The following is a 115,343-nucleotide window of genomic DNA, read 5'->3' on the forward strand; positions in this document are numbered from 1 at the left end:
CTCATCAAATTAATACGTTTTATGCGGCTGATTTTGATACGTTAGTTGATAGTCCCTTTGAAATTGGAACCCATCGATTATATGAATTTCAAGTTGAAGGAAAATCCCATCAATTAGCAATTTGGGGCGATGGGAATGTTAATCCTGAAAGGTTACTGACGGATTTTCAAAAAATTATTACCGTAGAATCAGAATTATTTGATGGATTACCCTACGAACGTTATTTGTTTTTATTGCATCTTTCTAATCAAGGGTTTGGCGGTTTAGAACATAAAGATTCTTGTTCGTTAATTTATTCTCGGTTTGGGTTTCGCAACACCGATAAATATAATCGGTTTATGCAGTTAGTCGCCCATGAATTTTTCCATTTATGGAATGTTAAACGGATTCGTCCAAAAGCGTTGGAAGTCTTTGATTATGAGCAGGAAAATTATACTTCTTCTTTGTGGTTTTCGGAAGGGACAACCAGTTATTATGATATGGTGATTCCCTACCGGGCGGGAATTTTTGATGTTAAAGGTTTTCTGAATGCGATCGCTAAAGATATTACTCGGTTACAAACAATTCCAGGGCGGTTAGTTCAACCCTTAAGTGAATCGAGTTGGGATACTTGGATTAAACTTTATCGCCGAGAATCCCATAGTGATAATAATCAAATCTCTTATTATTTAAAAGGGGAATTAGTATCATTTTTACTGGATTTATTAATCAGAGAAAAACAGGGAAATCAGCGATCGCTCGATGATGTCATGCGCCAAATGTGGTCAGAATTTGGTCAGCCGGAAATTGGTTTTACTCCTGAACAATTAGAACAGGTAATTGAATCTATTGCTGAAACCTCTTTAAACGATTTCTTCCAAAAGTATTTGTATGGACTGGATGAACTTTCCTACAATCAATATTTAGAACCCTTTGGTTTACAATTAATTGCTGAAACAACGGATGAAACGCCCTATTTAGGCTGCAAACTTGCATTGGAAAAAGGTCGAGAAATCATTAAATTTGTGGAAATCGGGAGTCCGGCTGAAGCCGCAGGATTAGATATTCACGATGAACTTTTAGCCATCAATGGATTTAAAGTCACCTCTGACCAATTCCAGGAACGCTTAAAAGATTACAAACCGGGAGATACAGTAGAATTAACCTTTTTTCATCAAGATTTGTTGCGAACTTGTCAAGCTACGTTGACATCTCCCCGTCCTAATCATTACAAAATCGTTTCTGTTAGCCAACCCACCCCTCAACAAAAACGAAATTTTGAAGGCTGGTTAGGATGTGCTTATCACAACTTATGAGAATTTATGAGATGATGGGGGAAAATATTTCAGAGGTTAAGCGATGGAAGTACCACCCCCTCCTTCAATTACACCCCGTCAAATGAATCTATTGCGGGTTGTAACCTCGATGGCTTGGTCAGATGGAGAATTAGCAACAGAAGAAGTTGACGTGATGTTGAATCAGTTTAGTCGTTTGTTCGCCAAACAGGAACAACAACAGCAACAACTTCAACAGGAATTAAGGGATTATTTAATGCAAAATATCCCCTTAGACGAGTTAATCCCAAAACTAGAAACCCAAGCTGAACGAGAACTGGTACTCGTTTTAGGATATGAAGTAATTAACTCTAGTTCTCGTACCCCCGATGAACCTAAAATCAACCCGGAAGAAGCAGCGGCTTATCAAAAATTATTGCAGTTACTGAATCTCCCCCCAGAAGTGGTTCAACGTCTGGAATCTGAGATGGATAGTCCCTCCCATTCTAAAACAGAATTAATTGAAACTATCACCCGTAAATTAGGAGAGTTTATCCAAAAATAATCTCTCATCAGTCATCAGTTTTTAGTTTTTAGCAAACAACTCTTGATATAAACTGTTAAATCTTCCCCTGATAACTGATAACTGATAACTGATAACTGATAACTGATAACTGATAACTGCTATGAATGACATTGCTAAACAAGCCCATAATGGTCGTGTGGCAGCCATCATTCAAGTAATTAATGAACAAATGAGCGATTTAGGGGTAAGAACTCGTGCTGTTTTTACCCATGATGTTTTGCAATTGCTTTGTGAGGCTCAAAATCCTGAATTATTAGAAAAAACAACCATTGTCACTAAAATTCGTGGAATTTTGGAGTCTATTTCTCCGCGTAATATTCGTCGAGTCCGAATTAATAGTCGCATCCTGAAAGAACAGCAATTACTCTGGTTAGAAACCATTACCCAAGATCCAGAAGAGCAATTACTCTGGTCAGAAGATATTGTTCTCAAAAAACCGATTCTTTTTAAACGGTGGTTTAACCCCATTCCATCTCAAAGTTCTACCCCTAATCAACCCATTGTCAACAATTTATCCTCAACTCCCCAGCCAGAAAAACGTCAATTTTCACTGAGTGTAATTTTAGGTATTGGGGTAAGTTTACTATTAGGATTAATAGGATTTTGGCTATATAGCGAGTTACAATTTCAATTATTCAACGCCTTACAATATCACCGAAAATACAATGTTGAAGTATCTCCTTCCCCTCAGCAACCTTTATCTTCCGCAGAACAGTTTACCCAAGGCGTAAAACTTGCAATTGAAGCCGCCGCCGAAGGACAAGTTGCGGATACCCGTCAAGAATGGTTAGAAATTGCTCAAAAATGGCAGCAAGCTGCTGATTTAATGGCAGAAGTCTCTCCTGATTTTGAACGCTATGCAACGGCCCAAAATCGCGCCTCCCTATATCGTCGAAATCAAGAACAAGCCCAACACAAAGCGGATGAATTAAATAATGAATAGAAGTATTATCCCTATTCCCTATTCCCTATTCCCTATTCCCTATTCCCTGTTCCCTGTTCCCTATATTTTGATAAGTTTGTTCTAACATTTTCGGGGTAATCTGTTGTTTTCCGTGATAGTGGAAACGACGATTTAAACATCCGATGGTTTTGACATACGAAGACATCGTATTAATATCATGAGTAATCATTACAATCGTGATATATTCATTTAATTTTAATAATAACTCATAAATACTACTGCACATTTTCGGGTCAACGCTGGCGGTGGGTTCATCTAGGAGTAAAATTTGCGGTTCACTGGCTAAGGCTCTCGCAATGTAAACCCGTTGTCGTTGTCCTCCCGATAATTCTCCAATGGGGCGATTTCGTAAGTCTAACATTTCCACTTTTTCTAAAGCCTGAATCACAATTTCTTCATCTTTTTTTGTATAGGGTCGGAATAAAGAACCTTTTCCTAAGCGTCCCATTCTCACTACTTCATCCACCCGGACGGGAAAATTGCGATCAAACTCTAAAATTTGAGGGACATACCCTAAATAACGCCGTCCTTGAATTACAGAATGACCCATAATTTTAACCTCTCCTTTTAACGGTTTAAGTAACCCTAAAAGCACTTTAATTAACGTGGTTTTCCCGCCTCCATTAGGGCCGATTAATCCTAAAAAATCTAATTCATGAACCGTTAAGTTAATCTCTTCTAAAATCGGTTCATGGGGATCATAACCCGCCCAAACTTGGTTTAAACGAATCACTTCGTTTTTTCGATAAGGGTTTGGGGATAAATCGTGAGAATTTGACACGGGTATAAAGGTAAATTTAGGAAGTAAAATCATGGCTAAATCCAAAATAAATTAGGGGTTTAAACTTTGAGATAAATTTTCTGAAACTTTTAATAAATTATCAGACCAATTTTCATCTAAATCACTAATCATAACGACTTTACCCCCGATTTCTTTAGCTAATGTTTCCGCAGAACGAGGGCTAAATTCAGGTTGGGTAAAAATAATCTTAATGTTTTCTTTTTTAGCCTCAGAAATTAAATCTGCTAACTCCGCAGCACTCGGTTCTTGTCCTCCCACTTCAATGGCTTCCTGTTCTAAGTTATAATCCTTAGCAAAATAACCCCAAGCGGGATGAAAGACCATAAACTTTCGATTTTTGAGGGGAGTTAAGTTTTGGCTAATTTGTTGATTCAGTTGATCAATTTCTGTGAGAAACTGATTTAAGTTGGCTTGATATTCAGCTTGATGTTTAGGATCAATTTTAACTAATCCATTATAAATATTTTGAGCTTGAATTTTAACTAATTGAGGAGATAACCACACATGAGGATCTAAGGTTTCTTCTACTGAAGACTTATTTTTTTCATCGTGCTGATGTTCCACCATTGTAATCCGCTTAATTCCTTGAGTTGAATCAACGATTAACATTGTTTGATTAGCGGCTTTAATTCGATCCATCCAAGCTGTTTCAAAGGAAACACCAATGGTTATATAAGCTTCGGCATCATTTAATGCTTGTAATTGTTGAGGTTTGGGTTCATAATTATGTAAATCCACCCCTGGCGGAATCATCACATTCACTCGAACATTCTTACCGCCAATTTTTTCTACAAAATATTTTTGGGGCATAATACTAACCGTAATATCCATTACAGAATTAGCGGTTTCCGTTGATGTTTTGGTTGCGGGTGAAGGGTTATTTTCAGCCAAATCTTTAGGTGTAGAAATCCTGTTACACCCACTGATTAAACCGATGCCTAATAATAGAATTACTATTGGGGGATAAACCCACAACCTCATGTTGATGTCCTCAATGTACCTTCTTGCTCAGTTTGCCAACAACCAGCCGTGAATCAATATTCTGGGGATGGGACTTGGCTTAACTATAATGATAATCGTTTTCAAATTGTTTGGGAAGAGGGTTTCCCCTATCCCCAGGAGTAACTTGCACTCAAAAATCTAAAATTCAAAATTCCTGGTCACGGTTTATCCTAAGAACAGCAGTCTTTATTCTCCTGTGATGAATCAACGTTCTAATTCCCTAGTCTCTGTGCGGGACTTTTTCCAGCACTATCCTGAAGCGATTGCGGCGATAGTTTGCGCCATTTTGGTCTTCATGGGTTGGGTCTGCTTACAATTCGGCTGGGTCGGATTTGCATTTTTAGTGTTACCCATTGCCTATGTAATTGGGGGTTATGAAAGTGCCAAAGATGGGTTAACAACCCTGCTTAAAGAAAAACAATTTGATGTCGATTTATTAATGATTGTTGCTGCTTTAGGAGCCGCTATTTTAGGAGTTTGGAAAAAAGATTATTTCTTAATGATTGATGGGGGAATTTTAATCTTAATTTTTGCGATTAGTGGTGCCTTAGAAAGTATTGCAATGCAGCAAACAGAACGCAATATCCATAAATTGATGGAATTAACACCGGATACCGCTACCGTTATTGAGGATCAAAAAGAACAAAAAATCCCCATTAATAAATTAAAAATTGGAGATATTATTTTAGTAAAACCGGGAGAACGAATTCCCACCGATGCTGTTATTATATCTGGAAATAGTACCCTTAATCAAGCACCCATTACCGGAGAATCTATTCCCGTTGATAAAACCGTTGGAGATGAAGTGTTTGCGGGAACTTTAAATGGAAATGGAGCACTACAATTAAAGGTTCATCAACCTCCTGAAAGCAGTTTAATTCAACGGGTGATTCAGTTAGTAGAACAAGCCCAAACCGATGCTCCTCCCTCTCAGCAATGGATGGAAAAATTTGAACGAAGTTATGCTAAAATTATTGTTTTAATGGGTCTAGCATTAGGAATTTTACCTCCTTTATTCCTGGGATGGGATTGGGAAACCACGATTTATCGCGCCTTAATTTTTTTAGTTGTGGCTTCTCCCTGTGCCTTAATGGCTTCTATTATGCCCGCCTTATTATCAGGAATTGCTACGGGGGCAAGACATGGAATTTTATTTAAAAATGGGGCGCAATTAGAAAAAATTGGACGAATAAAAGCCATCGCCTTTGATAAAACCGGAACCTTAACAACTGGAAAATTAACGGTTGTCGATATTATTCCAGTTACAGGGATTTTAGAAAGTGAATTATTGCAATTAGCAGTAGCAGTAGAATCCGTTTCAGAACATCCCATCGGACAAGCCATTGCTAAATTTGCCTTGGCAAAAAATATTCCTCGAATTACCGCCGTTAATGTCGCCACTCAAATCGGGGAAGGGATTATTGGAAAAGTGGATGATGACCAGATTTTTATCGGCAAATTAGAATGGATTGATCAACATAATATTGAAGTTAATCCTGAGTTAATAGAAATTAGTGATCATTTAGAAACCGATGGAAAAACAGTGGTTTGGATTGCTAAAAACCAGCAAACTTTAGGGTTAATTGCGGTAGCTGATACCGTGCGCTTAGAGGCAAAAACCTTAATTAAAAATTTGAAAAAATTTGGTATTGAACAAGTTGTTATGCTGACAGGAGATCATCAAAGAACCGCAGATAGTGTGGCAAAACAATTGAATATTGATTTGGTTTATGCTAACTTATTACCAGAGGATAAATTAACCATTGTTCGACAATTAAAAACCCGTTATCAAGGGGTGGCAATGGTGGGAGATGGCATTAATGATGCTCCAGCATTAGCCTTAGCAGATGTGGGCATTGCGATGGGGGGGGCGGGAAATGATGTAGCCTTAGAAACGGCCGATATTGTGTTAATGACAGATCAATTGGGTAAAATATTAAAAGCGATTAAACTGGGTCGTCGGGCTAACCGTATTATTAAACAAAATATTGCCTTTGCACTTTCATTTATTGTAATTTTATTAATTTCTAACTTTTTCGGTTCTATTAATATGCCAATTGGGGTGATTGGACATGAAGGATCAACGGTATTAGTCACATTAAGTGGTTTACGGTTATTAAAAAGTTAATTCAGAAATCTTAGAAACCCGGTTTTTTGAAGAAACTGGGTTTCTAAGAGGGATTTTGTAAATTAGAAATTTGTTGAGAAAACCAGAATGCGGCGTTAAAATTATTGGTTTTTTCTAATTGTTCTAAGGTTAATTCTAATAAAGCAATGGGTAAACCGTTTAAAGCAATGGACGTGGTAATTTCCTGGTATTTACCATTGTCTTGTAAGCGAAACGCAATCACCCGTTTTCCGCGAATATCAATCACCCAATATTCAGGAATTCCTAATGCTGCATAAAGTTGTTTTTTCTCATCTAAATCCATCGCTAAAGTCGTATCTGAAATTTCCCCAACTAAATCAGGAACTCGCCACTTTTCTAAATTAATTCTGCGTAGTTCTCCTTCTTGCCATTTGGGAGAATTTTCACCAATATATAACACTTTATCCGGTGAAGCAGCCCGTTGGTTGGGTTTTTCGATCACACAACCACTAAAGGAATTTGCTAATACCCCAGGTTCCCGCGAAAACCAAACATAAAATAAAAAACTCAATAAATCGTTCACATTAGAGTGATTAATTCCTTCATTTCCCATATCAATCCACAAATATCCTTGATCAAAAGTAATATTAACGGTTTCTAAATAACGATTATTAACATAACTTAAATAATCTTCCCAAGTGGCAGGTTGCCATTGAGGAGTTTGAGCCAATTCAGGAATAGAAACTAGAGTTGTCATGGTTTCATCCTAATTTTAAGAGAACGTATATTTTATTTTAACATTAAGTTGAGGAGTGGTGCGTACACTAGACTGACGCACCCTACGGATTAGAATTTTAGTTCTTGTAATAGCCAAAATCCGGCGAAGGATTCCGAATTGGGATCAGATTGAACGGCTAGAAAATGTACATTTTTTGCCTTTTCTTTGGTGAGTTCAAAATTTTTAGCTTCCTCTTGGGTTTTAGCATCGGGTAAATTAGCTAAAATCCAGCTTTCACTTTCCCCTGTTTCTAATAATAAACTCGGACGAGAACCGCTATCTAATCGTAAATATGCTAATTCTAATCCTGACATCCAAGCAGCTAAAGGAGTCGCCCTAGAGGAGTAAATAATGAACCCTGGAATCAAGGTTTCTGGTGCTAAACCCACCATCGATAATCCGAAGGCTTCCCCAAAACTAATATCCCATTCTGACATATCAGAAAAAGCACTAGCTTCTAAGGTTACAAATGCCCATTTATCCCCCCGCAAAGCATCAGGAAGGGGTTGAGGTTGAGATGGAACAAACTGAACGGAAGGATTAGCACCTTCTTGATAATTTTCTAAAGTCGGATACAATTTTTCCATCCGTTCCTGTAACCATTGATAAAGGGCATAGGTACGCCGACTCGCATAGGCAGGAATGGCTAATTCTTTACAAGATTTGGAAATCATATTCGCCATGGGACGGCGGAAAAAGCGAATGCGAGAGGGGGAGGTAGGGGCTTGGGCGATCGCCGTTTCAAGTGCTTCTTTTAACCAAATTGAGTTAACTTGGTTACTGGGACAAAACTGGGTGTAGCGAAACATGGTTTCAGCGCGATCTTCAATATTGACCGGGGTTTCACAGATTAAGACTTCCCAAACTTTTTTACCTTCTTCGTCCCGCAGGGGGCGACTATAAAAATCGAGTTCCCAAATAGTTGATTTCATTGATGGTTAGATTCTGCTGCATAAGTTTACCCTGTTGTTAATGCTAGAGTGATTCGGTTGTTGTGATCAATGCTTCCGGGTATCCAAGCTCAAAATTAAGATAGGGTCAACGCGGACACACCCTACCCCTGTTTTAATTCATCATTTGTTTAAAAAATGCGATCGCATCTTTTAACGCCACAATAAACGCATCAATTTCGGCTTTTGTATTGTAGAAATACAAACTCGCTCTGGCGGTAGCATTAACCCCTAAATAACGATGTAAAGGTTGGGTACAATGATGTCCTGAACGAATGGCAACCCCCGCATCATCTAACATGGTTGATAAATCATTGGCATGAATTCCATCCACACTAAAAGACGCTAAGGCGGCTCTTCCTTCTCCCTGAGTATTGGGGAGGGGGCCATAGAGTTTTAACTCAGGAATTTCTCGCAATCTTTCATACAAATAAGCCGTTAATTCATGTTCATAATCAGCGATTTTATCCATGCCAATTGACATTAAATAATCAATAGCAGCCCCTAAAGCGATCGCTTCTCCAATGGCTGGAGTTCCAGCTTCAAATTTATGGGGTAATTCTCCGACGGTAAAATGATCTAAATACACCTCAGCAATCATTTCTCCCCCTCCAAAAAAGGGTGGCATGGCTTCTAATACTTCTAATTTGCCGTATAAAAAGCCTATCCCCGTTGGAGCACACATTTTATGACCGGATGCCACTAACCAATCACAATCAATTTTCTGCACGTCTAAGGGGGTATGGGGCGCACTTTGGCAACCATCAATTAATACTTTTGCACCGTATTCATGGGCAATTTGAGTAATTTCTTCAATGGGATTAATGCAACCTAAAGTATTAGAAATATGCACAACAGACACTAATTTTGTTCGGTCTGAGATTAAGGTTTTAAACTGTTCTAAGTCGAATTCTTGAGTTTCTGTTAATTCCACAAATTTGATCACAGCCCCGGTTTTTTGGGCAACCATTTGCCAAGGAACTAAATTACTATGATGTTCCATGACGCTGAGAATAATTTCATCCCCGGCTTGTAAGGTATTTAAACCCCAAGAATAGGCAACTAAATTAATGGCTTCACTGGCATTGCGGGTATAGACAATTTCTTGATAGGATTTAGCATTAATAAATTGAGCAACTTTAACCCGTGCAGCTTCATAGGCATCCGTTGCTTTTGCACTTAAGACATGAACTCCCCGATGCACATTAGAATTATAATTTTGATAATACTCTTGAATAGCATTTAAGACCGCTAAGGGTTTTTGAGATGTAGCGGCATTATCTAAATAAACTAAGGGTTGACCGTTGATTTCCTGATGCAAAATTGGGAAATCTTGACGAACAATTTCAGCAAGTGTTTTTTCTTGAGTTAGCATTATTTTGAAGATCCTTAAATTTAATTTTAGGCTCCTATAGAAACCAGGTTTCTGAACTAAAAATTTTGATGAGAAACCCGGTTTTTGGAGTTAACTAAACTCAGTGCGACAAGAAACGCAACGGGATAAGACCTGTTTTAACGTTTCGGATGGTAATTTGCCTAGAATTTCTGCCGCGAAAGCATCAATTAACAGATGACGACTCATCAGTTCACTTAACCCCCGACTGCGTAAATAGAAGACTTCATCTTCTTCTAATTGACTGACGGTTGCACCATGGGAACATTTGACATTATCTGCCACAATTTCTAACTGAGGTTTGGTGTCTATTCTTCCTTTTGAAGATAGCAATAAATTCCGACTCAGTTGATTAGCATTGGTGAACTGTGCCGTTTGTGGCACAAAGACTTTACCATTAAAAACGCCATGTGCTTTGTGATCTATAATACATTTATGGACTTGATTAAATGTCCCATGTTGATGATTAAGCATCATGGCACTGTGGGTATCAGCCAACTGTTCACTGCCAATTAATGTTAATCCGTTGAGCGTCGTTTCCGTTGCTTCTCCCCGTTGATAAATCTCTAAATTATGGCGGGATAGTTTAGCACCTAAACTCACAGCATGGCAAGTATAGCGACTATTTCGACCTTGGAAAACAACATTTTTACCAATATGAAATGCTGTGCCTGCTCCCCGTTGTAGCCTTGTATGGTTGACTTCGGCATTTTCTTCGAGGTAAATTTCAGTTACGGCATTGGTAAAATAGGGTTGAACTTTTACCTGATCAGAACATCCGAATACTTCGGCGGTTGCATAATGTTCAATAACAGTAGATGAACTTCCTGTTTCTGCTACAATTAATGCTCTGGGTTGATTGATCACCGGGCGGTTATCCGGTAAGGCGATGAATAATAAATGAATCGGGGTTTCAATTGTTTTATTCTTTTCAACCCAAACAACAGCAACATCCTTAAACCCAGTGGTATTAAGAGTAGCAAAAACGTCTTGGTTTCCTTGTTGTTGGCTGAGATAATGGGGAAGATTTTCTTGTAATTTTTCAGGAAGTTGTGCTAAATTTCCAATAAAAACCCCGTCGGGAATGTCTTGAAGATCGGAAAGATGGGGAGCATAAATCCCATTAATAAAGACAATCCGTTTGTGTTCGGCTTCCGGTACAATTAAAGAGGCGATCGCTTCGGGTTGTAATTGAACAAAAGGAGCGACTTGAAATTGATATTCTAATAACGAAGATAAATCGGTAAACCGCCATTCTTCATCTTGTCTGGTAGGGATTTCTAATTCTTTAACCCAAGTTAAGGCATGATCCCGAATATTTTGCAATTGAAGGGTAACTTCCGATGCCAAGGAGCTTTGAAGAGACGGTTGAGAGACTTCGCTTTGAATTTGTTCTAACAGATGGTTTAAATAGGACACTTCCTGTTTTTCTGTGATTGTACTATTGTTCATTAAACCCCCACCATTGCCGAAGCAACAACATCATCATAGCCTTTTTCTTCCAGTTCTAAGGCGAGTTCTTTTGTCCCCGTTTTAATAATGCGTCCATCGGACACAACATGAACATAATCCGGCACAATATAATCGAGTAACCGTTGATAATGGGTAATCACTAACAAGGCGTTATTTTCGTTGGCTAACTGATTAACACCATTGGCAACAATTCGCAACGCATCAATATCTAAACCCGAATCTGTTTCATCTAAAACGGCTAATTTGGGTTCTAATAACGCCATTTGTAAAATTTCATTGCGTTTTTTCTCTCCCCCAGAGAATCCTTCATTAACGCTGCGTTCTAAAAATTCATCGCGCATTTTAACAATGTCTAATTTTTCCCGCACTAATTCATCAAAATCAAAGGCATCTAATTCTTCTAATCCTTTATATTTTTGATGAGCATTATAAGCAACTCTCAGAAAGTCTAAATTACTCACTCCCGGAATTTCAATGGGATATTGAAACGCCAAGAAAATTCCGGCTAAGGCGCGTTCTTCAGGTTCTAATTCTAATAAATTTTGACCTAAAAAGGTAATTTCCCCTCCAGTGACTTCGTAGCTCGGATGTCCGCTTAAAACTTTAGAAAAGGTACTTTTCCCTGAACCATTTAAACCCATAATAGCGTGGATTTCTCCGGCTTTGATTTCTAAATTAAACCCCTTAAGGATTTGTTTGTCGTCAATATTAGCCGTTAAATTTTTAACGGATAGAATAATTTCACTGTTCTCTTTAATCATGGTTGTCCGTTGTGAGATTTTTTCTAGTTTTCTAGTTCCCTGGTTCTACCAGGGAATGTAGTCGGGAGGCTCCGCCTCCTTTTTTACTAGAGGCAGAGCCTCTATTTCTCATTTCTAGGTAGAACCTAGAAACGAGGGGGGGTCGGGGAATGATTAACCAACGGTTCCTTCTAATTTCAAGCTCAATAATTTATCGGCTTCAACGGCAAATTCCATCGGCAATTTATTGAACACATCTTTGCAGAAACCGCTAATCATCATGGAGACAGCATCTTCAGCAGAAATTCCCCGTTGTGCAAAATAGAAAAGCTGGTCTTCTCCAATTTTAGACGTAGAGGCTTCATGCTCGACTTTAGCGCTATTATTTTCCACTTGAATATAGGGAAACGTATTCGCCTGGGCTCGATCTCCGATTAACATAGAATCACATTGAGAATAATTTCTCGCGCCTTCGGCTTTCGGCCCCATTTTCACTAACCCGCGATAACTATTAGCGGATTTTCCAGCAGAAATTCCTTTAGAAATAATCGTGCTGCGGGTATTTTTCCCAATATGGATCATTTTGGTTCCGGTGTCCGCTTGTTGTTTATTATTCGTCAGCGCAACGGAATAAAATTCACCCACTGAATTATCCCCAGCTAACACACAACTGGGATATTTCCAAGTAATAGCAGACCCCGTTTCTACCTGTGTCCAAGAAATCTTAGAATTCACTCCTTTGCATAATCCCCGTTTGGTGACAAAGTTGTAAATTCCGCCTTTGCCTTCTTCATCTCCAGCGTACCAATTTTGCACCGTAGAATATTTAATTTCCGCATTATCTAACGCGACTAATTCTACAACGGCGGCGTGCAGTTGATTGGTATCAAACATGGGGGCGGTACAGCCTTCTAAATAGGTGACAGAACTTTCTTCTTCTGCAATAATTAAAGTCCGTTCAAACTGTCCAGAATCACCGTTATTAATCCGAAAATAGGTAGACAAATCCATCGGACATTGGACACCTTTGGGAATATAAACAAATGATCCATCACTAAAAACGGCAGAATTCAATGCAGCAAAGAAATTATCGCCAACGGGAACGACACTTCCTAAATATTTTTCCACCAGTTCAGGATGTTCCTTAACGGCTTCGGAAATGGAACAGAAAATTACCCCGTCTTCAGCTAATTTTTCTTTAAAAGTTGTGGCAATGGAAACACTATCAAAAACCGCATCAACGGCTACATTAGAAAGACGCTTCTGTTCGCTTAAAGGAATACCTAATTTCTCAAAGGTTTCTAATAAAGTGGGGTCAACTTCTTCTAAACTTGCTTTTTTGTTTTCAACTTTGGGAGCGGAATAGTAGATAATAGATTGATAGTCAATGGGCGGATAGTTGACGTGGGGCCAAGTGGGTTCTGCCATCTTCAGCCATTGTCGATAGGCTCGTAGACGGAAGTTAAGCATAAATTCCGGTTCATTTTTTTTAGCCGAAATCAGGCGGACAACATCCTCACTGAGTCCACGGGGAATGGTGTCTGACTCAATATCGGTAACAAAACCGTATTTATACGGCTGGTTGACTAGGGTTTTAACGGAAGCACTCATAACCTTAAATTTAGTGTTCGATAGTTCTCAAAGGATGGCAGACGGGTGGTAGGCTGTTGACTTAAGCAACAGATTTGTTACTTAAGTCTATTTTAAGCTACATTAACAACAAGTGCATTGTCAAAGTCCAAATTTATAAATTTTTGTTAAGACGATGGCCACCACTCAGCAGCAGTCCACAAAACACGATATTCTGCAACTCCTTCTCAAACAGGGACAGGCGACGGCCCAGGAGTTAGCGGAAACCCTTGAGATTAGTCCCCAAGCCATTCGTCGTCATCTCAAAGATTTGGAACTGGAGGGGTTAATTGCCTATAACTCGGTTCAGGTGGGGATGGGGCGACCTCAGCACGTTTATGAATTGACGACTCAAGGACGGGAACGTTTTCCGAACCGTTATGATGAGTTTGCGATTTCCTTTTTGGATACTTTAGCGCAAACCGTCGGACATGAACAGGTTAGTCAAATTTTACAGAAACAATGGCAGCGTAAAGCTATTGAATATCGACAAAAAGTTGGGAAGGGTTCGCTCAAAGAACGAGTGGAAAAATTAGTGGAATTGCGGAAAGCCGAAGGATATATGGCGGAGTGGTATTTGGTGGAGTCAGAACAACTGGATACTCCGCGAGAACGTTATATTTTAACGGAACATAATTGTGCCATTTCTAATGTGGCGGAATCATTTCCCAGTGTTTGTGGTCATGAATTAGAAATGTTTGGGGCAATTTTAGAAGATTGTACCGTAGAAAGAACCCATTGGATTGTGAATGGGGAACATCGGTGTGGGTATTTAATTATAGGAGAGAACAGGGAACAGGGAACAGGGAACAGGGAGGAAAAGACAGACATAATATCTGGTTTTCTGCAACAATCTTTGTCCTAACCCTACTTGAGCGACTCCTATATTCAATTATTACATAAAGCTATGGAATTTTTAACTCAGGATGAAGCCATTCAAGTGGATGCGGCGTTATTATCCTCTAAGGATAAGTTCTCAACGCGGTTAGCGATTTATGCGTTACGCTGTTTGAAACAAATTTCTCAAAGCGAAGATATTATTATTGAAGATATTAAACCCGAACAAGTCCAGAATTGGGTTAGAAATGATTCTAGTTTTCAAGAAAATATTGAATTTGATGCCAATTTCGATAGTTTCTTTACTCAGTTATTAATGGCTTCATTAAATCCTTTAAAAAAAGCTTCAGAAGCCGAAAATATTCCAATTCAAAATTTAACGGTTAAACAGTTAATTCATTGGTTTGAACAGGAATCTAAGCAGAATTTAGAGCAAGATTGAAAACTATATGAGACAACCAATAAATAAGAGAAAATTAACACATATGATTAACCTAGATACTATCCAGCAAGACATAATATCATCGTAGCTGGCAACAGTTAAAGATGAGTGATACAATTTAATCAAATTTGCATTTGGTGTTTCAAAATCAGAAGCAATAGGCTAATCCTATGAATACCCTTGACCAAGTATTAGAAACTGCTTTACAACTACCCTACGAACAGCAGGAAATGCTGATCAAAATTCTGCAAAACCGCCACCAAGAAAGTCGCCGCGCAGAAATGGCTGTGGATGCAAAAAAAAGTTTGGCTGATTTCCATGCCGGAAAATTTAGATACCAGTCAGCCCACGATATTGTTCTAACATTGCGCCAGTCTTTGCAGGAGCCAGAAGCATGAGAATGCTGGTTCTAACCCCAAAATTCAAACGGGCATTCCGCAAATTTGTAAAGCGAAACGCTGAACTCCAGCAACGCATTGAAGAAACCCTTGAGCAAATTAGAGAACGAGAAATTTATCACAACTTGGTGTGTAGTTAAATTACGAGGCGACCTGTACACAGTCATCAGTCACCCGTGTGAATATTATTATTTAAACTTTTGATAGACTATGCCCATCAAAACTTTATTCTTAAATTTTTTCAAGTCTTGTAATCTTATAAACTTGATGAGGCGGTTCAGAATGTAATTCGATATAGAGCTTTCCATTATCCCAAGTGCTAATTGGGACAAGCAAAAAATTGAGCTTCACATCAAGTTCAATAACACCTTTGCAACAATCTGAAGTATTTTCTGACAATCTATATACTTTAATTATAAGTTTTAATTGGCATAGATCAGGAACTTTTTTAAAAATTAAATCAAATGTTTTTAACAATTCTTCTCGGTTGCTAGTATAAAAAAAATTTCCTGAATAAGAGGTTGAAATCAGCTTTCCTATTTCCTCCAAATCCTTACTTTCATAAGCTTTTTTAAATCCTTGAAAAAATGCTAAAGTATCACCACTAAGACCGTCAGGATTATTATCTTTGTTAAGAAATACATAGATATCTTTAGCGACTTGAATCAGAATAGAAATAGGAATATCAATCATATCTTCGCTAGTTAGATAGGTGGTATAAAAGTTAGAGTTTGCTTTGTGAGATATTATACCATGTTCTGTATTACAGCGATTTTCATACGGATGAAGTTCAGTAGGGACTAAAAAACCCGGTTTCTCAAAAAGCTTTTGTCTCCCAACTGAGATTGTTGTTAAGAAACCCGGTTTCTCAGCATTGAGTATACCTAAAAAGAGTGTTTTGGGGCTCGCTTTTAATCATGGTCAAGAGAGCGATCGCTTAAGATATAATCAAAACAACCCATCTCAGAAAATAGCTCAATCATGAAAACACAACTTAATCAAGAGGGACAGATTACTATACCTTCTAAAATTCGTGAGCGTTTAGAACTGAAACAGGGAGATGAATTCCTATTAATTGTTACCGGAAATGAAATTAGGTTACAACCCATTAAAAGAAAACGGCTGAGTGAATTCCGAGGAGTTTTACCCGCCACTCAAGCTTATCCGGGTAAGACAACTATACGCCAAGCTGTAGCTCAATCTTTAGCTCAGAAATCTAATCAGTTATAATCATGAGTAATTATTGGGTAGATGCCAATATTTTATTAAGGTTCATTACTAATGATCCTCTCGCTCTCGCTGAACGAGCTGCTAAATTTTTACAGAAAGCTGAACAAGGAGAAATTACACTCAAGGTATCTTCAATTGTTGTGGCTGAAGTGGTTTGGGTATTAATTTCTTTTTATGGTTATTCTCGACAACAAGTTGCAGATGTTTTGATAGGTTTGTTAACATCAGAGGGTATTATTCTTGAATCTAGTGAGCAAGTAATAACAGCCCTTGATAGTATGGCAACAGCAAATGTTGATTTTGTTGATGCTTATCTTGCAGAAGTAGCTCGTAAAGAAAATGAATTTATTGCTTCTTTTGATCGAGATTTCAAACGTTTAGATATACCTTATATATAGCAGTCCTAAATCATTATCAAGAGCATGATATAATGATATACACTACTTGATTATAACAATAAAAATTATGAATGGCTTACAACAGGCAGAAAAAGAGGGGAACAAAGAAATAGCTGAATTAGAAATTTTAATTGAGAGTAATCTTTCGGCAAGAGAACTAAAACGAGCAATAGCTGTCAGGATGGCACTCACCGGTAAAATTTACCGTGAAATCAGCCAAATTTTAGGCGTAAGCGAATTTTTTATTGGGTATTGGAAAAAAGTTTTTAAAGTCAAAGGAATCGCCGGGTTAAAACTAGGATATAAAGGCTCAAAAGGGTATTTAAGTATTCAACAAAAAACAGAAGTAATTGAGTGGTTAAAGAATAAAAAGTATTGGGATTTAGATGAGTTAGTTATTTATGTGGAGCAAGAATTTGGGGTAATATATAAATCCAAACAAAGCTACTATAAACTGTTTGAGCAGGCAAATATTAGTTGGAAGAAGTCTCAGAAAGTGAATCCCAAATTTAGCGAAGAGCAGGTAAAAAAAAAGAGAGAAGAAATTAATGAGATGTTATCGAAACAAAAGACTGGCATAGAATCGGGGGAAGTAATAGTATTTTTTTTAGATGAATGTCATCTACTTCATGGAGATGTTAAGGGCTACGTTTGGGGTCAATCAAATCTAAGAATTGAAGTTCCAATTACCAATGAAAAAGAGCGACAAACTTATTTTGGAGCACTGAATTATCAAAGTAAAAGATTCCACGTTCAAAGTTACCCATCTGGGGATGGAAAATCAACAGTTGAATTTATAAAATACTTACAAAACCAATATAAAAACAAGAAAATTATCTTAATTTGGGATGGAGCCACCTATCATAGATTTGGAGAATTTAGAAAATTTTTATCAGAAATAAATGGGGATAAAGAACCTGATGATTTTTTAATTACTTGTATTTTATTTGCTCCTAATGCTCCGCAACAAAATCCGGTTGAAGATATTTGGTTACAAGCGAAAAACTTTTTGAGGAAGTATTGGTATTTATGCAAGTCGTTTAAGATTATCAAATTTTTGTTTGAGTTCTTTACCAAAGAACATAAATTTGATTTTCCCAAAATTCATCAGTATACTTATACATAGAAAATCATTTAGGATTGCTATAGAGCCAGATTAATTAATTTTTGGTTGGTTCATTGGAATCAATTAATCTATTATACTAGACTACCAATTTCTATCATGACAACGTGATAATTTTAGGAAAAGGGATAGTATAAAACCCCAGTTTCTCAGGGAGGCTGGGGTATTTTAATAAGGTTGATAAGATTACGCTAGAATTACCATTCCCGCCGGGGGTAAGTTCACATGAACGGCGGTTCGATTTTGATACAGTTCAACGGTATCAATACGGAATCCATCACAATCACTTAAGGCAATCCAATATTGATAAACCTTAATAATAGCGGATAAAACTTCATCTTTTGAAAGGCAAAGATCTTTTAAATCAAAAAAGTCACCCCGGCGGAATTCAACATCTGGGTGCATGACATTTTCCCAAGCAGCTGCGTCCCAATGTTCAATTTTTCCGGCGCGAGTATACCAGTCCCAATTTTGAAATTCTTGCGGCCAAACGCCATCTTCAATAGACTGGGGTTTATCAATACAGTCTCCAGTTTGAGAACGCCATCCAGCAACCGGATGAGCCGGAGAATAGCGATAGGAAAGGGTATCTTTGTGTTCACCGTTTTCGTCTTGATAAAACCAGTTATTTCCGGTGTGATTATAAATAATATCGAGTAAAACGTACATTCCCCGTTCATGGGCCGCATCAACTAAATCTCTTAAATCTTGACGAGTTCCAAACCGAGGATCTATTTCTAAAAAGTTTTGAATTCCATAGCCATGATAGGTTTGTAAATCACACCGTTGTTTCCAAATTGGGCCGATCCAAAGGGTAGTTATACCGAGTTCTTTTAAGTAATCTAATTTACTTTCAATTCCTTTTAATGTTCCCCCTGAAAACTTGGTTCCAGCTTTCATCCAAGCTGCTTTATCTAGGGTTTTCCAGTCTTCGGGATGATGGCGATCGAACAGGGGGCGTTTGGATTCTTCCCCATCACTGAAGCGATCTGGTAACAGAAAATACAAGATTTGATCGCGCCAGTCGTCAGGGCTGGGATAAACTTTACCACGAGGTTTTAAATTAACTTCTGATAAGTTTGTTGGGGCTGAAAATTCCACAGGTGTTGTCATGGTGAGTCCCTTGATAGTAATAAATTTTGCTCAACAGGTAGAAATGAAAATAACAACTTAAAGAACATTCCCTCAAGAGGATTTTCACCCCTAAGTTGTGATTTCCTTTCGTTGATTCAAGGGGTTTTATACCCATTCAGAACAAAATACTAAATTGAACTCACAAGACTTGACACCCCCAGAGGCATAGCCTGTTTTTAACTAACGAGAACCCCGATTTTGATCTAACGCTTGATACCCTGATCTATTGGGGTTTTTGAATAATCATTTCTACAACTCGCCGTTTAGCAATGGGGTCAATTCCCAGTAAGCGAATATAATCTTGGGGATGTTCCGTTAAACAAGTTTCAATTCCTCGAAGAATATCTCCTTCTGATTGATTACCATTTAACCCGCAGCTATTCCAAGATCCGGTTTTAAACCGTCGTTTATCGGCGTATTCTAATCCAACCCGATAGCCACTGGATATAATCTGATCAATTTGTTCTAAGACTTCAATCCCTAAATTTGTACTAACGAATTTTCCCCCACTCACTAATGTACTGCCACTGGCATCTCCTTGCATTACGGTTGCCCCTGTACTATTAATACTATGGGGAGGCATAATGGGATTATAGGGGTTATGAGGAATGGGATTTAACGATTGTTGACGATTTTCTTGGGGAATGGGGGAAGCTCCAAATTGACTATTAAACGTGCGAAATTGATTATATTCTTCGACTAATCGCATTTCTTGAATCCGTTTTTGTTCCGCAACCATCAGTTGACCCATTTCAATTAAATGGGGTAGTTTAAAGTTGGGTTTCTGGAATTCAGGAGCTTTTTCCGCACTATTCACAATCCGTTTAGAAATACGTTCAACTCCCTGTTTATGAATAAAATCTCGAATTTGTTCATCATAAATTCGCGATCGCACAGCACTAAAAAAGTCAATGGATTGTTCAGGGAAAGTATCAACTAATTGAGTAATATCTTGTTGGGATAATTCATCGGTTTGGAAAATTCCCCGTAACACGCCAATGCGTTCCTCCCTTGTAGGTTCCCAATAAAATTTTTCCATGCGTCCATCCCGAATTAAGGGCGCGTATAATGTGGAAAAATCATTTCCGGTGACAATAATGGGAATCCGATGTAAGGGGGTTTCATCATAACTTCCCGGTAATTGAACATTAGTGGGATTATCCGCAATATTCATTAATGTAGCGTTCACTAATTGCGTATTCACGGTATATTGAGTACCCGAATCAAACCGTCCAGCACCCGCATCTAAATCATTAATAAATAAAGCACACATTTGTCCCCGAACTTTCACTTGTTCCGAGGCTTCCCGATATCTTAATCGAATTAATCGCGCCGGATCTCCCGCATCAGGACTTTCTAATTCCCCACCGGATATCATCACGGGTTCAAATCCCATTTTCTCAAAAACTAATTCACATTGAAAGGTTTTTCCTTCTCCCTTGCGTCCGTGAATTCCTAATATTAGAGGAACCCGGACACCAGGTAATTGTAAGAAATTTTTGGTGATATGAACAGCCAGTTTATCGAGAAAGCGAGGTGAAATATAATAAGACATATTGAAAATGACACAACAGTTTAAATTCGGTGCCCTAGTTTGATTTTACGATGAAAGGAACCTAAAATTAACCGTTATTAACATCTATCTTTAGAAATAGATTTAAGAAAAAATGTGGAACAGGCATCTTGCCTGTTAACCCTGTTAACCTGTGATCAGGGTTTAGCGGATCAGTTCATTAGACTTTTTTTCGGGGGTTTCTTGCTTATCTAGCCAATCTAATAAGCGTTTTGACACTTTCAATTGATTATTGAGAATTTCATCTGTCGCTACAATTACACCTAAGAGTATGGTTAAAGAAATAATATCCATGAGTAAACCCTCACGCTAATTAACTAGACCGTATAGTCTTTTCCTAAAATTAGGATAGACTGTACCGTCTAGTTTTGTCAAGCCTTGAAATATAGCTTAACTTCAAATATACTACATCAGAGAGGACATTCGGTCATAGTCGGAGTTGGGGGGCGATTTGATGAACCAGAATGCTAGTTAATCCACTTGTAATAAATTGCACCCCAATAGAAGCAACCAGTAAGCCTAAAATCCGAGTCGCAATACTTAACCCCACATTACCTAATATTCGTTGCAACCATTGTCCTGAAAGCAAAATGGCACAGACAATAGATGAAATAAAGACACAAACAGCAGCCAATTCAACAATCTGAAATCCATCTTTGTTAGCCTGAATTTCATTGGCATAGAGAATCACATTGGCAATTACACCTGGCCCCACCAGCAGGGGCATTGCCAAGGGAATCACAATCTTTCTATAAACAGACTTCGCTTCTTCCAAATCACTTTGATTGTCCTGTTCAGCAACATCTTGCACCTTACCTTTCATATTACCTGTTACCAAGTTAATCCCAATTAGTAACAGCAAAATACCCCCAGCAATTCGGAATGAATCTAAGGTAATGCCAAAGAACTGAAGGAGAGACGATCCCGTCAATAAAAACAGCAGAAGCAAGCCTAATACAGTGAGTGAAAGTAAGACTGCGAGCCATTTTTGTACCCCTTTGTTTTCTTTAGCGGTGTAACTGATAAAAACGGGCAAAACCCCCAAAGGATTGAGCAGTGCAAATAAACTAGCTGCAAATGTACTGAGAAGTTGTGTATCCATTAATGGTATTTCTTACTGTTCCCTGTTCCCTGTTCCCTCTTCCCTGTTCCCTGTTCCCTTAGTTTCAGAATCCGCTATTTGAGATGATGGGTTTTCAATTCTTCTTGAATTTGCTCCAGCGTCCGACCTTTGGTTTCTGGAACCAGTAAGTAGGTAAAGACTACCGAGCAAAGGGTAAGTACAGCATAGAGCCAGAAGGCACCCGGACGCCCCAAGGCGTTGACAATAGAGAGGAACGTCATCGCCACGATTAGGTTTGCGCCCCAGTTGGCAACCGTCGCCACACTCATAGCTTTAGAGCGAATATTAAGCGGATAAATCTCAGAAATTAACAGCCAGAACACAGGGCCTAAACCAATGGCAAACGATGCCACATACAGCATTAGAATTATAACAACCGCAACACCCAGAGACGAAGCTAGTTGGGGCAATTGAAAGGAAACTGCCAATAAAGCCAGAGAAATTGCCATCCCAATCAAACTGGTTAACAGCAAGGGTCGCCGTCCGGCTCGATCAACAAACCAAGAGCCAACAATAGTAAACAGCACGTTAATCACCCCGACCCCCGTTGTTGCTAGAATTGAAGCCCCAGCCGATTTTAAACCGGAAAATTCCATAATCGTCGGTGCGTAGTAAATCACGGTATTAATTCCGGTGACTTGCTGGAAGATTGCCAACCCAATGCCAATCATCAACGGTAATCGTAATGCGGGTTTAAGCAAATCAGACCATTGCGATGAACCTTCCGTTGCCAAACTACTGTGAATCTCCTCCAGTTCTGCATCGACATTTTGAGTACCGCGAATCTGATGTAACACCTTGCGCGCCTGTCCGCCCCGATTTCGCATGATCAACCAACGGGGACTATCGGGCATTTTTGCCATCCCCAAAGCCAGTGCTAAAGCGGGAACAATTGCCAACCCTAGCATCAGACGCCAACCCTCTGACACATTAGTAAACAGGTAATCGACCCAATAAGACAGCAAAATTCCCAGGGTTAAGGCTAATTGATTCAGGAAAACCAGTGTTCCCCGAATACTCTTAGGTGCAACTTCCGAAATGTACATTGGAGAAATAAAAGACGCGATCCCAATTCCAACCCCAACAATAACCCGTCCGATCACCAAAATCGTTAGGTTAGGGGTAAAGGCTGTTAACAACGCACCCAAACCAAAAATGATGCCAGCGAGAATAATCATGTGTCGCCGTCCAAAGCGATCGCCCAGCAGTCCACCTAAAGCCGCTCCGGTCACTGAACCCACCAGCACCGAACTGACGACAAATTCCTGCATGGTGGAATCTAAGCGAAATTGCTCTTTAATGAACAAAATTGCTCCTGAAATGACCCCCGTATCGTAGCCAAACAGCAGTCCGCCAATAGCTGCGATCGCCGAAACAATAATGACAAACCGAGAGACCTGATGATGGGTTCCAGATGGAACAGGTTGAGAGGTTGATGATGTTTGCGCCATAATAACAATCCTGATAATCGTGGGATTTCAATGGTTAATCTGCTGAAAATTGAGTGATGAAATCAGGGGAGCTAAAACAAAAGCATTTGCCCAAGCTGGTCATAAAAGGCTTTATCATTCACCTCCTGAATCAGTTTGGCGACCAGTGCCGTCCATCCCGCTTGTTGACTGGCTCCCAATCCGACGCCATTGTCGCCCTGAAAATATTCATGAAACCGAAGTAAATCTCGCCAGTGGGGATCTTGTTGGAATTTGGTGATATCACCGTATATCGGACGACCTTCTGCGCCCTTACGAAACAAGTTAATCAGCCGTTGCGATAGTTCTTCGGCGACTTCCTTCAACGTCATCAGATTGCCTGATCCCGTCGGGCATTCCACGCGAAAATCATCCCCCAGATAGCGGTAATATCGCTGCATGGATTCAATCAGTAAATAATTCATCGGAAACCAGATCGGGCCACGCCAGTTAGAATTTCCTCCAAATTCCCCTGTGGTGGATTCGGCGGGTTCATAGTCGATTACATAGTCATGTCCCTGGTTATTTAAGTGATAGGGATGCTGTCGGTGATATTGTGATACCGATCGAATCCCATAGGAAGACAGAAACTCCGATTCATCCAATAAATGTTTGAGGATTCGTTTCAGTTCTTCCGGTGTAGCAATGGCACACAACCGTCGTTCTGATTTGCCTTTGAGCTTCAGGGAAGCAATATGTTGCATTAAATCGGGACGACGTTGGATCAATTTTTCCATCCCGGCTTGAAAGTCGGGAAATTGTTCGAGAACTTCCGGTTCCAGGGTACAAACCGCCAGTAACGGAGCTAACCCGACTAGGGAATAGATTTTGAGGGAGATTTCTTGCCCATCGGGTAGAGTTAAGGCACTAAAGAAAAAGCCTGCGGTTTCGTCCCAGAGGCTAAGATGATGATCGTCTCCGACCCGATCCATCGCTTGGGCAATATTCAGGAAGTGACGCAAAAAACTCAGGGCTGTTTGCCGATAAACGCCATCGCTACGGCCTAACTCCAGGGCAATTATCATCATGTTGAGGGAAAACATTCCCATCCAGGCAGTCCCATCGGACTGTTGCAGATAACCGCCCGTGGGTAACGCGGCACTGCGGTTAAAGATGGTGATGTTATCTAACCCCAGGAAACCACCCTGAAATAGATTTTTTTGATCTTTGTCTTCCCGATTTAGCCACCAATAGTAATTGGCTTGTAATGTCTGAAAGATCTGTTCGAGAAAGTTGCGATCGCCTTGTCCAGTTTTCTGTTTTTCATATTGATAAATCTTCCAAGCTGCCCAAGCTTGTACAGGGGGATTGACATCACTAAAACACCATTCATAAGCCGGAATTTGCCCCTGTAAATTGATACATTCCTCACTGCATAATAGGAGTAATTGTTGTTTAGCAAACCCAGGATCAATTAAGGCAAAGACAACGCAGTGAAACGACCAATCCCAAGCGGCAAACCAAGGATATTCCCATTTATCCGGCATCGAAATCACGGCTTTGGTATAGAGCGTTTGCCATTCTTTGTTTCGTCCCGTCAAGCGTTCGGTCGGAGGAGGAGGCTGCCCAGGATCACCCTGTAACCAGGTATGTACGTCATAGTCATAAAACTGTTTACTCCACAGCAATGCTGCAAAGGCTTGTCGCTGAATCGTGCGATCATCCTCATTTAACCCCGGAAATAAGTTTGTATAAAACTGATCTGCTTCCTGTTGCCGTTGGTTAAATAGGGCTGCAAATTCAGAGCCGAATGCTGCCTCAACGGGTTGATGGGTGAATCGCAATTGCAGCGTTACGCGCTCTCCCGCCGTGAGGGTGAGATGATAGTGGGCTGCCGATTTAGTGCCAATTTGGTTAGGGTTTATAGCTTCTGACTGACCCTGAATCAGATAGGTGTGAAAAGCATCTTTGACATAAGAGGTCGGATTTTCGCTCCCAAACAAGCGTTTAAAATTTGTCTCATTTTCGGTAAATAAGAGCGAGGGGCTATTGCCAAAAACGTGATCGCAATACAGCCAATAGTCCCCATAGTCGGGATGATAAAGTTTAATGCCCCCATCCGTTGCTGTCAGTTGTTGGGTCGGTTTACGACCTGTCCATGACCAAGTATTGCGAAACCAGAGGGTGGGTAAAACATCAATTTCGGCAGTTTCTGGGCTTCGATTGACAATATGAATTCGGATACAAATATCGTCTGGAGTCGCTTTTGCATATTCTGCCGTAATATCAAAATAGCGATTATCCTTAAAGATGCCTGTATCGATTAATTCATATTCTCCTTGTTGTCGGGTTCGGGCTGCATTAACATTAACTAATTCGGTATAAGGATAAGCTTGTTGTGGATATTTATAAACCCAGCGCATATAAGAATGACTGGGAGTATTATCTACATAATAGTAATACTCTTTGACATCCTCACCATGATTGCCTTGAGCATTCGTTAGCCCAAACAACCGTTCTTTTAAAATAGAATCCTGTCCGTTCCAAAACGCTAAGGCAAAGCAGATTTCGCCCGCAGCGTCGCAAAATCCCCCTAACCCGTCTTCACCCCAACGGTAAACCCTGGAACGAGCATGGTCATGGGGAAAGTAATCCCAGGCATTACCATGAGGTGAATAATCTTCTCGTACCGTTCCCCACTGGCGCTCGCTTAAATAAGGGCCCCATTGACTCCAGACTTGTGATTCACTATTTTCTTGAACTCGCTTTTGTTCAGCGTTCATATCGTTAAATATTCGTTAAAACAGAAACCGGGTTTCTGACGAAAAAATCTCGATTGTATTGATAAAATCTGAACTAGAAACCCGGTTTTTGTAGTCTAAAAACTAGCTAATAATATTTGCCCGAACTATTCCTCGACGCCAAAATCTTGGCGCAGTTTGGCTTCCTGCTCGTGGGTGAGGTTAGATTGAATTAATTCGCCTCGTTCTTCAGGTGTAAAAGCGTCTTCCACCTTATCAATTGTGACTTGACCCGTCAGCAAGAAAAGGGCAGAAGTTCCTTCTGTAACCTTGCTTTTGACATCATTGATAAAGTCGTCATTAATTCCATAGTCTGTAAAATGACCTGAAAGCGCACCAATGGCGGCTCCCATTGCCATTCCCAGAAAGGGCATAAAGAAGATGAGTCCAAACAGCATTCCCCAGAATGCTCCCCCTAATGCTCCTGCTCCTGTTGTGTCCATCGCCTGATAGGTTTTAGGACGTTTGCGACCCTCTGGCCAAGAGACAATTGCCGCATCAAGAACTTGAATTAGTTGCTGTTTTTGCAGGTCTTGTAATTTGTTGAGGGCGTTATCTGCACCATCAGCCGTATTAAATTTCCAGACCGTCAATGCTGCCATAATTTAAGTTTTCCTTTGTTGAACGTTGAGACAAAACTGATATTTTCAATGATTTGGACATATCTTCTAAAAGCACTTGCAACTCTAACAAAGAAAAGTGACAAACTCAGGTCAATTTCACTCCTAAGTCAATTTTTTTCAAGAACTGCCTACCTTATACTTAACGCTACATTATCTAATCCTTATAACTTCAGCCACGACATCTTTTTATTGCACGGGTTTGACACTTTTGTTCTGTAAACTTTTCCGGGGTTGTCCATTAATTGTTTAGCTTCTTCCGCACTCGTGCCCCACGTCTGACCCGTTAGGGCAGCGTGGGATGAATTGCGGTTGGGTTTTATGATTGTAAAATAGATTATAATAATTAACAAAAGGAGGTGATCCAAAGTGCTGAAGGCAACAAAAGTTAGGCTATATCCAACAACAGAACAGGCATTAGCATTGGCTAAGTCATTGGGTTGTGCAAGATCGCAAAAGGAATTTTGCCTTAAACGCCTGTATTCAGCACTATCAAGAAACTGGCAAAAGCCTAAAATTAGCATCTTATAAGGGAATGTTACCTCAACTTAAAAAAGAGTATCCTTGGCTTAAAGAGGATTGCTACTCATCGGTTCTCCAGTGTATCGCAATCAACCTAGACAGAGCTTACAAAAACTTTTTTGAGGGACGAGCTAAATTTCCTAATTTCAAATCTAAACATCACAAGCAATCAATTCAGTATCCTCAAAGTGTTACTGTTAACGGTGAATATCTAAAAGTTCCCAAGATTGGTGAAATCAAAGCAATATTTCACCGAGAGATTACAGGAAAAATTAAAACAGTAACAATTTCCAAGACTTCAAGTAATAAATACTTTGCTTCTATTCTGTGTGAAGTAGAATCAAATGGAGTCAAGGAATCGGGAAATAAAGTTATTGGAATTGATTTAGGGCTAAAGGATTTCGCAATTGTTCATGATGGACAAAAAGTAACCAAATACGCTAATCCAAAACATTTAAAGCGTCATCAGAAAAATCTAGCCCGGAAACAGAAAAAACTCTCCCGAAAAACCAAAGGTAGTAAATCGAGAGAGAAATTCAGAAAAATTATTGCTAAGGTTCACGAGAAAATAACCAACTCCCGCCAAGATTTCTTGCATAAATTATCAAGAGAATTGGTAAACGAAAGCCAAGTGATTGTCGTTGAAAACCTCAACGTCAAGGGAATGGTTAAGAACCGAAAGTTATCTAAGTCGATATCTGATGTGGGTTGGGGAAAATTTGTCAACTTTGTTGATTATAAGCTGAAGCAAAAAAACGGCGAATTTATAGAAATTGATCGCTTTTTCCCTAGCTCTAAAACTTGTTCGAGTTGCGGTCATATACTAAGTGAGTTGCCTCTGGATATCAGAGAATGGGATTGCCCAAATTGCCAAACTCACCATGACCGTGATGAAAACGCTGCACTTAATATCAGGAATGAAGGCATCAGAATATTAACTGAAGGCGGAGGGAACCCCGTTTTTGCTGATGGAGGCTGTGTAAGACCACCTACTTTTCAAGTAAGGGGCATCGGTCTGTGAATTCAGAAGCCAACACCGACCCGATTAGGGCGGTGTTGGTAGTTCACCAAAATTGATTCCATCGGAACCCATCCCCATTCACCCTTGAACGGAACATTTCAGTTATTCCTGCGGCTATGGAATCTAAACCTAATCCTCAAAATATCAACCTACTTCACTCAATTTTCCGATCCACAGCTTTCAAAGCTATCCTGGGAAAACTCAACCCGATTCTGTTTTGGGCGGCTCTAGCCGGATTGATGACCGGATTGATTGGGGGTAGCTTTCGGTTTCTAGTCTCAGTAATCCTAGATAACCGGGTGCGTTGGATTCATTCTTTAGATCAGATGCCTGGAAAAGGGGCGATTATCTCGATTGTTGTATCAAGTGTCATGGTCTATCTGGGATTTGGCTTGATGCGACGCTTTGCTCCAGATACCTCCGGTAGTGGCATTCCCCAAATTGAAGGGATGCTATCAGGGCATTTACCCCTAGTTTGGCAACGGGTACTGCCGATTAAGTTCGCTACGGGTCTTCTCATCCTGGGTAGTGGCATGGTGATGGGACGGGAAGGGCCAACGATTCAGATGGGAGGCAGTATCGGCAAGATGGTCGGTACTTGGTTTCGGGCTTCTCACGAACAAACGAGAGTGTTGGTTGCAGCTAACGCCGGAGCGGGACTAGCAACGGCTTTCAACGCGCCTTTGGCGGGAATTCTGTTTGTGTTTGAAGAAATGAAACCCGTGTTTGAGGATCAAGTTCATGCGTATCGAGCCATAACATTATCGTGTATTACCGCAACGATTGGACAGCAACTCATCTTGGGGACTGGGCCTGTTTTAAAACTGACTCAATTTGAAACGCCACCCCTCGCCTCGTTGTGGATTTTTGCCCTTTTAGGAGTTGCCTTTGGGATAATTGGGTATTATTTTAATGCTTTCTTAGTGAAAAGTTTAGATTTTTTTTCAAGTTTGCGCGGCATTCCCTATCAACTAACGGGGCTATTTGTGGGGGGTTTTATTGGGTTAATGAGTTGGCTTTATGCCCCGACGACTGGCGGTGGGGAAGAGATGATCATCTGGTCGTTTAATAATGTAGAACCTACTGATTTTCTCTTATTATTATTTATGGTTCGATTTGGAATGACTATTCTGTGCTATGGGTCTGGTGCTCCGGGCGGAATTTTTGCGCCCATGCTTTCAATTGCAACTTTATTCTCGTTAGGTGTTGCTAAACAAATTTATCTTTGGTTTCCGAGTATTTTACCCGTACCTCAAGTCTTAACAATTACTGGGATGGGAGCATTGGTTTCTGCCACCGTCCGCGCTCCCCTAACGGCAATTTTATTAACCTTAGAAATGACGGCTAATTATCAGTTAATTTTGCCAATTTTAGTCAGTTGTTTTATGGCTAGTGCTACGGCTGAGGGATTGGGAGGAAGACCGATTTACTCAGTGCTTTTGGAACGAAGATTAAAAAAGTAAAGTAATATGAAATCTTGAAAAGAATGCTATAAAAGGGAACAGGGAACAGGGGGGAAAAGAAAATCGGGAATAGGGGAGCGGAAAAAGTGATGAGTTATCCGATTAGTTATTTGTAGCAAATATTTAAAGATTTCATATAACCAGCACCAACGAAAAAAGCTTTTAGTTTGGTGCGGTTCTTCTGGCTCCCATTGTCTGAATGTACTCCATTAATCATCGTATTTTTTAAATGAAGTTGAATGATCATCCTAATGATAAATTTCACAAAGATCATCATTCAAATTTTCTGGCTTCCTATTAATTAGTAATTCACCCAAATCTTAGTGACAAATTCCGGTAAAGGTTTGACCACTATGCTGAATTTGAATTACACTATAGTTACCCAATAAACTAAAACTAATAGGACTTCCAGCTTGAGATTTTCCACTATAAGTATCGTTCCCTTGATAGGTTGTAGAGGCTAATCCAGCCGGCTGCATTTGTCCATTTATAGATTCATTTATGGTGACTGAAACAGGTTGTTTTTTCTCCATGCTATTGTTATCGATGACAGAGGTATAAAAGTAAATTTTATGACCTTGATTTGTCCTACCTTTGGCAACACAGATAATTCCATCACCTAAACTGGGAGCGGCTGACGCTATTTGAACTGGAAGGCTAGGAAAGAGTAACACTGTTCCTATCGCTACAAAACTCAATTTGTTAAAAAAATTAAACATGATTTTGCTAGTCCATTCGATAGATAGACAAAATTAGGAGAATCATCACCATAATTGACTGGAGTTTATTGCAAAAAAGTGACAAAACCGTGCAAAATCCTATTAATTTATAGCGGTTTTCAGTCCTGTGAGGTATTGATCAAAAGTGCAGATCAATCAGTTTCCCGATTAGAACACCTGCGATCGCTGCTAATCCAGCAATCCCGACGGTTTGTAGAACCGTTGGTAACACTGCACGCATCCCAATTCGAGCGCGACCATATCCCAACAGGATCAACAGCAACAAGGTCATGAGCAACGAAACCCATCGTGCTTCTGCTAGGGGTAAGAATACAAACGCTAACACCGGAGAGGGAAGTTTTCGTCATCATTTCTCAAAATTGTTACGGGCACTGTGGGATTCATAGGCTTGCAAAAGCGCCTTGAGGCGAGCTATTTCCTGGCTCATATCGAGAACCATTTGAGCCCCAATCCAATTAACGCTTAGATCCCGTCGCAGCCGTAAAATTTGGGTCAGGCGAGTAATTTCTCTGGCGGGTAACTGATCCTGTTCCGCTTCAATCACATTCAAAGCCACTAACCGACGTACCAAAGTCACAGAAACCGCCGTCAGGGTGGCTACCTGTTCAACGGTATAGCAACGCTCCTCCCCAGTGGCGGATTCGGAGGAGACTAAATCAATCATGTCTTCGTTCATAGGGTGATATTCTCCAGATTGGCATGGGGGTTAAACATCCGATGGGCGCGAATCGTTTCATAGCTGGTGCGTTCAATCTCACTCAACTCATTTTCCTTGGGAGCCACAATCATCAGTTTGACCAGTTGATCGGTACGCTCCCCTTTAAGTAATTTCCATCCCTTACCCCGCAACCTTAAGACCTGTCCTGATTTTACACCGGGGGGAATTTTCATCGTCACCAGTCCATCGGGTGTCGGAACCTGAAGGTCAGTTCCTAATACCGCTTCATCGGGCGCGAGGTTAATTTCACAGGTAATATTCGTTTGGTCGTCCAGCTTAAAGAAGGGATGGGGAGCGAGATCAATCGTCACATATAGATCGCCGTGTTCTTTGGTAAAGGGATTCATTCGCCCTTTTCCCTTAATGCGAATCCGGCTACCTGGTTTAGCACCAGGGGGAACCCGGACTTTAAACGACGGTTCTCCTTCGAGTTGCAACTGTTTAACCACACCTTGAAAGGCTTCTGCCATCGTCAGAACAATCGCCGCTTCAACGTCAGGTTGGGGCGCATAGCTATGATAGGGGGAACGATACCCCGGATCAAATTCGTCTGTCTCTTCTGGGTAGCCATCGCTGGTGTAATAACGATAAGCGCGACGACCCTGGCGATCGCCCTGACCATAACGATTCAACAGTTGATTAATAAAGTCATTGAAATCCCCATATTGTCCAAAGTCCGTATCTTCATACTGGGTCGCGCCTGTCCCTGGCGGTGGCATTCCCTCCTGGGCATATTTCCAATATTGTCCGTACTGGTCATACTTCTTGCGGTTTTCTTCATTAGATAGAACTTCGTAGGCTTCGTTAATTTCCTTAAACCGTTCTTCTGCCTTTTTATCATTAGGATTGAGATCAGGATGATATTGACGAGCCAGTTTTCGATAGGCTTTCTTAATAGCATCCTGATCAACTGCTTTATCAACACCTAAGATGGCGTAGTAATCTTTAAAATCTTGAGCAGCCATAATCAGTTATCAGTTATCAGTTATCAGTTATCAGTTATCAGTTATCAGTTATCAAAAAAAGTGGGGACGGGAGGCTTTTAGTCACCCGTTATTAGTTTGAAGACAAGCAAAAATTGTCTGCTCCCCCTTCTCCCTCTGCCTCCCCTGCTCTCCCTGCGCCCCCTGTTTCTAACTAGAGCATTCTTCCCCGTTTAAATTGAGCAATACCATTGTTTAAAGCACTTTTTAAGGGGGAAGCTAACGTGGCGATTAGCTGTTCCGACTGATTAAAGGTTGGGTTTTCCTCAATTAATGGATTGAGGGCGGTTTTAAGGACATCATTCTGACTCTGTAGTGTTTCATAGATTGCCTTACATTCATCAAATTCGAGGGTAAAACCATCCATATTATCCCAGGTGAGATCCCCCAATACTTTACCACAGTTCGATTGCAGTCTCCCTAGGCGCAATATCATGGGGAATGCGGCTGCGTAATAGCTTTTCCGTTTCGTTACAAAGGAAGTTGACGTGATCCTGTAGGGCTAAATGTTCGTCATCGGTTAACTCCTGCTGCAATTGACTACGGATGGCATGAATCAATTCATCTTTCGTATTCCCTTCATACCAGACTCGGCGAACGGTATGTTCAATAAAGTGAAATCGCAGTTGTTCAAAGGCATAAGGCATAACAAAATCCTCGTAGTAATTCTAATGTTATTGTCATCTTCAGGTGCATTATTGATTTCTATTGTGCCAGTAATGTTGTGTCTTGTTGATCAGCTAAACTCAAAGAAAAGACCCCTTGAATTGTCACCACTTTGTTACTTTTGCAGGATAGAATATAGGATCTGGTTACAGATTAGTTTAAAAAAGTAAATTTCTTCTAGGAAAATTTACTGTTTAGACCCCGATTTGAACAAAAGACCTATCTAAAATTCATGAGGTTATAAGCTAATGTCTACTTCTAGTCATCCTCAACCCAATGTAGATCCCAATACAGAGCCTTATAGCAATCCCCATCCTGAAGAAGTCGAAGATCCAAATATCGATCCCTATACTAATCCTGATCCCAATTCTAATACAGACCCTAACTTAGAACCCTATACTAATCCTCATCCTGAACCCGTGAAAGACCCCAATATTGATCCCTATACCAATCCTGAATCTGAATAGGAAATTTTTATTAATTCCTATTTAATCAAAGTGAAGCATTGGGAAAATATGCGAATTCTACTGGTTGAAGATGACCATAATTTAGCTCAAGCATTGAGTGCCGTTCTCAGTAAACACAATTATATTTTGGATGTTTCAACTGACGGTGAAATGGGTTGGGAGATGATGAATATCATTTCTTATGATTTAGTATTACTCGATATTATATTGCCGAAGTTGGATGGCATTAGTTTATGTCGTCGCTTACGAGAACACAATCTACAAGTTCCGGTTATGCTGATCACAGCAAAGGATTCCTTGACCGATAAACTAATGGGATTGGATAGCGGAGCCGATGATTACTTAATAAAACCCTTTGATATTCAAGAGTTGCTGGCTCGAATTCGAGTGTTCTCTCGTCGATTAACAGAACAATCAACAATCATTTTTTCCTGTGGAGATATTCGGCTCAATCCCGAAATGCGACAAATTACTTATCAGGGGCAAGTTATACCTTTTAGTCGCAAAGAATATTTATTAATAGAATTATTTATACGTCATCCTTGTCGTGTTTTTAGCCGAATGGATATTGTTGATCATCTTTGGTCATTGGATAAACTGCCTACGGAAGATACTGTAAAATCCCATATCCGTCGCATTCGCAACAAATTAAAAGCTGTGGGAGCAGAAGATTTAATTGAAACTTTGTATGGACATGGTTATCGAATTAATCCAAGTTTTTTACAGGATTCCTCCTCTCGTTCTCCTTTGTCTGCGGAGCCAGGAAAAGAATTAGAGAATGCGATTGCTCAAATTTGGCAAAATATTCGAGAAGGAGTGTTTAATCATCTTAAAACGTTAGAACAAGCTGTCACAAGTTTGCAATCTCAAATATTAGATCAAAATCAGCTACAAACAGCCCAAAAAAGTGCTCATCAGCTTGCAGGTACAGTTGCTACCTTTGGTTTTGAAGCCGCTGCTTATATCGCTAAGGCAATAGAAATCCTATTACAAAATCAGGCTATACACCTAAAAACGACACATTCACTCACTCAATTAGTCAAAACTTTACGGCTAGAGTTAGAACAGCAACCCATTAATTCTATTCATGAAGAAAATTCTTTGATTCAACTTAATTCTTCCCAGGATTTCCCTTTTGATACTCAGCCGATCCGGATCATGGCAGTCGATGATGATGCCATAATTCTTATCTTAGTTAAACAAATTCTGGAAAATGAGGGAATTCAAGTGACTACATTAGAAAAACCAACACAAATTTGGGAAACCTTAGAAAATGTTCAGCCCAATTTGTTAATTTTAGATATTAATATGCCTGAGATGAATGGATTAGAGATCTGCCAACTCATTCGAGAAACAGCACAATGGAGTTGGTTACCCATTCTAATTCTTACCGTTCAAACGGATCGCCAGACGGTACAACAGGTGTTTGCCTGTGGTGCAGATGACTATTTAGCCAAGCCAATTGTACCCGAAGAACTATCGACTCAAGTTTGCAATCGCATTCGACGTAGCCAAAGACTGAAGCAGTAATCAGTCATGTTATTGCTATTACATACATTAAAATTAAAGCCTAATCTTCTTCAGCATCAGATACTATAATTTTTTTACCTTTATCAACCTCTTTTTTTTCTAATAAGACTAATTGAATTGATTCTAGTTCTTCATCTGTTACTTCCCATAACTTTGCTGTAAGCTGATCAATTTTTTTTTGGTTCTTCAGTATCTAGTATGCTAAAATTATAGTTAATAAAATCAAGAAAGACAAAAAATATATCTACCCCTAGCTGAAAAGCTTTTTCCGGTTGACAGTTAAGCCATCTGTGTTGTTAACTAAAATCAGAAAAATGGTAAATTCAGGGTAAATCAGTAACAATGACTTCCTCAAGGGAAATTAAAATGCTCACAGAACTTCTGGAGCTAGAAGGAGTAAAAGTAGTCTCACGTCATCAGCATAAAGGGATTGGAATAATTTTAGAGATAGAGCCAATCCATCAGGAAAGTATTTGTCCTCGTTGTGGGGAAAAAAGTCATAAATTACATCAAAACCATCGATATATAATTAAAGATTTACCTTGGGGAGAATCGCCAGTATTTTTGGAAATAAATAGACGACAGTTCAAATGTAAGAAATGTAAAAGGCCGTTTAGTGAGGAGTTAGATTTCGTGGAAAAAAGAAGGACTTATACAAAAAGATTGGCTAATAGAATCGTACAAGAAGTTTTAGAAAAGGATATAAACAGTGTTGCCAAAAAAGGATTAGTGACAACAGAAGAAATAGAAAGGATGTTAAAAGACGCATCATCAGAATTAGCTGAGTTCAAACCCACCGATTTAAAAAGATTAGGAATAGATGAAATAGCATTGATTAAAGGAAAAGGAAATTATTGTGCAGTTTTAATAGATTTAGACAAGTCGAAGTTAATTGCAATTCTCCAAAAAAGAACACAAGAAGAAATCAAAAAAGTGTTGCTGGGATGGGGAACAGAGGTGCTAGAAAAGGTAGAAGAAGTCAGCATAGATCTGTGGAAAGGATACAGAAGCTTATATTGCTTACTTTGATCACAGAACAACCAGTGGGGTAGTGGAGGGAATTAATAACAAGCTGAAACTGATTAAACGCTCGGCTTATGGATTCAGGAATTTCAAAAACTTTCAATCAAGATGTTTACTGAATTGGCATTTTAACTAAATCTTTAGCATACTAAATACTGAAGAACCATAAATAATTTCAACAATAGTAATTATAGAAAATCCTACCCAATCACCATTAGCCGCAAGATTATCAATTGTTGAGCGCGCTGTTTGTGAAAGACGAGAATCAGCGAAAATATACCAAATAATAGTATGAGTATCAGCGATCGCCTTTAACATTATATATCCTCTCTCTCAAAGCCTAACCCTATCTCCTGACGAACTTGATCAATATCTTCTGCTGAGGGAGCTTGTCCTAAATCAGCACAAATTCCCCATAAAGAACGGCGAGGTTTAATTTCAGTTGGAATTAATTCTTTTTCAACATCGGGTGCGATCGCTTGAATTAAACGCATTTTTTCCAAAGCGGAAAGTTGTTTTGCTTGTTGAATTACTTGTTCTAAAGTCATGCCTAATATTTGATTACCTCAAATAGCTTATTTTAAGGTTATAACTCCCTCTATTATATCGTTTTAAGGGAGTAAGCGCAAGTGCTAAATAATAAAGCTATTTTTGGAGATTTTTTAGAGCGAGTATCCCAGAGATAAACTAAAAGTATAAGCTAAACGAGTTTCTACTTCCACAACAGAAATCACAGAGATTTCTAATCCCTTTTCAGCTTTGCCAGTTATACTATTAAAAAAGTAATCTTTAACCGCTAACCCTGTTCTAATTGCCAGGTGGATCAAATTAGTCAAGGTATCAGTCCTAAACCCCTTAAAATTGATAGGGATACAAAGGAGAACGTCAGGATGGACGATGATGCCAAGACCAAAACCGAATTGATTGAAGAGTTGCAAGCCCTGAGAGCCGAGGTTGCGATGCTGAAGCAAAAGTCCGGGGTCTTGCCGTCATCTGAACAACCCGATCAAGAGTTTCTTCAATCAGAGCAATTGTTTGCAGGCTTTTTTAATGCGGCAACTCAGTCCAACGTGGGATTATTTATTGTTGACAAAAACCTACGATTCCTCCATATTAATCAAGTCTTAGCAGACATCAACGGGTATTCTATTCAGGAGCATTTAGGTCAATTATTAGCCAATTTGTTACCCGAACTTGCCCCGACCCTAACACCTTTACTGCAAACTCTCATTGAAACCAGACAGCCGATCTCAAATTTAGAAATATCGGGTTATGTACCCAGTCAACCCGGAGTTTTACGACATTGCATCAACTCTTTTTTTCCCATTTCCAGCACTACGGGTGATGTCATTGCTGTCGGTGGTATCGTCCTAGAAATCACTGAGTATAAACAAGTCATCGAAGCATTACAACAGAGTGAATTTAATCTGCGTACAGCCCAAAGAATTGCTCATGTCGGAAGTTGGCATTGGGATCAAATTACAAACACCGTCATCTGGTCAGAAGAAATGTATCAGATTCATGGGTGCGATCTTAACCAATCTCCGCCTCAAGGCAAAGAACTTGAACCTTACATCCATCCAGACGACTTTGCTGATTATCAACAGTTAATTGAGCGAGCGCTGGCTGGGCACTCCTTTGAAGTGGATTTACGCATCATTCGCCCTAACGGGGAAATTCGCTATATTGAAGCACGAGGAGAACCTGGAATTTTCAATGCTCAGGGAGAATTATTACACTTGTATGGCACGGTGCTGGATGTCACGGAGCGTAAGCGGGTAGAACAGGCACTCCGTCAAAGTGAATTTGCCCTACGAGAAGCCCAACGGATTGCCCATGTAGGCAGTTGGCAATGGGAACAAGACAATGAAAAGATTATCTGGTCTGAGGAAATCTATCGCATTCACGGACTTGATCCCAATAGTGCTGTACCGGATGCCCAAAAGCGGGATAAATATATCCATCCTGATGATTTAGACATTCATCAAGCTATGTTTAACGCATCAGTCAGAGGGGAGGCTTATGAATTTGATCTGCGAATTATCCGTCCTGATGGAGAGGTACGCTACATCGAAGCCAGAGCAGAACCGGGAATTTTTAATGAGCGAGGAGAACTGATTTGGTTATTTGGTACGGTATTGGATGTGACTGATCGCAAACGAGTCGAAGCCACCTTGCAAGAATCAAATCGGAGATGGCGAAGTCTGTTAGATCAGGTACAACTGATGGTGGTGGGATTAGATACTCAAGGGGTGGTGGAGTATGTTAACCCTTTTTTCTTGCAAGTTACGGGTTACACCGAGCCAGAAGTGATGGGTCAAGAGTGGTTTAAAACGTTTGTGGTTGCTGAAGAATGGCAAGTGTCACGAACCCATTTTGTTGATTTGCTGGAGCAGCACGTTCCTTATTCCCATTATCAGAATAGAATTATCACGAAATCTGGGGAAGAACGAATCATTGTCTGGAATAATACCGTTTTGCAAGATACGACTGGAAATCCAATAGGTTCTCCCGTACAGACTAGCGTAATCGGTATTATTGGGATTGGTAAAGATATTACCGAACAGCATAAATTGGAACGACTCAAAAGTGAGTTTGTTTCTATTGTTAGTCATGAACTGCGGACTCCCCTAACTTCTATGCAAGTTGCTTTGAGTTTGCTCGATCAAAAATGGGTTGATCCGACATCGGAAGAGGGACAAGGGATGATTCATGTAACGGCCGAAGGAGTTGATCGCTTGGTGCGTTTGGTGAATGATATCCTCGATTTAGAACGGCTCGACTCCGGTAAGGTTCACCTTGAAAAACAGTCTTGTTACCCTAACGATCTGATTCAGACTGCCATCAACCAAATGAAGGACTTGGCAAATCAATCCGATATTCAGTTTGAGGTGTCTGTGGTCTCCTATCCAATTCAGGCTGATCCCGATCGTCTTATCCAAGTTCTAACTAATTTACTGAGTAATGCGATTCGTTTCTCTCCTTGCGATTCGATTATTAAAATTCAGGTAGAGAAGTTTTCTTCACTGTCTGTGGAGGATTTATCTCCTGTCACCTGTTTACAGTTTATGATTCAGGATCAAGGGCGTGGCATTCCCAGTCATCAGCTAGAAAGCATTTTTGAACGGTTTCAGCAATTGGATGCTTCTGATTCGCGCTCAAAAGGCGGAACAGGCTTAGGATTAGCAATTTGCCGAAGTATCATTGAACAACATGGAGGACGAATCTGGGCAGAAAGCAACTTACAAATCAGAAAAGGGAGTTGTTTTTATTTCACTTTACCAATTTTAGAGGGTGATCAAGATGGTAAAGAAACGGATTTTATTGATTGATGATGAACCTGGAATTCGTCAAGTCCTCCCTGTTGCATTTCGAGTGATTGCTTCCTGGGAAACAGTTGTTGCAGATTCTTGTCAAGCTGGTATTGCTCTTGCTGAAACTGAACCACTAGATGCGATTTTGCTGGATGTTATGATGCCTGAAATGGATGGGATTACGGCTTTTAATAAAATGCAATCTAATCCTATAAGTAGGTCAATTCCTACTATTTTGCTGACGGCTAAAGCACAAGCAAGTGATCGAAATCGGTTTGCTCAATTAGCGATCGCTGGCATTATTACTAAACCTTTTAAAGCACCAGATGTAGTGAGTCAAATCCGATTAATTTTGAACTGGCATGACTCATAAGATACTCTTTCCCAACACTTAAACTAATCTCTAATAGAGCGCTACGCCTGACGGTTAGGACATTTTTAAACCCTGAAACCCTTTCACTTCTTACTGTTCCCTGTTCCCTGTTCCCTCTTCAAGTAGCGCTATAGACTTGACCTGAGTTGAATTTTTTGGCAAGGTGAAAGACGGTATAGCAGCAAGGAGAAAAGACAATTGCCGACTTTAGGAGTCAATATTGATCATATTGCCACCATTCGCCAAGCCCGTCGCACCGTTGAACCTGATCCCGTTGCGGCGGCTATCATTGCTGAATTAGCAGGTGCTGATGGTATTACGGTGCATTTACGCGAAGATCGACGCCATATTCAAGATCGAGATGTGCGACTGTTGCGACAAACGGTAAGAACCCATCTGAATTTAGAAATGGCGGCGACTGATGAAATGGTGGCCATCGCATTGGACATCAAGCCCGACTATATTACCTTAGTTCCTGAACACCGGGAGGAAATTACCACCGAAGGGGGGTTAGATATTGCGGGACAAATTCCTCGGATGACTGATGTAGTCAACACTCTACAGGGTGCTGGAATTCCGGTGAGTTTGTTTATTGATGCCAACCCCCAACAAATTGAAGCCTCGGCGCAAGTTAAGGCAAAATTTATTGAACTGCATACGGGATGTTATGCGGAGGCGAAAGGGGAAGACCAAACCAGAGAATTAGAGATTTTAGCGACAGGTTGCAAGTTAGCCTTAGAAGCGGGACTGCGGGTGAATGCAGGTCACGGGTTAACTTATTGGAATGTTTACCCCGTTGCGGCGATAGAAGGGATGGAAGAACTCAACATTGGTCATACAATAATAAGTCGGGCAGTTCTCGTCGGTTTAGATCAAGCCGTTCGAGAAATGAAACAAGCGATTAACGGGAAACTCTAACCCCCAAATCGTCCCATTGCAGCATTTACAATGATTCACCATGCAGACTTATTACTACGTTTTAGGCAGTCGCAAATTTTTGATTGAGGAAGAACCCTTAGAAGAAGTGTTACGGGAACGCACCCGCAACTATCAGGAAAATGAAAAGGAACTTGATTTTTGGTTAGTGCAGCAACCTGCCTTTTTGGAAGCACCTTCCATGGCAGACGTTAAAGCTCAATGCCCTCAACCTGCGGTCGCCATTGTTTCTACCAATAAACAAGTGGTGACTTGGTTGAAATTACGTTTAGAGTATGTGCTCACCGGAGAATTTCAAGCCCCAACTGCTGGTATTCCTGATGCTTTAGCCTCGTTAGCAACAGCCTCTTAAAAATCAAGGGTTCAATAGTTGTACCCTGAGTCAGGACAATGAAAGCTGTTGCTTTATTCTTTAAAATCTGCCCCCTTGGAGAACAGCAGTTAAACTAAGTCAGAAAGATGACTCTCTGGCTAGTCTGATAAACCGGATGTGAACGTTTCCCTGCATCCGGCTCCTCAATTTTTGTAGAACAGGCATCTTGCCTGTTAATAAGTACATCAGTGATTTCCTGTGGAATCAAATGATCAGTAAAATAGTTGTGATCTTGAAAAATTAAAATAAGGTTCCCTATTGATATAACACAGGGTTAGCTCACAGCTTTTAGCGGTAACACAGAAATAGTAGTTACTACAAAATATGAGTCAGAAGCAAAGATTAGAATTAACCTGGATTGGTAAAGAAATTCGCCCCAAATTGGAGCCTCGAATTTTGCTTGAAGATCCAGATAAATCCTATCATGCTGACCATCGGATGAGTGAAAATGATAGTTTTGATAACCGCTTGATTTTTGGGGATAATTTGTTAGCTCTTAAGGCGTTAGAGTCAGAGTTTGCAGGAAAAATTAAATGTGTTTTTATTGATCCGCCCTACAATACAGGATCAGCTTTTGAACATTATGATGATGGGGTTGAACATTCAATTTGGTTGTCTTTAATGCGCGATCGCTTAGAAATTATTCGTCGTTTATTATCAGAAGATGGATCTCTGTGGATTACGATTGATGATCATGAAGCCCATTATTTGAAAGTGATGTGTGATGAAATTTTTGAAAGACATAATTTTATCTCAAATATTATATGGGAAAAAGCCGATAGTCCTAGGATGGATGCACATTTTTTTTCTACAAGACATGACCATATTTTAGTTTTTGCCAAAAACAAAAAAAAGTTTGTCATTAATAAAATATCAGTGAATGAAGAAGGTTTAGCTAAACATTATGATAAAGTTGATGATGCAGGAAGACCTTATTATTTAAAACCTCTTAGAGCAATGGGAGGAGATGATTCAAGAGAAGCTAGACCGACCTTATTTTTTCCACTGACTGCACCAGACGCTTCTGATGTCTTCCCTATTAGAAAAGATGGGAGTGAGGGGAGATGGCGATGGAGTCAAGAGAGAACTGAATCTGATCAACATTTAATTGAGTGGATTAAAAGTAGAAAGGGTTGGTCTCCTTATTATCGTATTTATGGAGATGTTCAATCCTTTCGCCCTCCAGAAACGATTTGGAATCATACAGATGTGGGCAGTAATCGAACATCAAAAGCAGAAATAAAAACTATATTTAATGACATTAAGGCGTTTGATACCCCTAAACCAGAAAAATTAATTCACCGTATTATTTTTTTAGCAACTAATCCTAATGATATTGTTCTTGATTCCTTTGCAGGCTCAGGAACTACAGGCGCAGTCGCGCACAAAATGGGAAGACGTTGGATTATGATTGAACTAGGAGAACATTGCCATACCCATATTATTCCCCGACTTAAAAAAGTCATTGATGGTGAAGATCAAGGGGGAATTAGTAAAGCAGTAAACTGGAAAGGAGGCGGTGGATTTCGATACTATCGTCTTGCACCCTCTCTACTGGAAAAAGATAAATGGGGAAAGTAGAACATCCCGATGAACCGACAGAAATAGTTATTCATGTCAATATGTTAAAAGAAGGTTGGGATGTGACGAATCTTTATACATTAAACTAGAATAACTACAATAAAGCCTAAGTAGAACTTACGGGCTTTAAACCTAATTAATTTTTTGGTAGACCTCCTGTTTATGCGTCAAAATGGTGTTCAAGGGTTGTCCACAATACTCGTTTTTAGTCTTCTAACGATCAGCAGTTGGAGTCTAGCAGCCCGAAGCAGTTTAGCTCAGGAAACGTGTGTAGCACCAAAACCGGGAGAATATCTGTTATTGATTGTCAGTAACACTCCAGAGGAACAGAAATTGGTGCAGCGCACGTTACCGAATGATATCAAGAGTGAAGTGTGTCGCTATTTGAGTAATTTAGTGACTAGGGTAGGGGGGTTTGATGATCAACTGGTTGCTGAAGATTGGGCGGCGTACCTGCAAGATAAAGTCAAGTTACCTGCCTATGTTGTTAAACAGGAAGCTACCCCGGTATCTCGTCCCAGTTCTAACTCAACCCCGGTTGTTCGAGAAACCCCTCCCTCCTCCGCCTCTAAGCCAGAATCAACAAGATATAATCCTCAACCTTTGGGGTCAGGTTATGCAGTTTTAGTGGATTATTTTAATCAACCGGAATTAGCCCTACAATTACGAACAGTTATTGGCGGAGATGTGGGTTTAGTTTCCTATGGTCAACGACCTTATTTATTAGTAGAATATACCACAAATTCTGACAAAGCAACAGCAACCTTAAAACAATTAAGTAGTCGTGGCTTTTGGTCAATGTTAGTCGATAGTAATCGGGTAACAGTAATTAGTCCTGCAATTAAACCTTAAGCGCATAGGCTTCTAAATTGCATCTGGAAACTCCAACTCTTGACTGTTCCCTGTTCCCTGTTCCCTGTTCCCTGTTCCCTGTTCCCTGTTTCTACAATGAAGCTTGGATAAAATGCAAAGGCCAATTTAATTCGGCAAGCGAACCAATGACAATGCCTAATCCTAAACCGACAATCACTTGAAATGGGGTATGACCTAATAATTCAATTAATCGTTCTTCACTTAACTGTTTATGTTCTTCAAAAACTTCATCAATGATTTGATTTAAAATTCGTGCTTGTTTTCCCGCCGCTTGACGAACTCCGGCGGCATCATACATGACAATCACTGCGAAAACAACAGCAATGGCAAAATCAGGACTTCCCCATCCCATTGTTTTGCCTACTCCCGTTGCTAAAGCCCCGACAAAAGCGGAGTGGGAACTGGGCATCCCTCCTGTTGTCACTAACACCCGCAAATTAATTTTGCCATGTTGGACTAACTCAACCGCTAATTTAGACAGTTGAGCTAGAATACAGGCTAACAGGGCAACCCATAACACTTGGTTATCGAGGATTTGAGCAAAATCTTGCATAAACTAGAAAAAATAGCTTTAGTGAGTGCGATTAGTGATAAAATCGGCGATCGCTAACAAGGGAATTGCCCGGTCTCCATAGTGAGATAATTCCGCTTTTGCGTCTGCAATTAACTGATGGGCTTGACGTTTGGATTCTTCTATTCCCCATAAACTGGGATAGGTCACTTTTTGGGCGGTTAAATCCTTCCCGGCGGTTTTTCCGAGTTCCTCCTGAGTTGCGGTAATATCGAGAATATCATCGACAATCTGAAACGCCAAACCAATATTACGCGCATACCGAGATAAGCGTTCAATATCGGTTTCACTCGCACCTGCTAAAATTGCGCCACAGACGACACAAGCTTCTAATAACGCCCCGGTTTTATGGGTATGAATAAACGTCAGGGTTTCTTCGGAAACATCCGTTAATCCTTCAGAGTCTAAATCCACGACCTGTCCCCCCACTAAGCCTGCGGCCCCCACCGCCCGACCTAAACGGGCAATTACCTGTAATACTTGATTGGCAGGAACGTTAGGAGTTTGGGTGGCAACAAATTCAAAGGAATAACTCAATAAACCATCCCCGGCTAAAATCGCAATATCCTCTCCATAAACCTTATGGTTCGTCAGTTTTCCCCGACGATAATCATCATTATCCATAGCCGGAAGATCATCATGAATCAAGGACATGGTATGAATCATTTCTAAGGCGCAAGCGGTCGGCATCGCCATCTCTACAGTCCCACCGACTAACTCACAAGTGGCAAGGCACAAAATCGGTCGTAGACGTTTTCCTCCAGCCAGCAAGGAATAACGCATTGCCTCATAGATTTTTTCAGGGTAGGTTAGAGGAAGAGACGCATCTAAAGCCTGTTCTACCAGGGTCTGCCGTTGGGTCAGATACGCCGATAAATCAAACTGAGAGTTCTCCAACGGCGAGTTAATTTCGCTTGCCAATACCATGATGCAGCTTGTGTATAGGGGTGATGTTAACAAAAGTTCACTCCTGGGGACTGAATTTTACCCAAATTGCAGGAGCAAAGTCTTAACTTCACTATTTTACGAGTCTTGGGGTACAGAAGTGATCATGAATTTATCAACAGGGGACAAAGACAGGCAGAAAAGCCAAGACTGTCAACTCTTTGGATGTTTACCAAAATTTTACAATAGCTTTCCTTAAACTTTACAAAACCCCCGTGATATTACGGAGGAACAAGCGCATAGAATGTTAGTTAAACATTAGACCAGGCTATCTGAGGTGTAAGCTACGATGATGAATATTTCTACTGCTAGTCGTTTATTCGCTGTTTCCGTTGGGGGAAGTATTGCATTTACAATTACGGGTGTCAATACTGCACAAGCCGCAACATTTAGCAGTATTAACATTTTTGGGGATAGTTTAAGTGACCCCGGTAATATGTTTAATCTGACGGGTGGGTTAATTCCTGCTCCTCCAGCAGCTTATTATCAAGGACATTTTTCTAATGGTGATATTTGGACAGAGTATTTAGCAGAGGATTTAGAACTTAACCCCACTCCTTATACCAGTGGAATTACCTCAAGCCAAGGGGTTAACTATGCCTTTGGTGGAGCAACTACAGGAAGTACAAACATTATTAATAAGCTGAAACCTGGTCTTCCTCCATTACCCGGTGTACAGCAAGAAATCGGAGCCTTTATTCAACCCTTATTACAACAAGGTCAAACTGCTGACCCCAATGGTTTGTATGTTCTTTGGGCTGGAGGGAATGATTATACCTATGACGGTAATAAGAATACTACAGAAGTTGTTAGTAATTTATCTTGGGCAATCAATAGTTTATATAGTGTCGGTGCCAGAAATTTCTTAATTGGCAATTTACCCGATTTAAGCAAAACTCCTTTAGGAAGTAGTGGTGTATTAGTTCCAGCCGATGAATTACAACAGACAGTTAAAGCTCATAATGCTTTACTCAAAAAAGAAATCAAAGACTTAAATCAATCATTATTTAATTCTAATATTGCCCTGTTTGATGTTAATAACGTGTTCAAAGATGTGATCAAAAAACCTTCTAAGTACGGGTTGACAAATGTTACTAATGGATGTTTGTTAGTCGGTTGTACTAATCCTAATGAATACTTATTCTGGGATGATTTCCACCCGACAACGGCAGGTCACAAATTAATAGCGGATGCTGCTTATGCAACTATTGAAAAAGAATTCAATTCTAAGTCTGTTCCTGAACCCAGTACCGTATTTGCTTTAACCGGATTAGGGTTAGGATTACTGTTGAAAAAGAACAAAAGTCTAAAATAAGACATATAGCCATTTTATCCCTAGACAGAAGAACCGGGTTTCTTGAAGAAATCCGGTTTGTCGGTAAAATTCTAGCTGATTAAAAAAAATTAAAAAATAGCACTGTGTAAATCATTGGGCTTAAGATGGGAATGAATTACTTCCCCATCTTTAAACCAAACAATGCGATGAGTTTGACGGGCAACATCGGGTTCATGAGTTACCATTACAACGGTCATTCCACTGGCATTTAATTCTGTAAAAATATCCATGACTTCTTGAGTCGTTTGAGAATCTAACGCCCCGGTGGGTTCATCTGCTAATAATAACACCGGACGATTAACAATTGCACGAGCGATGGCGACCCGTTGTTGTTGACCCCCTGAGAGTTGATTGGGTTTATTATTTAACCGATTTTCTAACCCAACTCGAATTAACGCTTCTTTAGCGCGTTCTCGACGTTCTGTGGCGGGAATTCCTGCATACATCATCGGTAAAATCACATTGTCTAAGGCACTCAGTTGCGGTAAAAGATGGAATTGTTGGAACACAAATCCTAATTTAATATTTCTAATTTTGGCTAAATTATTTTCTGACATTTTCGCTACATTCACCCCATCCAAATAATAGGAACCTGTGGAGGGACGATCCAAACAACCAATAATATTCATCGCCGTTGATTTTCCCGAACCCGATGCCCCCATAATAGAACAATATTCTCCTTGTTCTACGGTTAAAGTTACCCCTTTTAACGCCTGAACTTGAATATCACCCATGCCATAAACTTTGGTAACATTTTCTAAATGAATAATAACAGGTTTGGGTTGTAAATCTTGATTTTCTGGTTGGGTGGAAATTGATGTTTTCATAATTTAATGTTGACAGCTTAAACACTTCTTAAAGCAACAATAGGGTCAAGTTGAGCCGCTTGTTTGGCGGGAACAACACCAAAAAATAATCCAATTCCCCCAGAGATGCTAACGGCTGTTACAATCGCAACGGTAGAAATTCCGGCTTCTAAAGGAGTGAACGCACCTACTAATAAAATACCACCCACCCCAATCAAGGTTCCAATTAAACCCCCGGCGGCGGATAAAATTACAGATTCAATCATAAACTGAATTAAAATATCAGATTGGGTGGCTCCAATCGCTTTTCTTAAGCCAATTTCTTGGGTTCTTTCCGTCACCGAAACCAACATAATATTCATAATTCCAATCCCACCCACTAACAAAGAAATGGCGGCGGTTGCTGCTAACAAAATGGTTAAAGCTCCGGCAATACTTCCCAAAATATTCATTAAATCTTTTTGGTTACGAACGGTAAAATCATCTTCATCAATCACTTTATGACGTAACCGCAGTAAATTTTCTATTTGGAATTGAGCCGCAGCCATATTATCTTGGCTATCAATGGCAATGGAAATAAACGTTACTTGAGTTCCATAAGGTGATTTATTCCCGATAATTCGATTCGCCATTGTAGTTAAGGGGACAAAGGCATTCATATCTTCATTACTGCCAAAACTGGAGCCTTTTGGCTGCATGACTCCCACCACTTGTAAGCTCATATTTCGCAGTCGAACAGATTTACCAATGGGGTCTTCATTGCCAAATAATTGTTGAGCTAATTCCGATCCTAATGCTACAACTTGTTCATTACGTTTTAAGTCTAAATCCGTAATAAATCGACCTTTAGCAATATCAAAATTCCGCACCGATAAATATTCCGGTGTTGTTCCGACGACCGCAGCCGAGGCATTATTACTGCGATAAGTCATTAATTCACTGCCATTCAAAGAGGGAGCAACTTGTTCAACAGATGGGACTTGTTCTGCGATCGCTCTTGCATCTTCTAAGACTAAATTTTGGGGGGGAAATACCGGACGACGTTGAGATTCTGGACTTCCAGGTAACACAAATAAAACATTTGGCCCCAAAGAATTCACTTGATTATTGACAAATTTCTGAGCTCCTTCTCCAATACCAATCATGGCAATAACAGAGGCATTCCCAATAATAATTCCTAACATGGTTAAACTACTTCGCATTTTATTGGCTAATAGCGTTGTAGTCGCCATTTTGATACTCTCTAGGAAATTCATAATCTGGTTGTCAGGGGTTGGAGGTTGGGTGTTGAGAAATGGTGTGTGCGTTTGTCACTGACGCACCCTACATTCCAGAAGGGTTGAACCTTTTCTCATTATATTATAGCTGATATAGAATCAAGTTTCATCGCAGCCAGAAGACTTGATTTTGATTCAGAATCTTAATCCAGTTTGAACAATTTAGGAGGGACAACCGGGTAAATATTGACCGGGGATCAGGAAAAGAGTTACTGCGGGAAGACGTTACTATTTCTATTAAAAAATCTTTTCAAAAATTCTTAAGTTTTGATAGGGCGTTTTAAAATGAGTGAAGATAATGTTATATTAAAAAAAACACAAACTATAAACAAAGGACAGTCAAACGGGTAAACACCCTCAACACTATCAAAGAAAAGCTTGGTGTTTCCAGCTAAAACAGAGAAGAGCTTCTCTTTCCTCAACTCTCACTCCTAATCTTGCTCGGTATGATAACAATGAATTCTACTATATTAATGATTGATAAAATCAAATCTAACTCAAAAATAATGGAGTTTTAGCCATGAATGACAAACAGCTTCAAGAAGAAGCAAAAAGCTATATTAAGACCCTTTTTAATGCCAACACAGATAGTTTATTAGAATTAGCAAAACTCATCGGAATTGACCTGACAAAAGATTTAGTGGGTATTGATTTAAAGGGTCTTAATTTGGCAAAAACTGACTTAAGAAATGTTAACCTGAGTCAAGCCAACTTAAGTCGCGTTAACCTAACTGAAGCCAACCTCAGTCAAGCCAACTTAAGCCAAGCGAATTTAAGTGGTGTTAACTTAATGGGAGCCAACTTAGAGAATGCAAATTTAAGTGGAGCCAACCTCAGTAACTCTAATCTCATTCACACCAATTTAAAAGCAGCAAACCTCAGAGAAGCAGACTTGAGTGAAGCTTATCTCAGCTACACAAATCTGAGTGGCGCAGACTTAAGTAAAGCTTACCTCAGTGGAGTCTATTTAGGAAATGCCAATTTAATCGAAACTGACCTGAATCAAGTTTATTTAAGTCAAGCCAACTTAAAAGGAGTCAACCTAAGTGGACTTAATCTCAGTGAAGCTTATTTTATGGGAGCAAATCTCAGTGAAGCTGATTTAAGTTATGCGGATTTAAGTGGAGCCAACCTCAGTCGAGCCAACTTAAATAAAACAAATTTGATGGGAGCGAACTTAAGCGGAACTAACTTGATGGGAGCGAATTTAAGTGAAGCCAACTTAACGAAAATAAATTTAGTGGAAAGTAATATTAGCCGAGCAAACTTAACGAGAGCAAATTTGTTTCAAGCGAATTTAAGTTTGGCTAATTTGTGTTTTGCCTCTCTAAATCTCGCTAATTTAAGTCTCACGAACTTGAGTGGAGCTATTGTTAAAAAGACTCAATTTAGATCGAACCTAGGGATTTCACCAGAAGCCAAGAATGATCTCATTAGTAGGGGTGCAATTTTTGATGATTATATTGGCAATAGCTTCAACACTTTAAACCCTCGGTAAGAGTTGTAATTTTCTATCCAAACTATTTATTAAAGCTTAAAGGAAATCCTACAATTACTTATTTCTAAAGATAGAACACGGCTATTGCAGGGGAAAATTAAAATCGGGCTGAAACCTTTAGTCTGAAAGAATTTCTGTTTTTAAATCCCAGAGAAATACGTTAGAACTCAGAGCAAATTTCAACTTTACCCTTGCAACTTTAAAAACGATGTGTTAACGTCATAGTCAAATATGGCGAAGAAGTCAGCCGAGTCTTGCTGTTGACTACCGATAGTCAGCAAGAGCGGGGGAACCAAATTTTTGGGGCTAATCTCTTTTGATAAATAATAAAGAGAAGGGTATCTCTCAACCCCAGCCCGTCAGCTAACTCCGTAGGCATTGGGAGGAGACTGAAACAGTCAGAATTATTCATAATCTGACGAGATTCAGTGTTCCAGGCCAGTATCTTTTTCTTCGCATTCACTGACCTAGACTCTGAGGAAAATTAATGTTCTTACAATTGAATCTTGCGACTCTCGCAGTCGCTGGACAGATGGCGTGGAAAAAAACCAAGCCCATCTTATTTCGGGATACGTTTCTATTACCAACGTTAGGATTTTTAGGGGTAATTTTTCTATGGTGGTTTGCGGCAACATTCCTCACAGACTTAATGCCAACCCCTTTAGAAGCCTTAATCGATAGCCGAGAATATGCTAATCCTTTTTTCAGAAAAGGGCCGGGTAATTTAGGATTAGGTTGGCTATTAATTGCCAGTTTACGCCGAGTGATCTTAGGGTTTTTATTAGGGGCTGTGGTGGCAATTCCATTAGGGTTTTTAATTGGAATGTCACGCCCTGCATTTTTAGCGTTAAATCCTTTAGTTCAAATTTTTAAACCTGTTTCTCCTTTGGCGTGGTTGCCCATTGCGTTAGCCATTTTTAACTTAGCTGAACCCTCCGCCATTTTTGTGATTTTTATTACGTCTTTATGGCCGACTATTATCAATACAGCACTAGGAGTTGCCAGCGTTAATCCTGATTATTTAGATGTAGCCAGAGTGTTAGAAATGCCTCAATGGAAACGAGTGATTAAAATCATTTTACCCGCCAGTTTACCTTATATTTTTACCGGATTAAGGATTAGTTTAGGGATTGCTTGGTTAGTGATTGTAGCGGTGGAAATGTTAACCGGAGGTGTGGGGATTGGATTCTTTGTTTGGGATCAATGGAATCGCTTGAATTTAAGTTCGGTATTCTTAGCCGTATTTGTAATCGGAATAACCGGATTATTACTCGATTACGGTTTAGGTCAAATTCAAGCATTAGTAACTCATCACCGCGTACAAGCATGAGTTTAATTTCATAAAAGTTCAATTCAAAATCCAAAAACAATATGACTACCCGACGTCAATTTTTACACGCAATGGGACTGACGGCGACGGGACTGGCGTTGTATTCCTGCAACGTGGGTAAACCTCCCACCGCCCAATTATCGGAAGCCGCCTTAGCCGTTGAACCCGTTGTTGACCCCAAAACCTTAGAAAAGCCCAATATTACCGTTGGTTACGTTCCTGTTAATGATTGCGCGCCTTTTGCTGTTGCCTATGAAAAGGGATTTTTCCGCAAATACGGACTCAATGTTACCTTATCCCGTGAGGCAAGTTGGGCTAATTCCCGGGATGGTATTATTTTCGGGCGTTTAGATGCGTCTCCCGTCGTTTCGGGTGCTGTTACCAACGCCCGTATTGGAGCCGAAGGTGCACGAAAAGCCCCCTTGTGTGCCGCCATGACCATTCACCGCCACGGAAACGCCATGACGATGAATAAAGCCATGTGGGATTATGGTTTGCGTCCTTGGCATGAATATAACGGCAATTTAGAGGAATTTGGGCGAGATTTTCGAGGCTATTTTGATGCTTTGCCTCCTGAACAACGCATCTGGGCAGTTGTCTTAAGTTCGGCAATTTATGAATATTTTGCCCGCTATTTATCGGCGGCGGCTGGGGTTGATCCGATCCAAGAATTTCGGATTATTATTATTCCCCCACCTCAAATGGTGAACAATATTAGAATTGGCGCCATGCAAGCTTATATGGTGGCAGAACCTTGGAATACTCGCGCCATTACAGGCAATGAAAATGTGGGTTTTACCTTTGCTCAAGGCTCTGAAATTTGGTATGGACACCCCGATCGATTATTAGGTGTGATGGAATCATTTATTAATGAAAATCCCAAAACTTATCGCAGTTTAGTAAAAGCGATGATTGAGGCTTGTCAATATTGTAGTAATCCTGCTAATCGACCGGAAGTTGCTCAACTAATTACTGACCCTTCTTTTACGGGAGCAAAACCGAAAAAAGGAGCCATTGATAAATTTACTAAACCTGGAATTGTGGGGGATTATAATTATGGCGGATTTGATAACCAACAACGAATTATTTCTGATCCCTATACGACAATTTTTTATGATTCTCCTCCGAAGTTATCGTATATTCCAGGGATTCATTCTACGTTTTTATGGCAGTCTCAAAGCCTTTGGTTAATGACTCAAGCGGCTCGTTGGGGACAAATTAAAGAAATACCTAAAGATGCTGAGAAAAAAGCCCACCAAGCTTGGCGAACGGATTTATATCGAGAGATTGCAAACGAAATGGGAATTGAATGTCCGAAGGAGGATTATAAAATCGAACCTGCTGAATTTTTTATTGATAAAAAAGCTTTTGATCCGAGTGATCCAGTCGGTTATCTTAAGAGTTTTGAAATTCGGGCTAATCGTCCTCAATCTTTATTTTTATCTTAGTTTATCTTGAATATCTCGTGAGGTTTATTATGAAACAATTCCCAACTTCAATCTCAACCCCAACTTCTACTTTAAACGCCTCTGGATTTTTAACTATTGAGAATTTAGTAAAATCCTACCCTAATGCCAATGGCGGAGAATTTGTGGTTTTAGACCAAATCAATCTTACTATTGGTGAGGATGAATTTATCTCTGTGATCGGTCATTCCGGTTGTGGAAAATCTACCCTATTAAAAATAGTAGCGGGGTTAGAAAAAGCAACATCAGGTTCTGTCCGCATTGAAGGGAAAGAAATTCGCAAACCCGGTTCAGATCGAATGATGGTATTTCAACATTATTCTTTATTACCTTGGTTAACCGTTCGAGAAAATATTCGTCTAGCCGTTGATGAAGTTCTGAAAAATATGTCTTCTGCGGAAAAAATGAGTTTAGTCAATGAACATATTGCTATGGTGAATTTAACGGCTGCTGCTGATAAATATCCCCATGAAATTTCAGGCGGAATGAAACAACGGGTGGGAATTGCACGAGCTTTAGCCATTCAGCCTAAAATGTTATTAATGGATGAACCGTTTGGAGCATTAGATGCGTTAACACGAGGAAAATTACAAAAACAAGTTTTAGATATTTGGGAACAAAATCGTCAAGCGGTGATGATGATTACCCATGATGTTGATGAAGCTATTTATATGTCTGATCGAATTGTTTTGATGACCAATGGCCCCCATGCTAATATTGGAGAAATATTAGAAGTTCCGTTTTCTCATCCTCGCGATCGCCATCAACTCCGAGAATCATCGGAATATTATGAATTACGAAACTATGCGTTAGATTTCCTAGAGCGTAATTTTTCGTCGGATGAATAAATAATTGCTCTAATTCCAGGATTTTGTAGAGGCGTTCCCTATAATTCCTCTACCGATTTTCTGATTTTCTGTCTTCTGTCTTCTACATCCCATATAATAAAAGAACTGTTTATGTGATGTTGAGTAGATAGCCGTGACTTCCCCAGGAACTTCATCCCAACAGCAACCCCAACCCGAAAACCATCCCGCACTCAATTCTAGTTATTACACGCTCTTAGGGGTTCATCCTAGCGCCACCCCCATAGAAATTCGACGCGCCTATCGGGAATTGAGTAAACTTTACCATCCTGATACAACAACCTTATCAAAAGCGATCGCAACGGCAAAATTTCAAACACTCAATGAAGCTTACGCCACCTTAAGCAACCCACAACGACGTCAATCTTATGATCTAACAATTGGCTATTCTCGATATCATGTCATTCAGGTTCCGACTAATTTTAATCAACCATTATCTAAAACCCATCCTTATCCTAAATCTTCTGCTTATTTAGACCCAACAGACCGTCCCCTTTCCGCCGGAGAGATTTTTGCATTATTTCTCATGGGACTGAGTTTAATCGGGTGTTTATTCTTAGCTATTTTTATCGGTTTAACTCGTTCCGGGAGTGGGGTAGAATCCATCCAACCTCTAGGGTTTTTAATATTTTAAAACATTGATTTATTAAGATTTGTAAAAAATGCTATAATTAACATTTAGGACAAATTCGTTCTCCTATCTCTTGTTTATGACCTTGCCCAGTTCCGATACACCGTTATATAATCATCCCTTACCCGATATAGAAAACTGGTTACGCTCTCATGGGGGGGAACAAAATAGTAAAGAGCTTCATTATTGGCGCATTAAAAACCCAAATTGGACAGCAGATTTGTGGTTAGATGTTGACCAAATTACCGTGCGTTATATTGGAGCCGCCAACAACGGTCAAGATATTCAACGTTCCTTTAAATATTCCCTATCTCGCCGAGATCTCGAAGCAGCTATTTTTGGCGGGCCATAATCAGTTATCAGTTATCAGTTATCAGTTATCAGTTATGGGTGAGTATTTGTTGTCGATTAGGCATAACGTAATTACAGTAATTATTCATAACTGCTGACGAAATAGTAATCCCTGATTCGAGTCTTTTTAAGAAGTGCAAAAATCATTTTTCCCTCTGTCGTCCCCAATCTCTCCAAAACTTCTGCAACCCAACTAACATCTCAACTGATAACTGATAACTGATAACTGATTCAAACTTTCCCAAACCTCCGCTCCCGTTTTTGATAGGAAGATAAGGCTAGATGGAGTTCCTGATGATCAAAATCCGGCCAGAGAGTATCGGTAACATAAATTTCTGCATAGGCAAGTTGCCATAATAAAAAATTACTAATTCGCAATTCTCCACTGGTGCGAATTAATAAATCTGGGTGACACATTCCGGCTGTATATAAATGTTGTTCAAACAGCGTTTCATCAATATCTTCCGGTTGAATGAACCCTTGTTTAACTTGATTTGCAATTTCTCTACAAGCCGTTAAAATTTCTTGTCGTCCGCCATAATTCGTAGCAATGGTAAATAGAATCCCCTTATTGGTTTTCGTTTCCTCCATTGAATATTCTATTTTTTTCTGTAGAGACTGGGGAAGTGCCGTTAAATTTCCCACAAACTGAATTTGCACTTCCTCTTCCATCATTTCCCGTAGTTCACGCATTAAAACCCGCTCAAACAACGCCATTAAAAAATCCACTTCTTCTAACGGACGGCCCCAATTTTCTGTAGAAAAGGCATAAGCTGTTAGTGCTTGCACACCCCAATCTCGACAACAGCGTAAGGCTTCTTTGAGGGCATCCACTCCCCGACGATGACCCATTGTTCGCGGTAAACCCCGACGTTTCGCCCAACGACCATTGCCATCCATAATCACAGCAATGTGTTTGGGCAAACGGCTTTGGTCTAAATCTGCGGGTAATTCATATATAACCCTTGTTTTAGCACTCATTTTTTCTCCCGAGAAGCTTTGGAACGAGGACGGAATAGGCCAGATACTAAAGCCCTTCCTTGGGAACCAATGCGGTTTCCCCAATGGGTAATCGAAATTGAAGCAGCAGTTCTGTCATCATTGGATGTCCAAGACCGAGCTTCTAATAGCTCTTTCAGTTTACTGCTAGTTAAGGGTCGATTGAGGACTCCTTTCTCCGCCAAAGAAATTGAACCCGTTTCTTCTGACACTACAATACACATACATTTTGCCACCCGTTCCGTAATTCCCATCGCGGCTCGATGGCGAGTTCCCAATTGTCGAGACGCCATTCGTTCAGATAGTGGTAGAATTACCCCCGCCGCCGCAATTCGAGACGCCCGAATTAACACCGCCCCATCATGTAACAGGGTTTTAGGTTGAAAAATCGTTTGTAACAGTTCCCTGGAGACTTCTGCATTTAGTTTAACCCCCGGAACCGAAAAATCCCGTTCATCAATGGGGCTGGCTGTTTCAATAATAATTAATGCACCTGTGCGGTTTTGTGAAAGTTCTTTAACAGCTTCTACAATTTGATCAATCACTCCATCGGGTTCGGGAATCACACGGCGACCTTGACCAAACAGTTGCGAAACTTCTCCCCGACCCAATTGTTCTAAAAATTGGCGAAATTCCGACTGTAACATGACTGCCATCGCTACGGCAGACCCTGTAACTAAACTATTGAGGGCAATATACAATAACCTTAAATTAGCCCAGTTACTCAGAGCCGTTGCCAACATCAGAATAATAAACCCTCGCACCATCCATAGAGTACGGCGTTCTCCAATGATGACTAAGACCACATAAGCGACGGCAAAAACTAATCCAATATCAAGACTTTGAATCAACCAGGGAGGAATTCCTTGCTTTGTCATGAATAGGCGCCGTATTCATCGAAAATTATTATCAAATTTTAGAGTTAAATTGTTAGTGGTTAACGGTTGACTCTTGATTGTTAAAGTATCAACTGTCAACCGTCAACTGTTAATCGTTAAGGGTTGAGTGTCAACCGTTCGGGAAGTCGATCTTTTCCGATTAAATCTTGGTAAGATTCTCGTTCAATAATCACGTTAGCATCGCCATCGTTGACTAAAATCGCCGCAGGTTTAGACAGTCGGTTATAGTTCGATGCCATACTATAGTTGTAGGCTCCGGTTGCCATCACCACGAGAATATCCCCAGATTCAACTTTCGGAAGTTGAGCATCCTTAATTAAAATATCCCCAGATTCACAATGTTTTCCTGCCAGGGTGACTGGTTCAGTCATGGGTGCAGACATTTGATTCGCCAATACCACTCGGTATAAGGACTGATAGGTAATCGGACGGGGATTATCGGACATTCCGCCATCTACAGCAATATAGGTGCGAATTCCAGGGACTTGTTTTTGAGAACCAACGGTATAAGCTGTAACGCAACTAGACCCAATAATCGACCGTCCCGGTTCACATAATAATCGCGGTAGGGGATATTGTTTCTGTTGACAAGCGTTTACAATGGAATCGGTAACAATTTTTACCCATTCTTCAATGCTTGGAGGGTCATCTGATTCAGTATAACAAATACCCAAACCCCCACCAATATTAACTTCTGAAAGATTTAAACCATATTGATTCGCTTTTGTCAATGTATCAATAATGACATATCCTAAATCTTCGTGGGGTTGTAATTCAAAAATTTGCGAACCAATATGAGCATGAACCCCAATACAAACTAAACCCGGTTGTTGACTGATAAATTGAAACACTTCATCCAATTGACCGGGATCAAAACCAAATTTACTATCTAAATGTCCGGTACGAATATATTCATGGGTATGACATTCAATTCCAGGGGTAAACCGAATCATAACCCGAATCGGATGATCAACAATCGACTGTTGACTCAGTTGAGCCAGAATCTTTAAATCTGACCAATTATCTGCAACAACCGTACATTCATTTTCAATGGCTAATTGAATTTCCTCTGAGGATTTATTATTACCATGTAAGTAGGTTTTCTGGGGTGGAACTCCTGCTTGTAAAGCGGTATAGAGTTCGCCTCCTGAAACCACATCAATTCCTAACCCTTCAGAAGCAACAATTGCACAAATCGCTAAACAATTCCAGGCTTTGGAGGCATACAAAACTAAAGATTCACCCGGATAATGACGTTTGAAGGCTTCCCGGTATTGTTGACAAGCCGTTCGCAGGGTGGTTTCATCGACGATATAAAGGGGTGTGCCAAATTGTTCAACTAAAGCAGTAACATCACAACCGCCAATTTCTAAGTGATCTTGGGGGTTGACTTTCGCCGTTAGAGGGAGTAGATGTTGATTAGGCGATCGCGTTTCACTGGCATCCGTTGATGCCGATAGGTATTGCAGTCCAGAATTTTGCACAGGAAATACTATATTAACACTTCTATGGATCTGATTTTACCTTAAAGTTGTCCCCCCTCACCAGCCATAGGAGGGAAATAGAAATTTTCGATGAATGTATTAAGATTATAATCACTCAGGATGGAGATTATATTGAGTATAAGTTTAATCATTAGTTAATCTAGGGTCTAATCTGAATTAGAAGATTGTAGGAGCAATGGGAAAACAATATTTAGAATTACAACTTTTAAGCGATGATCAACTTTCTGCGGTTGTCGAACTCGATCAACGCTGTTTAGGCGGACTTTGGACAATAGACGGATATCAACGAGAAATTGATAGCCCTAATAGTGATTTAATCATTTGGAAACGAGTTAATGAAACCGAAAATTCACAACCGATCTCAGAAGACTTAAAATTACCTAAAATAGAATTAAAAAATCCGGGAAGTTCGGGTAATGAAATTATAGGAATTGGGTGTTTATGGGCAATCTTAGAAGAAGCGCATATTACAATTTTAGCCATTGATCCAGACTATCAAGGAAAAGGGTTAGGTGAAGCGTTATTATTTCAATTATTAGTATCAGCTTGGAAACGGAAACTCGAACGCGCTACCCTAGAAGTTAAAGTTTCTAATCAACGGGCAATTAATTTATATCAGAAATTTGGTTTTAAAGAAGCAGGCCGCCGCAAAGGCTATTACCAAGATACCGGAGAAGATGCCTTAATTCTCTGGCGAGGGGATCTTCATCGTCCCCATTTTCCCCAAGTTCTCCATCAGTGGTATCAAGAGATTTGTTTGAGGTTATTGTAAAGAAATACGAAAAGCGGGCTAAATACCCGCTCCACAGTTTTGATCTATATTCATAGATATTGATCGATACTTGAAAATTGTAAATTTATACTGAGATTGTGTCTTTAGTGGCGGCTTTATTTTTGTTTTTATTGGCTTGCTTTTTCAAGACTGAACCAAACCCTAAAGCAGCGGCTGAACCTAAAATGGTCAGAGGTTCGGGAACGTCTTGCTGTCGTGTACCATCCAGTTTCAAGCTTCCTCCATTACCTACGGCTTGCATTCTGACATAAGGACTCATACCGGCGGTATCAAGCGTGAAATCGGATGCAAATGTTAAATTCAGAGTGGCTTTACTGAAGAAATTAGGGCCAGCAGATAAAGCACTTGAGCTTATAGCATCAGGGTTATAGATTCCGCCTTGAATCTGAGGGCTGTTCTCCCCGTTGTTAAGAGCGGCTGCTAGATAATCGAGGGTAATACCATTCGTTTTTTCATCATATAAAATGCTCCAAGGTAATGTGCTGTCGCTACTGCTACCAATGGTCTGAAGAGTACCTGAGCTATTATAAGCTTTTAGTGTCCAAGCTGTGATTGCTGGATCAGATAATCCTTTATTATTGAAGCCAAATCCAGTAATAGCGGGAGCATTATCACCAGTACCATCATTTAACTTGGTAGAAGAAGTATTCCACAAATCAACCGTAACATTTTGGGTTCCTAAGCCTGTAAAGTTCATCGTGGCTGAACCTGTTCCCCCATTATCGGTACCGGAGAAATCAAAAGTTAACGCTTGAGCGGGTAAGCTGGTTGCAACTGCAACACTGGCAGCCATAAAGAAAGAAGGAAGAATAGTATTGAATTTCATAGTTTATGTCTTTGAGTAGATGTAATTTTGTTCTATCTCTTTAAGAATATACTTAACTTGCTAAACTCAATTGCTTCACGCAACAAGTTCATCAACTCTTTAAAATTGGGGGATTATAATTTTTTTTTATATAACAATCCTGAAAAAGTAGCTTTAAATACAGTTTGAGAGGATCGTTTGGCTGATAAATCCAGAATTTTATGTTTTCTTCTGTTCTTCCCTAGGCTAAATTTCCTAAACAGGGGAATATTCCATAATCTAAATTTATAAATTTTTTGGGGAAAATCAATCTGGAGGACTTTACATAAGGGGGGTAAATATAAAGTCACCTCCAGAAATACCAAACTTGAGCTAACGAGCCCAACGGGTAGAACGCCAGATAATAATGAAAAGTGTCCCTGAAATTAAAGCACCCAAGTTCCACTTAATGGAATTTTTCAGCAATGTTAGACGTTGACCAGACTGAACTATACTGGCTTGGTTTGACAATTGATTTTCCGTTTTAGAGATAAAATTAGAAAGTTCATCTTTGACTTTTTGGAGTTGTTCTGAGGTTTGAATATCAGGAGCGCGACCTTGATTATCCAAACGGCGCAATAAAGCTTTCATCTCTTCAGCCGTTTGGGTTGTAGCCAGTTGTTTTTTGACTTCCTGAATTTGGGTAATATTTTGCTGGACTTGAGAGCTAATTTGACTTTGAGCTTGTTTATCCAAGCGAATTGTATTAAAAACGCCTAGAGGAATCAAGAGCAAGAATAATAAACCCACGAGTAAAGTTAGCCAGGACAGGAGTTTAACCAAGGGAAATTCCCAATTTTCGCGTCCAATGTGTTCGCCATAAAAAACTAAAAGGAAGCCAATTAAAGGAACTGCAACTCGTTCAACTAAACCACCAATTGTTTGAAATTCCCAGGCTGGATTCATGATTTGAGGTGGGAATAATAATGCAATGACATCCATTAAGGCTAACACCAGCAAGCCATATCCAATCCAGTGCCAGAGGGAGATAGATTCCAGTAAAGAAAAACTAAACTTTCTCAACTCTTCCAGTAGAGTTGGTGAAGGGTCACTATTCGGTTTCATCATGATTTTTATTGTTGATTTCAGGAAGTAGATATTTTTTGAGGACGTTTTAGGCTCTGTTTAGAACAGAAGAAAATCCTTGACGTTGGGTTTGCCTTTTTGTCGGATTCTCTGGGTTAGGACTGAGTAAAATCTGAACCCAAATCATCATAGCAGTTCCACACAGAAGTATTAAAACTATAATTCTGTATCGCTGGAATAGGTTGCTCACGGTTTCAGTTCTCCAGAGGGTTGAGCATCTTGTCGCATTAAAAACAGATAAAAGCATCCGAAAACCATAACCTCGATTAAACCAAAAATTAGAGAGCCTTCTCCTTCATGCCAATAATAGAAGGCTTTGGTTTGGCCGGAGTTAACCAAGAGTAACATCAAGGCAACTCGCAAGCTATTAATCACAAAACCAATAATTATGGCAATTACAGGGGTGATAATTTTATGAAAGCGTTTCCCGGTGGGATATAATAGTAAACAGATAATTGATAACCCTAACAAATAGTTCATTGCTTCTAAGCCAGAACATCCACTGTAAACCTTAACGGCTCCAGATGGCATCAAGACATATACTCCGTCGCGAGTCACATCAAAACCGGTATACCAAAGCAAAAAATGGGTAAATTTAGCGGTGGTTTCAGAAGGATCAAAAATTGGTGTTAAAATGGCAGCAGGTACTCCTAGAAAAAAGAGAATCATCAGTTCTCGCCAATATTGAACAATGCCTTTTAGACTGGATGCGACTAAACTTAAACCGATAGCACCGAGAAAAGGAGCTATTCGTAAAAAATAATCAGTTTGAGTTGGAACAGTCAGACTTTTTAGATAAAAAATAACAATTAAAACTGTTCCAAGTATAGTGGAAAGTAGGTCACTGTTCAAGTTTAAGCTTGGCCATTTTTCGCGTAAAAGCGTGATCACGGCAAGCCAAAATAGCAAACTCATGCCGAGATGAGCAAGATCTTCTGCTTTCCAAATTAAGGTAAAGTATATACAACTCAGGCTAGTAGCCAGAGTTAACAGCCAAAAAGAATGGGTTTTAACCAGTTGACTCAAATTGATAGGGGAAGACTTCATCTGATTGGTTTGTGGCTATTGAATTGAGATTGAAGGTATTGACCTTAATATCCTATAATATCTGATAGTCAGTGATGAACTGACATTATACACGGTCGGTTATGTTAGGTGGAGATAAAGAAAAGCATCGCAAATTCATTGGGGAAGTAATTAAGCCGAATTTAATTAATTGAAACAGTAATTTAATCATTTGAAAACGGGTAGACTAGAACGAAAACTTAAAAACGAAGCCAAAAGAATCTCCATTCGCTTAAATATCCCTCTTCTGTCACTCTCCGGTTTTTCCTATGATTAGTAATTTCCAAAGCCACGTTATAGTCAACAGTCTGGGATGTGGCGATCGCATTTTGACTAATTTCGCACTCTCAGGAATTGCTACTGAGAAAAAATAACGCGATCACTTGCTCTGTCTAGGCTCTAGGATTCAAAAAATGCAAGGTTTTTCGGAAACTGACAGAAGAGGGATAGAATTAAAAAATATTACTATTTCAGATTGGCTTTAAAGAAGCAGGACGTCGCAAAGGCTAGTACCAAGATACCGGAGAAGATGGCTTAATTCTCAGGTGAGAGGATCTTCATCGTCCCCATTTTCCCCAAGTTATCCATCAGTGGTATCAAGAGATTGGTTTGAGGTTAACAGGTTAACAGGTTGACAGGCAAGATGCCTGTTCTACCATTCACAGAGCATTGTGCTAGAATCCATCAGTAAGTGCGAGACGTTCCTGCCAAAGTCTAGGTTTAAACCCCAAAACGTAAGCAGGGAGATAGGTTCAGACAACTGGTAATTGAGGCTAAATCAATAGTAAATCCAATTAAATCTATCTCAACTTTGAAAATGTGATCGTAAAGGAAGGTCAATCTCGGAGTCAATGGTGCGGCTTTCCGAACAATAAAGTACGGTAGCCCATTCCAAAGAGATACGGCAATTCCCACAGTGTCAGACTGATTATCAAAACACTGAAGTTGGGAATAACGGGAAATCGGATATAAGTCAAATATCTAAGTAGTTCTCTAGCCAATTGCCCAAGAATAACGAAAGTGAACATCCGGCTTGAACTGTCGAAAGGATGAAGTAGCGAAATTGACTTGATTACGCTGCGTTCAAAAGAACAAGGGGAAAGGTAGAGATTTTACTGTTCATCTACAAAGGTAAGGTTATATTTGCAACACTTACTAAGACTCCCAAAAGTACCCCGGCAGATAGGATGATTCTAAAGGCAATAAACCCATTTTCAAGGAACGTTAAAACCCCTCATCTACTCCTACAGAGGTCGAAGACTGCTAGGTAGCCACAAATCTAAGGCGGATGTTATGAGGGCGAGAGATGGAGTCAGAAGCCAAAGCCTAGATGTAATGTCCAGGATACGCTGATAGATTCCGGTTTAGTTGTTAGGTAAGGTTTCAATTAGCAGTTAAAACGGTGAAAACGAGTATAACCAAGACTACGAGTGCATGGAATACTATCAATTGGGCGAAAGTTCAACGGGTAGTATTTAAGCTGCAAAAGAGAATTTACCAGGCATCATTATCGGGACAAAATGCAAAAGCTCGGAAGCTCCAAAAACTTCTAGTCAAGTCATATTACGCCAAACTTTTATCAATTAGAAAGGTGACTCAGGATAATCAAGGCAAGAAGACAGCCGGGGTCGATGGAATAAAATCCATTACACCCAAACAGCGATTAGAACTTGCCAACAACTTGAGTAAATACCAAAAGGCAAAACCACTCCGTAGGAAATGGATACCCAAACCCAACGGAGAGAAACGACCCCTAGGTATCCCAACTATACAAGATAGAGTGAGGCAAGCCTTGGTTAAATCTGCTTTAGAACCTCAGTGGGAAGCCAGATTCGAGGGTGAGAGCTATGGATTTAGACCCGGACGTTCAGCCCATGACGCAATGTCAAGAATCTATGTAAGCATCAACAAAAAAGAATATTACAACTAAAACGGCAACTGATGGGTCTTACAACTCAAAAGAAACCGGATGTTCTGATGACAACAGTTAACTAGACTCTTAAGCCGTGTGCGGTGAAAGTCGCTCTTCACGGTTTTGAATGGGAGTCGGGGGTTGTAAAGCCCCCCTCGACCCCTAATAATCGAAAGTCATCCCGTTAGCCACAACACAGTTGAGGCTTGCAGAGAGACAACCTCTATACAGAATCAAAATTCTATTTAGAGTAAGCTGTCTCTATTCAAGTCTTGATCCCTATCCTGATCTTGCCGATTCAAGAGGAGGAATAAGGATTTAGGCTCACCTTTGAGTCAGTCGTTGTGTCTAACTTTATAAAAAACAACCGTAGGGCAGGATATTTTTTCCTGCAAAATCAATCTTCTCAGAATTTCTAGGAAGGTTGTAGGTCAACCCCAAGTTGGGCAAAGATTCCCAGTTGAAGGAGACCAGGCAACGCCAACCTAGAACCTGACTAGCGCGAGAAATTAAAGTGCCAAAATGAACCCTTTCATTTTTTAGCAAACGTTTTAATTTTTCCGAAGTTAGGAGTCTCACGCTAAAATTAGCGTAACGGGTAAGCAGCAGGTGATGGGAATTAGCCATGTTTGAACGCTTCACAGAAAAAGCCATTAAAGTCATTATGTTAGCCCAGGAGGAAGCACGCCGCCTGGGACATAACTTTGTTGGAACCGAGCAGATCCTCTTGGGTCTGATTGGGGAAGGCACAGGTGTTGCTGCCAAAGTCCTAAAATCAATGGGAGTCAATCTCAAAGATGCCCGGATCGAGGTAGAAAAAATCATTGGTCGTGGGTCTGGGTTTGTCGCCGTTGAGATTCCCTTTACCCCTCGCGCCAAGCGAGTCCTGGAACTGTCCCTGGAAGAAGCTCGCCAACTCGGACATAACTATATTGGTACAGAACACCTTCTTCTCGGTCTGATCCGCGAAGGGGAAGGTGTGGCGGCTAGAGTCTTAGAAAACCTTGGGGTTGACCTCTCGAAAGTTCGGACTCAAGTGATTCGGATGTTGGGTGAAACGGCTGAAGTTGCCGCGGGTGGCAGTAACAGCCGCACCAAGACTCCAACTTTAGATGAGTTTGGATCAAATTTAACCCAAATGGCCGCCGAAGGCAAACTCGATCCGGTGGTCGGTCGTCAAAAAGAAATTGAACGGGTGATCCAAATTCTCGGTCGGCGGACGAAAAATAACCCCGTGTTAATTGGGGAACCCGGCGTGGGTAAAACCGCCATTGCAGAAGGGTTAGCCCAACGGATCGCCACCAATGATATTCCCGATATTTTAGAAGAAAAACGGGTTGTTACCTTAGATATCGGTTTGTTGGTGGCTGGAACTAAATACCGGGGGGAATTTGAAGAACGTCTGAAAAAAATCATGGATGAGATCCGCTCTGCCGGAAATGTGATCCTGGTAATTGATGAAGTTCATACCCTCATCGGCGCGGGTGCAGCCGAAGGTGCCATTGATGCCGCGAATATCCTCAAACCCGCTTTAGCACGGGGTGAGTTACAGTGCATCGGGGCGACGACCTTAGATGAATACCGCAAACACATTGAACGAGATGCGGCGTTAGAACGTCGGTTCCAACCCGTGATGGTGGGTGAACCGTCCGTTGCTGAAACAATTGAAATTCTTTATGGGTTGCGCGAACGCTATGAGCAACACCATAAACTGAAAATTTCCGATGAAGCGTTAGAAGCAGCGGCTAAACTCTCGGATCGGTATATTAGCGATCGCTATTTACCGGATAAAGCCATTGACTTAGTTGATGAAGCGGGTTCACGGGTACGCTTAATCAATTCTCAACTGCCTCCAGCAGCGAAAGAATTGGATAAGGAACTGCGGCAAGTTCTGAAAGAAAAAGACGAGGCGGTACGTTCCCAAGACTTTGATCGGGCCGGAGAATTGCGCGATCGCGAAATGGAAATTAAATCGCAAATTCGTTCCATTAGCCAAACGAAAAAATCCGAAACCGTCCGCAGTGAAGACGATAGCCCTATCGTCACCGAAGAAGACATCGCCCAAATTGTGGCCAGTTGGACAGGAGTTCCGGTAAACAAACTCACCGAGTCTGAGTCCGAGAAACTGCTGAATATGGAAGGAACCCTGCACCAACGGTTAATTGGTCAGGATGAAGCCGTTAAAGCCGTGTCTCGCGCCATTCGTCGTGCCCGTGTCGGTCTGAAGAACCCCAACCGACCCATCGCCAGCTTTATCTTCTCTGGGCCTACAGGGGTGGGTAAAACCGAATTAACCAAGGCGTTAGCGTCCTATTTCTTCGGGTCAGAAGAAGCGATGATCCGCTTGGATATGTCCGAATATATGGAACGTCACACCGTTTCTAAGTTAATTGGGTCGCCTCCAGGCTATGTGGGCTATAACGAAGGCGGACAACTCACCGAAGCGGTGCGTCGGCGTCCCTATACGGTGGTGCTGTTTGATGAAATTGAAAAAGCCCACCCCGACGTCTTCAATATGTTGTTGCAAATCTTAGAAGATGGTCGTTTGACCGATGCTAAAGGTCGGACGGTGGACTTTAAGAATACCTTGATCATTATGACGTCTAATATTGGATCGAAGGTGATCGAAAAAGGTGGCGGTGGTTTAGGGTTCGAGTTCTCCGAAAACGAAAACGATGCTCAATACAACCGCATCCGCAATTTGGTGAATGAAGAACTGAAACAATACTTCCGTCCTGAGTTCCTCAACCGTTTAGATGAAATTATTGTCTTCCGTCAGTTGAACAAGGAAGAAGTCAAGGAAATTGCGGTGATCATGTTAAAAGAAGTCTTCGGACGCTTGGTCGAAAAAGGCATTACCTTGGAAGTGACGGACAAGTTCAAAGAACGGTTAGTGGAAGAAGGTTACAACCCCAGTTATGGGGCGCGTCCTCTGCGTCGAGCCATTATGCGGTTACTCGAAGATAGTTTAGCAGAAGAAATTCTGTCTGGACGCATCAAAGAAGGGGATACTGCTGTTGTTGATGTGGATGAAAACGGTCAAGTGGTGGTGCTTCAAAGTCCTGCTGACCGGGAATTGTTACCCCAAGGCGCTGAGTCTTAATTTGGTTTAATTCTATCTTTTTTGAAACCCTTCTCCTAACAGGAGAGGGGCTTTTTTGTTGTTGGGCTTTAGCCCAATTTTCTAGTAAATTATAGGTTTATATATAGCACTACGCATTACAGTTAGGACATTTTTAAATCCTGAAACCCTTTCAATTATTACTGTTCCCTGTTCCCTGTTCCCTGTTCCCTGTTCCCTCTTCAAGTAGCGCTATAGCAGTCGCAGCAGATGTTAGGACGTTCTTAATTGCTTCCTCCTTCCTTTTTCTTCTGCTACAAAATCGTTAAATAAGTTTCTGTTGGACTGATGGGTAACGCCTTCAAGGTTTGATTTTTTAAGTCGATTTCTAACCCCAAAGCTTCTAAAGGTATGACTCCTAAAAGAGCATCTTGACCTCCTGGTAATTCTAAGCACTCGAAGGTTCCTTCCCGCTCAAATATTGATAGGGTAGCATCTCGGAAAATTCTGGCTTTACCAATACCCATTGCGGTGGCTACGTCCACTTCTTTCAGGAGTTTTAGCCCCAGTTTGGCGATCGCTTCTTGTGGTAAACATAGGGTAGTTGCACCCGTGTCTACTAATACATTTTTGAGGGTAATTGAGCGTATTTGGTCTTCTGATTTAACCCCAGCCTCTGCTAGAATTTGGTCGGCGCGGTTAGTAATTGTTAGAGTGGCGAAAACTTTTCCCATTTCATTGTTGCTTTGAATTTGCATCTTTATCTCCTACTTAAGAGTTGGAGTTATTGCGTCTTTTAATTGTAACTTATTTTGAGGGCGATCTCGTGGGATCAAGAAACCCGGTTAGGGGTCAACGGCTGTTGACCCAATTATGCGAGATCGCCCTAAAATGTCTGGCGGTTATTTATTTTTGAACTTCATTGATACGCTCTATTAAGGGCAAGCCTTTATCAGTAAATTCCTTGGTATAATTAAAGATGTCTTCGATTAGTTTGTCTTTTTGTTTTATAGTTTTTTCTTTGTTGACTATGATGTCTTCCTGATCATTAATTTTTTTCTTCTGATCGGCAATTTTGTCTTCCTGATCGCCAATTGTTTTTTCATTCTGTTCAATTTGTTTTTTTTGCATATTGGGAATATTACTGTAATACAACGTGAGTTCGATGGGTTGCGATCGCTTTAATTTTCTGCTCAACTTGTTGGCGGCTTTGGTGGCTTATACTGATCTACTCAAAAAACCTAACTGCATTATCTCATACTGTTTTTAATCCCTCGAATTCACATTATTATAATAAAGGATAAACTGCTTGAGGATTCAATTGTCTACGACACATTTCTCGTCGTTCTAAATTATTAGCATAACATTGGTTAACAGCAATTTCCCCATGATCAGGAGAACCCACACTTTCAATTAAAATAACTTCCAATGGACTATTGACCACGCGACCAAATATTCCCGTTTCTCCCGGTTTAAGTTCTGTGGGATTAACGGTTGCTTCTCCGGCTTCTAATGCGACTAATTGATCATTCTGTTGTTGATATTCTCGATAGTTAACTTTCAGCGATCGCATTGAAGTTGTACTATTATTTTTAACCTTTCCCTCAATCGAATAACGAATTAATGTTCCTTCTCCAACTCGCACTAATTTAACATCACTCACAGTGAATCCTGAATTTTGAGTTACGATTACAGAGGCAGAATGTTGAGATGAGTTGGAAGTAGGAGAAAGAGAAGGATTTGAAATGGCTTTTAAGGCGGGAATTAAGCCAGAAACAATCACCAATGCTAAAGCCCAAGGTAAATCAATTGGCATAATCAAATCTCCTCAATTAGAGTATTATTCTAATTAATCCGGTTCTGTTGCTACAATTTTGTCATATAAGGATTGAAAACCAAACCAACCCCCATAATCATGGCCAATTTGACTCAACGTTAAACTAGCCGTTTCAGGCTTTAAGGTTGTAGCTCAGGTTGAGGCTAGAAAAAAATTTTGAAAAAGTGGTTGACATTCATCGAGAAAGGGAGTAGATTAGTAAATTGTGAGAGGAAAACAAGCGAAACGCAAAACCGCTAACTCCTCAATCATCACCGAAAAGTTTGTAAAGCTTTCCTGGTGCCTATGGCTCAGTGGAACCACTCCGATCCATCTCGAACTCGGCTGTGAAACGCTGACACGGCGAAGATACTTGGCGGGTAGCCGCCTGGAAAAATAGCTCGGTGCCAGGTTAATATCAAACTAAAGCCTTCTTCCAGTGGTAAATCGGAAGGAGGCTTTAGTCTTTTAACACTTTCAGAAACCCGGTTTCTTTCAAGATCTATAGCGCTACTTGAAGAGGGAACAGGGAACAGGGAACAGCAAGAGGTGAAAGGGTTTGAGAATTCAGAAATGTCCTAACCGTAATGGGTAGCGCTATAGCAACGCTTTAGGAGATAAGTCCTCTACTCAGGTTAAAGAATCCTGCCTGAACAAGTCATTTTTTTGATTAAAAAATCTCAGTGACTTTAGCCCTGAGAGTGTCAAAACAGCTAAACCTCAAGATGGATCTGGTATGGTGAATATCACCCTATTACAGTTAATTTAAATAATGACTTTTACTCTCCAAATTCTGCATACATCCGACCAAGAGGCAGGGGTTGAAGCCCTAGAAGATATCCTCCCTTTTTCCAGCGTCATTAACGCTCTGCGTTCTCAATTTCCTGAACAAACCCTGGCTCTAACTTCAGGAGATTTATACATTCCCGGCCCGTTTTTTTTCGCCAGTAGCGATCCGGCACTGAGCGCTGTAATTGGTAAACCCGGTGCAGGACGCGCCGATATTGAAACTAACAATGGCTTGTTCTTTGACGCTGCCACCTTCGGCAGTCATGAATTTGACCTCGGTACGGGTATCCTCGCATCCTTGATTCCCGCAGACCCCGTTATCGAAGGAGTCTATAACTATCCGGGTGCTAAATTCCCATTTTTGAGTGCGAACCTCGACTTCAGCACCGACAGTAATTTAGCAAAATTCGTGGTTCCTGACGGACAGCCCCCCCAACCCAACAGCATCGCTAAAAGCACAGTGATTGAAGTGCAAGGGCAACCCATCGGGATTGTTGGGGCTACAACTCCTCTTTTGGGCAGCCTCTCGTCTCCTGGCAATATTGGTATATCCCCCTCAGACCCTAACGATATCGAGGCTCTGGCGGCCACCATTCAACCCTCCATTGATGCCCTCACCGCCCAAGGCATTAACAAAATTGTTCTGTTGTCCCATCTGAGAGACCTGAATATTGACCAGGAACTCGCCTCTCGCCTCCGGGATGTGGATGTGATTGTGGCGGGGGGATCTAACGATATATTGGCGGATGCGACTGATCGCCTGCGAGTCGGAGATACGGCTAATGGTCTCTACCCAATTCTCACAACCTCCGCCACCGGGCAACCCGTTGCGATTGTGAATACTAAGGGCAACTATAAGTATGTGGGGCGTTTGGTCGCCGATTTTGATGATAATGGGGTTCTAATTCCCTCAAGCATTGACCCCAATATCAGTGGAGCCTACGCAACGGACAAAACTGGGGTGATCGAGACAGGAAATGTCGCACCCAATGAGGAATTATCGGTAGGCTTGGCTGCGGGACAACTTTCCATTGTTCCCAAAGACGGGAATACCTTTGGCCGCAGCGAGGTATTTCTCAACGGCGACACCAGCGATGTCCGCACCCAAGAAACCAATCTGGGTAATCTCGGCGCCGATGCTAATTTGTTTGCGGCTCGCCAAGTCGATCCGAGTGTAGCGATCTCAATTAAAAATGGGGGAAGTATCCGCTACTCCATCGGGGCTATTAGTAGCGAGGGTGAAAAAATCCCACCGATCGCTAATCCTATTGCTGGGAAGGAAGCGGGACAAGTTTCCCAACTCGATATTGAAAACGTTATGCGATTCAATAATGAGTTAACGGTGCTGACCCTAACGGCATCGCAACTGCAACAAGTAATTGAGCATGGCTTGGCGAAAACAGCAGCCGGGGCAACTCCGGGTCAGTTCCCACAAGTTGGGGGGATGGCGTTTAGCTTCGATGCCAGTTTACCTGTAGGACAGCGCTTGCGTGCTCTCTCGCTACGAGATGAATCGGGCAGTGTTACGGATATTGTGGTAGAAAATGGTCAGTTAGTCGGCGACCCGAACCGCTCTTTCCGTACTGTAACCCTGAAGTTTCTGGCAGATGGAGGCGATGGCTATCCCTTCCCAGACTTTGCGGCTACCTCTAACCCGGTCAGCCTCGCAGCGGCAGGATCTGACTCAACTTTTAATACCCCAGGTCGGGAGCAAAAGGCGGTTGCGGATTATCTGGCGGCGATTGGATTGTTCAACGAGGCCGATGTGCCAGCAGCCGAAGACGAGCGCATTCAAAACTTGACGGTTCGCAGCGATACGGCTCTCGCCTCGGAGTTTTTTAACTTGAATGATGACGATAATGTGTTTACAGTGGCGTCAGGATTGCTGGCGGGACGACTGGGTGGACTGCGATCGCTCGATGGTAACGATATCATCACGGGTTCGGCTGAGGCTGATCTCATCAATGGCAATCGCAACGATGATCAAATTTCGGGTCTAGGGGGTGACGATACTGTTTTTGGAGGCGCGGGAAATGATGTTCTTAATGGCGACGAAGGTAACGATATCCTTTTCGGAGATTTAGGTAACGACACCTTAACGGGTAATTCAGGTAGCGATACTTTCGTTTTGCGCTCTGGTGGTGGTGGCGATGTGGTGACTGACTTTGAGAATAAGGTTGATGTCTTGGGATTGCCAGAAGGTTTAACTTTCGCGCAACTTTCGATAACTCAAGGGGCGACCGGAACGTTAATCTCTTTTAACCAAGAAGTTCTCGTTAGCCTCAATGGTGTTGCATCTAGCTTAGTTACGGCGGAGAGTTTCAAAGCGATCGCATAGCAAGACATTTTATATTTTAACGTGACGTGAGTTCGATCAAAAATTTTTTTTGATAAAGGGGTTGACATTCATCGAGAAAGGGAGTAGATTAGTAAATTGTGAGAGGAAAACAAGCGAAACACAAAACTGCTAACTCCTCAATCATCACCGAAAAGTTTGTAAAGCTTTCCTGGTGCCTATGGCTCAGTGGAACCACTCCGACCCATCTCGAACTCGGCTGTGAAACGCTGATACGGCGAAGATACTTGGCGGGTAGCCGCCTGGAAAAATAGCTCGGTGCCAGGTTAATATCCAACTAAAGCCTTCTTCCAGTGATAAATCGGAAGGAGGCTTTAGTCTTTTACCCTACTGCCTAGAAACCCGGTTTCTTTGACCCCTGGTATTATATGATATTTTGAGATTCCTAATAGATTGAATATGAAGGCGATATTACCCCCTGGAATTATTTTAGATCCTCTATTACAACAATGGTTATTAGAAGATATCGGAAGAGGCGATCATAGTACCGCAGGATTATTAATTGGAAATCAGATAAAATCGGCGGATTGGATTGTTAAAGAAAAGGGTGTCATTGCTGGGTTATCCGTAGCGGCGAGAGTATTTCAACTCTTAGATCATCAGATGCAATTTACACCTTTAATTCAGGATGGAGAATATTGTGAAAAAGAGACAAAAATTGCAACTTTAGAAGGAAGTTTAGAAGCCTTATTAACGGGTGAGCGAGTGGCATTAAATTTAGCGATGCGATTGAGTGGAATAGCGACAGCAACGAGAAAATATGTAGAAGCGATCGCAGATTTACCTTGTCAATTAGTTGATACTCGCAAAACAACACCCGGATTAAGAGTATTAGAAAAATATGCGATTCAAGTGGGGGGTGCAAAAAATCATCGCATGGGATTAGATGATGCAATTATGATTAAAGATAATCATATTGCGGCGGTGGGTGGAATTGGAAAAGCGATCACTCAAATTCGAGAAATCATGCCTTATCCTTTAACAATTGAAGTAGAAACAGAAACTTTAGAACAGGTCAAAATCGCCTTAGAACATCAAGCGGATATTATTATGTTAGATAATATGTCTTTAGAATTAATGAAGGAAGCAGTTCATCTAATTCGTCAGAATAATCCTGGTATTAAAATAGAAGCATCGGGAAATATTACCTTAGAAACTATTCATTCCGTTGCAGAAACCGGGGTGGATTATATTTCAACCAGTGCCCCCATTACCCGTTCAACTTGGTTAGATTTAAGCATGAAAATTTAACATCCTCAAACTTGATAACCCCGATGAAATTTTAAGCTTAAATATTCTTAAAGAAAATCCCCCTGAATTAGGGGGAATTCTGAGCTTTTGATAAAGGCTACTTAGAAATAAAATGCACCCAAAAATTCCCATCAGGGATGCAAACTCGCGTGATCAAGCGATAAGAATAATGTAAATAAGATCCACTCAAATCGGTGCGATAACCAGAGGAGAACCATTCCCCATAGGGGTCATGAACAATAAATCCGTATTCGTCATAACCCACAACAACGATGATATGGCCAAAGGAAGTAAAATACCCATGAATAACAGCCGGATTTCCAGCCGCAATCCAATCTTTAATATCGTCTATAGTTCCATTGTCAGTAAAATAATCCTGACAACCATAATCTCGAACAATTCGAGCTAAATCATAAGGATCATGACGACTATAGCCTTTATTAATCGCATATTCATAAAGTTCATCTTCCAGTTGACCCGAACTGGTTTTACGACGAGCTTTGAAATATTCCAAACACATTGAGATGGAAGTCACATTGCATGAACCCGTGGGATTAAACCAGTTGTCTAATTGAGATTTATAGGGAACATTGAGACGATAACTGGATGGAATCGGTTTAGGATAAACCAGTTTTCCATTGTCATAAATTTGGGCGTGTTCTCCCCAAATATATAAAACCGAATATCCTCCAAAAGACTCATTTCGTAAAGCGACTCGTAAATGTCCACGAATGGGGTCATAGGCTAAAACAGCAAATTCTTTTCCGCCAGGAATCGAAAATTTTTCTGAGTCATTTAGTTGAGAAGAAGCAATCGGTTTAACCTTAAAAACGGTACTTTTAAGGGTTTTCAATATCGGGGTGGTAACGGGAATCTGTTCCCGTTTTGTTTCGATTAACTTTTTCGCAGTAATTGCACCCAGATAACCCGCTTCACCACACTCCATCAACTTTTGGAATTGATGTAATGAAGCTGTTGATTTAGGGCCAAAAATGCCATCGGCTGGGGGATCAAGCAAACCTAACCCAATGAGTTGAGTTTGGATCTGACGAGTGAGTTCGTCATCTTCAGCAATGGCTTTAATATCATATCGAGTATTTTTACCGATAAAATCCTGTAGTTTCATAGGGGCTGGTTCTCATCAATGACTCAAAAGCATAGACATCAAAGTTGTCAGGACAATTTTACCGATATTCGGGAAGAATTTAGAGATATCCCGATCATCCCTCTAAATCTGTGCTGTGAACAGGAGGTTTCAGGATGACGATTCCATAAGCATGAGCCGATAAATACTGTTGTGCTGCCTGTTGAATTTCTGTAGAACTCAATGCTTGAATATGATCAGGATAATACAGACCTGGGGTTAAATCCCCGACTAAGGATTGGTAATAGCCATATAATCCCGCGCGATCGCTCGGTGTTTCATTACTAAAGATAAACCGATTTGCCACTTGTGTCCTAACTTTTGTCATTTCCTCTTCTGTAATTGGTTCGTTTTGAAGTTGAGAGATATGATCACACAGAATCGCTTCAACCTCGGTCAGATTTTCTACGGGTAAACGGGCTGAAATATAAAAGACCCCTTGCAAACGCTGAGTCATATTACTCGCAGAAATCGACGAAACTAACCCCCGATTTTCGCGGAGATCTTGAAACAGTCGTGCTGTTCTTCCTTGGCCTAAAATATACGCTAAAACATCTAAGGGGTAAGTTTCGGACAGTTCTTCTAAACCCGGGACACGCCACAGCATTAATAATCGAGCTTGTTGTAACGTATCATCAATAATTTCTTGACGGACAATGCTCTGAAAACTGGCTTCAGGAGTCCAGTGTTTACGCTCTGGGAGGGCAGAACTGATTGATCCGGGATAAACTGAAGTAACGGCATCTTCTACGGTTTGAATCAGAGAATCAACGGGTAAATTTCCCACCACTGCTACCGTCATAGAGCGAGGCTGATACCAGGTGCGATGGAAATCTCGCATTTGTTGAGGATGTAACTGCTCAATTACCGATGCTGGCCCCAAGACCGGACGACGATAGGGAAGCTGCTCAAAGGCGATTTCCATGGACTGGCGAAAAGAACGCCTACCGGGGTTATCCTCAGAACGACGAATTTCTTCTAACACCACAAATCGTTCTCGTTCAAACGCCTCATCCGCAATACTAGCATTGAGAACTACATCAAACTGTAAAGGAGCTAAATCCGCCAAGTCTTGAGGGGCAGTGGTAATGTAGTAATGGGTATAGTCTTGGCTGGTGGCAGCATTGGTAACCGCACCCCGTTGTTCAATTTTTTGTTCAAATTCTCCCAACTGGAGATGGGGTGTGCCTTTAAAAACGATATGTTCTAAAAAATGCGCCATCCCGTTGATATCATTGGATTCAATCGCCGAACCGATATTAATCCAAACGTTGAGATTGACAGCATCCACAGGTAACTGTTCCGCCACAATGGTTAAACCATTTGAGAGGTGATGAACAGTTGGGGTATTAATCGGTCGAGACGAAGACGGTTTAACAAGGATGGAAGTCATTCGTTGTGTTTTGGGTTGTCTAGGTTTCTATCACTTTAGACCTTTTTGAGGGAAATTGAAAAACCCCCCGGTATTAAGATATCAAGGCTAACCTGGCTTATTAAAAAATTCTATCCCTACTGATAGAGGAGGCGATCAGCACTTAATCAGTAGGATGGGGACAGTCACCGAAATGACCCCAAACGTAAACAACAACTGGGTTGGACTGATTATCGGTTGACGGATTTTCCAGATATGGAAAAATGCTGGGAAATCATTTTCAAAGTGACAGAAGAAGGAGAATCTACCCAATAGAAACAAGAACTCGCCATGCCATTAGCAAGTTCTTGTTCAAAAGACAAATAGGAGACTATTGTGTTAAAGTGGACAACAATTTGTCAATCCAGATTAACTCTCGTATTCCAGAACCTCTAAAATGGCGGGGAGCGGATTTGAACCACTGACCTTCGGGTTATGAGCCCGACGAGCTACCAGGCTGCTCTACCCCGCGTCGCTTGTTCCTTTCCTAGTATAACCATAACCTTCTGGATTTGACAACCCCTTTTTTAAAATATTTTTTGGGGACAAGGGGACAAGGGGACAAGGGGACAAGGGGACAAGGGGACAAGGGGACAAGGGGACAAGGAGAGATGAGGGAGGCCGAAGTCTCCCTTCGACAGGCTCAGGGCAGCGCAGTGTCAAGCTGTCAATAGCTCACTTTAAAGAAACGACAATTCCCCCATGACATCTAAGCGTTTGAAGTCGTTGAGGGTGAGAAATTTTTCACCAAGGGTTTCGGCGATGGTGGGGGTAATCCATCCCATTTGTTTTAATAGATGAATGGCGGTGGCATATTTAGCGCGATGTGAGCCATCCATGACTTTAATCGCTAATCCCATACCTTCGCCAATGCGTCCAACACATTGCACCCCTTCGGCTCCAGATTTACTGACGAGTTCTCCTTCGGTTAAACGCATTAATTCCGTATCAAAGTGTCCAACTCCTGCGACCATTTCCGGGTGATGGGTCATGGCGCGAACAATTCTCTCTCGATCCAGGTTATCCCCCGATGTCAACTGAGCATAGAGTATCGCCATTTGGCTTAATTCCAGATAATAGGTAGGTGCTCCACAGTCATCCCTAGCGCTGAGGAACTCATCGGGGGGTAATGCTAATAATTCTCCGACTTTACCGATAATGAGTTGTTGTAGAGGATGTTTCCGTTGTAAATAACTTTCTAACGGCCAATGGCATTGTTGACAAACCGCTAACATTCCGGCGTGTTTCCCAGAACAGCCATGCTGCAAACGGCTATTTTTGCCTTCAGGAATGGGACACTGGAGTTGTACGGGGTCAACATCTGCTCGCCAGAGAATATTAAACGCTTGTCGCGCTTGCTCGATGGTTCCTTGATGAGAACTACAAATAATCGCTAAGTCAATATCGGTTAAATCATATCGTTCCAGTGTGCCTGTTGTGATCACCGCTAAGGCTTGAAACGGTTTTAGGGCAGACCGGATAAAAGTCGCCGTGTCGGAATTTCCCGCAACAGATAATACTCGTCCTCGGCTATCACAGACGGTCGCTTGCACCCGATGGGTAGACTCAACGAGTCCTTCCCGCAGGAGTCTAACTTCCAGTTCTTTGGCTTGTGTTCGTTTTCCCCGTGTCATATTTAAGATTATATTTGAATTGGATTCGGTGAGTCTTTACAATAAGATCCAGATTAGTCCGCCTCCTGCCAACAATCCTGCTAAACCGTAATAAGTTTTTCGTAATCGAGTCAGAATCGGTTGAACTTGGTGGGTAAGAATAAGTTGATCTTGAAGTAAAAATTCAGGGGTTTTGAGCCAAGTTTGGCCATCATACCATCCTGATTCTTCATAAAAAATTCTAGAACTCAACAGACGGGATCTAATATAGTACCAGCCTAAAGATAACCGAATCACGACTAAGGTTAAAATAAAACTTGCTCCTGTCGCCGCACTGAGTATTAATTGGCCTGGGTATTTACTAGGGGCAAAACTAGCAGCAGCTACAGGACAAAAAATCACCCAGCTAATAAACCACACCCAAACTAATTTTCTCAAATATTGGGGCCAGTTGAGCATCACCCAACTAAAAAACCAAGATGCTTTCAATTCTTGATATTCATTTACAGGACGTTGTTCAGGGGGAACTGGACAGACGGACACGGAAACCTCTCTCATATCAAAATCTGAGATTTTCTAGGATGGGCTAATCAATAATTTTATGTTTATCCAAACTATGATAACGATTTGACAGACGGATTGTTTTCTCTGTTGGGCTGATATTTCCAATCAAATGTCAGCTTGAAACCTTAGTAACAGACGGTTCAAAGCATCCATATCCATTAAAAACGCATCGTGACCATGATGGGAGTCCAAAAATACTAACTTAGCCTGGGGAATCAAAGCAGCCAACTCTTCCTGTTCAACAACGGGGTACAGAACATCCGAGTCAATGGCGATAATTAACGTGGGATGAGAAATACTTTGTAAAACCGCTTCATAGGTTTTTTCGGGACGGCTGACATCATGAGAATCCATTGATCGAGTCAACGTGATGTAAGTATTCGCATCAAACCGTTCGACTAATTTATCCCCCTGATGGTTTAAATAATTAGCGATCGCAAATTTAGCTTCCGCTTGGGTTTGACGGCCAAACCGTTCACTAAAACTAGGCCAGGAACGATAAGTGGTCATGGCAATCATCCGAGCCACCTTTAAACCTTGATGAGGTGGTTTTTCAGGCGAATAATAACCACCTTGCCAATTTGGATCGACATAAATTGCCTGACGTTGAGCTTCACTTAACCCAATACACCAAGCCGAGTGCCGACCCGATGCCGCAATGACAGCGATCGCCCGTAGCTTTGAGGGATAAAGCAAAGCCCACTCCAAAACCTGCATCCCTCCTAATGACCCACCAATGACCAAACGCAAGGAGCGAATTCCCAGGGCTGCAACTAACTGAGCCTGGAGATGAACCATATCCCGAATCGTAATATTAGGAAACGTGGGGCCGTAGGGTTGCCCAGTTTGGGGATTGATCGAAGTCGGCCCCGTTGTACCGTAGCAACTGCCCAAAATATTGCTACAGACAATAAAATCCTGGTCTGGATTCAAAGCTTGCCCCGTTCCCAACAATGGACTCCACCAATTCTCTAAATCTGCCCAACCCGTAAAGGCATGACAAACCAAAACCCCGTTATCCCCTGCTGGGTTGAGGGTTCCCCAGGTACGATAGGCAATCTGAACGTTCTCCAAAACCGCCCCGGATTCAAGTTGAAACGGTTGAGGGAGTTGATAAAACTGGGTTAAAGGTGAAATAAATTGTTGGTAATCCATGCTTTCTACCCTGTTGAAGTGATCCCGATTAAGCTGTGATCCCCCCTGAGCAAGCGGAACAGGGAGGATAGTCACAGCATTAAAACGAAGCTAGACTTAGACAAAATGAGATTAAAGGCTCAATGTCTGTTGAAACGCTTGCTCAAAATCAGCCTTAATATCCTCAATATGTTCCAAACCAACGGAAACCCGAACTAATTCAGGTGTTACCCCCGATGATCGCTGTTCTGCCTCACTTAATTGTTGATGGGTGGTCGAAGCCGGATGGATGACGAGGGTTTTAGCATCCCCCACATTTGCCAGATGACTGGCCAGTTTAACGCTGTCGATAAACTTGCGCCCTGCCGCTAATCCGCCTTGAATTCCAAAGGTTAAAACGCCTCCAAAACCATGTTTGAGATATTTTTTGGCTCGTTCGTGATAACAGTGACTTTCTAACCCTGGATAACTCACCCATGCCACCTGGGGATGGCTTTCTAACCAATGGGCTAAAGCCAGTGCATTCTCGACATGGCGATCAACTCGTAACGAGAGAGTTTCCAGACCTTGTAATAACAAAAAGGCATTAAACGGACTCAAAGTTGGGCCTAAATCTCGTAATCCTTCTACCCGGGCGCGAATAATAAAAGCAATATTGCCAAAGGGGCTATCGGGGCCAAAGGCATCTTGAAAAATTAAACCGTGATAGCCCGGTGCTGGTTCAGTAAATAAAGGAAACTTGCCATTTCCCCAATTAAACTTCCCTGAATCCACAATTACCCCACCAATTGAGGTTCCATGACCACCAATCCACTTAGTCGCAGACTGCACCACAATATCGGCTCCGTAGTCAATGGGTCGCGCTAAATAGCCGACACAGCCAAAGGTATTATCCACAATTAAAGGAATATTATTTTCGTGAGCCACCTGAGCCAGAGCCACAAAATCAGGAATATTAAACTGGGGATTACCAATGGTTTCCACATAAAGGGCTTTGGTGTGGTCATCAATAGCAGCCCGAAAATCTTCGACATTATCCCCATCAACAAACTTGACGTCAATTCCCAAACGGGGCAGACTGACCTTAAACTGGTTATAGGTTCCGCCATACAGATAACTGGTGGAAACGATATTATCTCCAGCTTGGGCAATGGTGCTAATCGTTAAAAACTGCGCCGCTTGACCACTTGAGGTGGCTAAGGCTGCAACTCCACCTTCCAAGGCTGCAACCCGCTTTTCAAAGACATCCGTTGTCGGATTCATAATCCGAGTATAGATATTGCCAAATTCCTCAAGACCAAATAACTTCGCCCCATGTTCAGCATTATTAAAAACGTAGGATGTGGTTTGGTAAATGGGAACAGCCCTAGCATTGGTCGTTGGATCAGGTTCTTGACCCGCATGAATTTGTAGCGTTTCAAAACGATATTGATCAGGCATCAGTAATTCCTTAAAATTGAGAGTGTTGAGAGCTAACTATTTTAGATATACATAGCAAAATAATCATTGTAAATTTCAGTATTGGTGGAAACAGTTAGTTCTATTTGTTTTTGTTCTTCCTCGGTGGCAGAACTTGTGGCCAGGCTTGAGGGATCGTCAGAGATGAAATCCCCACAATATTCATTGGCCGGTACGGCAGCCTTCATCTTTTTGGGATAACTTAAATTGAGATTGTTCATAATCGTTATAAACTGCTCACGGCTACGATCAGCAAACCGAGGGTTTTGTCGCTTTTCTTCGCCAATGGTGGAAACAGTCCAGCCTTTATAGTCATGGGCCGGATAAACTAACGTTTCGTCTGGCAAGGTAAATAACCGTTGCGTTACCCCATCATAGAGGGTTCCCGGATCGCCTCCTTGAAAATCCGTGCGTCCACAACCCCGAATCAATAAGGCATCCCCTGTTAACAGATGGGTCTTATTCACTAAATAGGCGATGTGACTAGCCGTATGGCCGGGTGTGGCGATCGCCTCAATCATGACGGAGCCGATGTTGATCGTTTCACCACCGACCCAGGAATGATCGGCTTTGGTTACTGTCGGATTCTGGGGAACAATCACCTGAGCACCCGTTTGTTTTCTCAGCTTGCCAGCCCCTGTAATATGATCGGCATGGAGATGGGTTTCCAAACAATACTTTAATTTCAATTCCAGTTCATCTAATACTCGTAAGTCACGGTCAACCTGCTCTAAAACGGGATCGACCAAAACCGCATCTCCTGTTTGTTGATCAGCAATCAAGTATGTGTAGCTACTGGTTTCCGGGTCAAAGAATTGGCGAAAGAGTAAGTTTGAGGGGAAAATTCCTGGGCTGAGTTCTTCTACAACTTGACGATCCTCTCGCGACAAGGGGTATAGATGGATAGTAGGAATAGAACGGACAGACAACGGGAGTGAGCGCAATAACGTCTCGGCTAAGGCTTGGACTTGTTCTCGAATTTCTGGAACGGCGATCGTTTCCCACAAATCCCCTTTGCGTGGAGTTCCTAGGGTATAAAAGAGAGTCGAAATCTGTCCATCGGCTGACCAGAGAGCCCCGTTGACGGCGGTATCTAATCCTAAGCCAAGAGGATTCGGACGAATGAGCCCTTGTGATCGCAAACTGGTAATTAGAGGATGGTCAAATTTCCGATAATCAACCGTTATGCCTGTGCAATTCACCACACGGCTAACGTTGAAAATAGTATTCGTTTGAGTGTTGCGTTGGCGAACCGTGACGGCTACACCATCGGGTAATTGTTGATAATCTTGAATCCGCCCTGCTGTAATCGTCAATTGACCGGAATCTAACAGTTCCCCTAAGATATCTGCTACTTTTTGAGCAATTCGGTGACGATGAACATCCCAATAAGGGGCAATATGAAGTAGAAAACGCTGCTGTTCAACCGTTGATAGTTGCTGCCAGAGTTGGGGAGTAATGGGGCGCAGAGAATCAATCACTCCTCGCCAGTCATAGCCCAAGGACACAGCAGACTTCACCTCAGCACGAACTCGATGCAGTAAACTCAGGGCTGTTGTGGGTGCTGTTTCTGGAGTCAGAAAGCTGGGATAAAATTGAGTGGCTTGATGTCGCTGGGGAAACAATCCTCGTCGAGACACGGCATAAATTTTGCCTTGATGCTTTTGTTCATGGAGAGACAAAACCATATCTACCATCGTCAGTCCCGTACCCATGATCAAAACTGGTGCGTCTTGAGCGAGATCCGTTAGGGCATCGGCTGACCAAGCATGGCGTTGATAGCTGGCTATATTCTCGTTGGCATGGCAGGTAAAAGGTGTGTTCCCTAATGCTAAAACGACTTTATTCGCATAAAAGGAGTCACCACTTGCCAGAGACAGGATTGCATCTGTTCCTGACGGGGCGATCGCAACCACTTCATCGGTTAATCGCTCTAAGCGAATATCGCTATTGGCTGTGGCTTCTGCTTCTGCCAAAATCGACTGAATGTATAAACCATAAACTTTGCGGGGAATGAAGGTACTGGGATTAACCTCTGCACCAAGGAGAGGTTTTAAGGTGTTTTTATTGTGTTGAAGCCAACGGAGTAGATGTCCTGGATCGTTGGGAAAGGCACTCATATTACCTGCGGATACATTCAGTAAATGACAGGTGGCATCAGTGCTGTAAGCAATTCCCTTGCCAAAGGAATGACTACGCTCAATCAACTTAATGGTGAGAGGTTGAGTTGCGGTCTTGAGTAAATGGGTGGCGACCAAAGCACCACTAAAACCACCACCGATGATCGCGATTGTGGCGGTTTTAGGGGGATTCAGAAAAGTAGAGTTCATAGTGATTTCCCGTCCTGATAACGACGCTGAATTAACCCGTTTCTGTTTGAGTACAAACGGGTTGATTTAAAAATTTGAGTGTGTTTCTGCCAGACCTTTGATCTTCTTAAGAACTGGTTGGAAACACCTGAAATCCACCTGCATAAACCCTATTTTCAAATCGTACAGTTTTCGCTTCGTATTCCTTTAGTAAGCAGGATACAAAATCTGATGTTTTTCAATCAGAAGATCCTTTTTTAGGGGTTAAATCTTAAAATATTATAAAGAATAAGGATAATTTTAAATTTCATGCTAGGTTCTACCCATCTCCAAAACAAAATCATGGGTAAAAACGCAAATGATTGACTTAATCTTCTAATGTGGGCGTAATTAAAACTTAACTGTAGAATTCTTTGAATATCAGGGCATCTGTATTGATTTGCCCTTTTTTTTGTTGGGGGGAGATGGGGACGGGGGGACAAGGGGACACCAGCGATGTNGTTTCTAAACGTTTTTATTGTAAGCGTTGACGGGCCATCATGCGCCAGGTGAGTAATTCGGGTAAACGCCAGGTAACGCCGTTAGATTGTTGATCCGTTTCGTCCTGTTCTAAAGCCGTTTTCCAAAATGCTAGGGCTTGTTTGTGACGGTTTTGGGCTTCTAAAACTTGAGCTAAAATATAGTAAGCTACGGCATTAGATTCTTTTAATTCTAAAGATTGACGTAACTCAACTTCAGCTTGTTTAGGATTATTTTGCAAGAAATAAGCCCAGCCCAGATTTTTATGTAAAGCAGAGCGAACTCCTTTATCTTTAACCTGTACGAGGGTTTTTTCTAATTTATCAATAGCTTCGTGGGTTTTGCCTTCTAAAATTTCTAACCGAGCTAAATTATTAACAGCCGCTTGTGCTGCCCGGTTATTGTCAACATCAACGAGAATTTGATAATGTTTTTTCGCGGGTTCAAACTGTTCTAGTTTCTCGTAAGTAGACCCCAGGTTATAATGACCTGCACTTAAGGCGGGATGATAACGAACGGCTTGCAATAAATCAGTTTTAGCGGATTGGAATTCTCCTTCTAAATAGTGTTTATAACCCAGTTCATTGAAGGATTTACCCATCAATTGATACCAAATTTCTTTCTTGAAATTGCTGTTAATGGTGTAACTAATGGGTTGACCTGGGACGGCTTCTAACAGCGATCGCTCGATTAAGAAATCTAAGGAAATTTGAACTTCCGTTCCGGTTTCCGAGAGGATCAAATCCGTTGCCAACTCACTTAAGGTGGCTGGTTTGGGATTCACGGCTAACCAACAAACTAAACGAATTTCAAGCTCTGACAATTCTTGATCGGCTCGCAGATATTGACGAACCAATTCTTCAATCACTAAGGTATTTTGCTTGATTAATTTGGTCAGATTTCCTATCGTTAAATCCGGAATTTTAGCCGACCATAATTTTAAGATTAAGGGATTACCCCCACATAAATGCACTAACTCTGACAGGTATTTTCCATCCAAATAGAGGGTTTCCTGACCGGAAAGTAACATTTGTTGAGAGTCTTGTTCAGATAAGCCTGTTAACTGAATAGACGGTTTAGAGGCAAATTTTTGCCAGGAGGGAGGAATTTCCCAACCCATTAATAACACGCTACTGCGATGGGAAGATTCGCTCAATTGTTGCAGGAGGAATTCATAACTTTTGAAGGCTGCATCTTTACTTCCCAGTTGTGAAATATATTCCACTTCATCGATAATCAGTAAATATCGAGAATTGGATAGGGTTTTGATGAATTCAGCAATTTGTTCCGAATCATCCCAATCTAAGGGGGGTTTTGAGGTAGCGGGAAACGTAGCGGCAATAAATTCACTGGGAGAGGGTTTATCTCGCAGCGATCGCCAAATTACTTGGTCAAAGTCGGGGGCAATTTCTTGGACTAATTTTACCCCTAATGCGGTTTTTCCAATTCCTCCAATCCCTTCCAGCATCATCAGAGGAACACGTTCTGTCACTAATCCTTGTTTTAAGGTGGCTAAGGGTTCTGAACGGCCATAAAAAGCTCCTAATCGAGGCGCGCTACCCCAATCAATTTGGACATTACTACTGAAACCCTGAGCATCACCCCCTCCCAGTAAGCGTTTTTTGCGACCCGATTGGCCGTTTTGTCCGCCGAGTTGATTTCCTTCCGATTGATATTCTGCTAATAACCGTTGCTGAAGTTTGGCTAACTTTCCTGGGCCAGCCCCGGTAATGTTTAATTTCCTATACACTTCTCCTAAACGTTTCTGCAAGGCGTCCTTGCGAACTCCTAAATGCTTAGAAATTGTGGTCATGGGTTCGCCTTGGATTGCCCGTGCCATGACTTCGAGTTCATTGTCGGAAATTCCTACTCTCGTGGCTACAGTCTTTAAAAATTCTCTGGGTACCATATCCAATTTAACCTAATAAATTTTAAGATTGAATGCCAGCTTGATGCTAAATTCTCCTCTTGTCAATCCGAGTAAGTTTCTATCGATTGACAAGAGCAACAAAGGATCAATCTGGGGTGATCGTCGGACAAGGAAAATCAAGCTAGAACAAGTTTGAGTTGTGTTCCTAACTATCCTGCCAACCCTTGAAAATAGCTCTATTCTGCATTGAGCAATTTGCCCAAAAACTCAAGAACTCTCAATTTTAAGTTTAGCATATCTTCTCGGTTTTATGAGCTAATTTCAGAATTTTAAGTTTTTATGCTCCCAAGTTGGAAAAGAGCGATTCAGATGGAATCCGCTTTTCATCTCTGACGATAGCACCTGGAGTAATTTTAGCTCTAGTGGGCAGAACAGTCTTTCTGATCCGGAAACCGACAACGGCCATCCCGACAACAGCCGTTTGTAATCGGATAGGTGGGTCTAAGTTAAAAGTGAAGAGGATTTCCCCCTTTCTAATGGCGGAGATCAGACAGTTTAGACCGGAAAATTCCGTTAGATTTGATCTGTTCCTCAAGCTCAACTTTGGCATCGGAATTCAACTTTTCGGGTCTGCCATCAAAACTCAAAAGGAACAGACCTAAAGAATCTAAATTTAATCTTTAAATTGTTCTCAACCTCAAAAAAACAATGATAGGCTTTGGGAATATTAGCAAAGTCCAGAACAATATGGTGATTAGTCGTAGCCATCTCAATAATTCTCCCCATTTCAGGACAAAAACCCTAGAAACTTCCCAATCTGCTCATCACTTAGCCCAAGTTAGACAAGTGAAACTCTTAGCAACGGGAAAATACTTACCTAAAAATCAAGTTACTGCTGAACAATTAGGGCAAAAATTAGGAATTGAAGCCACTTGGATTGAAAAAAAATCTGGGGTCAAAGTTCGTTACTTTGTTCAAGATGAAACCGCTTCTCAAATGGGGGCAATGGCAGCTAAAAAAGCCTTAGAAACGGCGGGATTATCCTTAAATGATATTGATTGTATTGTTTGTACCAGTAGTGTTCCTGAACAGTCTATTCCTTGTACTGCTGCTTTAGTCCAAAAACAACTCGGAGGAGAGTCTTCAGGAATTGCCACTTTTGATATTAATTCAACTTGTTTAAGTTTTGTTGTTGGGTTAGATACCCTCTCTTATTTAGTAGATGCAGGACGCTATTCACGGGTGCTATTAGTGGCTTCAGAAATTGCCCTAGCTGTTGATTGGAAGGATCGAGAAACCAGTACCTTATTTGGAGATGGCGCCGCTGCTGCAATTATTGGTAAAACTAATCCCGAAGAAGGTTCAAAAATTATCTGTTCTCGCCAAGAAACTTATAGTGAAGGTGCAGATTTATCCCAATGTTTAGCCGGAGGAAATCGTTATCATCCCCGTGAATACTCGGACAATATGGATCGATTTTTATTTAAAATGCAAGGTCGGGCAATTTACCGTTTAGCCTCTCAAATTTTACCCGGATTTTTAGAACGATTGTTACAACCTGCGGGGTTAACCTTAGAAGATATTGATTTTGTCATTCCCCATCAAGCAAGTTTAATGGCAATGGGTTTAATTCGTAAAGGATTAAATATTCCTGAAGAAAAATGGATGGTTATTGCTCACAATCACGGAAATACAATCGCTGCTTCGATTCCGATGACCCTCCATGAAGCAATTCAACAGAATAAAATTCATCGAGGCGATCGCATTTTGCTATTAGGAACCTCCGCCGGATTTTCCGTTGGGGGGATAGTTTTAGAATATTAAACTTTTAATTTATCGCTAACTGAATAAGGAAAAATTATGAATATTTTGATATTAATTTTAGGTTTAATTGGATTAGCAGAACGGGTGATCAAATGGATTTTAATTCAACAATTTTTTCAAAAAGCTAAACTTGAGGCTGAATCTTTCCTCCCACTGGAAACCTATACAATTTCTATCTTACAACCCATTTTAAGCGGTGATCCGACCCTATGGGACTGTCTGAGCAACAATTTAGCACTAAAAACACCCTATCAACTAGAATTTATTTGGTTAATTGATGAAAATGATCCAGTCGCACAGGCGGGATGTCATCAATTGATAGAAACCTATCCCGATGTTAAGGTTAAATTAATTTCTCTACCTCCATCCCCCAATCAAATTAGTCCCAAAATGTTTAAACTAATTGCCGGACTGAAGGAAGCAACGGGTAATATTATTGCGGTTTTAGATGATGACACAATGTTACCCAATCAAGCTTTTGATCAGTGCCTTGCCTATTTAGAAAAACCGGAGATTGGTGTTGCCTTTGGTTTACCTTATTATGTCAATTTTTCTAATTTTTGGTCAACCTTAGTCTCTAGTGTCGTGAATGGGAATAACTTACTGACCTATATTCCCTATACTTATCTAATTAATCCTTTTACAATTAATGGAATGTTTTTTGTAATCAAACGAGAGGTGTTAGAAAAAGTGGATGGATTTGCAACTTTAGATAAATTTATTGTAGATGATTATGCAATCGCCCAACATTTCCGCAAACAGGGTTATCAACTCGCCCAAACTCCCGTTTGTCATGGAATTAGTACCCAAATTCAAGATTCTACCCACTATTTTAACCTAATCACACGCTGGTTTATTTTTCCTCAAGCCTCGATTTTAAAATCTTCCTCGGTTCAAGAATTAATTGTCTTTTACTTAATGGCATTTTTGCCCACCCTGTTTCCCTTTCTCGTCTTCCTTTATACTCTATTCTTCCCTTCCCTTTATGGGTTAATCTATGGACTGATTTACTTTGGTTTAAATTATGCCCTATTAAGCAACTTTAATCAAAATTATCTGCGGAATGCAACACCCAAGACCCATATTATCGTCTTAATTCTTGTGCAAATTTTACTACCCATTCATATTATTATTTCCCTGTTTTTACCCCGAAATATTAACTGGAGAGGACATATTATGCAATTAACCGAAGAGGGAGGGTTTGAATTTATTCAACGTCGAGATTCTGTTTAAAGCAATGATATTAGTTATAGATATTATATTCAGTGCGATCGCATTCATTCTATTTTTCACCGGAATAGAAACTATACTATGGTGGTATACCTGGCATCAACAATCTCAACAAACCCAAATACCTACCCAACCTTGGCAAACTGCGTTAGTTTTTATCACCGGAATTAGTGACTATACCCAAGACCATTTAGACCCAGAACAAATCAATTTTATTAATAAAATTACCCAAGCTTATCAAATTGATCAAATTATTGCTGAACCCTTTCCTTGGCAACCGTTGACCCATAAAACCTTAATTTTATCCCGACTTTGGAAATTTTTACACCTTCAACCCCTACCTTTATGGGTGATGTCGTTACACAACTTTTGGCAAACGATTTTAATTTTAGGGTTAACAAATTATTATGGAAAAGATATTGCACACTGTTTATTAAACCGCCTGGGTTTACCAAAATCTACTCCTAGTCAACTGATCTTTTTGTGCGGAAGTACAGGGACAGGAATGGCGTTAGCTTCCCTCCCTTATTTAAAACAATATCTTTCCTCTAAATTGATTATTATTTCTTACGGAGGCGTGTTTAGGTTATCTCCAGGATTAAATGATATGGATCAGTTGTTTCATCTTGTGGGAAATCAAGATCATTGGGCAAAATTAGGTGAAATATTATTACTAAATCGAGGTCATCATTCAACGGTTTTTACAAAAGCAAAACAAGAAAATCGCTTATTCAGTGTTTCGACTGGAGAACATAGACATCTGGATTATTTAAGCGATCGCTATTCCCAAACCAACTTTAAAACCGATCAACAATTAACCGTAGAAACTATTTTAAATTTAAAAATTTTAGGCTTGAAATCCCGTTTTGATAAATGCCCCTAGTGCTAAGAATCAAGCTATTACAAAAACTGACTGTTTTAAAATTCAGATATTTTGTTTTCAGTTGGCTTCTGGATCTGATAAAATAGCAGATGTAGTCTCAGTTTTAATAAATGTAGTTTGACTTAAATCAGTTTCAGCTAAATTAGCTTGATTCAAATTAACCGCAAATAAAATTACCCCCCTTAAATTAGCTCCTATTAAATTAGCATCTTCGAGATCTGTATAAATTAATTTAGCTCCTCTTAAATCAGCCCCTCTTAAATCGGCACCTTTCAAATTGGTTTTAAATAATTTAGCACAGGTTAAATCTGCCTTTCTAAGGTCGGCATAAATTAATTTAGCACTCGACAAATCAGCCCCACTTAAATTAGTTTGAATTAAGTTAGCAAATAAATGAGAATTGCTTAAATCAGCACCACTTAAATTCGCCGATTTTAAATTACTTTGCCAAAGTAAAATACTTTTTAATACGGCTCCTCTTAAATCAGCACCCTGCAAATTTACCCCAATAAAACCCCGTTTTCCTGTTGCATAACGATCTAATAATTCACGAGGACTCATTAAAATAGAGGTAGGACTATGTTCTGTTGGCTTCATGGGATTTATGATTAAGGGTTTATAACTATACTTCTGTTATAACTCAAAGTGGATACTGGGTAATTCTTTAATTTTTATCCACCGAGAGACTCAGACTGATGTTATTACCAAAAGAAAAATTCTGATCAGGAACACAAGCCATTTTACGAATGAGATTATCAATAATTTATCAGTATTTATACGATTAAAAATGTATAAAAAATTACTTGAATTTACAAAAATATTTTTGTAACAAAATCCCTGAAACTCAAATTTAATCGCAATTCTGGAATTGAGTCCGTGTCAAGAATCAACGTTCAGCTAAAAAAATACTGAATTAAATGCTACTTTAATAGATCCCCATGATTAACCTTGTCCTAGGGACTGCCAAATCGATTTGAGGGAATTTTGGGTCTGTTTTAAAACTTGATTCAGGGGTTTTTGAGCTTGAAGAAATACACGAGCACAATTGCGACCCGGCATTCCTGAAATTGACCCCCCTGGATGAGTACCTGCACCCGTTAAAAATAAACCTTGAATGGGGGTGGTATAATTCGCTAATTCAGGGAGGGGACGGAAAAAAATCATTTGATCTAAGGTCATATCAATATGATAACAATTGCCTTTATAAGACCCTAACCGTTCTCCCAATTCCGCCGGACTTTCGACCCGACGCGCTAAAATTGAATGCTTGAGATTAGGAGAATATTCAGCAATTTTATCCAGCACTCGATCTGCGACTTTATATTTTAACTCATCCGTCCATCCGGTTCCATTTAACCCCGTTCCTTCGGCTCCTGCTATTTGATAGGGGGCAAAAAATTCAATCCATAAGGTATGTTTTCCTTCAGGAGCCATAGAGGGATCTAAGATTGTTGGAACCACTAAATAAACTGACGGATCTTGATCAGGAATTTCCCCAACGGTACATAAATTATGGGCTTTTTCAACATGATTAACAGAATCTGCAATTAAAACTGATCCGATTAAATAACTATCTTGATGATTATAAGCATCAAATCGTAAAGGTTCCGACAAAGCACAATCAATTTTGAGAATCGTTTCATTATTATTAATCATTTTACGGTCTAACCGTTCTCGTAAATTGGGGTCGGCTGCGTCTATATCCATCGCATCAACACATTGTAAAAATAACCGCCTCGCATCAATATTAGAAATCACTCCCCGTTTTGCTCGATATTCTTGCTGGTTTGAAACTCTAACTCCAACAGCACGACCGTTATCAATTAATAACTTTTGAACCGGAGTGTCTGTTAAAATAACGCCTCCTAAATGTTTAACTAAATTCACTAAGGCTTGAGTTAATGCACCTGTACCCCCGCGAGGTCGAGACATTCCCGGATGATGACGCATTGCTAACATACTTGCGCCTACAGAAATGCCTTTTTGAGAGGGAGGAGCACCAATTTCTGATGCTAATCTTGCTAAAGGAGCTTTAACAATTTCCGTATCAAACCATTCATTAACTAAATCCTCTGGACTAATTAACATCGTTCTGACAAAATCTAAGATTTTATCTTTTCCTCCCAAGACCGCTAATAAATCAATAAATGCTTCTCGGTCAAAGTTTTTAGCAATATCAATAATTGAAGTCGGAGGGGCATTAAATAAAGGGCTAACGGCATTCATTAATCGTTGCCAATACTCAACAAATTCTTTATATTTGCGGGCATCTCGTTCACTATATCGAGCAATTTCTGCACAGGTTTTTTCCACAGAACGATGAGCTAAAAAATACCGTCCATCGGGATGAGGACAAAACACAACGGGGTCACAATATAAATACTCTAAGCCATATTTTGTTAATTCTAATTCTTCTACAACGGGGCCAAGATGGATAAATTCATGATCAATGGCACAGAGGTTAAACTTAAATCCCGGTGCATCTTCGGGAATGACTTCTTCTGTAGTAGCAGCCCCTCCTGGAACGGGACGTTTTTCTAATAGTAAAACACTATACCCAGCTTTGAGAAGATAAGCGGCACAAACCAACCCGTTATGGCCTGCACCAATGATGATGACATCATAAGTAGACATCAGAAACCCCCCGTATTGATCACGTTGTTTAGTGTATCAATAGATGTTGATTTTTCCTAGTCCCTGGGGTAAAAAATAGAGAAAAATTTACATCTTTTGGAGGAAGGATGATTGATTTAACATCATTATCTTAGTAAAAAGATACTCAAAATTGGATATAAAATCAGGAGAAAATGATGAGTCAAAATCAAACTGAAAATTCGGAGACTTTACCCGAAGAAGTCGCCCAAAATCCAGGTGCGAGAGTCGCCGCCATTAATCGTAATCCTACCATTACTCAAGAAGAAGCAAAAAATGCCAACGAAGGAAAAGGCCCCAATGGTGCGGGCGGTGTGGCTCCCAGTTCGGCTGAGTATTACGTTCCCAGTTCTTCCAACCCTAACCCAACCGATCTTCCGAGTACCACCTAAGCTGAAGAAGTTAACAGAAACCCCACCTCAATTATTCCGCTTGGGGATAAACTGGGGTGGGGTTAGGGGTTAATAAAAGCTAATAGAAATTGTAAAAAATTCTGACCTCTGTACTTAAAGAAAAGTCATGCAGAGTTGGCAATTGAGTAAAAAAATGCTAGAATCTGATATAAGATTATAAGTTTTTTAATCGTTGCCAATCGCCTAAGTTACGACACTGCCGAAATAGGGAAAAAGCGGTTCCAAAGGAACAACCCTGACGCTGGGAAAAATCTCGAATTGTTGTTACAACTTCCAGCACGGTATCAGGATCGGCATCCAGTTGAAGATGAACTTGCTCCAACAAGGAGACAACATTTTCAGCAGGTAAACACAGACTGAGAACTTCTTTGACTTGCGTATATTTGTTGTTCACGAGCTCAGGTTTGGGTAAAGGGGAGACTAGATAGAATGATTCTATCTAAAGATAGATGAAAAAACGTGAAAGTTATTATATCTTATCATCTTTAAAACTCAGAAGTTGAGTTCGTTTTATTTGTTTTGATTAAACTTTAAACAGAGAATTAATAACCTTAAATCTTTATCTTTCTAGGCTAAATCAAGCTCTAATTCAACTAAATTTATTGAGATTGAACATTCCCATTGTTCAAGAAAAATATTCCATGACCGAAGTTCGACAATGGGTTTAATAATCTCGATAATAATGGGTTTCTTGTTTATCTCCATTAGCAACCATTCCTAATACAGGAACCCCGGCGGTGTTAATTTCTCTCAAAGCTAAACTAAAAGCTTCTCGGTCAGTTTTTCCTAAACCCACAACCATCATTAACCCATCCGTATGAGGTGCTAATAAATTAGCATCAGCTAACCCTAAAATTGGAGCGGTATCGTAAATAATTAAATCAAAAGATTCCTGCAATTGCTTCATTAACTCTTGCATTTGTTTTGAGGATAATAACCGAGTCGGATCAGGATAAAAGTCTCCGGCGGTTAAGACATATAAATTATCCTCGTTAGGAGCTTGTTTAATCACGGTTTTAAACTCTAGTTTTTCTGTAATAATATTAGTTAAACCTTGTTGATTTAAAAGCTCTAACATGGTATGAATTCGAGGACAACGTAAATCAGCATCAACTAACAAAACCCGTTGACCCATTGCTGCTGCTCCTTGTGCTAAATTCATGGCAATGGTAGATTTTCCATCAGATGGAGTTGCAGATGTAATCACACAGGAACGCACAGTTCCTTCAGGATTGAGTAAGCGTAAATTTGTATTTAAAGCTCGGAATGCCTCTTGGAATGGGCTACAAGCGGGATAGGTGATATTAGAAATATCAAGAGTCGGTGCAACAGAACCCGGAAGCATTAACGCCTCATTACTGGCTGGAATTACCCCTAATAAGGGTAAACCAATACTATCAGTAACTTCATGGGTCGTGCGATAAACATTATTGAATCGTTCCAGAATTTGAGCCGTAATTGCTCCTAAGAATAATCCCGCTAATCCTCCTAATGCTAAATTTAAAGGAACATTGGGAGAAACAGCCAGTAATTCGCCATTGGTTTGGCTGGGAATGCGAGGAGGTGCAATTAGTTCCCAAGGTTCCGGTTTCGTTTTGGGAACAACTTCTAATTGCATGGCTTGGCGTTTATTGGTGAGTTCTGTCAGTTGAGTATTCGTGGTTTTTAACTGTTGTTGTAAACTGTTATAACGACTAAAAACCACCGGAAACACTTGAGAATATTGGTTAAATTCTTGAGCCGCTTTTTCTAAAACTTCATTTCTCACCTTCAACATCTCAATATTATTAGCCGTCATCACTAACTGCTGGATGAGTTCCATTCTAATAGAATCTTGAAACCGGATAATATTAGGATCAACCTGATCAGAATTTTTTCCTAAAATCCGTTTCGCTTCCTGTTCTAATAAGGGTAATAATTGCGATCGCTGATCTAATAATACTTGAATTTGAGGAGCATTTCCTTTAAAACGGGCAGATTCAATGGCAATTTTTGTCTCTAATTGTAGTAACTCTTGCAATAAGCTTTGATATTGGGGAGATTGACTTAAGGCGGATGCGAGTAATGCTTGTTCGGGTTTTAATCCTAATTGTTGTTGTAAGGTTTGATATTGAGATTCCTGTTGCTGAAGTTGAGCTTGAGTTTCTAACTTTTGGGATTGTATTTGACTATTTTGTTGAGCTAAATATTGAGTTTGGAGTTGGGGGTCAATAAATTTATATTGTTGTTGTATTTTTTGAATTTCTTGCTGAAATTGCGGAATTTTTTTCTCTAATTGAGTAATTTGCTGTTGAATTAACTTGAATTGTTGTTCCCGATCTTGAGCCTTTTTATCTTCAGGAATACTATATTTTAAATAGCCCTCAGCAAGTTTTTCTAAAACAAATTGCACTTTCTGAGGTTCAGCATCTTGATAACTTACCTCTACAATTCGAGTTGCTTTTAACGGTTTAATTGAGAGAATATCATGTTTCCAAAAGGTTTGTCCTGTTGTTTTATTAAACAGAGAATCATAAGTCACTTCAGGATAGCGGGTTTGAATCGCTTTCAGAATTCCTGACATTAATTTAGGACTTTGTAAAATTTCGATTTGGGAATAATAATCTAAATCGGTCTTCCCCTCTACCTCAGAGGATTTAGGCTGAAGTTGAGGCTGAGATTCAACTAAAATTTGAAACGACCCTTTATATTCAGGAGTTTGATTAATTGTCCACAGATAAACTCCAGTAGTAACGGCTGTTGTCACTCCTAAAACCGCAATAGCTCGTTTCCATAAAACCTGCCAAAAATTAAATTTTTCTCCCGGATTATATTCCAAAGGATATAAATCTGCATCATAATATACAGGACTCCCGGACGGAATTCTTTCTACAGAATAGAGCGGTTTATTTTGAGGATGAGCAGCAGATAACCGAGATAATTTCCTAGTTTTCATCTTAATTTTGGGGGTAATTTCAACAATTTAAGTTTTGTAATTCGTAATTCTTAATTCGTAATTCCCTATTCCCTCTCCTAAAAAATATTAACAAACCGAAATAATCCCAAGAAATTGTTAATCGGACTTAAGGAATTTAACACTGTTCCTAAACCATCTCGGAAGGAAGCCCCCCCCGACCGACCGACAACAATAACATCATTATTTCTCAGCTTAGGATTCGTTTCTTCGTTTACTTGCGCCGATAAATTAATCGGAATTGGTCGTCGAGAAACTGTTCCATTGGGATGTAAGCGAATTAACTCCACCTCTTTCTTATTAGCACGAGATTCATTAAATCCCCCCGCCTCCACCAGCGCTTGATTCAGGGATGTATTCGGAGCAACACTTTTCGCCCCTGGAGAGACCACTTCACCCACAATACTAATTTTTAGCGTATCAGGAGAAAAACTCGCGGCGGCTACTTCTGCATTTTCTTCCGTTTCAGCCGTTGTCGCCGTGGGCACAATAATTGTATCTCCCTGTTGTAACATCGCATCTTGAGTGACATCTCCTTCCTGTAAAAGTTTCCACAGGTCAACCTGAATGTGTTGTTCTGTTCCCGTCCGGGTCAGACGTCTTACCTGAATATTTCTAATATCCGCTTGGGACGTAATTCCCCCCGCCACTTTCAAGGCTTGTGTTACAGTCAATATTCCCCCACTGGCCGTTGAAACAACACCTTCAGTTAATTGACCCGGTTCTGGGGAAACTTGGGGAATGGGTTCAGCCCTTAAGGTATGGGTTCCAGGGCGATTAACCGCCCCAACAACCGCTACATTAATCGGTTGATTGTTATTACTGGCAAAATTAGCCGTAACTAATTGGGAAGATTCCAGCGCATTGTGTTCTGTGGCGGTGGGAATATATATCGTGTCACCATCGCGCAAAGTAATATCCTGGCGTAAATCCCCCGTTTGTACCAATTCCCATAAATCCAAATTCAGAATTTTTTCTCCCCCATTTCCCAGAGAACGACGAATTTTCACCTGTCGAACATCCGCCGAGGCGGTAATTCCTCCGGCCATTTGCAAAACACGGGTAATGGTTGGTAAACGCCCCCCCATCTTCTGCACTTCTGGAGTCGCCATTAAGGAATTGTTCGTAGAGACGCGCCATGGCGCGTCTGTACTCGCAGACAACATATAAGACCCCGGACGTTGAACCTCTCCAGTCACAGCAATTTGTAGAGGACGGGCTGCGAGTAATTGCACCGTTAATAAAGGTCGTTGTAAATATTCCCCGTAGCGTTGTTGAACAATGGCGGTTACTTGGTCTAAGGTGAGCCCTTTCACCACCAAATTCCCAATTAAGGGCAAATTTACAGAACCATCAATTCCAACTTGATGCTGACCATTATTGCCACTATATTCAGGAACATTAAAAATATCCAGTTGGAGCAAATCTCCTGGCCCTAGGGTATAACCTTGGCTATCTTCAACGGGGAAATTTCCGGTTGATGGAGGAACCTGTATCGCTTGAGAAAAGGGCGATTGAGCCTGGGTTGTTGATGAATGTCCAACGATGACCGCAACGGTCACGAAAAACCCCCATAGGGTTAATTTGGGTTTTGAAAATAGAATTTTTGCCATTGAATCCAAATATTATGCGTAGTAAGCCCTTTAGGGCTTTTCCCCCATCTTTTGTATTCAGCCCTGAAGGGCTTACTACAAGAATTAACAAATCACCCTGACACTAAACCTGATTTTAACCGATAATTTTTATCGTTGTTTTTGTTAAAAAACTTCTCATGAATCAATTACAAGCGGATGTTTTAGTGGTTGGGGGAGGAACAGGGGGAACTGCGGCAGCATTACAAGCCGCTCGTCGAGGGGCAAAGACGATTTTAGTCAGTCAATGGTCAATGTTAGGAGGAATGTTAACATCTGGGGGAGTTCCAGCGCCGGATGGTAATGAATTAGTAGCATTTCAAACGGGAATTTGGGGGGCATTTCTCCGGGAATTAAACCAGCGTCAACCGGGAGGATTAGATTATGCTTGGGTGAGTTTCTTTACTTATCATCCCAAAATAGGAGCTAATATTTTAGCAGATTGGGTGAAAGCAGAACCTAATTTATTATGGATTTCAGGACAGTACCCTTTAGAAGTTGTTAAACAAGAAAATTCTATTACAGAGGTTCGATTTCAATCTTATATAATTAAAGCGAAAATCATCTTAGATGCAACAGAATTAGGCGACCTTTTAGAACTCGCTGAAATTCCCTATCGTTGGGGATGGGAATTACAAACTCAATGGCAAGAACCCAGCGCTCCTCTAGGAGAATTCCCCATCATCAAAAATACCCCTATTCAAGCTCCTACCTGGGTGTTTATGATGCAGGATTTTGGAGAAAATCAAATCGCCCCAGAAATTCCAGCACCTCCAATTGAGACTCCAGAATTATTTACAAATGCTTGGAAAAATTACGGTGCAGAATCGTTTCTCAACTATGGGAAACTTCCGGGTGAACGATTTATGATTAATTGGCCGATTCACGGAAATGATTATGATCAAAAATTAGATCGTTTAATCGGTTCCGAAACTGAACGGTTACAATTTTGGCAAGAAAGTTTTTGGCATAGTTTAAGTTTTGCCCGGTTTATTCAACAACAACTCGGACGACGTTATGGGTTAGCAACGGGAACTTTCCCCATAGAAAATCGACCTAATTTTAATACAAATCCAACTATTTTATCCGCTTTTGCTTTACATCCTTATTATCGAGAAAGCCGTCGAGTTCAAGGATTAACTACCATTCGAGAACAGGATATTTTACCGACTGACAAGGGTTATACGGCTTTATTACCCATCAATGAAAGGGGAGAATGTGAAGCGATCGCTATTGGAAATTATGCTAATGATCATCATTATACCACTTTTGAATGGCTTGTAAAACCTAAAAGTTTACGTTGGGGAGGACGTTGGACAGGAACTCCTTTTACTATTCCCTATCGAGCGTTAATTCCTATTAGTGTTGATAATTTATTCGTCTGTGAAAAAAATATTTCTGTTTCCCATATTGCTAACGGTGCGACTCGTTTACAACCTGTGGTATTAGGAATAGGACAGGCGACAGGAATGGCAGCAGCGTTATGTATTGAACAAGGAATAAAACCCCATGAATTATCGGTTAGAACGTTACAAAATGCTTTGCTAACTGATAGAATTGCTCCGCAAGCGGTGATTCCTTTATTTAATTTAACTCCCGATCACCCTGATTGGTTAAAGTGGCAATATTATTATTTAGATCACCCTGAATTATATCCGATTGATGCTAATTGTCCCGCATTTGGAATTTCTTCCTATCCTTCTCCGAATAGTCAGCCTTTTTCAGGTGTTTTTCAGCGTCAACAGGATCAAGATTATACCTTTACCCTAACTCAAGGAAAATTTACAGGTCAAACGGCAAAATTAGTCACGTTACACCCAGAAATTAACGAACAATTACAAAACCTTATTAGTCCCTCAACCTTAACGCTTTACGGACGATTCAATCTTTCAGGAAATTGGTTAATTGTAGAAACCTTGAATTCCATTCAAAACCCTTAAAAGCGGTTTTCTGAAAGTTAATTGATGTCAGTTTATTGATCAGACTGATTTCTAACTTTTACACCCGTTAAAAAAGGGTTAATACCCGGATTAAATCAGGAGAAGTCAAAAACGTTTTCCGACTAATCCTGATCTAAAGACTCAGGGTTTGTATACAGAAGTGGATAGACTTAAACGGACACTCTATTATGCAAACCTATACATCTTTAGTTTTATCAGTTTCTTTATTGATTGGTCTGACAACTAACGCTTTAGCTGTTAATCCTAGTGCCCATCAATTATCAGATATTCTAACTGACCAACAATTACTTTCCGCCCGCACCCGACTCAATGGCCCCTATGAACCCGACCGAGGTGGTGGACGTCGGGATTTCATGGATACGACCCATTCTAATGATGTGAATGCTCAACTTTAATTAAGGCTTAAAAATCAATAAAAACCACGCCATCAGAAGCCCGGTTTCTTGAAGAAATCGGGTTTCTATAATTGTTTAAAAAAAACTAAACCACTATAAAGATGAAAGGCATTATCCCAAAGACTTTCCGATTTACGAGGTACATCAATATAAGGGATAAGACGGCCTAGAAGTTGAGTATAATCTAAGGTGGTTTCTGCAAAAGGCGTAAATTCTGACCACAGTTGAGTCTGGGTTAAAGATTGATTTAACTGTTCAGTTAACAAATTCCAGTTAATGCGAGTGGTGTTTTGGCTTTGGGGAAGGGCTTGAGTTTCCTGAGAAAATTGACTAAAATCTATTCCGTCTTGAAAATTATAACTGTGATCACAAAATCTTAAAATACAACGTCGTTTTGGTAAATGTAAATCCAAAATTTGAGCATAATCTTGAGTCATTTCTTTATGCCGAAATCGATCTGATTTTCGACGACGTGGATCATAATCAAACATTTCTATAAATAACGGTAATACTCCTTCAACCCGTTGACTAACTTCTTGCCAACTAAACGTCAGAGAACCCAATTGATCCTGTTCATTTTGACAAATAATTGTCGGTTGTGGCGATAAAGATTGCAGGGATTGAACCCGAAATACATGAAGATTTTGAATCTCTGTTAAGGCGACCCAAAACACAGGAATTCCCGCCTCTAACATTTCTTGACCATAGACTTTTAATTCTCCCATTTCCCCTGTTTTATACAGTCGCCAACCCCGACTTTGTAGCTGCATTCGGGCGGTATAGGGATCGGTTTTTAACATTCGGGCAAGGGTTTTGGCGGCATTTTGCTTTTGTTCGGGGGCCAGAGGTTCTAAAATTAAAACACCGGGTTCAGTATTACTCGGATCAGCTTTAGCGTCAACAATGGCCTGTTGGCGTCGATTTTGTTCAATGGTTTCAATTCGTTGTAATCCCTGACGCGCCTGGGCAACGATTTTAGGGTTAGTGGCATCCTTCAATAATTTTCGATAAACCTTTTCCGCCGTTTCCAGTTTATCTGTGCCTTCATACCAACGCCCCGCATACAATTTTACCCAAGGATTTTGGGGTACTTGCTGTTGCAGTTGCTTTAAGAGTTTTGCGGCTTGGCGGTAGTCCTGACGGTCTAGGGCTTCTGCCACTTGTTCAAGTTCTATCATTGGTTTTACCCTATTGCCCTACTGTTATTGTGCCATTTTCTGAAAAACCCGGTTTCTTTGGCTTCCCCTGAACCTGAAATTAATGGATTGATTCAGAAACCGGGTTTTTGTTTTGATAATAAAATCACCTCCCCGTGATTAACAGGAAGGTGAAAAAATAAGGAGGGTTAAATCCGCTTATTTGGGGCAAACAGCAATATTATTGGCGTTGAGAACAATTGTTCCGGCTGGTTTTTGTTGAATTAAGATCGGGTTGCCTGTATCAGTTTTGATGAGTAAAGGACTTAAACCCAGACATCCTTGAATCGCTTCTCCCCATTCTTCGACTTTGCGGGTATATTCAGCCCGAATCCGGGGAACATCATCTAAGGTAATACCATTGGGGATGGGAGGTAAATTAGGGATAAACACCGTATCGGTAATCACCGCGTCACTGGTAATGCTTTTATCAACGCCTAATTCATAGATAATCGGATATTTGAATGCAGAAGGTAAGGTTCTATCCGGTAACGCTAAATCAGGTAAAGTTTCATAGATAGGGGGATCAACCCGTCCGGTATCGGGATCTTTGGGTTGATATTTATAGTCAAAGTCAGAGGGAACCACAGGTACCCCAATCGGATTTTGAGCCACAGCAGGTAATTGTGAACCTACTGCGATTAGGGCGCATAACCCACCAAGCAGTTTAGACTTCATTGTTTTCATCTCCTCAATCTCACCAGCGTGAATTATCTAACACCAAAGCAATCGCTTTTTGAGTTGGACTGGGTTTCTATCTTAGATCACTAAGATAGAGTTACTTGGCAACTCTATCAAATTTTACTCTCTATATCAAGGGAGATGGGGGACAAGCAGGCCACCTATGAACCCGGTGTTCGGGAAGAGGGGGCGGAGAATCAAGTACAATGAATAGAACAAAGGATTACCACATCAACGGGAACACAATATTCATGGATGGGTTTGAAGGTGTAACGATTCCCTTACCGCCAGAGGGATATAAATCGGGATTTATCGGGATTATTGGTCGTCCGAATGTCGGGAAATCAACCTTAATGAATCAGATGGTGGGTCAAAAAATCGCCATCACGTCCCCTGTTGCTCAAACGACACGCAACCGTTTGCGCGGAATTCTCACCACTCCCGACGCTCAAATTATTTTTGTTGATACCCCTGGAATTCATAAACCCCATCATCAATTGGGTAAGGTTTTAGTTCAAAATGCTAAATTAGCGATTCAGTCTGTTGATGTTTTATTATTTGTCGTTGATAGTTCGGTGGATGCGGGCGGAGGCGATCGCTATATTGTAGAATTACTTGAACACGTCCAGGTTCCGGTAATTCTGGGACTCAATAAACAAGATCAACAACCTTCCGATTATCAATATCTTGATCAAACCTATCAACAACTCGCCCAACCTTATCAATGGCCGATTGCTAAATTTTCTGCTTTAACCGGGGAAGGTGTTGATAATTTACAACGGTTATTAATTGATCGTTTAGAACCTGGCCCCTATTATTATCCCCCTGATTTAGTGACGGATCAACCTGAACGTTTCATTATTGGGGAATTGATTCGAGAACAAATTTTATACAATACCCGCGAAGAAGTCCCCCATTCTGTTGCGATTTCCGTTGACCGTGTGGAGGAAGATCCTAAAATTACTCGAATTTTAGCGACCATTCATGTTGAGCGACCTTCCCAAAAAGGAATTTTAATTGGTCATCAGGGAAGTATGCTTAAAACCATTGGAAGTGATGCGCGTCAACAAATTCAAAAGTTAATTGACGGAAAAGTCTATTTAGAATTGTTTGTGAAAGTTCAACCGAAATGGCGACAGTCCCGCAGTCAGTTAGCGGATTTAGGGTATCAAGTTGAACAATAATAAGGTGGGTCTGAAGAAAGTTGATTCGTATTTATACTTAAAATTTGAGCAATCTCAATGTATCTCAGGAGTGCAGCAGAAATTGACTCCGTATTTATACTGAGGAAAAACTGGGGATTTTCCGCGTTTTCTGGGTCATCAGGAAAGGAGAGAAGTGGGGACATGAGGCTGTCTTCAGGCTTGAGCGTGTCATTGATTTAGAGAACTTATCAAATCTAAAAGTAATTCAAACCATTACAGGGTAGGCGTTTTCCAGGTTTGGGGTTCATAATAAGCAAATACAAGCAACACAAAAACTATCGTTTCTGGAGACTTAGTAAAAATGAATACAGACGTAACCTACGGATTATTACTGGCTCTGATTAATGGCATGATTTGTCTGTTCTTACCTGCAATTGTGTCTTATCTCCAACGTCAACGCCAGAATAATGATCAGTCATCTGTCATGACTCAGCAGCAAAACTAATGAATTTTGACTACTCTAAGTTGCGACAACCTATCGCTGTTCAAAACTCATGGGGAAATTTCAGGGCTGAAACTGTTGTCTGTTGAGGGTTTGAACTCTGTTGGTTATCTTTTGAGGTTGGCGCAACTTTTGAAAGCAATACTATATAAGGCTTTCATCGTTTTTTGGTTTTTCCTTATTGTCAAGTCGATGGCTGAAATGGTATATTCAGATCAAGTTGGCGCGATCGCACCTCGAAAACTATATAAATTAACGGTTTCAGGAGCCTGCGGGTTATAATAACCACTAATCCCTTTCAGGGATTGAAATAATGCTGACTCTTACGACGAAGACAGCTATCAAGGTTATAATAACCACTAATCCCTTTCAGGGATTGAAATCTTGACTGCCGATGTGGCATCTGGGTAAAATTTGGTTATAATAACCACTAATCCCTTTCAGGGATTGAAATTATCAGCCCGTGATCATACTGTTCGAACAGGTGAGCGGTTATAATAACCACTAATCCCTTTCAGGGATTGAAAATTGCCCGATTATCATCACTCTGAATCTGCCCAACGGTTATAATAACCACTAATCCCTTTCAGGGATTGAAAAGGGACTTAGGATTTCTGAGTCGGCGCGGCTTAATTAGCAAGGTTATAATAACCACTAATCCCTTTCAGGGATTGAAAAGCATCTCTGCTTTAGTGACTCCCCGGTGTGCGAGGGGTTATAATAACCACTAATCCCTTTCAGGGATTGAAAAGACATTAACAACTTTTGGGGATTAATAGAGGAGACGGTTATAATAACCACTAATCCCTTTCAGGGATTGAAAACACTTTATCTGAAGGCGTAAACCTTCCCTGCCCTTGTAAGATTGAGGTTATAATAACCACTAATCCCTTTCAGGGATTGAAAACACTTTATCCTTGCCTTCTAGCAGGTAGTGTCCCGGGTTATAATAACCACTAATCCCTTTCAGGGATTGAAAACTAAACACTTGAGAAGAAGCAGCTTTTTCCCTGGAGGTTATAATAACCACTAATCCCTTTCAGGGATTGAAAATGACTTATCAATTGGAATTCAGTCAACTATCCCTTTGGTTATAATAACCACTAATCCCTTTCAGGGATTGAAAATGTCAGCTTGTCAGAGAGATGAAAGGGGTATTTAGGGTTATAATAACCACTAATCCCTTTCAGGGATTGAAAAATAAATTATCTAAATCTGAAGAGAAACTCTTGTTGTTATAATAACCACTAATCCCTTTCAGGGATTGAAAACCAGATGCTTGTACCTCTTAAAAGACTATTTTGAGGGTTATAATAACCACTAATCCCTTTCAGGGATTGAAACTTTAGTTAGGGTGCGTGTTTTCTGGGTTTCGGACGTTATAATAACCACTAATCCCTTTCAGGGATTGAAACTTTTAAACACGTGCAAAGTGGTACAAGTTTGCAAAGTTATAATAACCACTAATCCCTTTCAGGGATTGAAACGTAGAATTGTTGATAACACAGGAGGCTCCTTTGCGGTTATAATAACCACTAATCCCTTTCAGGGATTGAAACTGCTAAAGGGATTTTAAAATTTGCTGAACAATTATCAGGGGTTATAATAACCACTAATCCCTTTCAGGGATTGAAACAAGATCAACCTGATGAAGATGATGAAGATGAAGATGTTATAATAACCACTAATCCCTTTCAGGGATTGAAACTCTGGGGTGACAAACCTAATATTTCGGAGATGGTTATAATAACCACTAATCCCTTTCAGGGATTGAAACTTTATTAGCTAGGTATTCAACTCTTTGTTTAATGTTATAATAACCACTAATCCCTTTCAGGGATTGAAACACCAAGTTGTAGTCCTAAAAATATCGAATTAGGTGGGTTATAATAACCACTAATCCCTTTCAGGGATTGAAACCTAGAATAAATAAGTCCTCAGCATTATTTATTGTAAGCAATTTTGTTCCTAGAAGGTTGATCTGCTTCCGGGTCTGCCTCTTGGCCAAAATCGAACCGCAAAGGAAACTAACGCCATTGCTTGGTTAAGTTGTTGCAGTTGTCGTTGAAGTTGCTTATAATTTTGCCTGAGTTGAACACTTCCCTGTTGTCCATAATCAATAAAATTCGGTGCTCTTTCTAAAACAAATCGGGTGTTACGCTCCATTAAAATTAACCGTTTATCTAAACGATTAATCATTAAAGTAAAGAGCCAGATTTTTCGAGCGATATACAAACAGACTAAAGAAATTAAAATATTGATGATAATAACGGTAATCAGCATTCTGATACTTTGATCCTAATCAAGGATTGTATGATCTGATTCTATCCTACTAACACCCCCTCGAATTAGAAATATTATGTTCAATTTATAAATATTTGAAACAATTTAAAAGCCAGTTGTCAGCTAGAAATAAAGCTGAAACTGGGATTAGAATTTGCTTGATACCAATACTTGTATTGGCTATATTAAAGAGATTGAGGAAGTAGAAAGGAAAAACCCCTCAAAATGTTAACACTTTAAGGGGTTTTATGGAGTGCCAGGAGGCGGACTTGAACCGCCGACACGAGGATTTTCAGTCCTCTGCTCTACCGACTGAGCTATCCCGGCTTGTTTTTCACTTTTATTAATCTAGCAAATCTAATCGCGTTTGGCAACCCCCTGAAGAGAAATTTTTTGATACAGTGAATGAGACAGCAGATGGGATAGCAGCATGAGGCACAAAAAACCCCCTGTAGAGCTCATTGGGGTCAGCTTAATTTGGCTTTTGGTGGCGGTGAGCGATCGCATCTGGTTTAGGATGGATCGTTCGGTGCCCGCTTGGGATCAAGCCGATTATCTCAATAGTGCCCTAGATTATTGGCGAGTGTGGCAACATCCCCAATGGTTTTCCGGGGACTGGTGGACTCAGATGTGGATGCTGTCACCGAAAATCCCACCTTTAACCTATTTATTAACGATTCCCTTTCAAAATTTATTAGGATTAGGATCGGATCAAACCAATGCAGTTCATTTATTATTTAGTGCAATTTTATTCGCTTCGGTTTATGCTTTAGGAACCCGCTTATTTAACCCAAATGTGGGATTTTGGGCAACAGTTTTATGCGCGATTTTCCCCGGACTTTATCACCATCGCTTACAATTTCTATTAGATTATCCGTTAACCGCAATGGTGACGTTAAGTTTTTATGGCTTAACGCTGTGGTGGTTTTCTAAATCTAATCAATCTTGGCGATTTTCGATTGGATTTGGGTTAACCTTTGGACTGGCTCTTTTAACCAAACAAACCGCCTTATTTTTCCTATTTATTCCTTTATTATGGATAACAGCGACAATTTTTAAACAGCGTCAATGGCAACGTTTTTTACAATTAGCGATCGCGTTATTATTATCAATCGCCGTTATTTTCCCTTGGGCGAGAACTAATTGGTTATTAATGTTAACCTCTGGAAAAAGAGCAACCATTGATTCTGCGATCGCAGAAGGCGATCCAGCGTTAACCAGTTTAGACGCTTGGACTTATTATTTTAAATTACTTCCGGCTCATCTTTCCTGGCCGTTATTAATTATCCCGATTATAGGATTATTATTCTATATTATCAAACATTATTCTTTGTCTGCAAATCAACAACATCATCCCTTTTCCCACTTTCCTAAATTAGACTTAAACTGGATATCCTTAAACTGGTTAGCTATATTTTGGTTTGGGGGATATTTTATTTCTACCTTAAATATTAATAAGGATTTTCGGTATACTTTACCCTTGCTTCCGGTTTTAGCGATTATTTTAGCTTATTTTTTAACCTTATTTCCGCAACGATGGGGACGACAAATTCGCTGGTTTACGGTTAGTTTAGGCATAATATTAATGATTTTTAATTTATGGCCCATCGGCAGTTATCCAGTTAGACAAGTTATGAGAACTTTAAACCCTGGAAATGAACATCATGTTTATTTAGGAAAGCCTTGGCCGAATGAACAAGTGATTGCAGAAATTATTCAATCTCAACCTTATTTAAAAGCTAATTTAGGGGTATTACCTTCAACGCCAGAAATTAATCAGCATAATTTAAACTATTATGGTTCGTTACAAGATTCTCAAGTTTACGCCAGACAAGTAGGAACCCAGAAAAAAAACGTTTTACAAGATGTGCGGTCATTGTCTTGGTTTGTTACTAAAACTGGACAACAAGGTTCAGTAGATAGGGTTCAGGATGCTCAACAAATGACCATGCAAACTTTAGAAACCAGTCCAGAATTTAACTTAAAAAAACAATGGCTATTACCCGATAATAGTTTTTTAAATTTATATCAAAGAATCATTCCGTTTGTCAAAGTTGACCCCCTGAAACAATCCTTATCTAAAGTACAGCTAAAACAAATTTTAATTCCTAAACAAGCACCCCCAGGGATTGCGGTTCCTGTGACTTATCAATGGCAAGGATCATTACAACAATTGCAGGAAGGAATAGTAATTTTAACCTGGAAATTGACCCTTCCTCAAAAAGAAGGTTTATCCTCTTGGATTCATGATCATGGTATTGGTATGGGAGAATTATATGGTCATTCATCAAATCAGAGTTATCAAGTGACAGAACAGATGGCGATGCTTCCTCCAGTTAATCTTATCCCTGGAAATTATCAATTAGAAGCTACTTATTTAAACCGAAAAACAGGTGAAACTTATAAAATAGAATCTCCTAATATTACCTTAAATATTAATCCTAAAGCTCCTCCAATAACAGCACCAGAATTAGATTTAGTGACGCAGTTAAGAATATTATCAGTGAATTTACCTCAAGGAATAAAAGGGTTAGATCCGATTTTTGCCGAGGTGGGACGGATTAATCAATATGATCCGACTCAAGATTATACCCATCAAGCGGAAATAGCGTTAGAATATCGATTAAAACAAGAACCATTCCGTTTAGATTTAGCGTATAATTTAGGGTTAGCAAATGTTTTACAACAGGATGCAAAAGGAGCGATCACCGCTTTAAAACAAGTCACTCAACTAGACAGTAAAAACCCCAATGCTCATGCTTATTTAGCATTTGTTTATCTGTATAATTTACAGCCAAAATTAGCAGAACAGGCGTTAAAACCTGCCTTAGAGTTAAAACCCAATCAACCGGAATTTAAAGCTTTATTAGGGGTTGCTCAATTGATGCAGGGTAATATTATTTCAGCTTGGCAAAATTTACAAGCTTTGAAGTAAATTAACAGTTAGAGGGAAGGTACAGCAGATGGACAGTTAGAACTTCCACCGGAAATCCGTTCTAAGTTGCACCCAGGAGATGAGTTTGTCCTGTGGGAAGAAGAAGATATTATTATTTTAAAAAAGGTTAAAAAGCCTTTATTAAATGAGTTTATTGAACATCAAAAAACTGTTGATTTAGAGGGATCTTTAAGTTTTTTTGAAATTGCAGATCGTCTCTCTAAACTGAATGAAATTGATCCAATTTCTGAGGAAGAAATTCAAGAGGAAATTCAAGCTTATAAGCAAGAAAAGCGAAACTTGGCTTAAGTTTATGCGAATTATTTTAGATACTAATACTGTAATTTCTGAGCTTTTTTGGCGAGGTAAGCCTTTCCAGGTTCTCTAATGAATATTAGAGAAAAAATCCCAATTCCTATTGTAAGTGCTGGTGAGTTTTTAGATATTTTAGCAGATTCTACCAGCTAATAAAGTTTGGCGTTGTTATAATATTAGATTAGGGGGTGCGTGTGCTAGGCTTACGCACCCTACAGAAATCGCTAATCTAAGATAGCACCCCGTTGTTTGAGGTTGAGTTTTGCTTCAGGAGACAGTCCCACAACCCCTAAAAATTTAGCATTTTCCACAATAGAATCGGTGAGATAAATACCGCTTAAATTAGAGCCACTTAAATCAGCAAACGATAAATTTGCCCCTGTTAAATTTGCTCCAATTAAGTTAGCATCTCTCAAATCGGTATAACTCAAATCCCGTTCAATTCCACCTTCGGTGACAATTTCCTGAACCAGACGCCATTTCTCACTCAGTTCGGTGGTTTCATCAATTAAAGTGCCACTTAAATTCGCACCTCTGAGATCCGCACCAGTCAGAATAGCACCCTTAAGATCTGCACCAATTAAATTAACTCCTGTGAGATTAGAATTCGTCAAAGTGGCACGGGTGAGATTGGCATTAATTAATTTAACATTCGTGAGATTAGCTCCTGTTAAATTCGCGCCAATCAATTTAGTATAGATTAAGTTAGCTCCACTTAAATAGGTATTAACTAAATGGCTACGATTGAGATAAGCACCGACTAATTTAGCCCCATTGAGATAAGCACGGCTGAGATCTGATCCGCTTAAATCCGCACCACTTAAATTAGCATTAATTAAGTTGACTCCCGTTAAATCGGCTTCACTCAAATCTGCTCCCTGTAAGTCGGCATTAATGAGATTTGCACCACTTAAATCGACGCTACTCAAATCAACACCATTGAGTTGAACCCCAATTAAGATAGCACCTCGAAAATCCCTTTCCCCGTGAGTATATTTTTCAACTAATTGTTTAATGTCCATTCTCTAATATTTTGTTTAATTCGTGTTAGTCTGACTAGAAACTGAAGTCGGTACTGATGCCAATATCCCCTTATGGATCACAGGACTGTAATTTCTTTCGAGCCCGACGAGCAGAACGCAATAATTTAACCCGGTAAGGATCGGCATCGGTACGCCAGTAGACACGATAACCCCTGATTTCAGCACAATGATCTTCTAAACATTTTAACCAACCCAGGCGCGTCCGAATCAAACGAAAGTTATCCAACAGTCCCCATTTTTCTTCTTGGTCACTAAGTCTAACCAACTGTTGATAGTGGGGATACTCCGGCGTGACTAAGGTTTCTTTGCGATGCAATATGGGGGGATTGGGGCCATCATAGGCTTGATAGCTCACCTGAAGATCCCGCAAGTCAATTTGCATACAAGTGCTCAGAGTCGGATGAGGTTCAAGATCAAAATCGGGGGAAAATAAATAAGAAATTTTGGGGGTTTTGATATGAAACTTAATTAAGTTTGCACCTTCGGGACGACCTAGAGTTTGACTCGCGCATCCCTCATAGAGTCGCAGTAAAGGATCAAGTTTTTCCAGCGCTGAAATATGAATCCAGAGGGAATTGGCTCGTTTTTGACCGACCGCGCTATTTTGGCAATGGTTGGCAATAATTTTAGGATCACCAAGAGTATATAACATTAGATCAGCTAAATTACAAGATTTTTTATAACTACCGAATAAACCTTTTATATCATTTTTCATTTGTTCTGAAAGCTGAAACAGTTTAGGACGACGACCAAACCGACTTAAGGCAATATAAACCAGTAGATCTTGACGGCGTTTATGGGCGATTACATCCCATTCATCGGGATTTGTTGCTTGTAAAATTAGTTGAAATGCACGTTTCAGGCTGCCGAATTCTTGTTTAATCGGCTCTTCTTCTGGAAGTTCGGTTTCTACTGGTAAACGACCGCGATCGCTAACAAATTGAATCAAGGGTTGCAGTAAATCTTGATAATCTTCAAAGCGTTTAATATTTAACCGGACTTTGGGAGAAGTTAACCGCGAACGAAAGCGAGAGGCGCGAAATTTTTCAGCTTCTGTTTCATCCCGAAAAACAATATAAATTCCTAAATCTAAAGGAATTGCATCAACATTTAACACCTGATCAATATAAACTTTGAGTTCTTCCTGTTGATAATATTTCTGAAAGGTATTTCGACTGGTAATCACTCCATCTCCATAAACCATGATGCCTTTTTCTTGAGTATCGACTAATACTTGTGCTGCGATAATTAACACCTTTCGGGTTAAATTCCACGCCTGAATTAACGCTTCCCGTCGTTCCGTTTGACATTCAATCACGTTAATCACATACCCTAAATTAACAATATCTGATTCAACGCGAGGGGTCTGGGGAGAATAATAAGGATCCCATCCGGTGCTAATATATCCCTGTTCTGCTAATCGTTGAATATCTCCCCCATATCCACAGCCATAATCAAAAAAAGTAGTCTCTTGTTGAAAGAGTTCTGCTTCTATGGCTAAACGAACCGGACGGGATAAGGTTTTACGAGGAAGGGCAGCACGATGACGTTCAATTTTAGGGATGAAAGCTAAGGGATCATCGGAATTAATCGGAATTAAATGATCGCCCTGATCTCCAATTTTGATCACCTGATGATCTTGAATTTCTACCCCATGTTTATTTAAGTGTTGTTGCCATCCTTTGCGAGTTCCAATGGTTCGATAGAGACGTTGTTCTGATTGAATCAATTCTGCATCCAAAGCAGAGACGGATATTCGCCGAGGTTCTAATAATCCTAATTTTTCTTCAGTTTGAGTCAGTTGGGTGAATTTTTCATAATGGGGATAATCAGCACTCACAAAGGTTTCTTTTCGATGTAAAATCGGCGGATTATCACTATTAGAATAATCCATAAGATTCACTTGTCCGGTTTTGACATTAACTTGAAAACTGGCGGTTAAAGCTGGATGGGGATCTTGATCAAAGTCAGGATAAAACAAATAAGAAATAACCGGTTGATTGGTATGAAATTTGATAAGAGTAAAGGGTTTGAGCAAGGGTAAATAAAAACGGCTTAATTGTTCATAAACTCGTAACACAATATTTAAGTCACACAAAGCTGAACGATGAATATATAAGGCATTGGGAAGTTTTTTTCCCAAGGAACTTTGCTGACAAGATTGACTAATAAAAGTCGGGTTTTGCAGATTTAATAACAGTTGCTCAACAATCAGACAAGTTTGTTGGTAACTGCCAAAATAATTATAAATTTCTTGTTGAATTTCTGGAGAAAAAGTCTTAAAACAGTTCAGACGAGGCGGAACTTGTCGTTGCAGAGCTTGTAAAGCGAGAAACATCAGTAAATCATTCCCGACCCGGAGATCCCCGTTGGGAGAGTTTTGTTGAGTTAAAACCTCAGAGGCAGTAAGACATTCCCAAGAATAACTCTGGGGAGGAAAAACGAGATGATGACTACTACTCATTCGTCTGACCCCGATTAAAACGTAGCGGTTTATTCTGATTTTAAAGCAAGAAACAGGAATGAAGAATTAAGAATGATGAAGCTTACCCTGAGAAATCTTAAACTATGGCTAACGAATCCCTATTTCCGGGTCAATCCCATTATGTCACAATTGCTGAACAACAACACCCAACGATCCGACGTCGCCGGATGCACCAAAGCGTTGCTTTCTTATTATTAATCGGATGTTTTTTTAGCGGTTTAGGAATTCAACTCGCCCGGTTACAATTAATTCAAGGAGAATATCATCGAGTTCGAGCCGAAAATAATCGCTTACGTTTGATTCCTGTGCCTGCAAAACGAGGTCAAATTTTAGATCGAAACGGGTTTTTATTGGCAGGAAGTCAACTGTCTCGCTCGGTTTATTTATGGCCCCAAGAACAATCTCCTCAAGAATGGAAAATTACCGCCCAACAACTGCAATCTATTTTAAAAGTTCCCGCTTCTGAGATTCGGGAAAAATTAGAAAAAACCGGTTATCGTTCTCGAATTCCGGTGCGGGTTAGCCCGAATTTATCCCCCCGAATGTTTATTGGTTTAGCCGAGAAAGTGGAAAATTTACGCGGTGTGGAAGTGCGGGGAGAATCCCGAAGAAGTTATCCTAATGGCAATTTATTGGCTCATATTTTAGGTTATATTGGGGAAGCAACATCGGAAGAATTAAAAGCAAATCCTGATTATCCCATGGGAATGATGGTTGGAAAAATGGGGATTGAAAAATTAGCCAATTCTAAAATCCAGGGAGTTTGGGGAAATCGATTAATTGAAGTGGATGCGAAAGGACAGGAAATTCAAGAGTTAGGATTGCAATCTCCTCAACAAGGAGAATCTATGCGTTTAACGGTAGATTTAGCTTTACAAAAAACCGCCGAAAAAGCCTTAGCCAATCGTCGAGGGGCGGTTGTGGTTTTAGATGTTAAAACCGGAGGAATTTTAGCATTAACCAGTGGGCCGACTTTTGATCCCAATCTGTTTACTGATCAAGTGACTTCCCAGGAATGGAAACAACTCCAACGTGCTGAACAACCTTTATTAAATCGAGCCTTACAGGGATATCCCCCCGGTAGTACCTTTAAAATTGTGACGACAACGGCGGGGATTGAATCACGACAATTTTCACTCACTTCTAAATTAGCAACTGCTTCAGCGATTAATATTGGCGGGATTGCCTTTCATGAACATGGAAATGGTTATGGGGTGATTGGATTTAAAGATGCTTTAGCTTTTAGTAGTAATACCTTTTTCTATCAAGTGGGAATGAAAACAGGGCCAGAAAATATAGCAAAATGGGGCAAAGAATTGGGACTGGCGGGAACGATTAATTTAGATTTATTGGGGTTAGATGGAGCGAATCATGGGCAAATTCCTACCCCTAAAGAAAAGGAAAAGTTATATGGAGAACCTTGGTATGTAGGGGATACGGTAACGATGGCAATTGGTCAAGGTTTAGTCTTAGTTACCCCCTTAGAATTGGCGGTGATGATTTCTACTGTTGCTAATAATGGTTGGCGAGTTCAACCCCATTTATTAATGTCTCAAACAAATACATCTGAAACCAAACCGATTAAAACAAAAATTTCTGCATCCACTCTTAATCTGATTCGGGCTGGATTAATTGATGTGGTGAAAAAAGGAACGGGACGAGGATTAAATGATGGCACAATTCCTTTAACGGGGGGAAAAACGGGAACAGTTGAAATCCCTGGACAGCCGGATAATTCCATGTATGTTGGGTTTGGGCCTGCAAATAAACCGGAAATTGCGATCGCTGTGGTGGTGGAAGCGGGAGGGTTTGGAGCAGTTTCTGCGGCTCCAATTGCCCATGACATTTTTAAAACCTATTTTAGCAATCGAAACGTTCCAACTCAATCTAAACCTTAGATCCAAAACCCTGGAATTGCATAGTGTTTGAAGGAAACAGAGGTGCAATCTTATGATTTAATTTCTACCAGAAAATTGGAAAATATAGCAACTTCGCCTGACCATTATGAAATTAATAATGGCTGTGATCCTGAACCCTTAAGCATCCTTTTCATTGCTCCACTGTTGTTGAATCTTGCCTTCTGACTCCTATTCTTCCGATTCAGATTCAGCTTAACAGTTAGACAATTAATAAATTAGAAACGGAACTGTTATTAAAAATTAGTTCCCGTGATTCCTGACGGACTAATCCCTCAATAACCGCTTCTTGTAGTTTGAAAAAGGCATGGAAATCCTCCATACTGTATTTTGTTGTTTGCAAAAGGTTCCGCAAACGCTCTTCAGCATCGACTGTTAGATAGCCTGTCTCTAAACAAGTCTCAACGATCAAGTTAATTTTATTCATTTTTGTTGACATCTCGTTACGAAATGGTGAGGTTATTGCTGTAGAAATTACGTTTTTATTCTCCGTACTTACACGGAGATAATACATCTTTCTAAAGAAAGATTATTATGAACATTATTATGATTAAATCTTGATATTTGAGATAATCAGATGCAAAATCCATCTTAGACGATTCTGAAATCAGAAAGTTCCCCCTGATTTCATCACAGATCGAAATCTTCGCTTTAAAATCATGATTGGTAAACCTTCTACTGGATTTTGCACCACTCAATCTTCTAGGTAATCAATAATTTATAATGTATCTAACTTTAACTGTAGAGTTTGTTTACAGACGGTTGATAAAAGCGGGAAGCTACGAACGCCGGGGAGAAACCGTTGTGATATCTTGAGGGTTTCGCCGAAGGTTACAAAATGTACTATTGTATTAGTGATACATTGGGTTAATTTCTTTCTCTTTATGTCATTGAATCGCCGTCAATTTTTATGGTTAAGTGGTCTGAGTGCGTGTAGTGTGATTGGATGGGACATTAAAAAGCGGTTTTTGACGACTTCTGAAACTTCACATCAAGAAATTCCGTTAACAGATCATGCGATCGCAGCAGTTCCTAGTCCTCAACCTTTATTCCGTTTTATCACGATTGGAGATACAGGGACAGGAGAGACAGGACAATATGATGTCGCTAATGCCATGTTTCGCTATTATCAAAACAATCCTTTTCAAGTGGTAACTTTACTAGGAGATAATATTTATACAAACGGTGAAATTGAGAAAATCAACGCTGTTTTTGAGAAACCCTATCAACCCTTACTCAAAGAAAATGTTAAATTTTATGCGTGTTTAGGAAATCACGATATTAGAACAGAAAATGGAGATCGTCAAGTGACTTATCCTTTATTTAACATGAAGGGTCGTTACTATAGTTTTCAATATGATCCGGTGGAATTTTTTGTTTTAGATGCTAATCAGAATGCGGACTGGGAAAACCAAATGCCTTGGTTAGAAAACCAACTGCAAAAAAGTCAATCTCCTTGGAAAATTGTTTATAGTCATTTTCCCATTTATTCTTCTGGCTTATATGGTGTTAATGAAGAATTAATTAATCGATTAACGCCATTATTTAAAAAATATAAGGTTCAACTTTATATGAATGGTCACGAACATGATTATGAACGCACGAAACCGATTGAGGGTACCACTTATTTAACAACAGGTATCGGAGGCGCACCCATTCGCTCAGTGGGACGTTCAGAATGGACAGCAACCTCCGCTTCAACGTTAGGATTTACGGCGATTGAAATTTATGCTGATCATCTCATAATTCGCGCTATTGATCCTGAAGATCAAGTATTTGATGAAGGGATGATTAAATTGCATGAATCGCTTTAAGAATTAACACACAACTTGGAGCATGGGTAATTTGGCTATTGATCACCATTTTGACAGCTTGTTCTAAAGGAAGACAAACCGTTTCTATGGTTTCCGTTCCTTCTTGATGGGTTTCAGTAAAGCTGAACTGTTTAGCTAGAAATAAATGCACGGGACAATGAACAATAGAGATATCTAAATCAAAGAATCCTAGCTCAATTAATGCTTCAGCTTTGATGCCAAGTTCTTCTTCAATTTCTCGTTTCGCAGCCGTTAAAGACGGTTCATTGTCTTCCACCGCA

Annotated in this window: 102 protein-coding genes, 2 tRNA genes, 2 rRNA genes, 5 pseudogenes, 1 CRISPR repeat array and 1 riboswitch (2 of these 113 only partly in view); of the genes and pseudogenes, 49 read left to right on the forward strand and 62 right to left on the reverse strand. The window is 40.4% G+C overall.

Annotated elements, in window-relative coordinates; translation table 11 throughout:
* From PL9214_RS11645 to PL9214_RS11655, 3 genes are all read left to right on the forward strand, one after another.
* Nucleotides 1-1,295, forward strand: the 3' portion of a protein-coding gene (locus PL9214_RS11645; RefSeq protein WP_072718978.1) for a M61 family metallopeptidase. Its footprint begins 493 nt before the window's first position; 1,295 of the gene's 1,788 nt are visible here — the last part of the coding sequence; its start codon lies beyond the left edge, outside the window; it ends in the stop codon at nucleotides 1,293-1,295.
* A 43-nt stretch (nucleotides 1,296-1,338) separates the two neighbouring features.
* Complete coding sequence (locus PL9214_RS11650; protein ID WP_072718979.1) at nucleotides 1,339-1,818, forward strand: tellurite resistance TerB family protein; 480 nt, start codon at nucleotides 1,339-1,341, stop codon at nucleotides 1,816-1,818.
* A 121-nt stretch (nucleotides 1,819-1,939) separates the two neighbouring features.
* Nucleotides 1,940-2,782 carry a hypothetical protein gene (locus PL9214_RS11655; protein ID WP_083579979.1) on the forward strand — a complete coding sequence of 281 codons (843 nt, stop codon included), beginning with the start codon at nucleotides 1,940-1,942 and terminating at the stop codon, nucleotides 2,780-2,782.
* Between the two features lie 25 nt (nucleotides 2,783-2,807).
* On the opposite strand, the gene PL9214_RS11660 is transcribed toward PL9214_RS11655, so the two are convergent.
* Complete coding sequence (locus PL9214_RS11660) at nucleotides 2,808-3,617, reverse strand: metal ABC transporter ATP-binding protein (RefSeq protein ID WP_083579980.1); 810 nt, start codon at nucleotides 3,615-3,617, stop codon at nucleotides 2,808-2,810.
* Between the two features lie 18 nt (nucleotides 3,618-3,635).
* A complete protein-coding gene (locus PL9214_RS11665; RefSeq protein WP_072718981.1) occupies nucleotides 3,636-4,586 on the reverse strand; it encodes a metal ABC transporter solute-binding protein, Zn/Mn family in 951 nt (316 codons plus the stop codon).
* Nucleotides 4,587-4,806: 220 nt separating this feature from the next.
* Here PL9214_RS11665 and PL9214_RS11670 point away from each other — a divergent pair, with 220 nt between their 5' ends.
* A complete protein-coding gene (locus PL9214_RS11670) occupies nucleotides 4,807-6,735 on the forward strand; it encodes a heavy metal translocating P-type ATPase (RefSeq protein WP_072718982.1) in 1,929 nt (642 codons plus the stop codon).
* Between the two features lie 43 nt (nucleotides 6,736-6,778).
* On the opposite strand, the gene PL9214_RS11675 is transcribed toward PL9214_RS11670, so the two are convergent.
* The 6 genes from PL9214_RS11675 to sufB all read right to left on the reverse strand — a co-directional run bounded on the left by PL9214_RS11675 (nucleotide 6,779) and on the right by sufB (nucleotide 13,641).
* Complete coding sequence (locus tag PL9214_RS11675) at nucleotides 6,779-7,453, reverse strand: Uma2 family endonuclease (protein ID WP_072718983.1); 675 nt, start codon at nucleotides 7,451-7,453, stop codon at nucleotides 6,779-6,781.
* Between the two features lie 89 nt (nucleotides 7,454-7,542).
* Nucleotides 7,543-8,406: a Tab2/Atab2 family RNA-binding protein gene (locus PL9214_RS11680; RefSeq protein ID WP_072718984.1), complete on the reverse strand. Its 864-nt coding sequence runs from the start codon at nucleotides 8,404-8,406 to the stop codon at nucleotides 7,543-7,545.
* Between the two features lie 133 nt (nucleotides 8,407-8,539).
* On the reverse strand, nucleotides 8,540-9,802 hold the full coding sequence (locus PL9214_RS11685; RefSeq protein ID WP_072718985.1) for a SufS family cysteine desulfurase: 1,263 nt from the start codon (nucleotides 9,800-9,802) through the stop codon (nucleotides 8,540-8,542).
* 87 nt (nucleotides 9,803-9,889) lie between these two features.
* A complete protein-coding gene (gene sufD, locus PL9214_RS11690) occupies nucleotides 9,890-11,269 on the reverse strand; it encodes a Fe-S cluster assembly protein SufD (protein WP_072718986.1) in 1,380 nt (459 codons plus the stop codon).
* Nucleotides 11,269-12,051 (reverse strand): Fe-S cluster assembly ATPase SufC, encoded by a 783-nt coding sequence (gene sufC / locus PL9214_RS11695; RefSeq protein WP_072718987.1) that lies wholly within the window; start codon nucleotides 12,049-12,051, stop codon nucleotides 11,269-11,271. Before sufC ends, sufD begins: the two co-directional genes overlap by 1 nt.
* A gap of 153 nt (nucleotides 12,052-12,204) precedes the next feature.
* Nucleotides 12,205-13,641, reverse strand: coding sequence for a Fe-S cluster assembly protein SufB (gene sufB / locus PL9214_RS11700; RefSeq protein ID WP_072718988.1), 1,437 nt, complete (start codon nucleotides 13,639-13,641; stop codon nucleotides 12,205-12,207).
* 154 nt (nucleotides 13,642-13,795) lie between these two features.
* Between sufB and sufR the strand changes: the two genes are divergently transcribed.
* The 4 genes from sufR (at nucleotide 13,796) to PL9214_RS11720 (ending at nucleotide 15,476) form a co-directional block, all read left to right on the forward strand.
* On the forward strand, nucleotides 13,796-14,524 hold the full coding sequence (sufR, locus tag PL9214_RS11705) for an iron-sulfur cluster biosynthesis transcriptional regulator SufR (RefSeq protein WP_072718989.1): 729 nt from the start codon (nucleotides 13,796-13,798) through the stop codon (nucleotides 14,522-14,524).
* Nucleotides 14,525-14,566: 42 nt separating this feature from the next.
* Nucleotides 14,567-14,938 carry an NDH complex assembly factor CRR9 gene (locus tag PL9214_RS11710; protein ID WP_072718990.1) on the forward strand — a complete coding sequence of 124 codons (372 nt, stop codon included), beginning with the start codon at nucleotides 14,567-14,569 and terminating at the stop codon, nucleotides 14,936-14,938.
* A gap of 170 nt (nucleotides 14,939-15,108) precedes the next feature.
* Nucleotides 15,109-15,336, forward strand: coding sequence for a hypothetical protein (locus PL9214_RS11715; RefSeq protein ID WP_072718991.1), 228 nt, complete (start codon nucleotides 15,109-15,111; stop codon nucleotides 15,334-15,336).
* A 2-nt stretch (nucleotides 15,337-15,338) separates the two neighbouring features.
* Nucleotides 15,339-15,476, forward strand: coding sequence for a plasmid stabilization system protein (locus PL9214_RS11720; protein WP_245824236.1), 138 nt, complete (start codon nucleotides 15,339-15,341; stop codon nucleotides 15,474-15,476).
* Between the two features lie 91 nt (nucleotides 15,477-15,567).
* Here the strand turns inward: PL9214_RS11720 and PL9214_RS11725 are convergent, their stop codons facing one another.
* A complete protein-coding gene (locus PL9214_RS11725; protein WP_072718992.1) occupies nucleotides 15,568-16,029 on the reverse strand; it encodes a hypothetical protein in 462 nt (153 codons plus the stop codon).
* Between the two features lie 288 nt (nucleotides 16,030-16,317).
* Between PL9214_RS11725 and PL9214_RS11730 the strand changes: the two genes are divergently transcribed.
* The 3 genes from PL9214_RS11730 (at nucleotide 16,318) to PL9214_RS11740 (ending at nucleotide 18,090) form a co-directional block, all read left to right on the forward strand.
* A complete protein-coding gene (locus tag PL9214_RS11730) occupies nucleotides 16,318-16,566 on the forward strand; it encodes an AbrB/MazE/SpoVT family DNA-binding domain-containing protein (protein WP_083579981.1) in 249 nt (82 codons plus the stop codon).
* Nucleotides 16,567-16,568: 2 nt separating this feature from the next.
* The gene (locus PL9214_RS11735) at nucleotides 16,569-16,964 is read left to right on the forward strand and encodes a type II toxin-antitoxin system VapC family toxin (RefSeq protein ID WP_072718994.1); all 396 of its coding nucleotides are present in this window, start codon (nucleotides 16,569-16,571) and stop codon (nucleotides 16,962-16,964) included.
* A gap of 67 nt (nucleotides 16,965-17,031) precedes the next feature.
* On the forward strand, nucleotides 17,032-18,090 hold the full coding sequence (locus PL9214_RS11740) for an IS630 family transposase (RefSeq protein ID WP_072718995.1): 1,059 nt from the start codon (nucleotides 17,032-17,034) through the stop codon (nucleotides 18,088-18,090).
* A gap of 183 nt (nucleotides 18,091-18,273) precedes the next feature.
* Here PL9214_RS11740 and PL9214_RS11745 read toward each other — a convergent pair whose 3' ends face one another.
* From PL9214_RS11745 to PL9214_RS11770, 7 genes are all read right to left on the reverse strand, one after another.
* On the reverse strand, nucleotides 18,274-19,200 hold the full coding sequence (locus PL9214_RS11745; RefSeq protein ID WP_072718996.1) for an alpha-amylase family glycosyl hydrolase: 927 nt from the start codon (nucleotides 19,198-19,200) through the stop codon (nucleotides 18,274-18,276).
* Nucleotides 19,201-19,444: 244 nt separating this feature from the next.
* Nucleotides 19,445-20,776: a RuBisCO small subunit-like domain-containing protein gene (locus tag PL9214_RS11750; RefSeq protein ID WP_072718997.1), complete on the reverse strand. Its 1,332-nt coding sequence runs from the start codon at nucleotides 20,774-20,776 to the stop codon at nucleotides 19,445-19,447.
* Nucleotides 20,777-20,938: 162 nt separating this feature from the next.
* Nucleotides 20,939-21,088 (reverse strand): hypothetical protein, encoded by a 150-nt coding sequence (locus PL9214_RS31220; RefSeq protein WP_186440345.1) that lies wholly within the window; start codon nucleotides 21,086-21,088, stop codon nucleotides 20,939-20,941.
* 133 nt (nucleotides 21,089-21,221) lie between these two features.
* Nucleotides 21,222-21,896, reverse strand: coding sequence for a MarC family protein (locus tag PL9214_RS11755; RefSeq protein ID WP_072718998.1), 675 nt, complete (start codon nucleotides 21,894-21,896; stop codon nucleotides 21,222-21,224).
* A 74-nt stretch (nucleotides 21,897-21,970) separates the two neighbouring features.
* A complete protein-coding gene (locus tag PL9214_RS11760; RefSeq protein ID WP_072718999.1) occupies nucleotides 21,971-23,368 on the reverse strand; it encodes a sugar porter family MFS transporter in 1,398 nt (465 codons plus the stop codon).
* A 71-nt stretch (nucleotides 23,369-23,439) separates the two neighbouring features.
* Nucleotides 23,440-26,109, reverse strand: a complete 2,670-nt coding sequence (locus PL9214_RS11765) for an MGH1-like glycoside hydrolase domain-containing protein (RefSeq protein WP_072719000.1) — start codon at nucleotides 26,107-26,109, stop codon at nucleotides 23,440-23,442.
* A 125-nt stretch (nucleotides 26,110-26,234) separates the two neighbouring features.
* Complete coding sequence (locus PL9214_RS11770) at nucleotides 26,235-26,729, reverse strand: DUF1269 domain-containing protein (RefSeq protein ID WP_072719001.1); 495 nt, start codon at nucleotides 26,727-26,729, stop codon at nucleotides 26,235-26,237.
* A 387-nt stretch (nucleotides 26,730-27,116) separates the two neighbouring features.
* Between PL9214_RS11770 and PL9214_RS33055 the strand changes: the two are divergent.
* The 3 genes and pseudogenes from PL9214_RS33055 to clcA all read left to right on the forward strand — a co-directional run.
* Nucleotides 27,117-27,161, forward strand: a pseudogene (locus tag PL9214_RS33055) (helix-turn-helix domain-containing protein); the annotation flags it as partial.
* Between the two features lie 28 nt (nucleotides 27,162-27,189).
* Nucleotides 27,190-28,290 carry an RNA-guided endonuclease InsQ/TnpB family protein gene (locus PL9214_RS11775; RefSeq protein WP_367400310.1) on the forward strand — a complete coding sequence of 367 codons (1,101 nt, stop codon included), beginning with the start codon at nucleotides 27,190-27,192 and terminating at the stop codon, nucleotides 28,288-28,290.
* A gap of 116 nt (nucleotides 28,291-28,406) precedes the next feature.
* Nucleotides 28,407-29,753: a H(+)/Cl(-) exchange transporter ClcA gene (clcA, locus tag PL9214_RS11780; RefSeq protein ID WP_083579982.1), complete on the forward strand. Its 1,347-nt coding sequence runs from the start codon at nucleotides 28,407-28,409 to the stop codon at nucleotides 29,751-29,753.
* A 320-nt stretch (nucleotides 29,754-30,073) separates the two neighbouring features.
* On the opposite strand, the gene PL9214_RS11785 is transcribed toward clcA, so the two are convergent.
* The 6 genes from PL9214_RS11785 to PL9214_RS11810 all read right to left on the reverse strand — a co-directional run bounded on the left by PL9214_RS11785 (nucleotide 30,074) and on the right by PL9214_RS11810 (nucleotide 32,841).
* On the reverse strand, nucleotides 30,074-30,472 hold the full coding sequence (locus PL9214_RS11785) for a hypothetical protein (protein WP_222425230.1): 399 nt from the start codon (nucleotides 30,470-30,472) through the stop codon (nucleotides 30,074-30,076).
* A gap of 139 nt (nucleotides 30,473-30,611) precedes the next feature.
* Complete coding sequence (locus PL9214_RS11790; protein WP_072719002.1) at nucleotides 30,612-30,818, reverse strand: VIT1/CCC1 transporter family protein; 207 nt, start codon at nucleotides 30,816-30,818, stop codon at nucleotides 30,612-30,614.
* 21 nt (nucleotides 30,819-30,839) lie between these two features.
* Nucleotides 30,840-31,169: a chaperone modulator CbpM gene (locus PL9214_RS11795; RefSeq protein ID WP_072719003.1), complete on the reverse strand. Its 330-nt coding sequence runs from the start codon at nucleotides 31,167-31,169 to the stop codon at nucleotides 30,840-30,842.
* Complete coding sequence (locus PL9214_RS11800; protein ID WP_072719004.1) at nucleotides 31,166-32,176, reverse strand: DnaJ C-terminal domain-containing protein; 1,011 nt, start codon at nucleotides 32,174-32,176, stop codon at nucleotides 31,166-31,168. Before PL9214_RS11800 ends, PL9214_RS11795 begins: the two co-directional genes overlap by 4 nt.
* A 172-nt stretch (nucleotides 32,177-32,348) precedes the next feature.
* Nucleotides 32,349-32,561: a hypothetical protein gene (locus PL9214_RS11805; RefSeq protein ID WP_139295040.1), complete on the reverse strand. Its 213-nt coding sequence runs from the start codon at nucleotides 32,559-32,561 to the stop codon at nucleotides 32,349-32,351.
* A 28-nt stretch (nucleotides 32,562-32,589) separates the two neighbouring features.
* Nucleotides 32,590-32,841 carry a hypothetical protein gene (locus tag PL9214_RS11810; RefSeq protein WP_072719006.1) on the reverse strand — a complete coding sequence of 84 codons (252 nt, stop codon included), beginning with the start codon at nucleotides 32,839-32,841 and terminating at the stop codon, nucleotides 32,590-32,592.
* A gap of 267 nt (nucleotides 32,842-33,108) precedes the next feature.
* On the opposite strand from PL9214_RS11810, the gene PL9214_RS11815 reads away from it, so the two are divergent.
* From PL9214_RS11815 to PL9214_RS11825, 3 genes and pseudogenes are all read left to right on the forward strand, one after another.
* Entirely contained in the window at nucleotides 33,109-33,327 is a 219-nt protein-coding gene (locus PL9214_RS11815; RefSeq protein WP_072719007.1) for a hypothetical protein, read from the forward strand.
* Nucleotides 33,328-33,375: 48 nt separating this feature from the next.
* Nucleotides 33,376-34,857, forward strand: a complete 1,482-nt coding sequence (locus PL9214_RS11820) for a response regulator (RefSeq protein ID WP_072719008.1) — start codon at nucleotides 33,376-33,378, stop codon at nucleotides 34,855-34,857.
* 342 nt (nucleotides 34,858-35,199) lie between these two features.
* Nucleotides 35,200-36,016: pseudogene (locus PL9214_RS11825) on the forward strand (transposase).
* On the opposite strand, the gene PL9214_RS11830 reads toward PL9214_RS11825, so the two are convergent.
* The 3 genes from PL9214_RS11830 to PL9214_RS31225 all read right to left on the reverse strand — a co-directional run bounded on the left by PL9214_RS11830 (nucleotide 36,013) and on the right by PL9214_RS31225 (nucleotide 36,716).
* Entirely contained in the window at nucleotides 36,013-36,198 is a 186-nt protein-coding gene (locus tag PL9214_RS11830) for a PIN domain-containing protein (RefSeq protein WP_072719009.1), read from the reverse strand. The pseudogene PL9214_RS11825 and the gene PL9214_RS11830 overlap by 4 nt on opposite strands.
* Nucleotides 36,198-36,428: a hypothetical protein gene (locus tag PL9214_RS11835; RefSeq protein WP_072719010.1), complete on the reverse strand. Its 231-nt coding sequence runs from the start codon at nucleotides 36,426-36,428 to the stop codon at nucleotides 36,198-36,200. The genes PL9214_RS11830 and PL9214_RS11835 overlap by 1 nt, the downstream gene beginning before the upstream one ends.
* Before the next feature lie 114 nt (nucleotides 36,429-36,542).
* Nucleotides 36,543-36,716 carry a hypothetical protein gene (locus PL9214_RS31225; protein WP_186440346.1) on the reverse strand — a complete coding sequence of 58 codons (174 nt, stop codon included), beginning with the start codon at nucleotides 36,714-36,716 and terminating at the stop codon, nucleotides 36,543-36,545.
* Nucleotides 36,717-36,770: 54 nt separating this feature from the next.
* Here PL9214_RS31225 and PL9214_RS11840 point away from each other — a divergent pair, with 54 nt between their 5' ends.
* From PL9214_RS11840 to PL9214_RS11865, 6 genes are all read left to right on the forward strand, one after another.
* Nucleotides 36,771-39,212 (forward strand): PAS domain S-box protein, encoded by a 2,442-nt coding sequence (locus PL9214_RS11840; protein ID WP_072719011.1) that lies wholly within the window; start codon nucleotides 36,771-36,773, stop codon nucleotides 39,210-39,212.
* Nucleotides 39,184-39,567, forward strand: a complete 384-nt coding sequence (locus PL9214_RS11845) for a response regulator (RefSeq protein WP_072719012.1) — start codon at nucleotides 39,184-39,186, stop codon at nucleotides 39,565-39,567. The genes PL9214_RS11840 and PL9214_RS11845 overlap by 29 nt, the downstream gene beginning before the upstream one ends.
* A gap of 198 nt (nucleotides 39,568-39,765) precedes the next feature.
* On the forward strand, nucleotides 39,766-40,485 hold the full coding sequence (locus tag PL9214_RS11850; RefSeq protein WP_072719013.1) for a pyridoxine 5'-phosphate synthase: 720 nt from the start codon (nucleotides 39,766-39,768) through the stop codon (nucleotides 40,483-40,485).
* Between the two features lie 40 nt (nucleotides 40,486-40,525).
* Entirely contained in the window at nucleotides 40,526-40,855 is a 330-nt protein-coding gene (locus tag PL9214_RS11855) for an MgPME-cyclase complex family protein (RefSeq protein ID WP_072719014.1), read from the forward strand.
* Between the two features lie 345 nt (nucleotides 40,856-41,200).
* Nucleotides 41,201-42,457 carry a site-specific DNA-methyltransferase gene (locus PL9214_RS11860; RefSeq protein WP_083579983.1) on the forward strand — a complete coding sequence of 419 codons (1,257 nt, stop codon included), beginning with the start codon at nucleotides 41,201-41,203 and terminating at the stop codon, nucleotides 42,455-42,457.
* Between the two features lie 162 nt (nucleotides 42,458-42,619).
* Complete coding sequence (locus PL9214_RS11865; protein ID WP_072719015.1) at nucleotides 42,620-43,309, forward strand: hypothetical protein; 690 nt, start codon at nucleotides 42,620-42,622, stop codon at nucleotides 43,307-43,309.
* A gap of 91 nt (nucleotides 43,310-43,400) precedes the next feature.
* On the opposite strand, the gene PL9214_RS11870 is transcribed toward PL9214_RS11865, so the two are convergent.
* Both PL9214_RS11870 and crtE read right to left on the reverse strand, forming a co-directional pair.
* Complete coding sequence (locus PL9214_RS11870; RefSeq protein ID WP_072719016.1) at nucleotides 43,401-43,883, reverse strand: divergent PAP2 family protein; 483 nt, start codon at nucleotides 43,881-43,883, stop codon at nucleotides 43,401-43,403.
* 18 nt (nucleotides 43,884-43,901) lie between these two features.
* The gene (crtE, locus tag PL9214_RS11875) at nucleotides 43,902-44,828 is read right to left on the reverse strand and encodes a geranylgeranyl diphosphate synthase CrtE (RefSeq protein ID WP_072719017.1); all 927 of its coding nucleotides are present in this window, start codon (nucleotides 44,826-44,828) and stop codon (nucleotides 43,902-43,904) included.
* Between the two features lie 307 nt (nucleotides 44,829-45,135).
* Between crtE and PL9214_RS11880 the strand changes: the two genes are divergently transcribed.
* Nucleotides 45,136-46,161 carry an SGNH/GDSL hydrolase family protein gene (locus PL9214_RS11880; RefSeq protein WP_083579984.1) on the forward strand — a complete coding sequence of 342 codons (1,026 nt, stop codon included), beginning with the start codon at nucleotides 45,136-45,138 and terminating at the stop codon, nucleotides 46,159-46,161.
* A gap of 89 nt (nucleotides 46,162-46,250) precedes the next feature.
* Here PL9214_RS11880 and PL9214_RS11885 read toward each other — a convergent pair whose 3' ends face one another.
* Together PL9214_RS11885 and PL9214_RS11890 are read right to left on the reverse strand one after the other, a co-directional pair.
* Nucleotides 46,251-47,009 (reverse strand): ABC transporter ATP-binding protein, encoded by a 759-nt coding sequence (locus PL9214_RS11885; protein ID WP_072719018.1) that lies wholly within the window; start codon nucleotides 47,007-47,009, stop codon nucleotides 46,251-46,253.
* 17 nt (nucleotides 47,010-47,026) lie between these two features.
* Nucleotides 47,027-48,244: an ABC transporter permease gene (locus tag PL9214_RS11890; RefSeq protein ID WP_072719019.1), complete on the reverse strand. Its 1,218-nt coding sequence runs from the start codon at nucleotides 48,242-48,244 to the stop codon at nucleotides 47,027-47,029.
* 541 nt (nucleotides 48,245-48,785) lie between these two features.
* Here PL9214_RS11890 and PL9214_RS11895 point away from each other — a divergent pair.
* From PL9214_RS11895 to PL9214_RS11920, 6 genes are all read left to right on the forward strand, one after another.
* Nucleotides 48,786-49,763 (forward strand): pentapeptide repeat-containing protein, encoded by a 978-nt coding sequence (locus PL9214_RS11895; protein ID WP_072719020.1) that lies wholly within the window; start codon nucleotides 48,786-48,788, stop codon nucleotides 49,761-49,763.
* Between the two features lie 235 nt (nucleotides 49,764-49,998).
* Nucleotides 49,999-50,156, forward strand: a riboswitch (cyclic di-AMP (ydaO/yuaA leader).
* Nucleotides 50,157-50,250: 94 nt separating this feature from the next.
* Nucleotides 50,251-51,093, forward strand: a complete 843-nt coding sequence (gene ntrB / locus PL9214_RS11900) for a nitrate ABC transporter permease (RefSeq protein WP_072719021.1) — start codon at nucleotides 50,251-50,253, stop codon at nucleotides 51,091-51,093.
* A gap of 41 nt (nucleotides 51,094-51,134) precedes the next feature.
* Complete coding sequence (locus PL9214_RS11905) at nucleotides 51,135-52,541, forward strand: ABC transporter substrate-binding protein (RefSeq protein WP_072719022.1); 1,407 nt, start codon at nucleotides 51,135-51,137, stop codon at nucleotides 52,539-52,541.
* Between the two features lie 29 nt (nucleotides 52,542-52,570).
* Nucleotides 52,571-53,407, forward strand: coding sequence for an ABC transporter ATP-binding protein (locus tag PL9214_RS11910; RefSeq protein WP_072719023.1), 837 nt, complete (start codon nucleotides 52,571-52,573; stop codon nucleotides 53,405-53,407).
* A gap of 241 nt (nucleotides 53,408-53,648) precedes the next feature.
* Nucleotides 53,649-54,059, forward strand: coding sequence for a J domain-containing protein (locus PL9214_RS11915; RefSeq protein ID WP_437126758.1), 411 nt, complete (start codon nucleotides 53,649-53,651; stop codon nucleotides 54,057-54,059).
* A 76-nt stretch (nucleotides 54,060-54,135) separates the two neighbouring features.
* Nucleotides 54,136-54,408 carry a DUF3143 domain-containing protein gene (locus PL9214_RS11920; RefSeq protein WP_072719025.1) on the forward strand — a complete coding sequence of 91 codons (273 nt, stop codon included), beginning with the start codon at nucleotides 54,136-54,138 and terminating at the stop codon, nucleotides 54,406-54,408.
* A gap of 230 nt (nucleotides 54,409-54,638) precedes the next feature.
* Here PL9214_RS11920 and uppS read toward each other — a convergent pair whose 3' ends face one another.
* From uppS to lysA, 3 genes are all read right to left on the reverse strand, one after another.
* The gene (uppS, locus tag PL9214_RS11925) at nucleotides 54,639-55,388 is read right to left on the reverse strand and encodes an undecaprenyl pyrophosphate synthase (protein ID WP_072719026.1); all 750 of its coding nucleotides are present in this window, start codon (nucleotides 55,386-55,388) and stop codon (nucleotides 54,639-54,641) included.
* Nucleotides 55,385-56,284 (reverse strand): diadenylate cyclase CdaA, encoded by a 900-nt coding sequence (gene cdaA, locus PL9214_RS11930; protein ID WP_072719027.1) that lies wholly within the window; start codon nucleotides 56,282-56,284, stop codon nucleotides 55,385-55,387. Before cdaA ends, uppS begins: the two co-directional genes overlap by 4 nt.
* Nucleotides 56,285-56,400: 116 nt before the next feature.
* Nucleotides 56,401-57,789, reverse strand: coding sequence for a diaminopimelate decarboxylase (gene lysA / locus PL9214_RS11935; protein WP_072719028.1), 1,389 nt, complete (start codon nucleotides 57,787-57,789; stop codon nucleotides 56,401-56,403).
* 196 nt (nucleotides 57,790-57,985) lie between these two features.
* Between lysA and rimI the strand changes: the two genes are divergently transcribed.
* Nucleotides 57,986-58,582, forward strand: a complete 597-nt coding sequence (rimI, locus tag PL9214_RS11940; RefSeq protein ID WP_072719029.1) for a ribosomal protein S18-alanine N-acetyltransferase — start codon at nucleotides 57,986-57,988, stop codon at nucleotides 58,580-58,582.
* Nucleotides 58,583-58,667: 85 nt separating this feature from the next.
* On the opposite strand, the gene PL9214_RS11945 is transcribed toward rimI, so the two are convergent.
* The 3 genes from PL9214_RS11945 to crtA form a co-directional block, all read right to left on the reverse strand.
* On the reverse strand, nucleotides 58,668-59,429 hold the full coding sequence (locus PL9214_RS11945; protein WP_083579985.1) for a PEP-CTERM sorting domain-containing protein: 762 nt from the start codon (nucleotides 59,427-59,429) through the stop codon (nucleotides 58,668-58,670).
* Between the two features lie 351 nt (nucleotides 59,430-59,780).
* Nucleotides 59,781-60,515 carry an HpsJ-like protein, cyanoexosortase A-associated gene (hpsJ-A, locus tag PL9214_RS11955; RefSeq protein WP_072719032.1) on the reverse strand — a complete coding sequence of 245 codons (735 nt, stop codon included), beginning with the start codon at nucleotides 60,513-60,515 and terminating at the stop codon, nucleotides 59,781-59,783.
* Between the two features lie 204 nt (nucleotides 60,516-60,719).
* Nucleotides 60,720-61,580, reverse strand: coding sequence for a cyanoexosortase A (crtA, locus tag PL9214_RS11960; RefSeq protein ID WP_072719033.1), 861 nt, complete (start codon nucleotides 61,578-61,580; stop codon nucleotides 60,720-60,722).
* A gap of 1,420 nt (nucleotides 61,581-63,000) precedes the next feature.
* Between crtA and PL9214_RS11965 the strand changes: the two are divergent.
* Nucleotides 63,001-63,522, forward strand: a pseudogene (locus PL9214_RS11965) (reverse transcriptase N-terminal domain-containing protein); the annotation flags it as partial.
* Between the two features lie 342 nt (nucleotides 63,523-63,864).
* On the opposite strand, the gene PL9214_RS11970 reads toward PL9214_RS11965, so the two are convergent.
* Nucleotides 63,865-64,137: a hypothetical protein gene (locus PL9214_RS11970; RefSeq protein WP_072719034.1), complete on the reverse strand. Its 273-nt coding sequence runs from the start codon at nucleotides 64,135-64,137 to the stop codon at nucleotides 63,865-63,867.
* On the opposite strand from PL9214_RS11970, the gene PL9214_RS11975 reads away from it, so the two are divergent.
* Nucleotides 64,136-66,613 (forward strand): ATP-dependent Clp protease ATP-binding subunit, encoded by a 2,478-nt coding sequence (locus PL9214_RS11975; protein WP_072719035.1) that lies wholly within the window; start codon nucleotides 64,136-64,138, stop codon nucleotides 66,611-66,613. The two genes, PL9214_RS11970 and PL9214_RS11975, sit on opposite strands and share 2 nt — an antisense overlap.
* A 272-nt stretch (nucleotides 66,614-66,885) precedes the next feature.
* Here PL9214_RS11975 and PL9214_RS11980 read toward each other — a convergent pair whose 3' ends face one another.
* The 3 genes from PL9214_RS11980 to PL9214_RS11990 form a co-directional block, all read right to left on the reverse strand.
* A complete protein-coding gene (locus tag PL9214_RS11980) occupies nucleotides 66,886-67,329 on the reverse strand; it encodes a retroviral-like aspartic protease family protein (RefSeq protein WP_072719036.1) in 444 nt (147 codons plus the stop codon).
* 148 nt (nucleotides 67,330-67,477) lie between these two features.
* A complete protein-coding gene (locus PL9214_RS11985; protein WP_139295041.1) occupies nucleotides 67,478-67,702 on the reverse strand; it encodes a hypothetical protein in 225 nt (74 codons plus the stop codon).
* Between the two features lie 157 nt (nucleotides 67,703-67,859).
* Nucleotides 67,860-68,387: an FxLYD domain-containing protein gene (locus PL9214_RS11990; RefSeq protein ID WP_072719038.1), complete on the reverse strand. Its 528-nt coding sequence runs from the start codon at nucleotides 68,385-68,387 to the stop codon at nucleotides 67,860-67,862.
* Between the two features lie 296 nt (nucleotides 68,388-68,683).
* On the opposite strand from PL9214_RS11990, the gene rrf (PL9214_RS11995) reads away from it, so the two are divergent.
* From rrf (PL9214_RS11995) to nadC, 4 genes are all read left to right on the forward strand, one after another.
* A 5S ribosomal RNA gene (rrf, locus tag PL9214_RS11995) occupies nucleotides 68,684-68,800 on the forward strand.
* A 359-nt stretch (nucleotides 68,801-69,159) separates the two neighbouring features.
* Nucleotides 69,160-71,514 carry a 5'-nucleotidase C-terminal domain-containing protein gene (locus PL9214_RS12000; RefSeq protein ID WP_072719039.1) on the forward strand — a complete coding sequence of 785 codons (2,355 nt, stop codon included), beginning with the start codon at nucleotides 69,160-69,162 and terminating at the stop codon, nucleotides 71,512-71,514.
* 168 nt (nucleotides 71,515-71,682) lie between these two features.
* Nucleotides 71,683-71,799 (forward strand): 5S ribosomal RNA (gene rrf, locus PL9214_RS12005).
* Between the two features lie 132 nt (nucleotides 71,800-71,931).
* Nucleotides 71,932-72,783 carry a carboxylating nicotinate-nucleotide diphosphorylase gene (nadC, locus tag PL9214_RS12010; protein WP_072719040.1) on the forward strand — a complete coding sequence of 284 codons (852 nt, stop codon included), beginning with the start codon at nucleotides 71,932-71,934 and terminating at the stop codon, nucleotides 72,781-72,783.
* A 97-nt stretch (nucleotides 72,784-72,880) separates the two neighbouring features.
* On the opposite strand, the gene PL9214_RS12015 is transcribed toward nadC, so the two are convergent.
* The 10 genes and pseudogenes from PL9214_RS12015 to PL9214_RS12055 all read right to left on the reverse strand — a co-directional run bounded on the left by PL9214_RS12015 (nucleotide 72,881) and on the right by PL9214_RS12055 (nucleotide 84,844).
* A complete protein-coding gene (locus PL9214_RS12015; RefSeq protein WP_072719041.1) occupies nucleotides 72,881-73,909 on the reverse strand; it encodes a C39 family peptidase in 1,029 nt (342 codons plus the stop codon).
* A gap of 94 nt (nucleotides 73,910-74,003) precedes the next feature.
* Nucleotides 74,004-75,320 (reverse strand): M16 family metallopeptidase, encoded by a 1,317-nt coding sequence (locus tag PL9214_RS12020; RefSeq protein WP_072719042.1) that lies wholly within the window; start codon nucleotides 75,318-75,320, stop codon nucleotides 74,004-74,006.
* 416 nt (nucleotides 75,321-75,736) lie between these two features.
* A tRNA-Met gene (locus tag PL9214_RS12025) sits at nucleotides 75,737-75,810 on the reverse strand.
* Between the two features lie 208 nt (nucleotides 75,811-76,018).
* The gene (locus PL9214_RS12030) at nucleotides 76,019-76,972 is read right to left on the reverse strand and encodes an asparaginase (RefSeq protein ID WP_072719043.1); all 954 of its coding nucleotides are present in this window, start codon (nucleotides 76,970-76,972) and stop codon (nucleotides 76,019-76,021) included.
* Nucleotides 76,973-77,008: 36 nt separating this feature from the next.
* Nucleotides 77,009-77,509, reverse strand: coding sequence for a CGLD27 family protein (locus PL9214_RS12035; RefSeq protein WP_072719044.1), 501 nt, complete (start codon nucleotides 77,507-77,509; stop codon nucleotides 77,009-77,011).
* A gap of 111 nt (nucleotides 77,510-77,620) precedes the next feature.
* Entirely contained in the window at nucleotides 77,621-78,670 is a 1,050-nt protein-coding gene (metX, locus tag PL9214_RS12040; protein ID WP_072719045.1) for a homoserine O-acetyltransferase MetX, read from the reverse strand.
* Between the two features lie 111 nt (nucleotides 78,671-78,781).
* A complete protein-coding gene (locus PL9214_RS12045) occupies nucleotides 78,782-80,089 on the reverse strand; it encodes an O-acetylhomoserine aminocarboxypropyltransferase/cysteine synthase family protein (RefSeq protein ID WP_072719046.1) in 1,308 nt (435 codons plus the stop codon).
* Nucleotides 80,090-80,259: 170 nt separating this feature from the next.
* A pseudogene (locus tag PL9214_RS32290) lies at nucleotides 80,260-80,952 on the reverse strand (MBL fold metallo-hydrolase); the annotation flags it as partial.
* Nucleotides 80,953-81,939: 987 nt separating this feature from the next.
* Nucleotides 81,940-82,437: pseudogene (locus PL9214_RS32295) on the reverse strand (FAD/NAD(P)-binding protein); the annotation flags it as partial.
* A 493-nt stretch (nucleotides 82,438-82,930) separates the two neighbouring features.
* Nucleotides 82,931-84,844, reverse strand: coding sequence for a tetratricopeptide repeat protein (locus tag PL9214_RS12055; protein ID WP_072719048.1), 1,914 nt, complete (start codon nucleotides 84,842-84,844; stop codon nucleotides 82,931-82,933).
* Nucleotides 84,845-85,552: 708 nt separating this feature from the next.
* Between PL9214_RS12055 and PL9214_RS12065 the strand changes: the two genes are divergently transcribed.
* The 3 genes from PL9214_RS12065 to PL9214_RS12075 are packed head-to-tail and all read left to right on the forward strand — an operon-like array spanning nucleotide 85,553 to nucleotide 88,742.
* Nucleotides 85,553-86,629 carry a beta-ketoacyl-ACP synthase III gene (locus tag PL9214_RS12065; protein ID WP_083579986.1) on the forward strand — a complete coding sequence of 359 codons (1,077 nt, stop codon included), beginning with the start codon at nucleotides 85,553-85,555 and terminating at the stop codon, nucleotides 86,627-86,629.
* A 36-nt stretch (nucleotides 86,630-86,665) separates the two neighbouring features.
* Nucleotides 86,666-87,862, forward strand: coding sequence for a glycosyltransferase family 2 protein (locus PL9214_RS12070; protein ID WP_072719050.1), 1,197 nt, complete (start codon nucleotides 86,666-86,668; stop codon nucleotides 87,860-87,862).
* A gap of 4 nt (nucleotides 87,863-87,866) precedes the next feature.
* Entirely contained in the window at nucleotides 87,867-88,742 is an 876-nt protein-coding gene (locus PL9214_RS12075; protein WP_139295042.1) for a hypothetical protein, read from the forward strand.
* A 57-nt stretch (nucleotides 88,743-88,799) separates the two neighbouring features.
* Here the strand turns inward: PL9214_RS12075 and PL9214_RS12080 are convergent, their stop codons facing one another.
* Nucleotides 88,800-89,339, reverse strand: a complete 540-nt coding sequence (locus tag PL9214_RS12080; protein ID WP_072719052.1) for a pentapeptide repeat-containing protein — start codon at nucleotides 89,337-89,339, stop codon at nucleotides 88,800-88,802.
* A gap of 345 nt (nucleotides 89,340-89,684) precedes the next feature.
* Complete coding sequence (gene crtO / locus PL9214_RS12085) at nucleotides 89,685-91,376, reverse strand: beta-carotene ketolase CrtO (protein WP_072719053.1); 1,692 nt, start codon at nucleotides 91,374-91,376, stop codon at nucleotides 89,685-89,687.
* Between the two features lie 173 nt (nucleotides 91,377-91,549).
* Between crtO and PL9214_RS12090 the strand changes: the two genes are divergently transcribed.
* On the forward strand, nucleotides 91,550-91,786 hold the full coding sequence (locus tag PL9214_RS12090) for a hypothetical protein (protein ID WP_222425231.1): 237 nt from the start codon (nucleotides 91,550-91,552) through the stop codon (nucleotides 91,784-91,786).
* 175 nt (nucleotides 91,787-91,961) lie between these two features.
* Here PL9214_RS12090 and PL9214_RS12095 read toward each other — a convergent pair whose 3' ends face one another.
* From PL9214_RS12095 to PL9214_RS12105, 3 genes are all read right to left on the reverse strand, one after another.
* Complete coding sequence (locus tag PL9214_RS12095; RefSeq protein WP_072719055.1) at nucleotides 91,962-92,201, reverse strand: hypothetical protein; 240 nt, start codon at nucleotides 92,199-92,201, stop codon at nucleotides 91,962-91,964.
* Nucleotides 92,202-92,471: 270 nt separating this feature from the next.
* Entirely contained in the window at nucleotides 92,472-94,742 is a 2,271-nt protein-coding gene (locus PL9214_RS12100) for a polysaccharide biosynthesis tyrosine autokinase (RefSeq protein WP_072719056.1), read from the reverse strand.
* Nucleotides 94,743-94,819: 77 nt separating this feature from the next.
* On the reverse strand, nucleotides 94,820-96,373 hold the full coding sequence (locus PL9214_RS12105) for an SLBB domain-containing protein (RefSeq protein ID WP_072719057.1): 1,554 nt from the start codon (nucleotides 96,371-96,373) through the stop codon (nucleotides 94,820-94,822).
* Nucleotides 96,374-96,531: 158 nt separating this feature from the next.
* On the opposite strand from PL9214_RS12105, the gene PL9214_RS12110 reads away from it, so the two are divergent.
* Together PL9214_RS12110 and patX are read left to right on the forward strand one after the other, a co-directional pair.
* A complete protein-coding gene (locus PL9214_RS12110; RefSeq protein ID WP_072719058.1) occupies nucleotides 96,532-98,331 on the forward strand; it encodes an FAD-dependent oxidoreductase in 1,800 nt (599 codons plus the stop codon).
* Between the two features lie 188 nt (nucleotides 98,332-98,519).
* Nucleotides 98,520-98,747 carry a heterocyst-inhibiting protein PatX gene (gene patX / locus PL9214_RS12115; RefSeq protein WP_072719059.1) on the forward strand — a complete coding sequence of 76 codons (228 nt, stop codon included), beginning with the start codon at nucleotides 98,520-98,522 and terminating at the stop codon, nucleotides 98,745-98,747.
* A 65-nt stretch (nucleotides 98,748-98,812) separates the two neighbouring features.
* Here patX and PL9214_RS12120 read toward each other — a convergent pair whose 3' ends face one another.
* Together PL9214_RS12120 and PL9214_RS12125 are read right to left on the reverse strand one after the other, a co-directional pair.
* On the reverse strand, nucleotides 98,813-99,925 hold the full coding sequence (locus PL9214_RS12120; RefSeq protein WP_072719060.1) for a tetratricopeptide repeat protein: 1,113 nt from the start codon (nucleotides 99,923-99,925) through the stop codon (nucleotides 98,813-98,815).
* 177 nt (nucleotides 99,926-100,102) lie between these two features.
* Entirely contained in the window at nucleotides 100,103-100,621 is a 519-nt protein-coding gene (locus tag PL9214_RS12125; RefSeq protein WP_072719133.1) for a hypothetical protein, read from the reverse strand.
* 254 nt (nucleotides 100,622-100,875) lie between these two features.
* Here PL9214_RS12125 and era point away from each other — a divergent pair, with 254 nt between their 5' ends.
* Complete coding sequence (era, locus tag PL9214_RS12130) at nucleotides 100,876-101,808, forward strand: GTPase Era (protein ID WP_072719061.1); 933 nt, start codon at nucleotides 100,876-100,878, stop codon at nucleotides 101,806-101,808.
* A 322-nt stretch (nucleotides 101,809-102,130) separates the two neighbouring features.
* Nucleotides 102,131-102,274, forward strand: coding sequence for a hypothetical protein (locus tag PL9214_RS31230; RefSeq protein ID WP_186440347.1), 144 nt, complete (start codon nucleotides 102,131-102,133; stop codon nucleotides 102,272-102,274).
* Between the two features lie 272 nt (nucleotides 102,275-102,546).
* Nucleotides 102,547-104,191: direct repeats of the CRISPR family, unit length 37 nt; unit sequence GTTATAATAACCACTAATCCCTTTCAGGGATTGAAAC.
* A 48-nt stretch (nucleotides 104,192-104,239) separates the two neighbouring features.
* Here PL9214_RS31230 and PL9214_RS12135 read toward each other — a convergent pair.
* Together PL9214_RS12135 and PL9214_RS12140 are read right to left on the reverse strand one after the other, a co-directional pair.
* Nucleotides 104,240-104,554, reverse strand: a complete 315-nt coding sequence (locus PL9214_RS12135) for a hypothetical protein (protein ID WP_072719062.1) — start codon at nucleotides 104,552-104,554, stop codon at nucleotides 104,240-104,242.
* Nucleotides 104,555-104,808: 254 nt separating this feature from the next.
* Nucleotides 104,809-104,881, reverse strand: a tRNA-Phe gene (locus PL9214_RS12140).
* A 103-nt stretch (nucleotides 104,882-104,984) separates the two neighbouring features.
* Between PL9214_RS12140 and PL9214_RS12145 the strand changes: the two genes are divergently transcribed.
* Nucleotides 104,985-107,489, forward strand: a complete 2,505-nt coding sequence (locus PL9214_RS12145; RefSeq protein WP_072719063.1) for a glycosyltransferase family 39 protein — start codon at nucleotides 104,985-104,987, stop codon at nucleotides 107,487-107,489.
* A 66-nt stretch (nucleotides 107,490-107,555) separates the two neighbouring features.
* Complete coding sequence (locus tag PL9214_RS12150) at nucleotides 107,556-107,798, forward strand: hypothetical protein (RefSeq protein ID WP_072719064.1); 243 nt, start codon at nucleotides 107,556-107,558, stop codon at nucleotides 107,796-107,798.
* 230 nt (nucleotides 107,799-108,028) lie between these two features.
* On the opposite strand, the gene PL9214_RS12155 is transcribed toward PL9214_RS12150, so the two are convergent.
* Both PL9214_RS12155 and PL9214_RS12160 read right to left on the reverse strand, forming a co-directional pair.
* Entirely contained in the window at nucleotides 108,029-108,826 is a 798-nt protein-coding gene (locus PL9214_RS12155) for a pentapeptide repeat-containing protein (protein ID WP_072719065.1), read from the reverse strand.
* 70 nt (nucleotides 108,827-108,896) lie between these two features.
* Nucleotides 108,897-111,311, reverse strand: coding sequence for a DNA phosphorothioation-associated putative methyltransferase (locus PL9214_RS12160; RefSeq protein WP_072719066.1), 2,415 nt, complete (start codon nucleotides 111,309-111,311; stop codon nucleotides 108,897-108,899).
* Nucleotides 111,312-111,415: 104 nt separating this feature from the next.
* Between PL9214_RS12160 and mrdA the strand changes: the two genes are divergently transcribed.
* Nucleotides 111,416-113,230, forward strand: coding sequence for a penicillin-binding protein 2 (gene mrdA, locus PL9214_RS12165; protein ID WP_072719067.1), 1,815 nt, complete (start codon nucleotides 111,416-111,418; stop codon nucleotides 113,228-113,230).
* 220 nt (nucleotides 113,231-113,450) lie between these two features.
* Here mrdA and PL9214_RS12170 read toward each other — a convergent pair whose 3' ends face one another.
* The gene (locus tag PL9214_RS12170) at nucleotides 113,451-113,675 is read right to left on the reverse strand and encodes a hypothetical protein (protein WP_072719068.1); all 225 of its coding nucleotides are present in this window, start codon (nucleotides 113,673-113,675) and stop codon (nucleotides 113,451-113,453) included.
* 457 nt (nucleotides 113,676-114,132) lie between these two features.
* Here PL9214_RS12170 and PL9214_RS12175 point away from each other — a divergent pair, with 457 nt between their 5' ends.
* The gene (locus PL9214_RS12175; RefSeq protein WP_072719069.1) at nucleotides 114,133-115,062 is read left to right on the forward strand and encodes a metallophosphoesterase; all 930 of its coding nucleotides are present in this window, start codon (nucleotides 114,133-114,135) and stop codon (nucleotides 115,060-115,062) included.
* Here the strand turns inward: PL9214_RS12175 and PL9214_RS12180 are convergent.
* A protein-coding gene (locus PL9214_RS12180; RefSeq protein WP_072719070.1) for an NUDIX domain-containing protein crosses the window boundary here: on the reverse strand, nucleotides 115,040-115,343 show its 3' portion. 236 nt of this gene lie beyond the right edge of the window; 304 of the gene's 540 nt are visible here — the last part of the coding sequence; its start codon lies beyond the right edge, outside the window; its stop codon occupies nucleotides 115,040-115,042. The two genes, PL9214_RS12175 and PL9214_RS12180, sit on opposite strands and share 23 nt — an antisense overlap.

It is taken from the genome of Planktothrix tepida PCC 9214 (assembly GCF_900009145.1).
Lineage (GTDB): Bacteria > Cyanobacteriota > Cyanobacteriia > Cyanobacteriales > Microcoleaceae > Planktothrix > Planktothrix tepida.

Bases quoted from the DNA above. Each gene is read 5' to 3' on its own strand.
- PL9214_RS11740 (WP_072718995.1), top strand. From the start codon at position 17,032: ATGAATGGCTTACAACAGGCAGAAAAAGAGGGGAACAAAGAAATAGCT.
- PL9214_RS11905 (WP_072719022.1), top strand. From the start codon at position 51,135: ATGACTACCCGACGTCAATTTTTACACGCAATGGGACTGACGGCGACG.
- PL9214_RS11885 (WP_072719018.1), bottom strand. From the start codon at position 47,009: ATGAAAACATCAATTTCCACCCAACCAGAAAATCAAGATTTACAACCC.
- PL9214_RS11725 (WP_072718992.1), bottom strand. From the start codon at position 16,029: ATGATTGATATTCCTATTTCTATTCTGATTCAAGTCGCTAAAGATATC.
- PL9214_RS11855 (WP_072719014.1), top strand. From the start codon at position 40,526: ATGCAGACTTATTACTACGTTTTAGGCAGTCGCAAATTTTTGATTGAG.
- PL9214_RS11840 (WP_072719011.1), top strand. From the start codon at position 36,771: ATGGACGATGATGCCAAGACCAAAACCGAATTGATTGAAGAGTTGCAA.
- PL9214_RS11675 (WP_072718983.1), bottom strand. From the start codon at position 7,453: ATGACAACTCTAGTTTCTATTCCTGAATTGGCTCAAACTCCTCAATGG.
- PL9214_RS12035 (WP_072719044.1), bottom strand. From the start codon at position 77,509: ATGAGAGAGGTTTCCGTGTCCGTCTGTCCAGTTCCCCCTGAACAACGT.
- crtE (WP_072719017.1), bottom strand. From the start codon at position 44,828: ATGGTATTGGCAAGCGAAATTAACTCGCCGTTGGAGAACTCTCAGTTT.
- PL9214_RS11870 (WP_072719016.1), bottom strand. From the start codon at position 43,883: ATGCAAGATTTTGCTCAAATCCTCGATAACCAAGTGTTATGGGTTGCC.
- clcA (WP_083579982.1), top strand. From the start codon at position 28,407: ATGGAATCTAAACCTAATCCTCAAAATATCAACCTACTTCACTCAATT.
- PL9214_RS11805 (WP_139295040.1), bottom strand. From the start codon at position 32,561: ATGGATGGTTTTACCCTCGAATTTGATGAATGTAAGGCAATCTATGAA.
- PL9214_RS31220 (WP_186440345.1), bottom strand. From the start codon at position 21,088: ATGGATATTATTTCTTTAACCATACTCTTAGGTGTAATTGTAGCGACA.
- rimI (WP_072719029.1), top strand. From the start codon at position 57,986: ATGGGAAAACAATATTTAGAATTACAACTTTTAAGCGATGATCAACTT.
- PL9214_RS11755 (WP_072718998.1), bottom strand. From the start codon at position 21,896: ATGGATACACAACTTCTCAGTACATTTGCAGCTAGTTTATTTGCACTG.
- PL9214_RS11980 (WP_072719036.1), bottom strand. From the start codon at position 67,329: ATGCAAATTCAAAGCAACAATGAAATGGGAAAAGTTTTCGCCACTCTA.
- PL9214_RS12125 (WP_072719133.1), bottom strand. From the start codon at position 100,621: ATGAAGTCTAAACTGCTTGGTGGGTTATGCGCCCTAATCGCAGTAGGT.
- PL9214_RS11890 (WP_072719019.1), bottom strand. From the start codon at position 48,244: ATGAATTTCCTAGAGAGTATCAAAATGGCGACTACAACGCTATTAGCC.
- PL9214_RS12080 (WP_072719052.1), bottom strand. From the start codon at position 89,339: ATGAAGCCAACAGAACATAGTCCTACCTCTATTTTAATGAGTCCTCGT.
- crtA (WP_072719033.1), bottom strand. From the start codon at position 61,580: ATGAAGTCTTCCCCTATCAATTTGAGTCAACTGGTTAAAACCCATTCT.
- PL9214_RS11990 (WP_072719038.1), bottom strand. From the start codon at position 68,387: ATGCCAATTGATTTACCTTGGGCTTTAGCATTGGTGATTGTTTCTGGC.
- PL9214_RS12070 (WP_072719050.1), top strand. From the start codon at position 86,666: ATGAATATTTTGATATTAATTTTAGGTTTAATTGGATTAGCAGAACGG.
- PL9214_RS11865 (WP_072719015.1), top strand. From the start codon at position 42,620: ATGCGTCAAAATGGTGTTCAAGGGTTGTCCACAATACTCGTTTTTAGT.
- PL9214_RS11720 (WP_245824236.1), top strand. From the start codon at position 15,339: ATGCTGGTTCTAACCCCAAAATTCAAACGGGCATTCCGCAAATTTGTA.
- PL9214_RS12090 (WP_222425231.1), top strand. From the start codon at position 91,550: ATGATGAGTCAAAATCAAACTGAAAATTCGGAGACTTTACCCGAAGAA.
- PL9214_RS11745 (WP_072718996.1), bottom strand. From the start codon at position 19,200: ATGACAACACCTGTGGAATTTTCAGCCCCAACAAACTTATCAGAAGTT.
- PL9214_RS12020 (WP_072719042.1), bottom strand. From the start codon at position 75,320: ATGACTTCCATCCTTGTTAAACCGTCTTCGTCTCGACCGATTAATACC.
- PL9214_RS11750 (WP_072718997.1), bottom strand. From the start codon at position 20,776: ATGTCTTATTATATTTCACCTCGCTTTCTCGATAAACTGGCTGTTCAT.
- PL9214_RS11650 (WP_072718979.1), top strand. From the start codon at position 1,339: ATGGAAGTACCACCCCCTCCTTCAATTACACCCCGTCAAATGAATCTA.
- patX (WP_072719059.1), top strand. From the start codon at position 98,520: ATGCAAACCTATACATCTTTAGTTTTATCAGTTTCTTTATTGATTGGT.
- PL9214_RS11920 (WP_072719025.1), top strand. From the start codon at position 54,136: ATGACCTTGCCCAGTTCCGATACACCGTTATATAATCATCCCTTACCC.
- PL9214_RS11760 (WP_072718999.1), bottom strand. From the start codon at position 23,368: ATGGCGCAAACATCATCAACCTCTCAACCTGTTCCATCTGGAACCCAT.
- PL9214_RS11845 (WP_072719012.1), top strand. From the start codon at position 39,184: ATGGTAAAGAAACGGATTTTATTGATTGATGATGAACCTGGAATTCGT.
- PL9214_RS11970 (WP_072719034.1), bottom strand. From the start codon at position 64,137: ATGGCTAATTCCCATCACCTGCTGCTTACCCGTTACGCTAATTTTAGC.
- sufD (WP_072718986.1), bottom strand. From the start codon at position 11,269: ATGAACAATAGTACAATCACAGAAAAACAGGAAGTGTCCTATTTAAAC.
- PL9214_RS11975 (WP_072719035.1), top strand. From the start codon at position 64,136: ATGTTTGAACGCTTCACAGAAAAAGCCATTAAAGTCATTATGTTAGCC.
- PL9214_RS12015 (WP_072719041.1), bottom strand. From the start codon at position 73,909: ATGAAACTACAGGATTTTATCGGTAAAAATACTCGATATGATATTAAA.
- PL9214_RS11815 (WP_072719007.1), top strand. From the start codon at position 33,109: ATGTCTACTTCTAGTCATCCTCAACCCAATGTAGATCCCAATACAGAG.
- PL9214_RS11730 (WP_083579981.1), top strand. From the start codon at position 16,318: ATGAAAACACAACTTAATCAAGAGGGACAGATTACTATACCTTCTAAA.
- PL9214_RS12105 (WP_072719057.1), bottom strand. From the start codon at position 96,373: ATGGCAAAAATTCTATTTTCAAAACCCAAATTAACCCTATGGGGGTTT.
- PL9214_RS12075 (WP_139295042.1), top strand. From the start codon at position 87,867: ATGATATTAGTTATAGATATTATATTCAGTGCGATCGCATTCATTCTA.
- PL9214_RS11735 (WP_072718994.1), top strand. From the start codon at position 16,569: ATGAGTAATTATTGGGTAGATGCCAATATTTTATTAAGGTTCATTACT.
- PL9214_RS12155 (WP_072719065.1), bottom strand. From the start codon at position 108,826: ATGGACATTAAACAATTAGTTGAAAAATATACTCACGGGGAAAGGGAT.
- PL9214_RS12030 (WP_072719043.1), bottom strand. From the start codon at position 76,972: ATGACACGGGGAAAACGAACACAAGCCAAAGAACTGGAAGTTAGACTC.
- PL9214_RS31230 (WP_186440347.1), top strand. From the start codon at position 102,131: ATGAATACAGACGTAACCTACGGATTATTACTGGCTCTGATTAATGGC.
- PL9214_RS11665 (WP_072718981.1), bottom strand. From the start codon at position 4,586: ATGAGGTTGTGGGTTTATCCCCCAATAGTAATTCTATTATTAGGCATC.
- mrdA (WP_072719067.1), top strand. From the start codon at position 111,416: ATGGCTAACGAATCCCTATTTCCGGGTCAATCCCATTATGTCACAATT.
- PL9214_RS11830 (WP_072719009.1), bottom strand. From the start codon at position 36,198: ATGTTAAAGGCGATCGCTGATACTCATACTATTATTTGGTATATTTTC.
- PL9214_RS11660 (WP_083579980.1), bottom strand. From the start codon at position 3,617: ATGATTTTACTTCCTAAATTTACCTTTATACCCGTGTCAAATTCTCAC.
- PL9214_RS12045 (WP_072719046.1), bottom strand. From the start codon at position 80,089: ATGCCTGATCAATATCGTTTTGAAACGCTACAAATTCATGCGGGTCAA.
- PL9214_RS12170 (WP_072719068.1), bottom strand. From the start codon at position 113,675: ATGAATAAAATTAACTTGATCGTTGAGACTTGTTTAGAGACAGGCTAT.
- PL9214_RS11800 (WP_072719004.1), bottom strand. From the start codon at position 32,176: ATGGCTGCTCAAGATTTTAAAGATTACTACGCCATCTTAGGTGTTGAT.
- crtO (WP_072719053.1), bottom strand. From the start codon at position 91,376: ATGTCTACTTATGATGTCATCATCATTGGTGCAGGCCATAACGGGTTG.
- PL9214_RS11765 (WP_072719000.1), bottom strand. From the start codon at position 26,109: ATGAACGCTGAACAAAAGCGAGTTCAAGAAAATAGTGAATCACAAGTC.
- PL9214_RS12055 (WP_072719048.1), bottom strand. From the start codon at position 84,844: ATGGTACCCAGAGAATTTTTAAAGACTGTAGCCACGAGAGTAGGAATT.
- PL9214_RS11710 (WP_072718990.1), top strand. From the start codon at position 14,567: ATGGAATTTTTAACTCAGGATGAAGCCATTCAAGTGGATGCGGCGTTA.
- sufB (WP_072718988.1), bottom strand. From the start codon at position 13,641: ATGAGTGCTTCCGTTAAAACCCTAGTCAACCAGCCGTATAAATACGGT.
- PL9214_RS11795 (WP_072719003.1), bottom strand. From the start codon at position 31,169: ATGAACGAAGACATGATTGATTTAGTCTCCTCCGAATCCGCCACTGGG.
- uppS (WP_072719026.1), bottom strand. From the start codon at position 55,388: ATGAGTGCTAAAACAAGGGTTATATATGAATTACCCGCAGATTTAGAC.
- PL9214_RS11715 (WP_072718991.1), top strand. From the start codon at position 15,109: ATGAATACCCTTGACCAAGTATTAGAAACTGCTTTACAACTACCCTAC.
- PL9214_RS12135 (WP_072719062.1), bottom strand. From the start codon at position 104,554: ATGCTGATTACCGTTATTATCATCAATATTTTAATTTCTTTAGTCTGT.
- PL9214_RS12145 (WP_072719063.1), top strand. From the start codon at position 104,985: ATGAGGCACAAAAAACCCCCTGTAGAGCTCATTGGGGTCAGCTTAATT.
- PL9214_RS11810 (WP_072719006.1), bottom strand. From the start codon at position 32,841: ATGCCTTATGCCTTTGAACAACTGCGATTTCACTTTATTGAACATACC.
- PL9214_RS12175 (WP_072719069.1), top strand. From the start codon at position 114,133: ATGTCATTGAATCGCCGTCAATTTTTATGGTTAAGTGGTCTGAGTGCG.
- PL9214_RS11655 (WP_083579979.1), top strand. From the start codon at position 1,940: ATGAATGACATTGCTAAACAAGCCCATAATGGTCGTGTGGCAGCCATC.
- PL9214_RS11910 (WP_072719023.1), top strand. From the start codon at position 52,571: ATGAAACAATTCCCAACTTCAATCTCAACCCCAACTTCTACTTTAAAC.
- PL9214_RS12160 (WP_072719066.1), bottom strand. From the start codon at position 111,311: ATGAGTAGTAGTCATCATCTCGTTTTTCCTCCCCAGAGTTATTCTTGG.
- PL9214_RS11985 (WP_139295041.1), bottom strand. From the start codon at position 67,702: ATGCAAAAAAAACAAATTGAACAGAATGAAAAAACAATTGGCGATCAG.
- cdaA (WP_072719027.1), bottom strand. From the start codon at position 56,284: ATGACAAAGCAAGGAATTCCTCCCTGGTTGATTCAAAGTCTTGATATT.
- PL9214_RS11945 (WP_083579985.1), bottom strand. From the start codon at position 59,429: ATGAAATTCAATACTATTCTTCCTTCTTTCTTTATGGCTGCCAGTGTT.
- PL9214_RS11670 (WP_072718982.1), top strand. From the start codon at position 4,807: ATGAATCAACGTTCTAATTCCCTAGTCTCTGTGCGGGACTTTTTCCAG.
- PL9214_RS11860 (WP_083579983.1), top strand. From the start codon at position 41,201: ATGAGTCAGAAGCAAAGATTAGAATTAACCTGGATTGGTAAAGAAATT.
- hpsJ-A (WP_072719032.1), bottom strand. From the start codon at position 60,515: ATGATGAAACCGAATAGTGACCCTTCACCAACTCTACTGGAAGAGTTG.
- PL9214_RS11895 (WP_072719020.1), top strand. From the start codon at position 48,786: ATGAATGACAAACAGCTTCAAGAAGAAGCAAAAAGCTATATTAAGACC.
- era (WP_072719061.1), top strand. From the start codon at position 100,876: ATGGATGGGTTTGAAGGTGTAACGATTCCCTTACCGCCAGAGGGATAT.
- PL9214_RS11880 (WP_083579984.1), top strand. From the start codon at position 45,136: ATGATGAATATTTCTACTGCTAGTCGTTTATTCGCTGTTTCCGTTGGG.
- PL9214_RS11820 (WP_072719008.1), top strand. From the start codon at position 33,376: ATGCGAATTCTACTGGTTGAAGATGACCATAATTTAGCTCAAGCATTG.
- metX (WP_072719045.1), bottom strand. From the start codon at position 78,670: ATGGATTACCAACAATTTATTTCACCTTTAACCCAGTTTTATCAACTC.
- PL9214_RS12100 (WP_072719056.1), bottom strand. From the start codon at position 94,742: ATGAAAACTAGGAAATTATCTCGGTTATCTGCTGCTCATCCTCAAAAT.
- nadC (WP_072719040.1), top strand. From the start codon at position 71,932: ATGAAGGCGATATTACCCCCTGGAATTATTTTAGATCCTCTATTACAA.
- PL9214_RS12065 (WP_083579986.1), top strand. From the start codon at position 85,553: ATGGTGATTAGTCGTAGCCATCTCAATAATTCTCCCCATTTCAGGACA.
- PL9214_RS11835 (WP_072719010.1), bottom strand. From the start codon at position 36,428: ATGACTTTAGAACAAGTAATTCAACAAGCAAAACAACTTTCCGCTTTG.
- ntrB (WP_072719021.1), top strand. From the start codon at position 50,251: ATGTTCTTACAATTGAATCTTGCGACTCTCGCAGTCGCTGGACAGATG.
- sufR (WP_072718989.1), top strand. From the start codon at position 13,796: ATGGCCACCACTCAGCAGCAGTCCACAAAACACGATATTCTGCAACTC.
- sufC (WP_072718987.1), bottom strand. From the start codon at position 12,051: ATGATTAAAGAGAACAGTGAAATTATTCTATCCGTTAAAAATTTAACG.
- PL9214_RS11770 (WP_072719001.1), bottom strand. From the start codon at position 26,729: ATGGCAGCATTGACGGTCTGGAAATTTAATACGGCTGATGGTGCAGAT.
- PL9214_RS12000 (WP_072719039.1), top strand. From the start codon at position 69,160: ATGACTTTTACTCTCCAAATTCTGCATACATCCGACCAAGAGGCAGGG.
- PL9214_RS11785 (WP_222425230.1), bottom strand. From the start codon at position 30,472: ATGTTTAATTTTTTTAACAAATTGAGTTTTGTAGCGATAGGAACAGTG.
- PL9214_RS11680 (WP_072718984.1), bottom strand. From the start codon at position 8,406: ATGAAATCAACTATTTGGGAACTCGATTTTTATAGTCGCCCCCTGCGG.
- PL9214_RS12110 (WP_072719058.1), top strand. From the start codon at position 96,532: ATGAATCAATTACAAGCGGATGTTTTAGTGGTTGGGGGAGGAACAGGG.
- PL9214_RS12120 (WP_072719060.1), bottom strand. From the start codon at position 99,925: ATGATAGAACTTGAACAAGTGGCAGAAGCCCTAGACCGTCAGGACTAC.